The organism is Kitasatospora sp. NBC_00039 (genome assembly GCF_045160625.1).
Classification (GTDB): domain Bacteria; phylum Actinomycetota; class Actinomycetes; order Streptomycetales; family Streptomycetaceae; genus Kitasatospora.
In genome coordinates this window covers 7,578,099-7,693,441 of sequence record NZ_CP108289.1, presented here as the reverse complement: position 1 = coordinate 7,693,441, position 115,343 = coordinate 7,578,099, and the positions used below count along the sequence as shown (strand labels likewise).

Annotated in this window: 59 protein-coding genes and 1 pseudogene (2 of these 60 cut by a window edge); 30 read left to right on the top strand and 30 right to left on the bottom strand. The window is 75.2% G+C overall.

Annotated elements, in window-relative coordinates:
• Positions 1 to 1,915, top strand: partial view of a bifunctional cytochrome P450/NADPH--P450 reductase gene (locus tag OG286_RS34030; protein ID WP_405358868.1) — the 3' portion only. 1,217 nt of this gene lie to the left of the window's left edge; 1,915 of the gene's 3,132 nt are visible here — the last part of the coding sequence; its start codon lies beyond the left edge, outside the window; its stop codon occupies positions 1,913 to 1,915.
• 265 nt (positions 1,916 to 2,180) lie between these two features.
• Positions 2,181 to 3,047: a BTAD domain-containing putative transcriptional regulator gene (locus OG286_RS34025; RefSeq protein WP_396321157.1), complete on the top strand. Its 867-nt coding sequence runs from the start codon at positions 2,181 to 2,183 to the stop codon at positions 3,045 to 3,047.
• An 89-nt stretch (positions 3,048 to 3,136) separates the two neighbouring features.
• On the opposite strand, the gene OG286_RS34020 is transcribed toward OG286_RS34025, so the two are convergent.
• The 6 genes from OG286_RS34020 to OG286_RS33995 all read right to left on the bottom strand — a co-directional run bounded on the left by OG286_RS34020 (position 3,137) and on the right by OG286_RS33995 (position 11,378).
• Positions 3,137 to 3,661 carry a MauE/DoxX family redox-associated membrane protein gene (locus tag OG286_RS34020; RefSeq protein ID WP_396321156.1) on the bottom strand — a complete coding sequence of 175 codons (525 nt, stop codon included), beginning with the start codon at positions 3,659 to 3,661 and terminating at the stop codon, positions 3,137 to 3,139.
• The gene (locus OG286_RS34015; protein ID WP_405358870.1) at positions 3,658 to 4,143 is read right to left on the bottom strand and encodes a S26 family signal peptidase; all 486 of its coding nucleotides are present in this window, start codon (positions 4,141 to 4,143) and stop codon (positions 3,658 to 3,660) included. Before OG286_RS34015 ends, OG286_RS34020 begins: the two co-directional genes overlap by 4 nt.
• Complete coding sequence (locus tag OG286_RS34010) at positions 4,140 to 6,068, bottom strand: ABC transporter ATP-binding protein (RefSeq protein WP_405358872.1); 1,929 nt, start codon at positions 6,066 to 6,068, stop codon at positions 4,140 to 4,142. Before OG286_RS34010 ends, OG286_RS34015 begins: the two co-directional genes overlap by 4 nt.
• Positions 6,065 to 6,637 (bottom strand): hypothetical protein, encoded by a 573-nt coding sequence (locus tag OG286_RS34005; RefSeq protein WP_405358874.1) that lies wholly within the window; start codon positions 6,635 to 6,637, stop codon positions 6,065 to 6,067. The genes OG286_RS34010 and OG286_RS34005 overlap by 4 nt, the downstream gene beginning before the upstream one ends.
• A 77-nt stretch (positions 6,638 to 6,714) precedes the next feature.
• Positions 6,715 to 6,954 (bottom strand): hypothetical protein, encoded by a 240-nt coding sequence (locus OG286_RS34000; protein ID WP_396321152.1) that lies wholly within the window; start codon positions 6,952 to 6,954, stop codon positions 6,715 to 6,717.
• Between the two features lie 143 nt (positions 6,955 to 7,097).
• Positions 7,098 to 11,378, bottom strand: a complete 4,281-nt coding sequence (locus tag OG286_RS33995; protein WP_405358876.1) for a molybdopterin-dependent oxidoreductase — start codon at positions 11,376 to 11,378, stop codon at positions 7,098 to 7,100.
• A gap of 291 nt (positions 11,379 to 11,669) precedes the next feature.
• Here OG286_RS33995 and OG286_RS33990 point away from each other — a divergent pair, with 291 nt between their 5' ends.
• From OG286_RS33990 to OG286_RS33890, 21 genes and pseudogenes are all read left to right on the top strand, one after another.
• On the top strand, positions 11,670 to 12,749 hold the full coding sequence (locus OG286_RS33990; protein WP_396321150.1) for a DUF3048 domain-containing protein: 1,080 nt from the start codon (positions 11,670 to 11,672) through the stop codon (positions 12,747 to 12,749).
• 493 nt (positions 12,750 to 13,242) lie between these two features.
• Complete coding sequence (locus OG286_RS33985; RefSeq protein WP_396321149.1) at positions 13,243 to 13,980, top strand: Crp/Fnr family transcriptional regulator; 738 nt, start codon at positions 13,243 to 13,245, stop codon at positions 13,978 to 13,980.
• Positions 13,981 to 14,056: 76 nt separating this feature from the next.
• A complete protein-coding gene (locus OG286_RS33980; protein WP_396321148.1) occupies positions 14,057 to 14,917 on the top strand; it encodes a hypothetical protein in 861 nt (286 codons plus the stop codon).
• Entirely contained in the window at positions 14,910 to 17,774 is a 2,865-nt protein-coding gene (locus OG286_RS33975) for a hypothetical protein (RefSeq protein ID WP_396321147.1), read from the top strand. The genes OG286_RS33980 and OG286_RS33975 overlap by 8 nt, the downstream gene beginning before the upstream one ends.
• Positions 17,771 to 19,192, top strand: coding sequence for a hypothetical protein (locus OG286_RS33970; protein ID WP_396321146.1), 1,422 nt, complete (start codon positions 17,771 to 17,773; stop codon positions 19,190 to 19,192). The genes OG286_RS33975 and OG286_RS33970 overlap by 4 nt, the downstream gene beginning before the upstream one ends.
• Before the next feature lie 6 nt (positions 19,193 to 19,198).
• Complete coding sequence (locus OG286_RS33965) at positions 19,199 to 19,729, top strand: Pycsar system effector family protein (RefSeq protein ID WP_396321145.1); 531 nt, start codon at positions 19,199 to 19,201, stop codon at positions 19,727 to 19,729.
• Positions 19,730 to 19,805: 76 nt separating this feature from the next.
• On the top strand, positions 19,806 to 22,154 hold the full coding sequence (locus OG286_RS33960; RefSeq protein WP_405365988.1) for a VWA domain-containing protein: 2,349 nt from the start codon (positions 19,806 to 19,808) through the stop codon (positions 22,152 to 22,154).
• A 145-nt stretch (positions 22,155 to 22,299) separates the two neighbouring features.
• The gene (locus OG286_RS33955) at positions 22,300 to 25,905 is read left to right on the top strand and encodes a tubulin-like doman-containing protein (RefSeq protein ID WP_405365987.1); all 3,606 of its coding nucleotides are present in this window, start codon (positions 22,300 to 22,302) and stop codon (positions 25,903 to 25,905) included.
• Positions 25,902 to 28,454 carry a hypothetical protein gene (locus OG286_RS33950; protein ID WP_396321142.1) on the top strand — a complete coding sequence of 851 codons (2,553 nt, stop codon included), beginning with the start codon at positions 25,902 to 25,904 and terminating at the stop codon, positions 28,452 to 28,454. The genes OG286_RS33955 and OG286_RS33950 overlap by 4 nt, the downstream gene beginning before the upstream one ends.
• A complete protein-coding gene (locus tag OG286_RS33945; RefSeq protein ID WP_405365986.1) occupies positions 28,451 to 30,529 on the top strand; it encodes a hypothetical protein in 2,079 nt (692 codons plus the stop codon). Before OG286_RS33950 ends, OG286_RS33945 begins: the two co-directional genes overlap by 4 nt.
• Complete coding sequence (locus tag OG286_RS33940) at positions 30,526 to 32,757, top strand: hypothetical protein (protein ID WP_405358881.1); 2,232 nt, start codon at positions 30,526 to 30,528, stop codon at positions 32,755 to 32,757. Before OG286_RS33945 ends, OG286_RS33940 begins: the two co-directional genes overlap by 4 nt.
• A 601-nt stretch (positions 32,758 to 33,358) precedes the next feature.
• Positions 33,359 to 34,975 (top strand): annotated as a pseudogene (locus OG286_RS33935) (AMP-binding protein); the annotation flags it as partial.
• Between the two features lie 9 nt (positions 34,976 to 34,984).
• Positions 34,985 to 35,386 (top strand): acyl-CoA thioesterase, encoded by a 402-nt coding sequence (locus OG286_RS33930; protein WP_396321300.1) that lies wholly within the window; start codon positions 34,985 to 34,987, stop codon positions 35,384 to 35,386.
• Positions 35,383 to 37,983, top strand: a complete 2,601-nt coding sequence (locus OG286_RS33925; protein ID WP_405358883.1) for an FAD-dependent monooxygenase — start codon at positions 35,383 to 35,385, stop codon at positions 37,981 to 37,983. Before OG286_RS33930 ends, OG286_RS33925 begins: the two co-directional genes overlap by 4 nt.
• An 11-nt stretch (positions 37,984 to 37,994) precedes the next feature.
• Positions 37,995 to 39,008, top strand: coding sequence for a carbon-nitrogen hydrolase family protein (locus OG286_RS33920; protein WP_405358885.1), 1,014 nt, complete (start codon positions 37,995 to 37,997; stop codon positions 39,006 to 39,008).
• Complete coding sequence (locus OG286_RS33915; RefSeq protein WP_396321137.1) at positions 39,005 to 40,117, top strand: cupin domain-containing protein; 1,113 nt, start codon at positions 39,005 to 39,007, stop codon at positions 40,115 to 40,117. The genes OG286_RS33920 and OG286_RS33915 overlap by 4 nt, the downstream gene beginning before the upstream one ends.
• Before the next feature lie 10 nt (positions 40,118 to 40,127).
• Positions 40,128 to 41,093: a fumarylacetoacetate hydrolase family protein gene (locus OG286_RS33910; RefSeq protein ID WP_405358887.1), complete on the top strand. Its 966-nt coding sequence runs from the start codon at positions 40,128 to 40,130 to the stop codon at positions 41,091 to 41,093.
• A complete protein-coding gene (locus OG286_RS33905; protein ID WP_405358889.1) occupies positions 41,090 to 41,959 on the top strand; it encodes an Asp/Glu racemase in 870 nt (289 codons plus the stop codon). The genes OG286_RS33910 and OG286_RS33905 overlap by 4 nt, the downstream gene beginning before the upstream one ends.
• A gap of 69 nt (positions 41,960 to 42,028) precedes the next feature.
• Positions 42,029 to 44,545: an amidohydrolase family protein gene (locus OG286_RS33900; RefSeq protein WP_405358891.1), complete on the top strand. Its 2,517-nt coding sequence runs from the start codon at positions 42,029 to 42,031 to the stop codon at positions 44,543 to 44,545.
• A 274-nt stretch (positions 44,546 to 44,819) separates the two neighbouring features.
• Positions 44,820 to 48,716, top strand: a complete 3,897-nt coding sequence (locus OG286_RS33895; protein ID WP_405365985.1) for an amino acid adenylation domain-containing protein — start codon at positions 44,820 to 44,822, stop codon at positions 48,714 to 48,716.
• Positions 48,717 to 48,942: 226 nt separating this feature from the next.
• The gene (locus tag OG286_RS33890) at positions 48,943 to 50,277 is read left to right on the top strand and encodes a serine hydrolase domain-containing protein (protein WP_396321131.1); all 1,335 of its coding nucleotides are present in this window, start codon (positions 48,943 to 48,945) and stop codon (positions 50,275 to 50,277) included.
• Positions 50,278 to 50,343: 66 nt separating this feature from the next.
• On the opposite strand, the gene OG286_RS33885 is transcribed toward OG286_RS33890, so the two are convergent.
• Positions 50,344 to 51,072 (bottom strand): macro domain-containing protein, encoded by a 729-nt coding sequence (locus OG286_RS33885; RefSeq protein ID WP_405365984.1) that lies wholly within the window; start codon positions 51,070 to 51,072, stop codon positions 50,344 to 50,346.
• A 286-nt stretch (positions 51,073 to 51,358) separates the two neighbouring features.
• On the opposite strand from OG286_RS33885, the gene OG286_RS33880 reads away from it, so the two are divergent.
• On the top strand, positions 51,359 to 52,975 hold the full coding sequence (locus OG286_RS33880; protein ID WP_396321129.1) for an ADP-ribosyltransferase domain-containing protein: 1,617 nt from the start codon (positions 51,359 to 51,361) through the stop codon (positions 52,973 to 52,975).
• On the opposite strand, the gene OG286_RS33875 is transcribed toward OG286_RS33880, so the two are convergent.
• Together OG286_RS33875 and OG286_RS33870 are read right to left on the bottom strand one after the other, a co-directional pair.
• Complete coding sequence (locus tag OG286_RS33875) at positions 52,957 to 54,201, bottom strand: RNA polymerase sigma factor (RefSeq protein WP_396321128.1); 1,245 nt, start codon at positions 54,199 to 54,201, stop codon at positions 52,957 to 52,959. The two genes, OG286_RS33880 and OG286_RS33875, sit on opposite strands and share 19 nt — an antisense overlap.
• Entirely contained in the window at positions 54,198 to 54,569 is a 372-nt protein-coding gene (locus OG286_RS33870) for a YciI family protein (RefSeq protein ID WP_396321127.1), read from the bottom strand. The genes OG286_RS33875 and OG286_RS33870 overlap by 4 nt, the downstream gene beginning before the upstream one ends.
• Before the next feature lie 340 nt (positions 54,570 to 54,909).
• Here OG286_RS33870 and OG286_RS33865 point away from each other — a divergent pair, with 340 nt between their 5' ends.
• Positions 54,910 to 56,403 carry an MFS transporter gene (locus OG286_RS33865; protein WP_396321126.1) on the top strand — a complete coding sequence of 498 codons (1,494 nt, stop codon included), beginning with the start codon at positions 54,910 to 54,912 and terminating at the stop codon, positions 56,401 to 56,403.
• 123 nt (positions 56,404 to 56,526) lie between these two features.
• On the opposite strand, the gene OG286_RS33860 is transcribed toward OG286_RS33865, so the two are convergent.
• Entirely contained in the window at positions 56,527 to 58,998 is a 2,472-nt protein-coding gene (locus OG286_RS33860; protein ID WP_405365983.1) for a tetratricopeptide repeat protein, read from the bottom strand.
• 248 nt (positions 58,999 to 59,246) lie between these two features.
• The gene (locus tag OG286_RS33855; protein ID WP_396321124.1) at positions 59,247 to 62,006 is read right to left on the bottom strand and encodes a BTAD domain-containing putative transcriptional regulator; all 2,760 of its coding nucleotides are present in this window, start codon (positions 62,004 to 62,006) and stop codon (positions 59,247 to 59,249) included.
• A gap of 334 nt (positions 62,007 to 62,340) precedes the next feature.
• Here OG286_RS33855 and OG286_RS33850 point away from each other — a divergent pair, with 334 nt between their 5' ends.
• Positions 62,341 to 65,208: a BTAD domain-containing putative transcriptional regulator gene (locus OG286_RS33850; RefSeq protein ID WP_405365982.1), complete on the top strand. Its 2,868-nt coding sequence runs from the start codon at positions 62,341 to 62,343 to the stop codon at positions 65,206 to 65,208.
• Positions 65,209 to 65,238: 30 nt separating this feature from the next.
• Here the strand turns inward: OG286_RS33850 and OG286_RS33845 are convergent, their stop codons facing one another.
• The 3 genes from OG286_RS33845 to OG286_RS33835 all read right to left on the bottom strand — a co-directional run bounded on the left by OG286_RS33845 (position 65,239) and on the right by OG286_RS33835 (position 67,181).
• Complete coding sequence (locus OG286_RS33845; RefSeq protein ID WP_396321122.1) at positions 65,239 to 65,919, bottom strand: sigma-70 family RNA polymerase sigma factor; 681 nt, start codon at positions 65,917 to 65,919, stop codon at positions 65,239 to 65,241.
• 293 nt (positions 65,920 to 66,212) lie between these two features.
• On the bottom strand, positions 66,213 to 66,563 hold the full coding sequence (locus tag OG286_RS33840) for a hypothetical protein (protein ID WP_396321121.1): 351 nt from the start codon (positions 66,561 to 66,563) through the stop codon (positions 66,213 to 66,215).
• Between the two features lie 213 nt (positions 66,564 to 66,776).
• Positions 66,777 to 67,181 carry a hypothetical protein gene (locus OG286_RS33835; protein ID WP_396321120.1) on the bottom strand — a complete coding sequence of 135 codons (405 nt, stop codon included), beginning with the start codon at positions 67,179 to 67,181 and terminating at the stop codon, positions 66,777 to 66,779.
• 233 nt (positions 67,182 to 67,414) lie between these two features.
• On the opposite strand from OG286_RS33835, the gene OG286_RS33830 reads away from it, so the two are divergent.
• Positions 67,415 to 68,623, top strand: a complete 1,209-nt coding sequence (locus tag OG286_RS33830; protein ID WP_396321119.1) for a hypothetical protein — start codon at positions 67,415 to 67,417, stop codon at positions 68,621 to 68,623.
• A gap of 81 nt (positions 68,624 to 68,704) precedes the next feature.
• On the opposite strand, the gene OG286_RS33825 is transcribed toward OG286_RS33830, so the two are convergent.
• The 6 genes from OG286_RS33825 to eccCa form a co-directional block, all read right to left on the bottom strand.
• Positions 68,705 to 70,045 carry a S8 family serine peptidase gene (locus OG286_RS33825; protein ID WP_396321118.1) on the bottom strand — a complete coding sequence of 447 codons (1,341 nt, stop codon included), beginning with the start codon at positions 70,043 to 70,045 and terminating at the stop codon, positions 68,705 to 68,707.
• Between the two features lie 5 nt (positions 70,046 to 70,050).
• On the bottom strand, positions 70,051 to 73,425 hold the full coding sequence (locus tag OG286_RS33820; protein ID WP_396321117.1) for a right-handed parallel beta-helix repeat-containing protein: 3,375 nt from the start codon (positions 73,423 to 73,425) through the stop codon (positions 70,051 to 70,053).
• Positions 73,426 to 73,524: 99 nt separating this feature from the next.
• Positions 73,525 to 74,904, bottom strand: a complete 1,380-nt coding sequence (locus OG286_RS33815) for a hypothetical protein (RefSeq protein ID WP_396321116.1) — start codon at positions 74,902 to 74,904, stop codon at positions 73,525 to 73,527.
• A 127-nt stretch (positions 74,905 to 75,031) separates the two neighbouring features.
• Positions 75,032 to 75,475 carry a hypothetical protein gene (locus OG286_RS33810; RefSeq protein ID WP_396321115.1) on the bottom strand — a complete coding sequence of 148 codons (444 nt, stop codon included), beginning with the start codon at positions 75,473 to 75,475 and terminating at the stop codon, positions 75,032 to 75,034.
• 11 nt (positions 75,476 to 75,486) lie between these two features.
• A complete protein-coding gene (locus tag OG286_RS33805; RefSeq protein WP_396321114.1) occupies positions 75,487 to 78,261 on the bottom strand; it encodes a hypothetical protein in 2,775 nt (924 codons plus the stop codon).
• Between the two features lie 133 nt (positions 78,262 to 78,394).
• Entirely contained in the window at positions 78,395 to 82,330 is a 3,936-nt protein-coding gene (gene eccCa, locus OG286_RS33800; RefSeq protein ID WP_396321299.1) for a type VII secretion protein EccCa, read from the bottom strand.
• Between the two features lie 217 nt (positions 82,331 to 82,547).
• On the opposite strand from eccCa, the gene eccD reads away from it, so the two are divergent.
• A complete protein-coding gene (gene eccD / locus OG286_RS33795; RefSeq protein WP_396321113.1) occupies positions 82,548 to 83,933 on the top strand; it encodes a type VII secretion integral membrane protein EccD in 1,386 nt (461 codons plus the stop codon).
• A gap of 64 nt (positions 83,934 to 83,997) precedes the next feature.
• Here eccD and OG286_RS33790 read toward each other — a convergent pair whose 3' ends face one another.
• From OG286_RS33790 to eccB, 8 genes are all read right to left on the bottom strand, one after another.
• Positions 83,998 to 103,350 (bottom strand): protein-glutamine glutaminase family protein, encoded by a 19,353-nt coding sequence (locus tag OG286_RS33790; protein WP_405363662.1) that lies wholly within the window; start codon positions 103,348 to 103,350, stop codon positions 83,998 to 84,000.
• 77 nt (positions 103,351 to 103,427) lie between these two features.
• A complete protein-coding gene (locus tag OG286_RS33785) occupies positions 103,428 to 103,727 on the bottom strand; it encodes a hypothetical protein (RefSeq protein WP_396321112.1) in 300 nt (99 codons plus the stop codon).
• The gene (locus OG286_RS33780; RefSeq protein ID WP_405358901.1) at positions 103,720 to 104,166 is read right to left on the bottom strand and encodes a YbaB/EbfC family nucleoid-associated protein; all 447 of its coding nucleotides are present in this window, start codon (positions 104,164 to 104,166) and stop codon (positions 103,720 to 103,722) included. Before OG286_RS33780 ends, OG286_RS33785 begins: the two co-directional genes overlap by 8 nt.
• Positions 104,167 to 104,304: 138 nt before the next feature.
• The gene (locus tag OG286_RS33775) at positions 104,305 to 106,611 is read right to left on the bottom strand and encodes a hypothetical protein (RefSeq protein ID WP_396321109.1); all 2,307 of its coding nucleotides are present in this window, start codon (positions 106,609 to 106,611) and stop codon (positions 104,305 to 104,307) included.
• Between the two features lie 101 nt (positions 106,612 to 106,712).
• Positions 106,713 to 107,072 carry a hypothetical protein gene (locus tag OG286_RS33770; RefSeq protein WP_396321108.1) on the bottom strand — a complete coding sequence of 120 codons (360 nt, stop codon included), beginning with the start codon at positions 107,070 to 107,072 and terminating at the stop codon, positions 106,713 to 106,715.
• A 20-nt stretch (positions 107,073 to 107,092) separates the two neighbouring features.
• A complete protein-coding gene (locus OG286_RS33765) occupies positions 107,093 to 107,392 on the bottom strand; it encodes a hypothetical protein (RefSeq protein ID WP_396321107.1) in 300 nt (99 codons plus the stop codon).
• Positions 107,393 to 107,428: 36 nt separating this feature from the next.
• Entirely contained in the window at positions 107,429 to 107,755 is a 327-nt protein-coding gene (locus tag OG286_RS33760) for a hypothetical protein (protein WP_148646267.1), read from the bottom strand.
• Positions 107,756 to 107,845: 90 nt separating this feature from the next.
• Positions 107,846 to 109,300, bottom strand: coding sequence for a type VII secretion protein EccB (gene eccB / locus OG286_RS33755; RefSeq protein WP_405358904.1), 1,455 nt, complete (start codon positions 109,298 to 109,300; stop codon positions 107,846 to 107,848).
• A 276-nt stretch (positions 109,301 to 109,576) separates the two neighbouring features.
• Between eccB and OG286_RS33750 the strand changes: the two genes are divergently transcribed.
• Entirely contained in the window at positions 109,577 to 112,429 is a 2,853-nt protein-coding gene (locus tag OG286_RS33750; protein WP_405358906.1) for an AfsR/SARP family transcriptional regulator, read from the top strand.
• A 41-nt stretch (positions 112,430 to 112,470) separates the two neighbouring features.
• Positions 112,471 to 113,304: an MBL fold metallo-hydrolase gene (locus OG286_RS33745; RefSeq protein WP_405358908.1), complete on the top strand. Its 834-nt coding sequence runs from the start codon at positions 112,471 to 112,473 to the stop codon at positions 113,302 to 113,304.
• Positions 113,305 to 113,378: 74 nt separating this feature from the next.
• Here the strand turns inward: OG286_RS33745 and OG286_RS33740 are convergent, their stop codons facing one another.
• Both OG286_RS33740 and OG286_RS33735 read right to left on the bottom strand, forming a co-directional pair.
• Positions 113,379 to 114,146, bottom strand: coding sequence for a 3-oxoacyl-ACP reductase (locus OG286_RS33740; protein ID WP_396321103.1), 768 nt, complete (start codon positions 114,144 to 114,146; stop codon positions 113,379 to 113,381).
• A gap of 5 nt (positions 114,147 to 114,151) precedes the next feature.
• Positions 114,152 to 115,343, bottom strand: the 3' portion of a protein-coding gene (locus OG286_RS33735; RefSeq protein ID WP_396321101.1) for an aldehyde dehydrogenase family protein. Its footprint extends 182 nt past the window's final position; 1,192 of the gene's 1,374 nt are visible here — the last part of the coding sequence; its start codon lies beyond the right edge, outside the window — the gene reads right to left on this strand; its stop codon occupies positions 114,152 to 114,154.

The following is a 115,343-nucleotide window of genomic DNA, read 5'->3' as shown; positions in this document are numbered from 1 at the left end:
CGGCCGGCAGTTCGCGCTGCACGAGGCCACCATGCTGCTGGCGATGCTGGTCCACCGCTACCGGCTGATCGACCACGCGGACTACCGGCTGACCATCAAGCAGACGCTCACCATCAAGCCCGACGACTTCACCCTCGCCCTCGCCCCGCGCACGCCCGCTCCCCCGGCGGCCGTCCCGGACGCGCCGGCCGCCCGCGGCACCGGGGAGCTGCCCGGGCGGGTCCGCCAGGGGACCGGGCTGCTGCTCCTGCACGGTTCCAACTACGGCGCCTGCCGGGAGTTCACCCGGCAGCTCGCGGAGGCGGCCGGCGAACTCGGCTGCGACACCGCGATCGCCCCGCTCGACGCGTACGCGGGCGGGCTGCCCACCGACCGTCCGGTGGTGATCACGGCCGCCTCGTACAACGGGCAGCCGACGGACGACGCGGCCGCCTTCGTCGGCCGCCTCCTGGAGGCGGCCGACCACGAGGCCGACGGGGTCGAGTACGCGGTGCTCGGCATCGGCGACCGGACGTACGCGGCCACCTACCAGCGCGTCCCGGCCCTGATCGACGACCGGCTCGCCGCCCTCGGCGGCGCCCGGCTGCTCGGCCGCGGCGAGGCCGACGTCTCCGGTGACCTGGCCGGCACGGTACGGGCCTTCACCACGGCGCTGCGCACGGTCCTGCTGGAGCGGTACGGGGACGCCGGCGCTCCCGCCGTGCGGCCGAAGGAGGCGGCGTACACGGTGACCGAGGTCGCCGGTGGCCCGCTGGACGCCCTGGCCGCCCGGCACGACATGGCCGAGCTGACCGTGACCGCGGTCGGCAGCCTCACCGACCCCGCCTATCACCGGGTGAAGCGCCTGGTCCGGCTGGCCCTGCCCGCGGGCGTCGGCCACCGGACCGCCGACCACCTCACCGTGCTCCCGGCCAATGACCCGGCCCTGGTCGAGCGCGCGGCCGAGCTGCTGGGCGCCGATCCGGAGACCGTGCTCAACATCGTGGCGCACCGGCGCACCGGTCTCGCCGTGGACCGGCCGCTGACCGTCCGCGAACTGCTCACGCACCACGTCGAGTTGCAGGACCGTCCGACGGCCGGCCAGCGTGCCGAGCTGGCCGCACTCAACCCGTGCCCGCCCGAGCGGGCGGCCCTGCGGGGCGTGTCCGACGACGACCCTCGCACGCTGCTGGACCTGGTCGAGGACCACCCGGCCCTGCGGGAGAGCCTGACCTGGCCGGTGCTGCTGGAGCTGCTGCCGCCGATCAGGCCCCGGCACTACTCGATCTCCTCGTCGCCCTCCGGCACCGGCGAGGTCGAGCTGATGGTCTCCGTGCTCAGCGCCCCCGCCCGCTCGGGCCGGGGCACCTTCCGGGGCACCGGCTCCGGCTACCTCGGCCGGGTGGCCGTCGGGGACACCGTGCTGGCGCGGGTCCAGCCGTGCCGGGAGGTCTTCCGGATCGGCCACCGGACCCCGGTGATCATGATTGCGGCCGGCACCGGTCTGGCACCCTTCCGTGGCGCCGTCGCCGACCGCCGCGCGCTGCTCGCCGAGGGAGCCGGCCTCGCCCCGGCGCTGCTGTACTTCGGCTGCGACGCCCCGGACGCCGACTACCTGCACCGGGACGAGCTGGAGGCGGCCGACCGGGCCGGCGCCGTCTCGATGCGGCCCGCCTTCAGCGAGCGGCCGGTCGACGGGCAGCGCTTCGTCCAGGACCGCATCGCGGCCGAGGCCGCGGAGGTGTGGGAGCTGCTCGCCGCCGGCGCGGAGGTGTACGTGTGCGGCGACGGCGCCCGGATGGCCCCGGGCGTCAGGGCGGCGTTCCGGGAGCTGTACCGGCGGCGGACGCCGGGGGCCGATGAGCAGCAGGCCCAGGTCTGGCTCCAGCACCTGGTCGAGGCGGGCCGTTACGTCGAGGACGTCTACGCGGGCTGACGCGCACCGGGCTGACGTCCACACGGGCGCGGCGGGCCGAGTCCGTGGCTTCCGGACCGTTCGGCCCCGTCCAGGCCGCTCCCTCCGGCCGCGGGCCACCCGCCCGGACCACGGGTGCGGACCACGGGCGCGGGTTTTCGGCAGCGCGGTTCCCATAGCCGGGACGACGGCTTATGATCGCGCGCATCGCGACGAGCCGCCGACTCCCTTTCGACCAACGGGAGTTCGTTTGAGCTGCCCACAAGGTCCGTAGCTCGGGGGAAACATGCGCTACACGGTTCTCGGACCGCTGGAAGTCTTCGACCACGGCACCCAGGTGCCCATCGAACGGCCGCGCCGGCGTGCGGTGCTGACGTTCCTGCTGTTGAACGCGAACCACCAGGTCTGCATCGAGCAGTTGGTGGACGCGCTCTGGGGCGAGCGTCCGCCGCGCAGTGCCCGCGGCCAGGTGCACACCGCCGTCTCGGCCCTGCGCAAGCTCCTCCCCGGGGCTGCCGCCGGGGCCGGGGCGGGGGACGACGCCGGGCCGCTCGCCTCGCTGGCGGGCGGTTACCGCCTGTCGGTCGGGCGGCACGACCTCGACACCATGGACTTCTGCCGGGAGGTCGCGGAGGCGCGGCGGCTCACGGCGCTGGGCGAGCACACGCGGGCCGTCCGGCATTTACGGACCGGGCTCGGCCTGTGGCGCGGCGCCGCGCTCGTCGGGATCGATGCGCCGTTCGTGGAACCGTTCCGGGCCCATCTGGAGGAGGAACGTTTCGCCGCCTTTGAACTGCTGGCGGACATCGAACTCGGCGCGGGGCGGCACCACGAGCTGGTCCCCGAGCTGACGGCCCTGGTGGACCGCTACCCCGCCCGCGAGCGCCTCGTGGAGCAGCTGGTCCTCGCCCTGTACCGCAGCGGGCGGCAGACCGACGCGCTGGCCGTGGCCCGCCGGCTGCGGGCCCTGCTCGCGGACGAGTTCGGGCTGGACCCGGGGCCCGCCCTGGTGGAGCTGGAGCACGCCGTGCTGCGCGGCGACCCGGCCCTGCTGGGCCCGCGCCGGCACACGCGCGCGGGCCTCCCCCGGCTCCGCCGGCTCTGCTGCCATCCGGCGCACACCCGTCCGTACCACCCTCGGACGGGCCGCTGACCGGCGCGGCCGCCCCCGCAGCCCACCCGCCAGGAACGCCGACCGGGACTGACCGGGAGTGACCGGATCCGTCCGGAACAGCAGGGCCGTCAGGAGCGCCGGGGCGTGGCGGGCCCCTGGAACAGGTAGGCGATGTCGTCCCACCGTACGACCAGGGCGCCCGCGGCCACGCCTGCGGCGAGGGCGGCCGCCGCCAGGGCGGGGGCCACGTCACCGCCGGGGGCCAGCGCCGCGGTGAGCGCGCCGGCGGCGAGCAGCGAGTTGCGCAGGACGAAGCCCCCGGCGCTGCCGCGGGCGGCGGGCTTCGCCGGGCCGAAGCACCGGCAGTCCGCCGCCCGCCCGGCCCGCAGGGTCGCGACGGTGAACCCGGTCAGCAGCACGAGCGCGGCCACCGCGCCGGCCTGTCGTACCGTCGCGAGCAGCACCACGGTCACCAGTTCGGCGGCGATCACACCGACGGCGGTCGGCCGCCGCAGGGCGGCCGGCAGCCAGCGGAAGCCCGCCAGGTCGGCGGTGAACGCGGCCAGGGCCGCGCGGCTGCGCGCCTTGCCGGTCAGGGCGGCGCCGAAGACCACCACCAGCAGGGCGCGGGCGGCCAGTTGCAGCATCGTCATGCGGTCCTCCTCGAACCGTGGGTCGTACGGTGCCCCGATCGGTTCAGGGACTGCGCGGGCCGCCCGTCGCGGGACATCCGGCGTACGGCGACGCCCAGGGCGGTGCGGCTGGGGACGGTGCCGAAGGTCCGGGAGTCCAGGCTGCGGGGGCTGTCGCCGAGGACGGCGAGGTGCCCGGGCGGCACCGCGGGGCAACCGTCCGCGGCCGGGTCCCCCGGCATGCCACTGACCCGCTTCACCAGCCAGGGCGTGTCCCCCGGGGCGCGCGGTCCGTCCGGGACGGGGATGACCACGACGTCGCCGCGGTGGAACACCGTGGTGCGGCGCACCAGCACCCGGTCGCCGTTCCGCAGGGTGGGCTCCATGCTGCCGCCGTGCACGACGACCAGCTCGAAGGAACGGCGCAGCAGCAGCACAGCCGCCGCGGCCCCGGCCAGTGCTCCGGCGGCGACGGCCGCCGCGGTCGGGGAGAGCGCGTTCACCGCACCGCCTCGGGCCGGTCCGCGTCGACGCGCGGCACGTCGTCCTGCACGTCGTCCTGCCCGGCGGCCGTGCGGGCGGGCGGCCGGCGGCCCGCGGCGGGGGCGGGGGGACCGTCCGCGCGGTACCCCTCCGCCTGGGCGGCGAACATCTCCGCGTACCGGCCGTCGAGCGCCACCAGTTCGTCGTGGCTGCCGCGTTCCACGACCCGCCCCTCGGAGAGCACCACGATCATGTCGGCCTCGCGCAGCGCGGCGAGCCGGTGCGAGATCAGCAGGCTGGTGCGCCCGGCGCGGTGGCGGCGCAGCGCCTGGTGGACCTGCCGCTCGGCGAGCGCGTCGAGGCCGGAGCTGGGCTCGTCCAGGATGAGCAGCTCGCCGTCCTCGCGCATGAGCGACCGGGCGAGGGCGACGCGCTGCCACTGGCCGCCGGAGAGCGTGACGCCGTCCTGCTCGTCCTCGTCGGTGAACGTGCGGCTGAGCAGGGTCCGGTAGCCGCGGGGCAGCCGTTCCAACGTCCCGTCGATGCCGGCGCGGCCGGCGGCGGCGCGGATCCGGCCGAGGTCCTCGCGGTGCTCGGGGGCGCCCAGGCCGATGTTCTCGGCGGCGGTCAGGTCGTAGGTCATGAAGTCCTGGAAGGTCGCGCCGATCCGGCGCCGCAGCTCGTCGACCGGCATGGTGCGGATGTCGACGCCGTCCCAGAGGATGCGCCCGCGTTCGGGGTCGTAGAACCGGCAGAGGAGCTTGACCAGCGTGCTCTTGCCCGCGCCGTTCACTCCGGCGAGGCCGACGGCGCGGCCGTGCGGCAGGTGCAGACCGACGCCGCGCAGCGCCCAGGGGCCGTCGGGGGTGTAGCGGAACCACACGTCCTCGAAGGTGATGCCGTCCCGCAGCGGGGCCGGTACGACCGTGCCCTCCGTCAGGTCCACGGGCGAGCCGAGCAGCGCCAGGTAGTGTCCGAAGAGCCTCAACGCCTCCTCCGCGCGCCCGAGTTGCATCACGATGGACGACAGTGCGCCCTGGACGGCGGCGACCGCGGCGGTGAACAGGGTCATGTCGCCGAGGGTGATCCGGCCGACGAGCACCTGCCGCGCGACGACGACGGCCGCGGTGCCGGCGGCGGCCGCGGTGAGCAGGGCGAGCCCCGACTGGACGAGGACGCTGCGGCGCAGGGCGGCCAGACCGGCGCCGGTCGTCTCGCGGAGCCCGTCGAGCGCGCGCCGGCGGAAGAGCGGCCCGGTGCCGAAGAGGCGGATCTCCTTGGCGGCCCGGGGGTCGATGAGCAGCGTCCGGTAGAAGTAGTACCGCCGGGTGGCGGGGACGATGGCGGCGGCGGTGTCGGCGAGGCCCCGGGAGGTGCGCACGTGGCCGACGACGGAGACCGCGACGCAGACGACGAGGAGCGCGCCCATCGGCGGCCAGAACACCAGCACCGTGCCGAGGAACCCGGCGATCGTCGCGCTGCTGCGGACCGAGTCGAGCAGGAAGTCGAGGACGTCGTGCGGTGCGCCCTGGGCCGCGGTCTCGGCGAGCCGGATCCGGTCCTGGGTGGCCGGGTCCTCGAACGGGCGCAGCCCGCGGTAGGCGTTGACCCGTTCGTAGAGCCGGTCCTGCACCTCCAGGTTGACGGCCCGGCCGACCACGGCGCCGGTCAGCGCCGTGACGTGGTTGAACACGGCGATCGCCCCGGCGAGGACGGCGCCGGCCGCCGCGAGCCACGCCACCCGGGTGCCGTCGGCCGCACCGGGGCCGCCCGCACCGGCGAGGGCGTCGACGAGCAGTTTGGTGACGTAGGCCGTCACGGCGGGGAGTACCCCGGTGAGCAGGGCGAGCAGGAGCTGGAGCAGGATCCCCCCGGGCGAGGCCCGCCAGCCCAGCCGCAGTGCGGCGGCCGCGGTCCGTGCCCGCCCGGCTACCGCCGTGATCACACCGTTTCCCTGACCGGAGCCGGGCGGTCGGCCTGCGCGCGGTGGGCCGGTGCGGGCACGACGTCGGCCAGCTCGTGACCGGCGGCGGTGATGACGCCGTCCTTGAGCCGGAGCAGCGTCGGGAAGGCGCCGACCTGGCCGAAGGCGGCGGTGGCCGAGGACTTCTCGGCGACGACGGCCACCCGGCCGACGGCGCCGAGGGCGGCGGTCATCCGGCGGGTCTCCGGGCTCTCCGGGTCGCCGATGACGAAGAACAGCGGGTCGTCGGCCCCGGTGGCGGCGCCGCCGGCCAGGGAGTCGATCAGCGTGCCGCAGGGCGTGCAGCCGACCATGACGAACCCGGCGAAGGCGTCGCCGGAGGCCACGTCGGCCACGGTGAGCTCCTCCCCGAAGGTCGTGACGGCGCTGAACTCGCCGACGGCGGTGCCGACCGCCGGCAGGGCGTCGGGGGCACCCGGGCCGCCCTCCTCCAGCGTCCGCAGCCTGCGGATGACGGCGAAGGTGAGCACGAGGTTGGCCGCGGTGGCGATGCCGAGCACGACGGCGAGGGCGATGAGGGCGGTGAGCATGTCGGTTCCTCTCTGGGCCGTTCCGGGGGCGACAGAGGGCGGGGGCCGCCGGAACGGGGCCCCCGCCCATCCGGTCGTCAGCAGCCGTACGCGACCTTCTTGTTGTACTGGAGGCCGCCGGTGCCCTTGCAGGTGCCGGTGCAGTTGTAGTAGCCGTTGCACATCGGCTGCCACCACCAGCCGCCCGAGCAGTAGCCGCTCCTCGAGGTACAGGCGACGACGCCGCAGTAGTCCGGCGGCACACAGGCGCCGGCCTTCTTCTGCTTCAGCACCGCGCCCAGCATCCGGTCGCCGAGTGACGTGAGGGTCCTGGTCATGAGACCTCCTTGTGGGGTGCGACCCGTCCGATCGGGTCGCCCACCATGCTGTCCGGGCGCTCTCTCCATCGGCTCCTCATCGGCTCTGCGCCCGGCAGCCGCGGCGCGTGCCCGGCCGGATCGCCGCCGGGCAAGGGGCGTCCTCAGTAGACGTCACGGACGTAGCGCTTGTCGGTGGCGAGCTGCCGGACGTGGGCGCCGGCTTCGTCGTCGTCCAGGCCGCCGTGCGCGGAGACGATATCGCGCAGGGCCCGGTCGACGTCCTTGGCCATCCGGCCGGCGTCGCCGCAGACGTAGAGGTGGGCGCCGTTCTGCAGCCAGTCCCACAGGCGGGGGCCGTGTTCGCGCATCCGGTCCTGCACGTAGACCTTGGCGCGCTGGTCGCGGGAGAAGGCGAGGTCGAGACGGTCCAGGTGGCCCGACGCCTGGAACGCCGCCAGTTCCTCGCGGTAGTAGAAGTCGGTCGCCTCGCGCTGCTCGCCGAAGAAGAGCCAGTTCGGGCCGGTGTGGCCGCGGGCCTGCCGCTCCTCCAGGAAGCCGATGAACGGTGCCACCCCGGTACCCGGGCCGATCATGATCATGGGGGTGGCGGGGTCGCCGGGCGGGCGGAAGTGCGGGGAGCGCTGGACGAAGACGGGCACCGGGCCGTCGTCGGCGGCGTCGGCGAGGAAGCTGGAGCAGACGCCGTTGCGGGCCCTGCCGAGGTCGTTGGCGTAACGGACGACGGACACCGTGAGACGGACCTCGCCGGGGTGGGCCAGCGGGCTGGACGATATCGAGTACAGCCGGGGCTGCAGACGCCTGAGGACTCCGGCCCACTCCCGCGCGGTGGCCCGGACGGGGAACGCGCCGACGACGTCGACGGCCTGCCGGCCCCAGCTCCATTTCGCCAGCTCGCCCTTGTTGTCCGCCCGCAGCAGCCGCCGCAGGCCGCCGTCGCCCGTGCGCTCGGCGACGAAGCGCAGCAGGTCGGGGGTGATCTTCGCGATCTCCAGCCTGGTCCGCAGGGCCTCGCCGAGCGGGATGTCCCCCGCGTCGGCGACCGGCACGGTGTCGGCGGGGTCGAGGCCGGTGACGGCGAGCCACTCCGCCACGAGCTCCGAGTCGTTGGCCGGCCAGACGCCGAGCGCGTCACCCGCCTCGTAGGCGAGGTCGCCGTGGTCGCCGCCGCGGGTGTCGAAGGCGTACTGCCGGACCTCCTTGGCCGAACCCGGGAGGCTGAGGAGCCGGTTGCCGATCAGCAGCGTGGCGAAGGGTGAGGTCCTGGAGTAGCCGGACCGCTCCGGCGCAGCCGGTGCGGCTCCGGGCCCGGCGGGCTCCGTCACCGCCGTGGCGGGCGCGGGCCGGGCCGCGGACCCGGCCGGGGCGGACGTCGCCCGGGCGGGCTCCGACCGGCGCTCCGCCAGCGCCCCGAGGACTTCGTCGAGCCACTTCCCGGCGGCCTCGGCGTAGTCCGGTTCGCAGTCGGTGCGGGCGGCGAGCCGGGTGGCGCCCAGCTCGCCGAGGCGGTGGTCCAGGCGGCGGCCGTGGCCGCAGAAGTCGTCGTAGCTGGAGTCGCCGAGGGCCAGCACCGAGTAGCCGAGGTCGGCGGCGAGGGCCTCGCCCCCGGCGCAGAGGGCCGCCCAGAAGCCGGAGCCGTTGTCCGGTGCGTCGCCGTCGCCGAAGGTGCTGGTGATGAACAGGACCGGGGCGCCGGCCGGCAGGGAGGCCGGGCTGACGTCGTCCATGCCGAGGAGCCTCGCCCGCCAGCCGGCCTCGGTGAGGCGGCCGACGGTCATGGCGGCGGCCTCCTCCGCGTTGCCGGTCTGCGAGGCCCACAGGACGAGGACCTCACGCGCGGGCCCGTCGGCCGCCGGCGGCGGCTGCTCGCCGGTACGCGGCGCGGGGGGCGGCAGCACGGCCGGCGACGGGGCGCCGGCGGTGGTTCGGGAGAACCTGCCGGCCAGCACGCCGTTGACCCACAGGGCGCGCTCCGGGTCGATGGGGGCCCGCGCGGGCAGGACCGGCACCGTGGCGCCCTGCGGCGGGGCCGCGTCCAGTCCGGCGAGGAAGCCGGCCAGGAAGTGCCGCTCGCCGGTGGCGAAGGCCGGCGGGGCGAGGTCCGCGATGCCGAAGAGGCTGCTCAGCGCGGCGGTGCGCGCACCCTGCGGCGCGAGGGGTGCCGGGTGCGGCCGGGGCTCCCCCGTGGCGGGCCCGACGGCGGCGGGCACGGGAGCGGCCGCCGTGCGCTCCGGCGCCGGCACCGGTCTCAGCGAGACGGCGCAGACCTTGAACTCGGGCTGGAAGGAGAGCGGGTCCACGGCGTCGTTGGTGACGGCGTTGATGCTGAGGTACTCGCCGAAGAGGTCGTTCCAGTGGAACGGCGCGAAGCAGTTGCCCGGCCGTACCCGGTCGGTGACGACCGCCGGCAGGACGGCCCTGCCACGCCGGGACGCGATCTCCAGGTGTTCTCCCCCGGCGATGCCGAGCGCCTCGGCGTCCTGCGGATGGACCTCGACGAAGGGCCCGGGGTCGAGCCTGTTGAGCTTGGCGACCTTCCCCGTCTTGGTCAGGGTGTGCCACTGGTGCTGCAGGCGGCCGGTGTTGAGGACGAACGGGAAGTCGTCGTCGGGCAGCTCGGCGGCCGGCAGGTGCGGGCGGGGGAAGAACGAGGCGCGGCCGCTCGCCGTGGGGAACGCCAGCCGGGGGCGGGTGCCGTCGGGCCGCTCCAGCAGGGTCTGGCTGATCCCGTCGTTGACGTACCGGACCGGGTTGCGGTCCGGCCCGTCCACGGAGGCGCTGGGCCACTGCACCGGGGTCTCCCGCAGCCGCTCGTACGTCACGCCGCGCAGGTCGTAGCCGGTCTTCGGGTTCCACGCCCGCTTGATCTCCTCGAAGACCTCCTCGGCGCCGTCGTACGTGAAGCCCTCGGCGAAGCCCATCGCGCAGGCGACGCGGGCGATGATCTGCCAGTCCGGCAGGGCCTGGCCCACGGGGTCGGCGGCCGGCCGGACGAGGGTGAGGTTGCGCTCGGAGTTGACCATCACGCCCTCGGCCTCGGCCCACATCGCGGCGGGCAGCACCACGTCGGCGTAGGCGTTGGTCTCGGTGTCGGCGAAGACGTCCTGGGTGATGACCAACTCGGCCGCCTCCAGGCCGGCGATGACGGTCTTCCGGTTGGCGACCGTCGCGGCCGGGTTGGTGCAGATGATCCAGCAGGCCTTGACCCCGCCTTCCGCCATCCGCGAGAACAGCTCGACGGTGCCCTGGCCGGCCTCCGCGCGCAGCGTGCCCGGGGCGAGGCCCCAGAGCCCCTCGGTGAACTCGCGGTCGGCCGGCACCAGGACGGAGCGCTGGCCCGGCAGACCCGGGCCCATGTAGCCCATCTCGCGCCCGCCCATGGCGTTCGGCTGGCCGGTCAGCGAGAAGGGGCCGCTGCCGGGGCGGCAGATGGCGCCGGTCGCCAGGTGCAGGTTGACCAGCGCGTTGGTGTTCCAGGTGCCGTGGGTGGACTGGTTGAGCCCCATCGTCCAGCAGCTCATCCACTCCCCCGCCTCGCCGATGAGCCGCGCCGCCTCCCGGATGTCGGCCTCCGGGAGGCCGGTGATCCCGGCGACCGTCGCGGGTGTGTAGTCGGCGAGGAAGCCGGGCATCGCCTCCCAGCCCTCGGTGAACTCCTCGATGAAGGCCGGGTCGGTGTGCCCGTTCTCCACCAGCAGGTGGAGCAGGCCGTTGAGCAGCGCCAGGTCCGTTCCCGGCCTGATCTGCAGGTAGAGGTCGGCCTTGTCGGCGGTCGCGTTGCGGCGCGGGTCGACGACGACGAGCTTGGCGCCCGCCTTGACGCGGTCCATCAGGCGGAGGAAGAGGACCGGGTGGCAGTCCGCCATGTTGGCGCCGATGACGAAGAAGACATCCGCGTGCTCGAAGTCCCGGTACGAGCCCGGCGGCCCGTCGGCGCCCAGTGACAGCTTGTAGCCGGTGCCCGCGCTGGCCATGCAGAGACGGGAGTTGGACTCGATCTGGTTGGTGCCCACGAAGCCCTTGGCCAGCTTGTTCGCCAGGTACTGCGCTTCGAGGCTCATCTGGCCGGACACGTAGAACGCCAGCGCGTCCGGGCCGTGCTCGTCCAGGATCTCCCGCAGCCGCCGCGCGGTCGCGGCGATCGCCTCGTCCACGTCCGTCGCGGCCGGCTCGGCGCCGCGCTCCGCCCGGACCAGCGCCGTGCCCAGCCGGCCGGTGGCGGCGAGCATGTCCGCGCTGGTGGCGCCCTTGGTGCAGAGCCGGCCGAGGTTGGCGGGGTGGCCCTTGTCGCCGGACGCCTTGACCACCGCGCGCCGCCCGGTGGCGGCGTCCGTCGTGACGTCGAGCAGCACCCCGCAGCCGACACCGCAGTACGAGCAGACGGTCTTCACGGTGCTGGTGGCCTTCGCGCCCGACGCCGTCACAGGGGTTCCCCCTCGGTAGGACTCCTCCTCGCCGCCCGCCGGACCGTACGGCTCCTGCGGGCGACCGTGGGGGCATCCCCACCGTCAGCACCGTAGGAAGCCCGGGTTACCACCGCATCACGCCGACTGATCATCGATGGTTAACGCTGCCGCACGCCGGTCGCGGCCGGGTGTGAGCGAACCGGCCGCCGCGGGCCCGCCGGCGGCCGCGGACGGAACCGGGCCGGTCGGCGGCCGCGTCTTCACAGGTGCCCGAGTCCCTGATGACCGGGTGCACGGAGGTGAGCCCGGATGAAGACCTTCGAGCGTGCGGCGGCCCGGTGGAGATCCCTGACCGTCGGGCACCGGCTCGTCGCCCTCGGCGTCGGCGGCGGCGCCGTGCTCCTCGCGATCCTGCTGGCGGTCGTGCTCACCGTCGGCGGCGGGGGCGGCCCCGGGCACACGGCGGCCGGTCTGCCGCCCGCCCCGTCGGCTTCCCCGCCGGCCGGCCCCTCCGGTCCCGGCGGCGCGGGTGCCGTTTCGCCGCTCACCGGGCTGCCGGGCGGAGCGGGCAGGATCATCGCCGTCAAGATCGACAATGCCGCCGCGGCCAGGCCCCAGACCGGCGTGAACGCGGCCGACGTGGTGTACGCGGTCGAGGTCGAGGGCGGCCTCTCGCGGTTCCTGGCGGTCTACGACTCGAACCACCTGCCCGCCGGCGACCGGATCGGCCCGGTGCGCAGCGCCCGGGAGAGCGATCTGCCCATCCTGCAGCAGTACGGGAGGGTGGACTTCGCGTACTCCGGGGCGCAGACCGCGTTCCTGCCGGTGCTCGCCGCGGCGGACGTGTTCAACAGCTCGCCGGTGCAGGACAGTTCGTTCTTCCGCGGGCAGTGGAACGTGCCACCGTTCAACCAGTACGTGGTGCCGTCCGGGGTTCTGGGCCACTTCCCGGACGCGGCGGTGGCCCGCGACGTCGGCTTCCGCTTCGGCGACGCGCCGGCCGGCGGCGTCCCCGCCGCCTCGTTCACCGCGCGGATGCCGGCGGCCTCGTTCACCTTCACCTGGTCCGCCGCGGAGGGCAGGTACCTGGTGGCGGTCGACGGCAGGCCGGCCACCACCACGGACGCCGGGCAGATGGGGGCGCCGACGGTCGTGGTGCAGAGGGTCGCCGAGACCACGTCGCCGCGAGGGCTGGTCGACTCGTTCGGACACCTCGTGCCCTTCGCGCCGACCGTCGGCAGCGGTGAGGCGGTCTTCCTGCGCGACGGCGCGGCGTACCGGGGCACCTGGTCGCGGTCCGACGCCGCCGGCGGCACGGAGTTCAGCTACGCGGGGCAGCCGATGACCTTCCACCCCGGGCAGGTCTGGATCGTCCTCGAACCCGCGTGAGGTTCACCGGACCGCCCGGCCGGGTGCGGGCTCAGGCCGTTCGCCGGCGCCCCGCCGGTGACGCCGTCCCGGGGCGGGCCCGGGCAGCCGGGAGAGCACGGGTACCGTCCTCGCCCGGGGCCCGGCACGGCCTGACCTGGACCTCCCGCGCCCCGGGGCCGCCACCGCCGTGCCCGGGCGGCCGCGGGCACCTGCGTCCCGTGCTCGCGCGAAAGGGCGAACGGAGCGTGTACACCGAGCTGTTGCCAATCGATGTCCGAATTGTTTCAAAGTCTGCACAGATGCCTCCCCGACACCCACCCCGACCTGCGGTTTCACCATCGTTCGCGGAGCGCGTCAGGCCCTCGCCGGAGCGCCTCACCAGCCTCCTGAGTCACACGCCCACCACCTTGACCCCGTTGTGAGAAATCTGGCCTGAATCCGCATCCGACGGGTCTACGATCTCCCAACGTCGGACCGGATCATGGCAGTTCAAGATCATCAGGGGGGTGGCATGGGTCTACTCGGCGGCGACCTGCCCTTCGCCCGTACCCTCACCGCCCACGACCATGAAGCACTCGTCTCGCTCGGAACTCCGAAGACCTTCGCGGCGGGGCAGCACCTGCTGTCCGAGGGGGACCGCTCCACCCACGTCCTGCTGGTCCTGGCCGGCTGGGCCATGGTCTTCGTGGCCACCGACCGCGGAGCCACCCGGCTGGTCCTCGGCCTGCGCGGACCGGGCGAACTCATCGGCGAACTGGCCGCGTTGGACCAGCGGCCGCGCAGCGCGACCGTCCAGGCCCTCGGGCCGGTCGAGGCGCTCGTGATACCCGGGGACGGCTTCCGGCGCTTCCTGGCCACGAGCCCGCGGGTCGGCAGCCAGGTGATGGCCCAGCTCGCCTCCCGGCTGCGGGACTCCGACCGGGAACGCTCGGCACTCGCCTCGCTCACCGTCGTCCAGCGCCTCGCCAGCCGGCTCGTCGAGCTCTCCACCACCGACGCCACCGCCGGGCCCGCCCGCACCCGTTCCGCCGAGGGCGGTTCGGCGTCCGTCGTCCACCTGGCGCAGGACGACCTCGCCGCCACCGTCGGCGCCACCCGCGAGGCGGTGGCCAAAGCACTCAAGCTGCTCCGTGACCAGGGGCTGGTGCGGACCGGCACCCGGATGGTCGAGATCCTCGCCCCCGCCCCGCTCCTCCTGCTCGCGCAGGGGCCGCACGACCAACGGCCGGAGGCCAGACCGCGCCTCTGAGCGCAGAGAGCGGGGGATCGCCGGCGCATGTAAAGCATCACAGACAACCCGGCGCCCGGCGCCGGATTCTGACGGTGTGCCGAAGACAAGCGTGGGGGTGAACGTGCACGACCAAGCAGTCGACGCGGTGTACGAGTTGGTGATCAGCGTGGACGTCCGGAAGTCCGGCGCCTACAACGACGCGGGAAAGACCCGGATGCGGCGGCAGCTGTACGCCGTCCTCGACCGGGCGTTCGCCGAGGCCGGGGTACCGGCCCGCGCCGTCCACCGCGAGGACCGCGGCGACGGCATCCTGGCGGCGGTGGGCCCCACCGTCCCGCCCGCCCGCATCCTCGGCGTCTGGGTCACCGAGGTGCACGAGCAGCTGCGCCGGGAGAACCCCGACCTGCGGATGCCGCTCGGGCTCCGCGTCGGCCTCCACGTCGGCCCGGTCACCCACGACGCCCAGGGCATCAGCGGCCACGCCGTCGACCTCGCCTGCCGGCTCACCGACTCGGCCGCCGCCCGCCTGCTGCTCGAACGCGACCGGGCCGACCTGGTCGTGGTCGTCTCCGACTCGCTCTACCGCGAGGTCGTCCGCCACGGCGGCCGCTTCGTCGACCCCGGCGACTACGCGCCGGCCGACCTGCGGACCAAGGACGGCGCCACGCCCGCGTGGGTCCGGCTCCCCGGCCGGCCCCGGCCTGCACAGGTGCCGGACGGCGGGGAGCAGGACGGCGGGGAGCAGGACGGCCGCGGGCAGGACGCGCCGGACCGGCGGGAACCGGCGGAGTACACCCTGGCGGCCCCGCTCGTGCCGGAGGTGCGGGAACCACAGGACGTCCAGGCGATCCCGGAGCAGACGATCGTGCACGGTGACGTGTCGGTACACCGCGACAACACCTACCAGGGGCCGGTGCACATCGGCCGCACCACCGGAGGGGCACACCGTGGCTGAGCCGAGGAACGCCCCCGCCGCCCCGGCCGTGCGCCGGGCGGACGAGCCGCGCGACCGGGCCGACCGGCGCGCCGGCGAGGAGCGCCCCCGGCGCGAACCGTCCGAAGGCGACAGCCCTGAGCGTGACCGGCCCGGGCGCGCGCGCCCGGCGTCCGGGCCCGGCGACCAGGACGGCCGCGAGCGGCCCCGGGCCGACCCGGACCGGGCCGACGAGGAGCGCCCGGCCCCGGGCGGCGCCGAACCCGGGGCCGCGGACGGGGAGCACCCCGCCGGCGACCCGCCGGCCCAGGACCAGGAGGACCAGGAGCGCGCCGAACGCGAGCGCGCCGCCGGCCGGTTCCGCGAGCGCAGCCGCGACCGGCTGCTCGACGAGCAGGAGGAGGAGGGCGGGGCGGCGGTGGGCATGGGCGCGACCTCCCGCGCGCACCGCCAGGCCCGTGGCTCGTACCAGGTCGGCGGCGACCACACCCTGTTCGACCGCACGGTGTTCCACCAGGCCCACATCGGCGACGTCCACCTGCGGCTGGACAGCCGGCAGGCGGTCGGCGCGGTCAGCGGCCCGGTGCCCGAGTCGGAGCTGCGGCGGGTCCGCCGGATCTACCTGGAGCCGGAGGGTTACGTCGACCTGCAGCAGGCGCTGCGCCGGCAGCGGGTCCTGGTACTCGCCGCGGCCCCCGGCGCCGGGCGGACCTGCACCGCGCTGGCTCTGCTCGACGAGCTGACGCAGGGCCGGCCGCCGGCCGCGGACGGCCCGCAGGACGGCGTGCGGGCCGGCGGCCCCGCGGAACCACCGGCCCGGGTCTCCCGGGTCTCCCCGGAGACGGCCGTGCCGCAGCTGACCGCCACCGTCCAGGGCAACGGCGGGCAGCGGCACGGCTACCTGCTCGAACTCCCCTCCGGCCACGGCAACCCCGGCCTGCCCCCGGGCGAGCTGGAGCTGGACGCGCTCGCCGCCGCGCTGGCCGGCGTCGGCTCCTACGCGGTGCTGGTGGTGGCCGCCGGCCCCACGGCCACGCCCCTGCTGTCCGGGCGGTACGGCCGGATCTGCCCGCCGGCTCCGACCGAGGAGCTGCTGCGCGCCAGGCTGGCCGCACATCTGGCCGGCCCGGACGCGGAGAGCACCGAAGCCGCCGGGGCCGCCGAGCCCGCCGGAGCCAGGGCCGCGGCGGTGTCCGCGCCCGCCGGGGGTGCGGACGCGGACACCGAGGAGCCGGGTGAGGGGCCCGGTTCCGGTGACGCGTCCGGTTCCGGTGACGGCCCCGGTGACGCGTCCGGTGACGGCGCCCGTGGGACCGGCGACGAGGCGGCCGCCCGGGCCACGTGGGCGGCCGAGCTGGCCGACGACCCCGAGCTGCGGGCCGGCGTCGGGCTGGAGGACCTCCGCCCCGCCGAGGCCGAACTGCTCGCCGACCTGATCGCCGCCCACGTCTTCGGCAGGCTGACCCGCGAGGAACTCCTCGGCGGCTGCCGGAGCCTGGCCCCGCAGCAGGCCCAGGAGTGGTTCGCCGGCGCGGACCGCGAGATCGCCGGCGCGGCCGAGGAGACCGGCCGCTCGGCCGCCACGGTGCTGCACCCGACCGCCTCCCGGATCGCGCTGGCCGTCCTCAACGGCGCTGTGCACAGCACCGTGGCGGAGGCGGCCCACCTGCTCACCTGGGAGCTGGCGGTGGCCCGCGACCCCGGCAACACCCCGGCCCGCCCGTTGTTCTGCGACGATCCGGTCTCCGATCTCGCCTACCTCCGGGCCGAGTTGACCGAGGGCGAGGTGGAGACGGCGGGCATCAGCGCGCCCGCCCGGATCGTCCGCTACCGGGGCTCGGCCCTGCCCGCCGCCGTGCTCGCGGAGGTCTGGGACCGCCACCACCCGGCCCGCGAGCCGATGGTCCGGTGGATGCGGCTGCTGGCCGACGACCCTCGGCCCGAGATCTGGGTGCGCGCCGCCCTCGCCTCCGGAGAGCTCTGCGCCCGGGACTTCGCCAACGGCTACGAGAAGCTGGTCCGTCCGATGGCCACCGCCCGCACCACCCAGCGCCGGGCCTTCGCGGCCACCGTGCTCGACCAGACGGCCCGGCACGAGAGCCACCGGCCGGCCGTGCGGGCCCTCGTCCGCGACTGGACCAGGTCGGACTCCCCGCGCCTGCGCTGGACCGCCGCCCTGGCCCTCGGCTTCGGCCACGCCGCCCCGGTGGAGGCCGCACTCGACGGACTGGCCCGGATCGGCACCGACGAGGAGGACGACCAGGCTCCGCTCGCCTCGCACAGCGTCGTCCGCCTGCTCTCCGGCCCGGACGACCGGGCGGTGCTGCGCCGGCTCGCCGACTGGACCGGCGACCAGCGGGTGCCCTACCAGGACCTCGGCCTGCTGACCGTCGTGCGGCTCGCGCTGACCACGGTCGGTGAGGTCTGGGACGGCGAGGCCTCGCCGGACCTCGGCGACTACCTGGACTGGCCTCTGCCGCTCGCCCTCGCCGTCACCCGCCCCGACCGGACCGGCCCGCTGGCCGACCTGATGTGGACGGCGCTGCGCACACCGCGCTCCCACGAGGCCGCCACCGACTGCCTGGAGTTCTGGCTTCGCGGTGCCGTCGACGACGACGGCCCGGACACCCGGGCCGGCCTGGCCGCGCTGCTGCCGGCCCTGCTGAGCACCGACAGTGAACGGCGGCTGCTGGACTGGCTGTTGCGCCGCATGATGAACGACCCGGACGATCCCCTGCCGAACGCGCGGGGCCGCGAGCTCTGGCACCTCGCCACCGGCGGCCGCCCCGGCGGCGACCACGGCGGGGGCCGGGAGGGGCGGGGCGGGAGCGACGGACGGTCCGCCGACGCTGTCGGGACATCGGAGGAGGAACGATGACGGACAACCCGCGGGCCGCCGCAAGGCCCGCCGGCCGGGGCAGGTCCGGCACGCCCGAGCAGCCGGCCGGTCCGCTGCTGAGGGAGTACCCGCGCCCGGACGCCGGCACCCGCCACCCGAGCGCCGAGGTCGCCCTGGTGCTCTTCTATCGCAACGGCGGCCACAGCGTGGTCACCGCGATGGGCACCGAGCACTTCGGGCGGCCCCTGATGGCACGCCCGGTGACGGTCTGCGAGGTGGCCAGGGGCACTCATGTCACCCGGCTGACCCTGCAGGTCCCGGCGGCCGGCAGCGCCACCTTCTTCGAGGTGGAGGCGGACGTGCAGTGGTCGGTCACCGACTACCGCAAGGTGGTGGACGAGCAGGTCAAGAACGTGGCCGTGCGCCTGCGGGCACCGCTGGTGGAGCGGCTGCGCGGGATCTGCTCGAACTACCCCGTGTCGGCCGCCGCGGAGGCCGACCGCGCGGTCAAGTCCGCCTGCCGCAACGGGCAGTGGGACGACCTGGGCTACGACCTCGGGCTGCGGGCGGAGCTCTTCGTGCGCTTCGCGGTGGACAAGAAGACCATCCAGCACGTCGACGCGGAACGGAACTTCGACCACGACGACCGCACGGCGGCGCGCAGCCACGACCGCGCGCTGGCCGAGGAGCACCGGCGCACCGAGCTCCTGCAGATGCGCATGCGCAAGTTCCGGACGATGCTCGAGGGCGGCGAGTGGAGCCAGATCTGCTTCATGCTCGCCGACAACCAGGACGAGGCGCGCGCGTTCATGGAGATGCTGCGCCAGGAGTCCCGCGCCGACAAGCGCGAACTGCTCGACCACACCCTGCGGCTGGTCGAGAAGGGGGTGATCCAGTCGGCGGAACTGGAGTCGCAGGTCAGGGAGTTGCTCGGGACCACCGCCTACCGCGTCGAGGGCAGCTTCGGCCGGCCACCGCTCCGGGAGCCGGCTCCGAGGGCCGAGCTGTCGCCGGGCGGGAGCCGGGGTCGCGGTCAGGACGACGAGGACGACACCCGGTGGGAGGACCGGCACCGGGAGGACCGTGGCGACGCCCGCAACGCCAGCGACGACCACGACGACCGCCGTCGGACCGGCCGCACCGCCGGCCGGAACGACGACTGGAACGAGGACCGGAACAAGGACCGGAGAGACAACGCGGGGAGCGACCGGCCCCCCTTCACCCCGCTGTGGGTGGATGCCGAGCCCGCCGCCCCGCACCGGCCCCCCGCCGGGGCCCGGACCGGCCGCCGGCCCAGCGAGGCCTTCGACGACTGGGAGTACCCCGGGTCCGACGCCGCCGGCGGAGACCGTCGTACCGAGGACCGCCGCCCGGACGGGCGTCACACCGACGGACGCCGCCCCGACGACGACCGGGAGCGCGACGACCGCCCGTGGTCCCCCGGCGAATGGAGCTGACGGCCCGTGACCGACACCGACGCCGGGACCGGCGCGGCCCCGCACCCCGCCGCCCCCTGCCCGGACGAGGCCCGCTTCGTCGCCGACCGCCTCCTGGCGGCGGTGCGCGAGGACATCGGCCGGGCCGACACCAAGTCCTCGATCCTGCTCACCGCCGCCCTCGGCCTGCCCGCCCTCCTGCTGGGCCGCCCTTGGGCCGCCGATCGGCCCGGACCGCTCGCCGCCGTCCTGCTCGCGCTCGGCGGCGCGCTCTGGGCCGCCGGAGCCGTGGCGCTGGTACGGGCGATCCTGCCCCGGACCGGCACCCTGCGCGACCGCGACGGCGTCACCTTCTTCGGCGACCTCGTCGCCGCGGAGGGCCGGTCCGCACTCGCCGGCCGGGTGGTCGCGGCCGGCCGCGACCCGCTCGACTGGCTGCTGGTCCAGGCCGTCGACGTCAGCACCATCCTCGCCGCCAAGTACCGCTGGATCCGCTGGGGAGTCGCCTGCCTGGCGCCCGGCTCGGTCCTCGCCACCGCCGGGCTCCTGCTCGCCTGAGCGCCCGGCCCGCCCCCTTCGGACGGCCCTCCACCGAGCGGCCGGCCGAACGCCCCCTGATCCAGAGGAGACGACGGTGCAACACCTGCCCTTCGCGCCCTTCCGCCGGCGCGGCACGACCGGCGCACGGGCCCGCGGGCCCCGGCGCGCCGCCGGCGGCCTCGGGCGGGCCGCAGCGCTCACCGCGGCGGCCCTGCTCACCGCCGGCCTGCCGCCCGGCCCGGCCGCGGCCGACGAGCCCGGCACCGGCGCGTCCGCCCCGGCGGCCATCGGCCCGGTCAACTACGCGGTGGCCGTGGACGAGTCGGGCAGCCTCAAGGCTGCCGACCTCGACCGCGAGCGGGCCGCCGCCGTCCGCATCGCCCTCGGGGAGGTCCACCCCGCCTCGACCATCGGCGTGTACGGCTTCGCCAGCGCGGACAACGACTCCCAGCACCCGGTGGACGAGGTCTGCCCGCCCACCGTCCTGGACGCCGCGGGCCGCGACCAGATCGGCGCGTGCATCGGCAAGCTGCACAGCCGCGCCCCGGGTGAGGGCCAGGGCACCGACTTCCCGAACGCCGTGCTGCAGGGGGTCAGCCGGCTCAGCACCGGGACCGACCCGGCCACGCCCCGGGTCCTGTTCGTCCTCACCGACGGCAAGCTCGACGTCAGCGACAGCCCGGCCTACGGGGATCCGGCCCACCGCGGCGCCGCCGGCGAGGAGGCCCTGAGCCGCGCCCTCGCCGCGGCCAAGGCCGCCGGCATCCAGGTCTGGCCGCTCGGCTTCGGCTCCGACATCGACCGGGCCGCCCTGGACCGGATGGCGGCCGGCGGCTTCCAGGACGGCTGCGTCAACCTCCCCGACGCCAAGCCCCGCGCCTCGGTGGTGCCGGACTCCGCCACCGTCGGCAGCGCGCTGGAGACCGCCTTCGCCGCCGCACACTGCCTGCGCGCCACCCCCGGGGGCAGCGGCCGCCCGCCGATCGACCTCCAGGTGCGGATCTCTCCGCTCACCACCGTGGGCAGCATCGTCGTCGACAAGGGCGACCCGGCGGTGACGGCCACCTACTTCGACCCCTCCGGCCGCGAGATCACCGGCACCACCACCGACCCGGTCTCGCAGTTCGAACTCTCCGGCCGCCAGCAGTCGGTCGAGTCGCTGCGTATCACGGACCCGCTGCCGGGACAGTGGCGGATCCACCTGGACGCCCCCGAGGACCACCGGGCGCAGCTGGCCTCCGTCAGCGTCCTGTGGCGCGGGGCGCTGCGCAGCTCCATCACCATGGCCCCGCCCTCGCCGCGGGCCGGCGAGCAGGCGGTGGTGACGCTCAAGCTGCAGACCCGCAAGGGGTTCCAGATCACCGACCCGCAGGACCTGAAGGACCTGGGCGTCAGTGCCGGCCTGACCGGTGAGGGCTTCGCCCCCGTGCCGATCAGACTGGCCGACGACGGCGTCGCCCCGGACCCGAAGGGCGGCGACGCCACCTTCACCGGGACGGTCACCGTGCCCGCCGGCGCGACCGGCCGGATCAAGGCCTCCGGCACCCTCACCGCCGCCGGGCTGATCGCCGACGAGGACCGCTCGGCGGGCACCCTGGTCGCCCCGGCGGTGCCCCTGGTGACGGCCTCCCTCACGCTCGACGGCGGCGCCGACCGGCGCATCCACCCGGGGGACGAGGTCGCCGGCACCGTCGCCCTGCACAACGGGGACGACGTCGCGCACACCCTGCGGCTGGCCGTCACGGACAGCTCCGAGGGCCTGCTGAAGCTCGAGCCGGGGCAGATCACCCTGGCGCCCAAGGAGTCCCGGCGGGTCGACGTCACGCTGACCGCCGGCGGGTCCAAGGCGTTCCGGGGCCTCCTCGACCGGGGCGATCTGCGGCTCGGCGGCAAGGCCACCGTGGTCGACACCTCCGACCGGGACCGGGTCCTCGTCGACAGTCCGCTGTCGCTGACCGTCACCCCGCCGCCGACCTTCTGGGAGCGGTGGTGGTGGGCCTGCCTGATCACCGGCATCGTGCTGGTGGTCGCCGTGGTGGTGCGGCTGACCCTGCGCCGGCTGCGGTGGGCGCGGACCAGTCCGGCGGGGCTCTCACTGCTCCTGCTCGACGCGGACGGCCAGAAGGTCGGCCAGCTCACCGCGACCGCCGGCACGGGCGGCTGGTACGAGTTCGACGTGGTCGGAGTGGGCGGCCCGAACCCCCGGATCGTGCGACGGCCCGGCGGCCCGTACCGGGTGCAGCGCAACCAGGACGGCGGGGCGGTGCTCGAAACCCGCCGGCAGGCGAGGTCCCGTCTCGACCCGGGCCACCCGGTGCCGCTGGCGGACGGGCTGAACCTGGACATCGCGCCGGGGCGGGGCGCGACAGCCGACCCGCGCCGGCCGGCCGGTGGCGGGCGACCACCGGCCGCCGACCAGCCGCCGGTCTCCCCTTACCTGTGACCCTGCCCGACCGCCGGTGACCCGGGGCGCCCGCCCGGCGCCCCGGCCCGCCCCCCGACCGTCCCACTCCCTCCACCGTCCGGACACACCCGTCCCAGCCACACCCGAGCCGGCCGCCCCGCGCGGCCGGATGAAGGCGGACCTCATGAAGATCTTCCAGCCGATGCTCTTCGTCGGCCTGGGCGGCACCGGCGGCCTCGTCGGCGCCGAACTGGAGCGGCGACTGCGCGCCGAACTGTGCGGCCCCGACGGCACCGCCCTGGGCCACCTCGGCGATCTGGCGCCCTACCAGCTGCCGGACTGCCTGCAGTTCGTCTACGCCGACTTCAGCGAGGCGGACCTGGCCAGGCTGCCGCACGCCACCGTCGACCCGGCCCTGCGGGCCGCCTACAGCCGCACCTCGCGCGCCACCCACGACCTGCTGCCGAACTTCGACAGCTCGCCCGACGTCACCAAGATGCTCCGCGCCAGCCTCCCCGACGAGACCGCCGCCTGGCTGCCGCCGCGCAACAGCGAACCGCGCGTCACCCCGCTGAAGAACGGCGCCGGGCAGCTGCCCACGGTCGGTCGGGCCGGCCTGTTCGGCACCCTGCGCAACGGCCCGGACCCGGTGCTGGAGCCGCTGATGCAGGCCATCGACGCGCTCGCGCGCGCGGGCGGCGTGCTGAGCCAGCTCGGCGGCGGCCAGGTGTCCGGCTGCGACGTCTTCGTGGCCTTCTCGGTCGCGGGCGGCACCGGCGCCGGGATCTTCCTGGACTACCTCTACCTGATCAACCACGCCTTCCGGGAGAAGCGCTTCGACGGCGTCAAGATCTACCCGCTGGTGGTGATGCCGTCCGCGTTCCCGCCGGCGACCGGCGGCGGCCGCGAGGCGGAGCTGAACTCCGCCCGCGCCCTGGTGGACCTCTTCCGGCTGGTGGACGAGCAGAACGCGCCCGTCGAGGGCGCCGAACTCGGCGACCTCGACGAGGACCTGACGCTGCGGATCCGCTACCCGCACACCGCCCCGATCCGGCTGCGCACCGGCATCCTGCCGACCGCCTTCCTGTTCAACCGCACCGCCGGCATCCGCCAGGACGACCTGCGGCGCTCCATGGTGTCGCTGGTGATGTCGCTGATCGGCACCGAGCTCGGCGACGGCCGGCAGAGTTCCCGCGCCCGGGCCGACGACGACTACCAGACCTTCGCCGCGAGCTTCATCAACCGGGGGGTGCAGCGGGCGGCGATGGCGCCGTCCGGCATCGGCCGGCGGGGTGTCTCCACCAGCCTGGTCGCCTCCATGACCGCGCCCGTGGACGAGCTGGCCGCCCTGGTCTCGGGCCGGATCCTGCGCGCCTCGGTCGAGCAGCTGAGCGACCGTTCGCACCGCTCCGACCGGTCCGCGGAGGAGCTGGTCAAGCAGATGTTCGCCGACTCCGGCCTGGAGGACCTGCTGGAGCGGCCGGCGCTCGAACTGCAGCCGCTCGCCCCGGAGCCGCGCGGCAGCTCGGCGATCGAGACCGCGCTGGCCGCCCGGCTGAGCGACATGCAGTCCGAACTCGCCAACCTGGCCCGCCAGGTGGCGCTGCGCACCGCCGACATGGCGAGGGACTTCGCGCCGCGCAGGGCGGTGGACAAGCTGCTGGCCACGGTGGACCCGTTCACGGTCGAGCGGATCGTCAAGGGCGTTCCGCAGGAGGCGAACGACCTGGCCCGGCTCGGCTTCCTCGGGATGCTCGACAACCGCACCCGGATGCCCGCGCTGCCGCCGGGCGCCCGCGACCAGCCGCCGTCCGTCCCGAGGATCAAGCGCCGGATCGGCGGGCTGGCCCAGCCGCGCTGGGGGGACGAGGACGTCCAGGCCGTGCTGCGCGCCCAGGACGCCTGGTACCGCTGGCGCAGCCGGCAGCTCTGGCACGACGGCTGGAAGAACCAGCAGCAGCGCTGGGAGCCGACCGCCCGGGCCCTGGACGCCGAGGTGAGCCGCCTGGTCTCGGCCTTCCGCAAGCACTCCGACCAGGAGCCGAGGGCGTTCGCCGAGCAGTCCCGGGTGCTGTACGAGGACCGCACCGGCGTCTCCTACCTGCTGCCGCCGCAGCGGGACCTCAAGCACTTCTACGACGACCTGGTGACCCGGCTCGCCGCCCGCGAGGGCCTGACCAACACCGAGGACCAGGCCGCCCTGCTGCTGCGGCTGGTCGGCGGCGACGAGTGGCGCGCCGCGAACACGGCGAGCCGGCGCAGCCCCGACGGCGCGGTCGGCGGTGTCAAGGCGGTCGTGGAGGCGGGCGTCAAGCGGCTCTTCGCCGAGAGCGGCGCGCAGTTGGAGGAGCGTCCGCTGCTGCCGTCCATGGGGGTGCTGCTGGCCGCGGCGGCGGGCAGCGCCGAGGAGGCCGAGCTGGTCAGCAAGGAGGCGCTGGACCAGTTCGGCCGCAAGCTGGCCGGCCTGCTGCCGGCCGGCTTCGTCCCGGAGGGCACCGGGCCGCTCAAGGCGCTGGTGACGTACCCGCGGGTCAAGAACGTCGACGAGGTCGAGGCGTTCCTGCGCAAGGAGCTGCGGCTGCCCAAGGACGCGCGGCCGGAGTTCCGCGGGGTCGACACGGAGTCGATCACGGTCGTGCTGTTCCGCAGCGAGATGAGCCTGACCGAGGTGCCCGAGGCCCGCAAGGTGCTGCGCCAGTGGGCCAAGGTGAAGGACAACGAGCAGAGCGAGGACGTGCTGCGCTGGCGCCAGCGCCTCGGCCACCGGGACGACTGGCTGGTCTCCACCGAGGCGGACCGGCGCAACGTGCTGCACCGGCTGCTCTGCCTGCTGTGGAACGGCCAGGTGGACGTGCTGGAGGGGCCCGAGGACTCCCCGCAGCTGATCCGGCTGCGGCTGTTCCGCGAGCGCGGCACCGATGTGCCGGGTGTGCGGCTGCGGCTGGGCGAGCAGCAGAACGGCGTCTCCGGCTGGGCCGAGCTGCTGCGTGCCTACGAGCGCTGGACGGTGCTGGACGACGAGCGCACGGTCGGGGACTACTGCAGCCGGCTGATGAGCGCCCGCCCGGTCGGGCTGTCGCGTTCGGCCAGCCGGCCCGATCCGTTGTTCGTGCGGCTGGTCGAGCAGGTCGCGCCGCAGCAGCTGCGCCTGCTCAAGTCCCGCCGGGAGATCGGCGGGGAGCGGGTCGAGGGCTGGTTCCGCCCTCTGTGGCAGTTCTGGGCGGAGACCCTGCCGGGGGCGCTGAGGCTCGACTTCGGCGACCAGCGTGCCGTGCAGCCGAACCTCGGCAGGCTGCTGGAGGTGATCCAGCGCGGCGAGCTGTCGCCGCGCCCGGTCGACGACGTCGACGACGACGGGCCCGCCCACCAGCCGCGGGCCGTGCGCGAGGAGGACGACTGGGGCACCGTCCGGCCGGCCGAGGGGGGCGCCTGGCCCGGCGCCGAGCGGGGCCGCGACGGCGACCGCAACGACGGCGACGGGCGCAACGGCGGCGGCGAGCGCGACCGGCGTGCCGGCCGGCCCCACGACGACGCACCGGACCGCGGCTCCGACCGGCCCTACGACGGCCACCGGTCCCACGCCGACGAGCGGCCCCACGAGGGCGATCGGGGCGCCGACCCGGGCCGCGGGTCCGGGTGGGACCCCGGCCGCGACGGCGGCCACGAGCCGTCCCCGGAGTGGGCCGAGCCGCCGCTGCACAAACCGTCCGAGCCGCCGTACCGCCCGTCCTGGTGGGACGAGGACCCTGACGGACCGACCGCGGACCGCCGGGGCGGTGAGCCCGCGTGAGCACACCCCTGACCCAGTCCGCACCGGTCGTCCACCTCGACCTGCGCACGGACGAACTGGCCGGCACCGACCCGGCCGGCCTGCGGGCCGCCGTCTCGGCCCGCCTCGCCCGCCAGGGCCGGCCGCAACCGCACGACCAGCGGTTCCTGGTGGTCGACACCCCCGCCGGGCTGGCCGAGCACCGCACCCGGTACGAGCAGATCATGGGCTACCGCACCCCCGGCCGGGTGCACGTGCTCTGCCTGCTGGTGGGCGGCCTCTCGGCGAGTGCCTCCGAGGGCTACCCGGCCGAACGCCGGCTGGTGCGGCCCGCCACCCTGCGCGGCCCCGAGGCCGGCCTGCTCTGGGCCGGCGACCTCCAGGCGGGCGACGGCCTCCGGGAGCCGGCCGCGCCCGACGACCCGCAGGCGCTGGCCGTCCTGGTCGACCTGCTCAGCATCCCCGAGGTGTACGACGAGACCCTGGACGTGCTGGGCGGCCTCCCCGAGGGGGTGGCCGCTCCGGGGCTGCGCGTCCTGGAACACGGCCTGTCCCCGGACGTCCGCAGCCAGGCGTGGAGCGAGGCGCTGCTGCGGTTCGCCGGCTCCCACACGGCCTCCCCCGCCGGACTCACGGCCCGTACGGGCGGGGACCTGCCGCCCGCCCTCTCCTCGCTGGTCGCCGGCGCCACCACCGGCAGCCCCGGCCGGCGCGAGGAGGGCGGAGCCGCCGCCCGCGCCCACCACGCGGCCGTCGACGCCCTGGCCGACGCCGAGACCGAGCTCGTCACCTTCGGCAGCCCCGCCGGCCTGCTCACCGGCGCCGGCCGGGCCGAGCTGGAGTCGGCGCTCGGCCGCGCCCGGGAGGCGCTGGACCGCTACCGCGAGGTGGTCGGGCAGGTGCTGCGCAGCGACGGCGGGACGGCCGGCGTGCAGTCCGCCGCCGAGTCCTCGACCCGGCTCGCCCGGCTCGGGATGGCGGTGGCACCCGCCGGTACGAGCGGCGAGCGGATCGGTGACAGCCTGCGCAGCCTCGCCCTGGGGCTGCTGCGCGAAGGGCTCCCGCTGCGCTCGGTGGCCCAGCGCTTCGCCCTGCTCTCCGAGCAGGTGCAGCCGCTGTCCAACGCACCGCTGCTGGCCGACCTCGACCGGCTGCGCGCACCCGAACCGGGCGAGCGCCCGCTGGACCCCGACCCGCCGGGCAACGGCGTGCTCGCCGTGACGGGGCTCCTCGGCGCCGCCGGCGGCCTCTGGACCTGGTCGGCCACGGCGGCCGCCCTCACCGTCCCCGTGCTGGTCGTGCTCGGCATGCTGCTGGTCGCCTTCCGCCTGCCCGGCGGCCCGGCCCGGCCGGCGGACGCCCGGCGGCTCGGTGCGGCCGCGCTCGCCGGCGCCGCCGTGGCCACGGTGACCGCGCAGCTGGCCGGCCTTCCGGTCTGGTCGGCCGTGGCAGGCCTGCTGCTCGCGCTCGGGTGCTGGGCCTGGCTCCTGCTGAGGGCCTGGCACATGCACGCCCAGCGCTGGGGCCGCGAACGCGGCGTCACCCCGCTGCAGGACGAACTGAACGGCCTCGACGACCTGTTGGCCCGCGCCCTGCGCGAGTGCTGGGCCGTCGAGGAGCGGCGCTACTGCGCGGACGCCGCACTGTCCGTGGTCGGGGTGCTGCGGGCGACCGCCGAGGCCGCGGAGGACGAGGCGACGCGCGACCTCGCCTCCGACACGCCCGCAGCCACCGAGGAGGCGGCCGACGACTGGCTGAACGGGCCGGCCGAGGAGGGCGACGACGACCTGTCCTGGCAGGACGAGTACGACTGGACCAGTGTCCCGCCGCGGCCCGACCGGTGGCCCGACGCCGGGCCGGACGAGCCCGCCGGCCTCGGGGAGGCCGGTCCGGGCCCCGACGGGGAGGGCGCCTCCGGCTCCGCCCTCGGTCCGGCTGCCCGCCCCGGCGCACCGCGCTGGCTGGAGCGCGGCGAGGCCAAGGGCGGCCCCGACCTCGTGCCGACCCTGGCCGCCGACCTCACCGACGCCACCCTGACCGCCCTGGAGCCGTACTGGGGCGCGGTCGAGCGCGGCTACGCCGGCGACGCCGCACAGGAGCGGATCGCCGAGCGGGTCCGCGAACTCCTCGGCGTGGCCCGCGAACACCTGCGGCACAACGACGTGCTGCCCGCCCCGCCGTTCACCGCGCCGCACCGCGTCCGCAGCGGGCCCGCCGGTCTGCTGGGCATCGACGCCCGACGGGTCACCGACCCGGCCACCGTCGACCCGGACGGGCAGGGCGTGGTCCAGCTGAGCTCGGCCGAGCAGCTGGACCTGCTCAGCCGCAACCCCGCAGCCGTCGCCCTGATCCGGTTCGCCCCGGAGGCCGCCCGCGACGGCTCCGCCGCCGGTTCGGCCGCCGACCCGGTCGTCGGCACGGCCGCGGGCCACCAGGAGAGCCGGGACGTCCGGACCGCGGCCGGCCGGTACGCCGGGATGCTGCGGCTGACCGCGCTGCGGGCCGGCGTCGTCGAGACCGTGCGGCCGCGACACGACGCGCCGTCCGACACCGAGGAGGAGCAGTGGTGAGCGCCCCCGGGCCAGGCCCGCAGAGCGGCGGCCCCGCCCGTGCCGAGCCCGTCGAACTGTCCTTCCTCGATCCCGACGGGAGGCGGTGCCACACCTGGGCCCGCTTCGGCTCCGACGCCGGCCCGTCGGCCCGGGGCCTGCCCCGGACGCGCAACGCGCTGCTGAACGAGCGCGTGCGGTGCGTCCAGGTCCGGATCGCCGACCCCGGCGCGCCCGGCGCCGCCGAGGCGGCCCGCGCCGCGCTCGACACCGAGGCGGCGGCCGCGCTGCGGCTCCACCACGCCCTCGGGAGCCCCGGCGCCGCCCGGCCGTTCCCCGTCGTGATCGGGTACGAGCTCGACGTGGCCGAGCCGTTCGTGCTCTACCGGCCCCCGCGCGGCCGGACCACCGAGAAGCTGCACGGCCTCCCCAGCACCCACCTGCGCATCATCGAACGGGACCTGGTCGACGCCGTCGGCCTGCTGGCGGAGCTCGGCCTGGTCCACCATGGCATCACCCCGGCCACCGTCCGCTGGGACGGCTCGGAGATCCAGCTCTGGGGCCTGGACGCGGTGACGCACACCGGGCGGCCCCGCGCGCCCCGCGGCCCCGCGCCCTACGCACCGCCGGAGGTGCGCGGCGGGATCGGCCGCAGCGATCCCCGCGACGCCCTGTGGAGTGCCGCCCAGGTGATGTACCGCCTGGTCACCGGCCGGGCCGGTGACCCGGACCGGGCCCCGGCCGACCTGGCCGACCACCGGTCGCTCGCGCACACCATGGGGCCCTCGTTCGCCCCGCGGGCCTCCGACCGCCCCGCCCCGGCGGCCCTGCTCGGCCTGCTCGCCCCCGACCGGGCCCCCGCGGCCACCCGGCTGGCCGGCGACGGCCTCACCGCCCACCGGGCCGCGTTCGACCGGGCCCTCGCGCTCAAACGCTCCGCCGGCGCGGCGCCGCCCGGCGGAGCGGTCGGCCACGGCGTCGGCGGGCCGGAGCCGGAGCAGGCCACGGACGCCGCGCCCGGCGAGGTGCTCTGCCCGTACTGCCTGGAGCTGATCCGCTTCGACCCGGCCGCCCTCTACACCCCCGACGCCGTCCAGGAGCTCCAGCCGTACGACCTGGGGGCGCAGCGCAGTCCGCGGCTGCTCGCCGACGAGCTGCGCGGCGCCTTCCAGCTCTGCCAGGGCAACGCCGGCGTGCCGCCGCACCACATCCCCGTCCCCTACCTGACCAACGGGCGCCCGCTGACGGTCGCCATGATCGGGCAGTCCAACACCGGCAAGAGCCACCTGCTCACCCAGATGATCGCCGAGATCGCCGACGACCGGCTGAAGCCGTACGGCGTCAGCTGGCAGTCCGTCAACCCGGAACAGCACGCCAGCTTCCTCAACAACCGGGTGGTGCCGCTGCGCGACGGGAGGGTGCTCGCCCACACCGCCGGGCTCGGGCACAGCGAGTCCGCCCGCTTCGTGGAGTCCCTGCTGATCACCGACGCGCGGGGGCGGATCCGACCGCTGGCCTTCTTCGACCTCGCCGGCGAGGACCTGCTGCGCACCGACGCCCTGCTGCGCTTCCTGCTCGGCATCGACGCCCTGGTCTTCGTCGTCGACCCCACGCTCGCCATGCCGCTCGCCCAGCTCGACGACATCCGCACCGCGCTCGGCCAGCACGTCAACCGTGACGGCGACCCGGCGTTCGCCACCGCCCTGGACCGCATCCCCAGGACCGGCCCCTACCTCACGGTCCCGTCCGCCGTCGTGGTCGCCAAGGCCGACCTGCTGCGATCCGAACCCCCCGTCGACCGCTGGCTCAGCGAACCGGGCCACACCCCGCTGAGCCGCCGACGGATCCACGAGGAGAGCCGCGACGTGTACGCACTGCTGGAGCGCCACGCCGGCAAGGCCTGGCTGCGCCCCTTCGACACCGCCCTGCACTGCACCCTGCACGTGGCCTCGGCGACCGGCGGGCGGCAGGAGGACAGCCGCTACCCCCGCGGCGTCCGGGCCCAGCGTGTGCTCGAACCCCTGCTCTCGCTGCTCGCGATGCACGGGATCGTCGAGCTCGCCGACGGCGGCCCCGGCGAGGAGGTGGACGGATGAGCACGCCCGGCACCGGCCCCCTCGACACCGTCGACCAGATCGCGTTCCGCTGGCAGGGCAACCAGGGCCGGCGGGGCTCCGGCACCGCCGCCGCGGCCTGGTCCTGCGCCCGGGAACGCGCCGAGGACCTCGCCCACGAGCTCGCCCCGATGCTCCGGGTCGACGACGCGCTGCGCCCCAGCATCGTCCGCACCGTCCTCCAGGGAGGCGAGGCCGCCCTCGTCCAGCGGTGGCCCACCGCCGACGCCGGCGGCCGGCCCAACACCGCCGCGCACGTCCTGCTCGGGCCGGCCAACCTCCTCGGCCCCAGGACCTGCCTGGGCCTGCGGGACTGGACGTGGAGCCGGCAGGAGTTCGCCGAACAGGAGAGCGGCCGGTGCGATCCGGTGCCGCGGACCGCCCTGCGGGACGTCGCGGAACCGGCCTGGGCCGACACGCTGGCGCAGCTGCCCGACGTCCGTGAGGCGCTCACCGCCGCCACCGCGGCCCTGCTGCGCCGCCCGACGCACCGCCTCTCCCTGCGCAGCGACGCCCTGCCGGGCTGGCCGGGGGAGAACCGGTCCGGCGTCGTCATCGCCGGCCTGTACCAGGTCTTCGGCTACCGGTGGCTGGGCCGCGCGTGGACCTTCGCCACCTACGACATGACGGACCGTCACGACCTGATGGTCACCTGGGTGGCGGACTGGTCGACCGACTCGGGGCAGCAGCGGTCGCGCTACCGCATCGACCCGAGGCGCCCCGAGCCGGACCTCGCGCACGAGCTCGCGGGCCACCTGGTGGAGCGCTGCCTCGTCGCCACCGAGGAGGGCCGCCGATCCGGGGGCCTGCCGGAGCTGACGAGAGAGCTGCCGGACGGCGCGGGGCTGCCGGCCGAGGCGCGGCTGCGGGAGCTCGCGGACGTGCTCGGCGTCCGGCCGCGGCGCCCCGGCGGCGGTTCCACGCCCGCCGCCCGGCCGGGCGAGCACCCGGGGCCCACCGGCACCGGCCGGCCGGGGAGCCGGCGCACCACCGGGCCGGACGGCCGGGCCGAGGGCCGGGCAGGTGACCGGGCCGACGGCTGGACCGACGGCTGGACCGGCAGCCGCCCCGACGGCCGGGCAGGCGACCGGCCGCACGAGGGGCCCCGCGACCGGCTCGGCGGCGCGCACACCGGGGGACGCCACTACGAGGAGGGGGACGACCCCGACGAGGCGCCCCTGTACGAGGAGCCGGTGCACGAGACACCGCCGCCGGCCCCCGCTCCCTCGCCCTCGCCGCCCTCGCTGTCGCGGCTGCACGAGGACCTCCTGGGGATCGGCCCCGCCCCGTCCGAGGCCGTGCGCCACGAGCTGGACCGGCGGATCGCCGTGCTGAGCGACCGGGACGTGCTCGGCCTCCTCGGGGAGGAGGCCCTCCCCTTCCGGGCGGTCAACCGGCTGCTCGACGGCCTCAGCCGCCGCGGGGGGCGCAGCGCGGAGCAGGAGTCCGAGCTCTGCGCCGAAGTCCTGCACCAGCGCCTCTACCTCTACCGAACCGGACTGAACCCGGTCGGCCACGACAGCGCGGACGACGACCGACTTGCGGAACGGGCCGCCTGGCTGTTCCGCTGGGCGGTGGCCCCCCACACCCGGGACCCGCACCACACCGAGGCGCTCGGGGCGTGGCTGGGCGAACTCGTCCGTCCCGGCACCGGCCTGGAGGCTCGGCTGCTGCGCCGGCTGGTGCCACCCCCCGGGGAACAGGCAGAACCCGGCCTGCCGCCCGATCTGCCGCCCGAGCTCTGGCGCCGGCTGCTCCACGAGCTCGCTCCGGGCACTCCGGGCACCCCGGGTGCAGCGGGCCGGGCGGGGCCGGCGGCCGTGTGGTCCAAGGCGCCCTCACCGCACGCGGGCCCCGCGGCCCCGGGCCCGCCTGCGGCGGGGCAGCTCGCCGAGCCGCCCCCGGCGCCCGCGACGCGGGCGGGTGCGCCGGGGCAGCCGAGGCAGCCGGTGGACCGACGTCCACCGCAGGCGCAGGCCCCCACGGCACCGGCGCGCGCCCCGGGGGCGGCAGTCGCTCCGGGGCCGGGCGTTCCCGTGCGCCCGTCGTTCGGCACCGCTGCGCCGCCCGAACACCCTCCCCAGCCGCTGTACAACCAGCCGCACCACCAGGGCGACCAGCGCGACGACCTCCCGCGGATCGCGGCATTCGCCGGAGGTCTGCTGATCCTCCTGGTACTCGCCCTGACCGTTCTCCTCTCCCGCCACTGACCCCCGGCGGCGTGGCGCCGACGGGCGTCGGGCCGCCGGGGAGCCCGGGCCGACGACCCGGCCGTCCGCCCCCGGGGAGTCGCACTCCCCGGGGCGCACTTCACCACCCGGGCCTCGATCCGGAGAAGCGGACCAGGGGCCACGGCCTCCGGACGACGCAGGCGGGACGCCGAAGCCCGGCCGTGCGGGCCCGCGCACGCCGGGCCCCCGGATCGGAAGAGGTCGGCGTCCGGCACGCCGGCCGGTACCCCGCGCCACGGCCCGCACGGGTGATGGGCGCTCAGGTAGCGTCTGGAACTCCTGGACCGGCCCGCAGGCCGTGAGCCGGTCGAGCCACACCGAGCAGGGCGTTCCGGCGAGTGGAAATCCCGCGAGCACCTGCGGAGGCTCACATGATCCCCCTCCGATGACCGTTCCTCACCTTGGCATGCCAGGGTCATATTCACCGAGCCTCACCGGCCTCACGGGCCACCCGCCCGCCGGGCAGAGGGCCGCCGCGCAGGCGCAGCCGCTCACTCCGATGCGTGTATCGCTCTCTTGACTGGCGTCACCAGAGCGCCATACTGGCCTCACTCCCCGCTCGCCGAAGAGGTGCCGCCCCATGGAGCTCACACCCTCAGCGCATCTGGACACGTTCTGCCGCGACAGCCTTCCGCCGCTCGACCAGTGGCCGGAGTTTCTCTTCGAACTGCCCGAGCTGGCCTATCCGGACCGGCTCAACTGCGCGCACGCGCTGCTCGACGAGACGATCGAGCGCCTGGGCCCCGACCGGCCCTGCCTGCTCACCCCGACGGAGCAGTGGAGCTACGGCGAACTGCGCGACCACGCCGACGCGGTGGCCCGGGTCCTGACCGAGGACCTGGGCCTTGCCACCGGCAACCGCGTGCTGCTGCGCGGCCCCAACACCCCCTGGCTGGTGGCGTGCTGGCTCGGCGTGCTGAAGGCCGGCCTGGTGGCGGTCACCACCATGCCGCTGCTGCGGGCGCCCGAGCTGACCGCGATGATCGAGATCAGCCTGCCGGTCGCGGCGCTGTGCGACCACCGCAACCTGGCCGAGCTGGAACGGGCCGCCACGCCCGGCCTGGCCGTCCTGGCCTACGGCGGCCCCGGACCGGACGACCTCACCGCCCGCTGCACCGCCCGGCGCGGCCCCTTCACCGCCGTGCCCACCGCCGCCGACGACGTGGCGCTGATCGCCTTCACCTCCGGCACCACCGGCCGGCCCAAGGCCACCCTCCACTTCCACCGCGACGTCCTGGCCAACGCCGACACCTTCTCCCGGCACGTGCTGCGGCCCACCCCCGACGACCTCTTCGCCGGCACGCCGCCGCTCGCCTTCACCTTCGGCCTCGGCGGGCTGGTGGTCTTCCCGCTGCGGGCCGGGGCCGCCACGCTGCTGCTGGAGCAGACCGGCCCGGAGGAGCTCGCCGAACAGGTCGCCCGGCACCGGGTGAGCGTGCTGTTCACCGCGCCGACCGCCTACCGGGCGATCCTGGCCGCCGGGCTGGCCGACCGGCTGGCCGGCGTGCGGCGCTGCGTCTCGGCCGGCGAGCACCTGCCGGCCTCCGTCTGGCAGGCCTTCCACGCGGCCACCGGACAGCGGCTGGTCGACGGGATAGGCGCCACCGAGCTGCTGCACGTCTTCATCTCCGCCGCCGACGGTGACATCCGTCCCGGCGCGACCGGGCGGCCCGTCCCGGGCTACCGGGCCGCCGTGCTCGACGCCGACGGCTCGCCGGTACCCGACGGCCGGCCGGGCCTGCTCGCCGTCAAGGGCCCCACCGGGTGCCGCTACCTGCGCGACGAGCGCCAGCGCGGCTACGTCCGCAACGGCTGGAACCTCACCGGCGACACGTACGTCCGCGACCCCGACGGGTACTTCTGGTACCAGGCGCGCACCGACGACATGATCGTCTCCGCCGGCTACAACATCGCCGGGCCCGAGGTCGAACAGGTGCTGGCCGGCCACCCGGACGTACTGGACAGCGCGGTGGTCGGCGCACCCGACGAGCGGCGTGGCAGCGTCGTCAAGGCGTACGTGGTGCTGCGCGAGGGCGTGCCGGCCGGGCCGGAGACGGAGCGGGAGCTCCAGGAGCACGTCAAGCGGACGATCGCGCCGTACAAGTACCCGCGCGAGGTCGAGTTCGTCACCGAGCTGCCGCGCACCGCGACCGGCAAGCTGCACCGGGCCGAGCTGCGCCGCCGGGCCGCCGCACGGCCCGCCAGCGTGGCGGTGGGGCGGCGGGTGGAGTGGTCGGACACCGACGCGGCCGGGCACTACCACTTCTCGGCGGTGCAGCGCTGGGTCGAGGCGGCCGAGGCGGTGCTGCTGCGCCGGCTCGGGCTGGCCGGGCTGTTCGGCCGGATCCCACGGGTGCACTTCGAGGCCGATTACCGCGAACGCCTCTGGTTCGGCGATCCGGTCCGCACCGAGCTGCGGGTCCTGCGGGTCGGCGGCTCCTCGCTGCACTACGCGTTCGAGGTGCACGGCCCGCAGGGCCTGGCCGCCGCCGGGCGGATGTCGGTGGTGCACGCCGCCGCGCAGGCCAAGGGCGCCGAGCCCTGGCCCGCCGAGGTGCGCCGGGCACTCGCCGAATCCGGTCCGCAGCAGCCGGAGGAGTACCGATGAGCGGCGCAGGGGTGCCGGAAGGCACAGGGGTGCCGGAAGGCACAGGCGTGCCGGCAGGCACAGGCGTGCCGGCAGGCGCCGGAGGGCTCCCGGTGGGCGACGGGGTGCGGCGGGTCGCGGTGATCGGCGCCGGGCCCGGCGGGCTCTACTTCGCCGCGCTGGCCAAGAAGTTGGCGCCGCACCGGGAGATCACGGTGTGGGAGCGCGACGACCGCGACGACGCGTTCGGCTTCGGCGTGGTCTTCTCGGACGAGACGCTGGACGGCATCGCCCAGGCCGACCCGCAGGTCTTCGCCGCCCTGTCGGCCGAGTTCGCCCGCTGGAGCGACATCGACGTCCGGTACGCCGGCCAGGTGCGCACCTGCGGCGGGCACGGCTTCGCGGCGCTGGACCGCAACCGGCTGCGCGCGGTCCTGCAGGAGCGCTGCGCCGAGCTGGGGGTGGCCGTGCGCTACCGCACGCCCGCGCCGCCGGTCGCCCGGCTGGCCGCCGAGTACGACCTGGTGGTCGCCGCCGACGGGGTGCGCTCGGCGACCCGCGCGGCCTTCGCGGAGGCCTTCCGGCCCGAGCTCGACGAGCGGCACTGCCGCTACATCTGGCTCGCCACCGACAAGGTCTTCGAGGCTTTCACGTTCATCGTGGAGCAGCACGACTTCGGCGCCCTGCAGGTGCACGCCTACCCGTACAGCGAGCGGCGCTCGACCTTCATCGTGGAGATCGCCGAGGAGGCGTGGCGCAAGGCCGGCTTCGACGCCCTGGCCGGGCGGGAGTCGAGGCGCGGGGAGAGCGACCTGGCGAGCGTGCGGCGGTGCGAGCAGCTGCTCGCCGGGCACCTGGACGGGCACCGGCTGATCCCCAACGCCTCGCGCTGGATCCGCTTCACCACCGTGCGCAACGCGAGCTGGCACCACCGCAACGTGGTGCTGCTCGGGGACGCCGCGCACACCGCCCACTTCTCGATCGGCTCGGGCACCAAACTGGCCCTTGAGGACGCCCTCGCGCTGGCTGCCGCGCTGCACGAACAGCCGGTGCTGGAGCACGCGTTGACGGCCTACGAGACCGGGCGACGGCCGGTGGTGGAGTCCGCGCAACGGGCCGCGCAGGCGAGCCTGGAGTGGTTCGAGACCGTCGGGCGGCACACCGGCCAGGGCGCCGGGCAGTTCGCCTTCAACCTGCTCACCCGCAGCCGCCGGGTCACCTACGGCAACCTGCGCGCCCGGGACGCCGCCTTCGTGGACTCCGTCGACGCGGACTTCGCCGACGCCGACCTCGCCGACACGACGAACGGCAACGCGACGAACGGCAACGCGCCGGGCGGCGACGCAACCTCCCCCGGCGGCGCGGGCGTTCCGCCGATGTTCCGGCCACTGCGGCTGGGCGGGCTGCAGCTGCGCAACCGGATCGTGGTGCCGCCGCTGGCCACCTTCACCGCCGTGGACGGGCTGCCCAGCGGCTTCGACCGGGCCCAGCTCGCCGCCCAGGCCCTCGGCGGCGCCGGTCTGGTCTTCACCGGCATGACCGCGGTCAGCGCGCAGGGCCGGGCCACCGAGCGCTGCCCGGGCCTGTGGTCGGACGCCCAGGAGGCGGCCTGGCGTGCGCTGGTGCGCTCGGTCCGCGAGCTCGGCGACACCCCGCTGGGCATCCAGCTGACCCACGCCGGGCGGCGCGCGGCGAGCACCGTGCCCGGCCCCGACGGGATCGGGCACCCGCTCGCGGACGGCTGGCCGGCGCTGGCCGCCTCTCCCCTGCCCTGGGAGCCGGCCGGCCCGCCCCCGCGCGAGGCCGGCGCGGCGGAACTCGCGGGCGTGGCCGCCGACTTCGCGGCCGCCGCGGCCCGCGCCGACCGGGCCGGATTCGACGTGCTGGGGCTGCAGTTCGGCCACGGTCACCTGGTCTCCGGGTTCCTCTCCCCGCTGACCAACCACCGCACCGACCGCTACGGCGGCCCGCTGGAGCACAGGCTGCGGCTCGCGCTGGAGGTGCTCGACGCGGTACGGGCCGCCTGGCCGGCCGGAAAGCCGATCGTGGTGCGGATCTCGGCCGCCGACTGGGCGCCGGGCGGCACCACCGAGGCGGAGGCGGTGGCGATCTGCCGGGCGCTGGCCGCCGCCGGAGCGGACGCGCTGGACGTCTCCACCGGCGAGGTGGTCGCGCACCAGAGGGTGCCGTACGGGCGCGGCTACCAGGTGCCGTTCGCCGACCTGGTCCGCAACGCGACCGGGATCCCGACCGTCGCGGTCGGCGCGATCTCCGGTCACGACGACGCCAACTCGGTGCTGCTGGCCGGCCGGGCCGACCTGGTCGCGGTCGGCCGGGCCCAGCTGTACGACCCGCTGTGGACACTGCACGCCGCGGCCGAGCAGGGCTACGCCGGCCCCGGGGCGCGCTGGCCGCAGCCCTGGCAGGCGGGCAGCCGCCGGCCGCCCGGGCCCGGCGCGGACCGGGTCGCGCCGCGGCTGCGACTGCTGCCCGAGGCGGCCGCGCCGGTGCACCGCCGCTGGCTGCCCGACCGTCCTGACGACCAGCCGCCGGAGCGGGCGCCGGCCCGACCGGCGGACCGGCCCGGCCGGAAGACCACCGAACCCGCACCGAACTGAGGGAGGACCGGATGCCCCACCTGCCCCGCTTCACCGCCGCCGCCGTCCAGGCCGCCCCCGTCTACCTCGACCCGGACGCCACCGTCGCCAAGGCCGTCGCCCTGATCGCCGAGGCCGCCGCGCACGGCGCCGCGCTGGTGGTCTTCCCCGAGGTCTTCGTGCCCGGTTACCCGTACTGGAACTGGACGATGAACCCGCTCCAGGGCTCCCCCTGGTTCGAACGCCTCTACCACGCCTCGGTCGACGTGCCCGGCCCACAGGTGGACGCGCTGTGCGCCGCCGCCCGCCGGGCCGGCGTGGTCCTGGTGATCGGTGTCAACGAGCGCGGCCGGCACGGCGTCGGCACGCTGTACAACACGCTGCTCACCATCGGCGCGGACGGCCGGCTACTCGGCGTGCACCGCAAGCTCGTGCCGACCTGGGCCGAGAAGCTGACCTGGGCCCAGGGGGACGGCAGCTCACTGGTGGTGCACCGGACACCGGTCGGCCCGCTCGGCGTGCTCGCCTGCGGCGAGAACACCAACCCGCTGGCCCGCTTCACCCTGCTCGCCCAGGGCGAACTGGTGCACGCCGCGAGCTACATCGCGCTGCCGGTCGCGCCCGAGGACTACGACATGGCGGAGGCGATCGCGCTGCGCGCGGCCGCGCACTGTTTCGAGGGCAAGGTGTTCACCGTGGTGTCCTGCTCGACGATCTCGCCCGAGATCGTCGACCTGGTGGCCGGCGAGGACCAGCAGGTGCGCAAGCAGCTCGCCCGCCCGCGCGCCGCGCTCTCCGGCGTCTTCGGCCCGGACGGGCGCCCGGTCACCGAGCCGCTGGTCGACGAGGAGGGCATCGTCTACGCCGAGATCGACCTCGCCCGGTGCGTCCGGCCCAAGCAGATGCACGACATCGTCGGCCACTACAACCGGTTCGACGTCTTCCGTCTGCACGTCGACAACCACCCGCACCTGCCGGTGACGTTCCCCGGCGGACACCGGCCCGACGCCCCGCAGGAGCCCGGCTCCCACCAGGAGGAAACGTGAACGACTACGACGACACCCGGCCGGGCCGGGCCAGGGTCGGGGACAGCCCCGAACTCGCCGCCTACTACGAGGAGCTGGCCAAGCAGGAGGCGGGCGCGCTCTGGACGGTGGCCAACGAGATCGAGCCCTGGTACCCGCAGCCCCGGTCCGTCCCGGTGCTCTGGCGCTACGCGGACCTGGCGCCGCTGGTCCGCAAGGCGCTGCCGCTGGTCCGGGCGGACGACGCCGGCCGGCGGGTGGTCATGCTGGTCAACCCCGGCCGGCGCGAGCTGAGCGCGGCCGTCGGACTGCTCTACACCGGCCTGCAGATCATGGGCCCGGGCGAGGCGATGACCGCGCACCGCCACCAGGCCGCCGCGCTGCGCTTCGTGCACGAGGGCACCGGCGCCTGGACGATCGTGGACGGCCAGAAGCTCAAGGTCGGGCCGCGCGACTTCGCGATCACGCCGAACAACACCTGGCACGAGCACGGCAACGAGGACTCGGACGAACCGGTGATCTGGCAGGACGGGCTGGACATCCCGCTGGTCAACGCGCTCGACGCCGGCTTCTACGAAGTCCACCCCGAGCTGTACCAGCGGCCCGGCACGGTCGTGAACTCCTCGCTGCTCAGCTACGCCGGCACGCTGCTGCCGTACGGCGCCGAGAAGTGGAGCCGCCCGTACTCCCCCCTGCTCGGCTGGCCCTGGGGGCCCAGCTACGAGGCCCTGTGCCGGCTGGCCCGGGCCGGCGAGGGGTCCCCGTACGACGGCGTGATCATGGAGTACGCCAACCCGGTCACCGGCGGTTCGGTGATGCCGACCATGAGCGCCCACCTGCAACTGCTACGGCCGGGCCAGGCCACCCTCGCACACCGGCACACCGGCTCGGTCGTCTACACGGCGGCCAAGGGCCGCGGCGTCTCGGTCATCGCCGGGCGGCGCTTCGAGTGGCAGCAGGGCGACATCTTCGTGGTGCCGTCCTGGGCCTGGCACGAGCACGCGAACGCCGACCCCGGCGAGGACGCCTGCCTCTTCTCGTTCAACGACTTCCCGGTGATGCGCTCGCTCGGCATGTACCGCGAGGAGGCGCACCCGGACAACGGCGGCCACCAGCCCGTCCTTCCGTAAGGAGCTTTCGATGCACCTGCTCAGCTACCGCACCGGCGGCAGCGACACCCCGCGCCTCGGCGCTCGGACCGGCGACCGGGTGGCCGACCTCGCCGCGCTCGCCACCGCCGCCGGCGCCGAACTGCCCGGCGACCTGGCCGCCCTGATCCGGGCCGGCGAGCCCGCCCTCGCCACCGCCCGCGCGCTGCTGGCCGCCGCGCCGGCCGGCGCGTCGCTGCCGCTGGCCGAGGTCACGCTCTGTGCGCCGCTGCGCCCCGGCAAGGTCGTCGGCGTCGGCCTCAACTACGTCGAGCACGTCGCGGAGTCGCACCGCTCGCTCGACACCGGACGCGAACTGCCCGACCGTCCGGTGCTGTTCGGCAAGCCGGCCACCGCCGTCACCGGCCCCGGGCAGCCGATCCTGCACAACGCCGACCTGACCAAGCAGCTCGACTGGGAGTGCGAACTGGCCGTGGTGATCGGCCGCACCGCCCGCCGGGTCACCGAGGCCGAGGCGCTGCGGCACGTCTTCGGCTACAGCATCGTCAACGACGTCAGCGCGCGCGACCAGCGCCGCTCCGGGCAGTGGTTCTTCTCCAAGGGACAGGACTCCTACTGCCCGTTCGGGCCGGTCGTGGTCACCGCCGACGAGATCCCCGACCCGCAGAACCTCGACCTCTCGCTCAAGGTCAACGGCGTGACCAAGCAGGACTCCAACACCCGCCACATGCTCTTCGGCGTCGCCCGGCTGATCGCCGACATCTCCTCCGGCATGACCCTGGAGCCCGGCGACGTGATCGCCACCGGCTCGCCGTCCGGCGTCGGCGCAGGTCTGGTACCGCCGCAGTTCCTGCAGCCCGGCGACCTGGTGGAGGCCACCGTCGAGCGGATCGGCACGCTCGCCAACCCGGTCGTCGACGCCCGCGGTCACGAGGCCCGCGGTCACGAGGCCCGCACCGGCGGCGCCCGGCTCGACGACGAAGGGGCGGACGCATGACCACCTACCGGATCGGCCAGATCGTCCCGAGCTCCAACGTCACCATGGAGACCGAGGTCCCCGCCCTGCTGCGGGCCCGGGAGACGGTCGCCCCCGAACGCTTCACCTTCCACTCCAGCCGGATGCGGATGACCAAGGTCACCCCCGAGCAACTGCGCGCGATGGACGCCGACTCGGACCGCTGTGCGCTCGAACTCTCCGACGCCCGGGTCGACGTGCTCGGCTACGCCTGCCTGGTGGCCGTCATGAGCACCGGGCCCGGCTACCACCGGGAGTCCGAGCAGCGGCTGCACCGGCGCACCGTCGAGAACGGCGCGCCGGCGCCGGTGGTGACCAGCGCCGGCGCCCTGGTGGCCGGGCTGCACGTGCTCGGGGCGAAGAAGGTCGCCCTGGTCGCGCCCTACCTCCGGCCGCTCGCCCGGACCGTGGTGGACTACCTGGCGCACGAGGGCATCACGGTGACCGACCACGCGGCCCTGGAGATCCCCGACAACCTCGCGGTCGCCGCCCACGACCCGGCCCGGCTGCCCGGGATCGCCGCACGCCTCGCGCACGCCGAGGCGGACGCCGTGGTGCTCTCCGCCTGTGTGCAGATGCCCTCGCTGGCGGCCGTCGAGGAGGCCGAGCAGCAGCTCGGCAAACCGGTGGTCTCGGCGGCGATCTGCACCGTCCACCAGTTGCTGCGCGCGCTCGGGCTGCCCGCCTTCGCACCGGGGGCGGGGTCGCTGCTCTCCGGCGCCTACGCCGAAAGCACGTCACCGGCCCACGGGGCGCCCGCCGCACCGCCGTCCCGCCCGCCGGCGACCGTCCCGCAGCCGCCCACCGCACCGCCGTCCGGACCACTCGGCTGCGCTCCGACAGTATGATCACGCCGGGCGGTCGGCAGGCGGGACCGCCCGGGACCGGCGCACACGCCGTACGGGAGGAGGGCCGCCATGCCGGGGAACGCGTCACGCCCCAGCTCCCTGATCCACACGATCTACGGCGAGTTCGTCCGCCGGCTCGGCGGCTGGATCTCGATAGCCGACCTGATCGCCCTGATGGCGGAGCTGGACGTCGACGCTCCGGCCGTCCGGTCGGCGATCTCGCGGCTGAAGAAGGCCGGCACACTGCTGCAGGAGCGGCGCGAGGGCACCGGCTACCGGCTGAGCCCGGAGATGGGCCCGGTCTTCGACGAGGGCGACCGCCGGATCTTCCACAGCCTCGGGCCCGCCGAGCTCGCCGACGGCTGGGTGGTCGCGGTCTTCTCGGTGCCCGAGTCGGAGCGGGCCAGCCGCCACCAGCTGCGGTCCCGGCTGAGCTGGCTCGGCTTCGGCAACGCCGCCCCCGGGGTCTGGCTGGCGCCCGCCCGGGTGCTGCCGGACGCCCGGCTGCTGCTGGAGCGCCTCGGGCTGAGCGCGTACGTCCACCTCTTCCTCTCCGAGTACGCCGGGTTCGCCGAACTGCGCTCGGCGGTCGGCTCCTGGTGGGACTTCCCGGCGATCGAGGAGCAGTACGCCGAGTTCACCGGGGCCTGGGGCCAGGTGGCCGCCGACCTGCGCCCGTCCCCGCGGATCGAGGCGGTCGAGGCGTTCCGCGCGTACGTCCCGATGCTCACCCAGTGGCGCCGTCTGCCCTACCTCGACCCGGGACTGCCGGAGCCGCTGCTGCCGGCGGAGTGGAACGCCGTCGCGGCCCGCGCGGTCTTCACCGAACTGCACGGCCTGCTCGCCGGGCCCAGCCTGCGGCACGTCGAGAAGCTCACCGGGCTCTCCCAGCCCCGACCGGAACCGACCTGGCCCGACCTGACCTGGCCCGACCCGTACCCAGCCGACCGCCGTAACGCCGGAGGATCCGCCGTGACCGACCACGCCCCCGCCGACCTGCTGATCCGCTCCGGCGCCGTGCACACGCTCGTCCCCGGCGAGGCACCGCACCGGGCACTGGCCGTCACCGGCGAACGGATCACCGCGCTGTCCCCCGAGGCCGACGGCCTGGACCACCTGATCGGCCCGGGGACGGACGTGCTGGACCTGCCCGGCACGACCGTGCTGCCCGCCTTCGACGACACCCACACCCATCTGATCCTCGCCGCGCACAGCGTCCACGACGTCCCGGTGCACCGGGCCCGCGACCTCGACGGGCTCCTCGGCCTGATCCGTGAGCGGGCGGCGAACACGCCCCCCGGGCAGTGGATCCGCACCACGATCAACTGGCAGGAGGTCAACCTCGCCGAACAGCGCCTGCCCCGCACCGAGGAGTTGGACGCGGCCACCGACGAGCACCCGGTGCTGGTGCGGCGCGGCGCCTACAACATGGTGCTCAACACCCCGGCACTGCGGCTGGCCGGCATCACCGCCGCCACCGAGGCCCCGCCCGGCGGCGTGATCGAGCGGGACGAGCGGGGCCGGCTGACCGGCCGGCTGGTCGACAAGGCGGTCGCACTGGCCGAACGGGTGCTGCCGCGCCCGGCGCTCGCCGACCGGATCGAGGGCCTGCGGGCCGCGTCCGCCGACTACGCCGCGACCGGGATCGGCACGGTCCGCGACTGCCTCGTGCCGGTGGAGGACCTCGAGGTGCTGCGCGCGGCCCGGGAGGCCGGTGCCCTGAGCGTCCGGGTGCGGGCCCTGGTCTCCGGATTCGGCGCCCGCACGCCCGGGCAGGTGGACGAACTGCTCGACCGGATGGAGCCCTGGCGTGCCGGGGGCGACGCCTGGCTGAGCGTCTGGGGCGTCAAGTTCGGCATCGACGGCGGCATCGAGGCGGGTGCGCTGGACGAGCCGTACGAAGGGCGTCCGTGCTACCACGGCACGCTGCTCTGGGACCGGCAGGAGCTGGTCGCGGCGGTCGGACGGGTGGTCGCGCGCGGCTGGCGGGTCGGCGTCCACGCCTGGGGTGACCGCGGGCTGCGCACACTGCTGGACGTGTTCGAGCAGGTGATCAAGGACCACCCCGGCCTGGCCCCGGGCACACTGGTGGTCGAGCACGGCGGGCTGGCCCGCCCGGACCAGCGCTCGCGCGCGATCGCGCTCGGCGTCCCGGTCACGGTGCAGCACCCGCTGCTGCACGACGCGGCGACCGCCCAGATCCGGGCCTGGGGCGGCGAACGGGTACGTGGCATCTTCCCGCTGCGCGAGTGGCTGGACGAGGGCGCGCTGCTCGCGGCCGGCTCCGACTTCCCGGTCGGGCCGTACGGCGCGATGGTCTCGGTCTGGGGCATGACCACCCGGCAGACCGTGGCCGGCGCGCAGGGCGTCGAGCACGCGATCACCCGGGCCGAGGCGATCGGGCTGCACACGGTCGACGCGGCCCGGCTGCTGGGCGAGAGCGGAGCACGCGGCAGCCTGCGGCCCGGGGCCCTGGCGGACCTGACCCTCTGGCCCGCCGACCCGTTCGACTGCCCGCCGGACGAGCTGGCGGGGCTGCGGCCGGTCCGCACGGTGCTCGGGGGCCGGACGGTGCACCGGATCTGACGGGTGCCCGGCCGACGGGAGCAGCCCCCGGGGGGCCACCCACCCGGCCGGCGCCGGCGTGCCCGTGGAGTGCCCGGGACAGGTGGCCCTGGCCCGCGGCGCGCCGCCCGGGACCTCCGGCCGCCCCGCGGGACCGGGCCCGACTGCGGCCGGGCCACGGCCGGGCGGGAAGGCGGCCCGTGCCCCAGGCGCCCGGGACGACGGGCGGCGCAGCGTGGATGTCACGCCCGCTCCACCGGGCGACGTCACCCGCAGCCACCCTGGGGATTCCACCATGTCCGCACAGCCCGTGCTCTCCACCGTCCACGACACCCGCCGCGCCGTCTGCCTGCCCGACCTGCTCCGGCAGCAGGTGGCCGCCCGGCCGGACGCCCCGGCCGTCACCGGCGGCGGCGAACGCCTCAGCTACCGGCAGCTCGGCGAGGCCGCCGACCGGCTGGGCGCCCACCTGCACCACCTCGGCACAGCGCCCGACGACCGTGTCGGGCTGTTCGTCGAGCCCTCACCGGAGCTCCTGGTCGGAGCCTGGGGGATCCTCTGCGCTGGGGCCGCCTACCTGCCGCTCTCCCCGGAGTACCCCGAGGACCGCCTCCGCTACATGATCGAGGACAGCGGGACCGGGGTGATCGTCACCCAGGAGCACCTCCGGGACCGCCTCACCGAGCTGGCCCCGCGGGGCACGCTCGTCGTCACGCCGGGCGACGCCCGCGAGGACCGCGGCGGCCGGCACGCGCGGGGCACCCGGGACGCGCGCCCGTTCCCGCACCAGAGCCAGGGCCCGGGCGGGCCGCCGCCCGGCCCCCGGCCGGAGTCGCTGGCGTACGTCATCTACACGTCGGGCAGCACCGGCCGGCCCAAGGGCGTGATGATCGAGCACCGGAGCATCGTGTCCCAGCTGCGCTGGCTGATCGCCCGCGGGCACCTGGCCGCCGACGCCACCGTGCTGCAGAAGACGCCGATGAGCTTCGACGCGGCGCAGTGGGAGATCCTGGCGCCGGCGGCCGGCGCGCTGGTCGTCATGGGCGCTCCGGGGGTCTACCGCGACCCGGAGGCCCTGATCGCCACCGTCCGGGAGCACGGCGTGACCACGCTGCAGTGCGTGCCGACCCTGCTCCAGGCGCTGCTGGACACCGAGCGGCTGGGCACCTGCACCACGCTCCGGCAGGTGTACTCCGGTGGCGAGGTGCTGTCGCGCCGGCTCGCCCGGGCCCTCACCGAGGAGCTGCCGTGGGCCTCGCTGGTCAACCTGTACGGGCCGACCGAGTGCACGATCAACGCGACCGCGCACCGGGTCGACGCCGCCACGGTCGGCGAGGACGCCGGCTCGGTGCCGATCGGCGTGCCGGTCGACCGCACCCGGTGCTTCGTCCTCGACGAGGAGCTGGCGCCGGTGGAGCCCGGCGCGACCGGTGAGCTCTACATCGGCGGCATCCAGCTCGCGCGCGGCTACCTGAACCGGCCCGACCTGACGGCGGAGCGCTTCGTCGCCTCCCCGCACCTGCCGGGCGAGCGCCTGTACCGCACCGGGGACCTCGCGCAGTGGAACCCGGACGGCACCCTCCAGTGCTCGGGCCGGGTGGACAACCAGGTCAAGCTGCGCGGCTACCGGGTCGAGCTGGACGAGATCGCGCTCGCCGTCGAGGAGCACACCTGGGTGCGGCGGGCCGCCGCCGTCGTCACCGACGACCCGCGCACGGGCCACCGGAACCTGGTGGCGTGCGTCGAGCTGAACCCCAAGGAGGCGGCCCTGATGGACCAGGGCAACCACGGCAGCCACCACCAGTCCAAGGCGAGCAAGCTCCAGGTGAAGGCACAGCTGTCGAACCCGGGCGTGCGGGACGCCGAGGAGCTGGCGGGCCGGCCGGTGGTCGAGCTGCCCGGCCGGCAGGAGACCGGCCGCCAGCGGCGGGAGACGTTCGCCCGCAAGACCTACCGCTCCTACGAGGGTGGTGCGGTCACCCGCGACGACCTGCTGGAGCTGCTCGCCCCGCGGGCGGCGGGCGGCGCGGCCGCGGCCGGCCGCCCGCCCCGGGAACCGGCGGAGCCGGGCCTGGCCGGGCTCGGCGCGATCCTGCGGTGGTTCGGCCAGTTCCACAGCGAGGAGCGGCTGCTGCCGAAGTACGCGTACGCCTCACCCGGCGCGCTGTACGCCACCCAGCTGTACCTGGAGACCGGCGGCGCCCACGGGCTGGACGCCGGCGTGTACTACTACCACCCCGTCGACCACACCCTGGTGCGGGTCGGCGACGGCACCGGGGGGCCGGGCCTGGTCGTCCACTTCCTCGGCAAGCGGCGCGCGATCGCACCGGTGTACCGCAACAACATCCAGGAGGTGCTGGAGTTCGAGGCCGGCCACATGGTCGGCGTCTTCGAGGAGGTGCTGCCCGCGTACGGGCTGGCCATCCGGCCGGCCGGCCACGACCCGTCCGTCCGGGAGAGGCTGGACGTGGCCGAGGAGGACGGCTACCTGGGCTCGTTCGAGATCCGCCCCGGCGGCGACCTCCTGCGGACCGACCGCACCGAGCTCTACGTGCAGGCCCACGCAGGAGGCGTCGAAGGCCTGGCGGCCGGTCAGTACCGGTACACGAACGGCGAGTTGGTCCGGATCTCGGACGACCTGGTGGAGTCCCGGCACGTGATCGCGATCAACCAGCAGGTGTACGAGCAGGCCGGTTTCGGCATCACCGCGGTCAGCCGGGCCGACGAGCCGTGGCTGGAGTACATCGGCCTCGGTACGACCCTGCACCGCCTGCAGCGCAAGGGCCTCGCCCTCGGCCTCGGGTTCATGTCCTCCGGCTACAGCTCGAAGACCGGGCACCCGCTGCCGGCCGCCCGGCGGATCGACGACATCCTGGCTGCCTGCGGGATCCCGTCCGGCCCCTCGTACTTCTTCCTCGGCGGCAAGGTGAGCGAGGAGCAGATCCGCAGCGAGGGCATGCGCGAGGACGCCGTCCACATGAAGGGTCCGGCCGAGATCATCAGGGACGAGCTGGCCACCTTCCTGCCCGACTACATGCTCCCCAACCGGGTGCTCGTCCTGGACGAGCTGCCGCTGACCGCCAACGGAAAGGTCGATGTGTCGACCCTCACCGCCAGTGAGCAGGTCAGGAACGCGGAGACCGGCGGCCCGTTCGTCCCGCCGTCGACGCCGACCGAGCGCCGGCTCGCCGAGGCCTGGCGGCGGGCGCTGGCGTACGAGAACGTCTCCGCGACGGACGAGTTCTTCGGCGCCGGCGGGAACTCGCTGATCGCCGTGGCGCTGGTCAACCGGCTCAACCGGGAGTTCGGCACCCGCCTGCCGCTGCAGGTGCTCTTCGAGAGCCCGAGGCTGGCGGACCTGGCCGGCCGGATCGACGACGACACCGGCCCCGCCTCCCGGCTGGTGCCGCTGCACCGCGGGGGCTCCGGCGACCCGGTGTTCTGCTGGCCGGGGCTCGGCGGCTACCCGATGAACCTGCGGCTGCTCGCCGGCACCGCGGGCCGGCCGTTCTACGGCATCCAGGCCCACGGCATCAATGCCGGGGAGACGCCGTACCCGACGGTCGGGGAGACGGCCGCCGCCGACGTGGCCGAGATCCGCCGGGTGCAGCCCGAGGGCCCCTACACCCTGTGGGGCTACTCCTTCGGCGCCCGCGTCGCCTTCGAGGCGGCCTGGCAGCTGGAGCAGGCCGGCGAGCGGGTGGCGGACGTCCTGCTGATCTGCCCGGGCAACCCCGAGGTCCGCCGGGCCGACGGCGAGCTGTACGGGCGCGAGGCCTCGTACCGCAACCCCGGCTACGTGACCATCCTGTACTCGGTCTTCGCGGGTTCGATCGGCGGGCCGGGGCTGGCGGCGTGCCTCGCCGAGGCCCGCGACGAGGACGGCTTCACCGCCTTCGTCCACCGCCTGCTGCCGGACCTGGAGGAGGAGTGGATCCGCCGGATCACCCGGATCGTCGGGGAGACCTACGAATTCGAGTACAGCTTCCACGAGCTCGCGGAGCGGCGGCTGGACGCCCCGGTCAGCGTCTTCAAGGCCGCCGGCGACGACTACTCCTTCATCGAGGGGCAGTCCGGCTACTCCGCCGCACCGCCCACCGTCGTCGAACTGGCCGGTGACCACTACGGCGTGCTGAAGGAGCCCGGCATCGCCGAACTGGTCACCGCCATCCGCGCCCGCCGGCTCGGCTGAACGGCGGGACGGGGAGGTATCTACACGCGTCATCCTCCGGCCCGGGCCGCCTCCCCGGGCCGGAGGAGCGCCGTGTCCGGGCGCGCGCGGCCCGGCGGGCCGGTCCGCCGGAATCCGATGTCCTGTCACCCGGACAGCTCGTCAGGCTCGTCGTGGTGGGCGTTTGCCGTCGACGATCTCACCAAGAGCTCGACACCGACGCGACCCTGGAACGAGGACAATCCTGATGACCCGATCGTTTCCCCACCGACGAAAGACGACGGCCTACCGCGGCTTGGCGGTGGCTGCGATAGCCGTCGCCGGGCTCCTCCCGGTGGGGGCGACACCCGCGAACGCGGCTGCGCCCGACAAGGTGACTGCGCACGACCACCGCCACGGCCACGGCCACCGGCACGGGCACGGCCACAGACACGGACACGGGCCCGGCCACGCCCGCGGCGAGAGCCAGCGTGACGACCACCGCCGGTCCGCCGACGTCAGCTCCGACGAGGACTGCGCGCCGGAGGAGCTGAGCCCCGAACTCGCGGCCAAGCTCGACGCGGCCATCCAGCAGACGATGAGCCAGACGGGTGTTCCCGGGGTGACCGTCGGGCTCTGGCTGCCGGGGAAGGGCCAGTACGTCCGCTCGTTCGGCGTCGCCGACAAGAAGACCGGCGCCCCCATGACCGACGACCTCTACATGCGGATCGGCAGCGAGACCAAGACCTTCACCGCCACCGCGGTGCTCGAACTGGTCGACGACGGACTGGTCGGGCTCGATGACCCCATCTCGGCGTACGTGAGCGGCGTCCCGGACGGCGACCGGATCACCATCCGCGACCTTGCCGAGATGCGCAGCGGCCTGTTCCCGTACTCCGCCGACCCGGGCTTCGTCACCACGCTGGAGTCGGACCCCACCAGGCCCTTCACCCCCGAGGAACTGCTCGCGTACGGCTACAAGCACCCCAATGTCGCCGCGCCGGGCACGCAGTTCCTGTACAACAACAGCAACTACATCCTGCTCGGCCTGGTCGTCGAGAAGGTCAGCGGCATCCCGCTGGCCGACTTCATCCACGACCGCGTGACGGAGCCGAGCGGCCTTCGTCACACCGTGTTCCCCGAAGGGGCCGAGTTCCCGTCGCCGCACGCGCACGGCTACACCAACCAGACCCCCAACGGCGCGACGGTGGACGCCACGGACTGGAACCCCAGCTGGGGCTGGGCCGCCGGTGCGATGGTCTCCGACCTGGAGGACCTCAAGCACTGGGCCAAGGACGTCGCGACCGGCACGCTGCTCTCGCCCGGGACACAGGCGCAGCGCACCAAGTACCTGCCCGCCGGTATCCCCGGCGCGGGCTACGGGCTCGGCCTCTTCGACGTCCAGGGGTGGGTGGGCCACAACGGCTCGCTGCCCGGGTACGAGAGCCTCACCCTCTACCTGCCCGAGCTGGACGCGACCCTCGTGGTGGTCCTCAACACCGACATCCTCTACCAGGGCATCGAGCCGAGCACGCTCTTCGGACAGGCCATCACCAAGATCGTGACGCCGGACCACGTCTACTTCATCCCGGCCACGAAGTAAACCTCCGCCGAGGACTGCTCCGCATGGCGGAACCCGTGACCGGACCGCGCCCGATCGGCGGTCCGGTCACCGTGCGTTCGCCGGCGCGGCGGGCACCCCGGGGCGGGTACCCCGAGGCCGGCGGCCCGGCTCAGCGGCGGGAGGCGGGGCGATGCGTATCCGCTGCTCGACGGGGGCGCTGTCGATGCCGTCGAGCTGCGCGGTGATCGTGCTGCGCAGGTCGTCGTCGTCCTCGAAGCTGAAGTCGTTGAAGAGCGTGTAGCCCGTCCACATCAGGTTGGCGCACACCCGTGCCGGGACCCGGCCGGTCCGGGCGCCCATGCCCACCAGGGCCACCGACGTGATGCTGCCCGGGGTCGCCCTGTTCTGCCGGTGGATCGCCTGGAACGCGGCGGCGCACGCCAGGGCCACGTTCAGCGTCTCGCTCACGTTCTGCGAGGAACTCTCCATCGTCGGCGTCGAGATCAGGAACCTCGGGCTGACCGCACCGGACGGGACGCAGACCGCGCTTCCCACCGGGAGGCTCCCGGCGAACCGGCTGCGGATGGCGCGCTGCACGCGCAGCTGGATCCCGGCGCCGAGGTGGCGCTTGATGACCGCGTCGACCCCGCCGTCCATCCGGCCGAGGGAGTTGGTGGGGCTGACCCAGGCGTCGGCGTCCTCGTCGAGGATGGACCCGGTGCGGATCTCGATGCCGGGGGTGTCGGCGAACGCCGCCCGCCACGCCTCCACCACCGCCTTGTTGAGGTCGGTCAGCACCACGCGCAGCGGCGGCTGTACCTGGTCCACGGTCATGGTTCACTCCGTTCGAAGCAACTGCCCTTCACTGGTCACGACGCTATCGGGCCCCACTGACAGTGCGGCCGACGGCGGCGGCTCCGCCGGCCCGCCCGCTCCCCGCGCCGAGGGCGCTGTCAGTGGGCCGACCTATCGTCAGGTCCGTCGAGGTCGGTCGACGGGAGGCCACGGCCACCGGCCACCGCTTCCCCGGTCCCGCGCGCAATTCACGGCTGCCGCACGGACACCGGCCACCTCGTCGACCACCCCGTCAGCACGGTTCGACAGTTCGGAGCCCTCCGCCATGAGCGATGCCACCACCCCCGCCACACCCGACCCGAACGACCCGCTGGCCCTCGCGGAGCTCTTCAAGGGCGGCGGCGAGCCCTGGCTCCCGCTGCTGAAGCCGGTCATCGAGGCGCAGCCGGACGCGGCCTCGTTCATCGGCGCGGGCCGCGGCCCGGAGGTCGTCCCCGTCCGCGAACTGACCTTCCAGGCGCTCAAGCCCAACGCGCCGCACCAGTGGAAGGTCGTGATCTTCGGTCAGAACCCGTACCCGCGGCCGGAGAGCGCCACCGGCATCGCCATGTTCGACAACACCTTCCACGACTGGAAGGACAGTCAGTTCGGCCGGGTCGTCAGCATCCGCTGCATCATCAAGGCGGCGGCGATGTGGAAGTACGGCGTCCCCAAGAAGACCCCGATCGCCGACGTCCGTGCGCTCCTGAAGAAGGAGGACACCGTCCAGCCGCCGGAGTGGTTCCAGGCGATGCTCACGCAGGGTGTGCTGCTGTTGAACGCGGCGCTCACCGCCAGTGCCGACGGGGCGACCGGGACGGACCGGCACACCGCGTTCTGGCGGCCGGTCGCCGAGCGGATCGTCGAGGAGATCCTCAGGGCCAAGCAGAACGCCGCCGAGGAGGACCGCGGCGTCGTCTTCGCGTGGTGGGGGGCTCACGCGCGCAACCTGAAGAAGGTCGTCCTCCGGCTGCAGGAGAAGTACCCCGAGGTCGAGGTCCGGCACATCGACCACCCCAATCCCGCGGCGCAGGGTGACATCTTCTGCGACGGCGACCACTTCGCCATGGTGAACGCGGCCCTCGCCTCGCTGGGCAGCGACGCGATCGACTGGCTTCCGAGCAAGGGGTGGAACAAGGCCGGGGCGGAGGCCGGCGGGACGGGCGGTGACGTCGCCGACCGCATGGGCGCGTTCATCGCGTCCACCATGGAGCTCCACCAGCTCTATCTCGACCGGCTCGCGAGCGTCAAGGACGAGGGGCTCGTCCTCCCCGCCATCACGGGCGTGTTCGACACGCCGCTCATGGACTTCCGCGAGGCCGTGGGCCCGGTCGCCGAGCTGCTGTCCGGGCTGGACCGCCACGTCGTGCGGTCGGACGAGTTCGGCAGGCGGCGGGCGGACGAAGCGGCCGGCGGCCTGTCCGCCGACGCGATCGCCGCCCTCTACCTCTACACCTGCGAGTCCGCGTTCTACCGGGAGATCAACGCCATCCTGCGCTCTCCGGACCGCACCAGGATCGTCCCCTACCTCCCGTATCTGCGGCTGCTGTTCTCGGCGGTGTCCCAACTGCCCGCGCGAACGGAGCCGTTGTGGCGCGGGGTGTCGCTGGACCTCCGGGCGCAGTACCCGCTCGGGCGGACCGTGACGTGGTGGGGCGTCTCCTCGTGCACGTCCGAGCTCGGCGTGGCCCGGGGGTTCCTCGGCAGCCGCGGCAAGCGGACGCTCTTCGAGGTGCAGCCCGCCCGGGCGGTGGGCATCCGCAGCTTCTCCGCGTTCACCGGCGAGGAGGAGTTCATCCTCCTGCCCGGCACCCAGCTCAAGGTGACGGACGTCAGGACGGAGCGCGGCGGCCTGTGCACCGTGAAGCTGACGGAGCTGGCGGATCAGTCCCTGGTGTCCTGACCACGCTCCGGAGGGCCCCCGCCGGCCCTGGCCGCCCGGGACTCGAGGTGGCGTTGCTCGGCGATGCTGGCGGTGGCCCTGGCGGCACGCCGGTAGTGCTCGTACGCCCCGGCCGTGTCGCCGGTCCGCTCCAGCAGATGGGCCCGGACGGACAGCAGCCGGTGGTGCCCGGCCATCCGTTCGTCGCCGTCCAAGGTGGACAGCAGGGCCAGCCCCGCCTGCGGGCCCTCGGTCTCGGCGAGCGCGATGGCCCGGTTGAGGGTGACCATCGGGTTGGGCGCGATCCGTTCCAGGATCAGGTAGAGGGCGTGCACCTGCGGCCAGTTGGTCTCCTCGGCGGTGGCCGCGGCGGCGTGCGTGGCGGCGATGGCGGCCTGCAGCTGGTAGGGCCCCAGCGCCGGGCCGGCCAGCGCCGCCTTGACCAGCCCGATGCCCTCGTCGACCAGTGCGCGGTCCCACCGCCCGCGGTCCTGCTCGTCCAGCGGCACGAGGTCACCGGCCGCCGTGGTCCGCGTCTCCCGGCGGGCGTGGGTCAGCAGCATCAGTGCGAGCAGTCCGGTCACCTCGCCGTCCTCCGGCAGCTGCGCGTGCACCGTCCGGGCCAGCCGGATCGCCTCGCGCGCGAGGTCGGCGCGGTGCAGCTCGCTGCCCGAGGAGGCGGTGTAGCCCTCGTTGAAGATCAGGTAGAGCACGTGCAGGACGACCCGCAGCCGCTCCTCCCGCTCCGCGCCGGCCGACAGGCCGAACGAGCTGCCGGCGGCCTTGATGCGCTGCTTGGCCCGGCTGATCCTGGCCGCCATCGTGCCCTCCGGCACCAGGAACGCGCGGGCGATCTCGGCCGTGGTCAGGCCGCCGACCGCCCGCAGCGTCAGGGCCGTCTGGGAGGCCGCGGTCAGCGTCGGATGGCAGCACAGGAACAGCAGGACGAGCGTGTCGTCGGTGTCCGGCACGCCGTCGGGCACCACCTCGGCGGCCGTCGCCGACTCCCGCTCGCGGCGCGCGTGGTCGCTGCGCATCTGGTCGATGAGCCGCCGGGACGCGACGGTCACCAGCCAGCCGCGCGGGTTGTCCGGCACTCCCTCGGCCGGCCACTGCACGGTGGCGGCGAGGACGGCCTCCTGCACGGCGTCCTCGCAGCCTTCGAACCGGCCGTACCGGCGTACCAAGGTGCCGAGGACCTGCGGCGTGAGCTCACGCAGCAGGTCCTCGAAGTCCGGTGCTGTCATGCCTCCAATTGTCCGTCGGCGAACATGACCTGCCGCACCTCGACACCCAGACCCTCGATCGCGGCGTCCGGGATCTGCGCCGCCAGCTCGACCGCCCGCTCCCTGTCCTCGCAGTCGACCAGGTAGAAGCCGCCCAGGTACTCCTTGGACTCCAGGAACGGACCGTCGGTCACCACCGGCTGGCCGTTGCGCACGGACACCACGACGGCCTGGGACGGGTGGACCAGCGCCTGCGTGGTGATCAGCTCGCCGGACGCCTTCAGCGCCTCGATGAACCTGCCGTGCCCGGCGCCGATCGCCGCCTTCTCCTGGTCGGTCAGCGCGTCCAGCACGGCCGGGTTGATGTGCATGCTGATCAGGAACTGCATCTCGTACCCCTCATGGTTCGCGGGCCCCGGGCGGGCCCTCCTACCGGTTGGTCGGAGCCGGCGCCGCCGTCTTGACACCCCCGCCGGAACTTTCGCACGAGTTCTTTCCCGCGGCACCGCCCGACCCGCTGGGGCGCCACCTCCAGCGACGCTCGACCCCGCGTGACGGCCAGCCGGGGGTGACGGCCGGCCGGGGGTGACGGCCGGCCGGGGGTGACGGCCGGCCGGGGGTGACGGCCGGCCGTGGCAGGCGCGGGAGATTCCGTCCGTACCGATGTCAAGAAGCTCCCGGCCGCTCCGACCAACCGGCGAATCGTCGGGAGAACAGGGAGTTTCGGATATGCGGGTCAACCGGGCGTGGCTGGGACTGGTCGTCCTCATGCTGCCCACACTGCTGGTCGCGATGGACACGACGGCGTTGCTGCTCGCGCTCCCCCAGCTGAGCGCCGACCTGGGTGCCACCAACGTCCAGCAGCTGTGGATCAGTGACGGCTACGGGCTCATGGTGGCCGGCCTGGTCATCACCATGGGCACGCTCGGCGACCGGATCGGCCGCCGCCGGCTGCTGATGACCGGCGGCGCGGCGTTCGCGGTGCTGTCGGTCGTGGCGGCCTTCGCGACCGGCCCGCTGATGCTGATCGTCGCGCGTGCGCTGCTGGGCGTCGCCGGCGCGACCCTGGCGCCGTCCACCCTGGCCCTGATCATCACCATGTTCCGCGACGAACGGCAGCGCGGGCGGGCCATCGCGATCTGGGCGACCTGCCAGTTCACCGGCGGCGCGCTCGGGCCCGTCCTCGCCGGAGTCCTGCTCCAGCGCTTCTGGTGGGGGTCGGTGTTCCTGGCCGCCGTGCCGGCGATGGCGTTGCTGCTGCTCGCCGGGCCGGTCCTGCTGCCCGAGTTCCGCGGCGACCGGGCGGGGCGGCTGGACCCGGTCAGCGTCGGGCTGTCGCTCGTGGCGGTGCTCCTGATGGTCTACGGGATCAAACAGCTGACCGTCGGGAGCGCGCCGGTCGTGCCGGCGGCGGCCCTCGTCGTCGGCGCGGCGGCCGGATTCCTGTTCGTCCGCCGGCAACTGCGGATGGAGACGCCCCTGCTGGACCTGCGGCTGTTCCGCAACCGCCCGTTCACCGCCGTGATCGTCGCCCTGGTCTTCGCCGGCGTGGCCATGGCCGGTACCGGCCTGCTGGTGACCCAGTACCTGCAGGGCGTGCTGGGCTTCTCGCCGGTGGCGTCGGCGCTGCTGTTCGCACCGATGGGCCTGGGCGTGGCGGCCGGCACGACGGCCGCGCCGGCGCTGGCCCGGCGGATGCGGCAGACGACCGCCATCGCCGGCGGGCTGGCGGGATCGGCGCTGGGCAGCCTGTTGCTCGTCCGCGTCGACGGTGCGGGCGCACTGCCGCTGGTGATGACCGGTATCACCGTCCTGGCGCTGGGAACCGGCCCGCTGTTCGCGCTGGGCACCGGGCTGGTCGTCGGGTCCGTGCCGCCGGAGCGCGCCGGCTCGGCGGCGTCGATGTCGGAGACCGGCAACTACTTCGGCGGTTCGCTGGGCTTCGCGCTGCTCGGCGCGACGGCCGCGGCGGTCTACCGCAGCCGGACGGACGGCGCGTCCGACTCGCTGGCCGGCGCGGTCGCCGCCGGCCGGAGCCTCCCCGCCGGCCAGGGCGCGGAACTGCTCCACACCGCGCGGGAGGCGTTCACCGCCGGCCTGCACGTCACCGGCGTCGTCGCCGCGGTCATCTTCGCCGGGCTGGCCGCCCTGACCCTGGCCATGCGCCCGGCCGCCCGCTCCACCCCGGCCGCGCTCCCCGACTACGAGGCGACTCGCTCCTAGGAATTGTCAGACAAGCCCTACGGCTTGTCTCCTGCCGGGCCGGTGTCGTGGCTGGGGTACCGCCGCCGGGAACCCTCTCCGCGAGCGCGTCCGGCGTGGCGGCACCGGCAGCTCCGGCCCGGGCTACGAGGCCGTCGTGGCGCCCGGGCGGGTGCTGTGGCGGCCGTGGGGCCGGCTGCTTTCGGAGCTGAGGTCGGTCAGCGCCTCGGTGAGGATCTCGCGGGCCTCGTCCGCGCGGCCCTGCTCGATCAGCGCGGTGCCCAGCTCGGTGAGGGTCTTGGTCATCGAGTCGGGGCGCCCGACCGCCTCGAAGTGCACCAGGGCCTGGCGGTACGCCTTCTCGGCGGCGGGCCAGCGCTTCAACGCCGCGCGGTCCAGGCCGAGTTCGTGGGCCGCAAAGGCGGCCATCAGGTGCGGCAGCGGGGACGACCAGAGCTCCACCAGCTCCAGGGCCCCGGCCAGGGCGAGCCGGCGGGACTCCACCGCCTCCTCGACCCGGCCGGACTCGCGCAGGCAGTTGGCCGCGCCGCGCAGGGTGACCAGCCCGCCCAGCCGGGCGGACCGGCCGGGTACGGCGGCGAAGACCTCGGCGGCCTGGCGGTACGTGTCGAGTGCCTCCTGGTGCCGGACGAGGAACCGCAGCGATCCGCCGAGGTAGATCAGCGCCCAGCCCTCCTGCTCGCGGTCGCCGATCATGCGGGCCGACTCCAGTGCCTCGCCGGCGAGTTCGGCCCCCCGCCGGTACTGGTGGAGGCAGGTGGAGTAGGTCCAGGCCAGGTAGTTCAGGTGGACGGTCTCGGCGAGCCGGTCACCGCACGCGCGGGCGGCGTCGACGGAGAGCTGGAAGACCTCGGCCCAGATGTCCCAGCTGATGAGGCGGTCCGAGAACCAGTGCATCGCCTCGGCGGTGTCGATGACCTCGCGGTGGCGGCCGGCGGCGAAGGCCTGACGCAGGGCGGCCAGCCACTCCGGGCTCTCCTCCTCCAGCCAGCGGGCGGCCTCGGCGAGCGCCCCCGTGGCGGCCGGGTCCGGGTCGCCGCCGCCGGAGTCGTCGTCGGCGCCGTTCTCGGCGGCCTCCGGGTCGAACAGCAGGCCGGCCTCGGCGGCGCGGCGCAACAGCCAGGCGCCCGCCCGGCCGCGGACGGCTTCGAGGCCCTCCGGGGTCTCCTCGGCGGCGAGCAGCTCGCCCGCGTAGAGGCGCACGAGGTCGTGCAGGCGGTAACGCTCCGGGGTGGAGAGCTGGATCAGCCCGGCATCGGTGAGCTGCTCCAGGTGGCGCTCGGTACGCGGGACGGACAGCTCCGCGTAGGCGGCGACCACGGCGGCGGTGACGTCGTACCCGGCGGTCAGCGCGCAGCGGCGCAGGACCAGCCGGGTCTCGGCCGGCAGCCTGCGGTAGGAGAGGGCGAAGGCCGGGCGGACTGCGAGGTCCCCGGTCTCCAGCACGTCCAACCGGTACTCCTCGGCGGCGAGTTGGCGCACGAGGTGGCTGACGGTCTGCTGCGGGCGGGCGACCAGGCGCTGGCCGGCGATCCGCAGGGCGAGCGGCAGGTACCCGCAGAGGCGGGCGAGTTCGGCGGTGGCCTCGGGCTCGGCGGCGATCCGGTCGGGGCCGGCGATGCGGCCCAGCAGGACCGCGGCCTCGGCCGCGGTGAGGGCGTCGAGCCTCAGGCGGTGGACGGACTCGAGCCCGGGCAGGGTGTGGCGGCTGGTGACGACGGTCAGGGCCGGCCCGGAGCCGGGCAGCAGCGGCCGCACCTGACTCTCGTCGGCGGCGTTGTCCAGCAGCAGGACGAGCCGGCGCTCGCGGACCAGCGCGCGGTAGAGGCCGGCCCGCTCCTCCGTGCCGGCGGGCACCGCGCCGTCGGCGACGCCGAGGGCGCGCAGGATCTGGCCGAGGGCGTCGCGGGCGGCGAGGGGCTCGGCGGCCATGCCGCGCAGATCGAGGGAGAGCTGGCCGTCGGGGAAGAGGTGGGACAGGGTGTGGGCGGTGTGCAGGGCGAAGGCGGTCTTGCCGAGGCCGGGCTGACCGCTGATCAGGACGACCCGGGGGTGGGCGGGCCGGTCCTCCGGGGCTGGTTCGCCGGTGCCGGCCAGTGCCGTGATCAGCGCGAGGGCGTCCTCGCGGGCGGTGAAGTCGGCGATGTCGCGGGGCAGGGCCAGGGCGTACGTCCCGGCGGCCTGGGCGGCGGCGCTCTCCTCGGGGGCGGGCGCAGCGGCGGCAGGCGCAGCGGCGGCGGGTGTGCCGGCGGCGGGTGTGCCGGCGGGCGCAGCGGCCGGAGCGGGAACGGCCGGAGCGGGAGCGGCCGCGCCGGTGGCGCGGGTGCCGCGGGGGCGGCCGGCCCGGGCGGCCTGTTCGAGCGCGGCGGCCCGGCGCCGGTCGAGTCGCAGTGCCTCGGCCAGGGCCCGCACGGTACGCCGCTGCGGCCCCCGGGTGCGGCCGCGTTCCATGTCCCCCACGGCGCGCAGGCTGATCCCGCTCACCGCGGCGAGCTCCTCCTGCGTCAGCCCCGCCCGCACCCGGTACCGGGCCAGCAGCAGGCAGAACTGGTCGGCCTCGCCGGTGTCCGTCACCGTGCTGCCCGGATCAGCCATGTTCCGCCCCCGCTACTGCCACTACTTCTGCCCCCACTCGTACCGCGTCGGCCGTGTGAGGCAGAAGTATGCCCGGTCCACCCCGGTCCTCCGCCATCGGCCCAGCTCAGCGCGGTTTTCCCGCACCCCGGTGAGGCGGCGGGCCGGGGCTCGGGGCCGCATTTTCGCCCGCTGGATCTGCCGGTAGTTCTGCCCATGGCGGCAGTTCGGGGAGCATCCTGCGGACCGCGGCGGACCAAGCCGGGCGGTCAGCGGTCTCCGGTCAGGAGGAGCTCGGCCTGCCGCCGTTCCACCGTGGCCTCGGTGGTGCGGCCGACCGCCTGGAGGAGGTCGGCGAGCAGGGCGTGGGAGCGGTGCTGGAGAGCCGCGTCGCCGACCGTGCGCCCGAGCGCGACGGCCAGTTGGGCGGCGACCAGGGCGAGGCCCGGGCGGCCGAGCGCGTCCAGGGCCCGGGCCCGGCTCTGCGTGGCCAGCACGACGTCCACGCCGCCGGGGCGGGCGGTGGCGGCCTGCAGCGCCTCGTCGGCGTGGGCGAGGGCCGGGCCGGGCGCGCCCGCCAGCACCAGGGCGTCGGCGAGGTCGCTGAGGGACCGGGCCAGCAGGTGGCCGGCGCCCGGCATCCGGGCACCGGCCACCAGCGCGGTCAGCAGCGGCAGCGCCTGGTCGTACCGGCCCGCCCGGACCAGGGCGTCGGCGACCCGGGCCCGGCAGCGGTGGCGCAGCAGCGGGTCGTCGGCCCGGTCGGCCGTGGTGACCGCCCGGTCCAGGTGTTCGGCGGCGCCGCGGAACACCCGCCGGTCGACCAGCAGGACGGCGAGGTCGGTGCAGAGCCGGGCCTCGGCGGCCGGGTCGGCGCAGGCACGGGCGGCCCGCAGGCCGGCCTCGACGGTGGTCCGCCAGTGGGTGCGGTCGAAGTCGGTGCGCTCGTAGAGGCGCCCGGCCCGGTGGGCGAGCTGCCAGGCCTCGACGGTGCGGCCGTGCTCCTCGGCGCAGAGCACCACCGCGCGCACGGCGCCCTCCTCCCGCCGGAACCAGGCCTCGGCCCGCCCCGCACCGGCCGGGCCGGGTGCGTCGGCCGCGGTCTCCGCCAGGTAGTGGCCGATCAGCCGGTCCAGGGCGGCGAGCCGCTCGTCGCAGGTGAGGTCGGCGGCCAGCCGGGCGCCGTAGCGGCGGACCAGCTCGCGCCGGGTGTAGCGGCCGGGTGTCGTCTCCTCCAGGAGGTGGGTCGCGTCGAGCCGGGCCAGCAGCGTCCGGGCGGCGGCGGGTGGCAGGTCGGCGAGCGCGGCTGCGGTGCCGGTCCCGATCACCCGGCCGGGGTGCAGGCCGAGCAGGGTGAACAGCCGGGCCGCGGCGGGCGTCAGCGTGCGGTACGTCAGGTCGAGGGCCGCGGTGATGCCGAGCGGGCCGCCCGTCCCGGCGAGCGCGGCGTGCCCGGCCTCGTCGTCGGAGAGTTCCGCGGCGAGGTCGCCCAGGGTCCAGCCGGGCCGGGCGGACAGCCGGGCGGCCGCCAGGCGCAGGGCCAGCGGCAGGCGGTCGCACCGTTCGGCGAGTTCGACGGCGGCCTGCGGCTCGGCGGCCACCCGGGCCGCGCCCAGGCTCCGGGCGAGCAGGTCGCCGGCCTCGGCGGGGGTCAGCACGTCCAGCGGCACCGGGATGCCGCCCTCCCGGAGCAGGACGTGGCGCAGCCGGCTGCGGCTGGTGACGACCGTGACGGGCCCGGCGGGTGCGGCTCCCGCGGCGAGCGGCAGGCCGGGGTCGGGCGGCGGGTCCGGCAGCAGCGGGGCGAGCTGCTCGTACGAGCGCGCGTCGTCCAGGACGAGCAGCATCCGGCGGCCCGTCAGCAGGTCGCGGTAGCGGCGGGCGCGGTCGTCGGGCGAGTCGGGCAGCTCGCCCTCCGGGACTCCGAGCGCGGCCAGCAGGACGCCCAGTACCTCGGCGGGGTCGCGTGGTCCGTCCTTGGCGAAGCCGCGGAGGTCGACGTGGAGCCGGCCGTCGGGGAAGCGGTCGGCGGAGCGGTGTGCCCAGTAGTGGACCAGGCCGGTCTTGCCGACCCCGGCGGGCCCGGTGACCAGGATCGGGCGGCCGGCGGGACCGGTGGCGACCGCCTCGTCCAGCCGGTCGAGTTCGGCCGTCCGGCCGACGAAGCGCCGGTCGGCGGGCGGCGGCGCGGCCGGTGCCGGCCCCGCGGGCGCCGCGGGGCCGGGCCGGGGCGCGGGGGCCGCGGACGGCGGGCCGGCGTCCGCCCGCCGGCCGAGCCGCTCGCCGGCCAGGCGCAGCTCGGGGCCCGGTGCGCCGGGCAGTGCGGCCACCGTCCGGTCGTACCGGGCGATGGCCTCGTCGTGGCGGCCGGCCTGGCCGAGGCAGGTGATCAGCCGGGCGGCCAGCCCCTGCCGGGAGGGGTGGGCCGCCGCGGCTTCGGTGAGTTCTGCGACGAGTTCGCCGCCCCGGCCCGCCCGGCAGAGGCCGTCGGCGAGCCGGTCGAGGGCGCGCAGCCGCAGGTCGTCCAGGTGCGGGGCGGTCCGTTCCCGGAGCAGGGTGGAGCCGCAGTCGGTGAGCGCGGCGCCGTGCCAGAGGTCGACGGCGGCGCGCAGGAGCGGGAGTGCCGGGTCCTCGTCCGGGCGCGTGCCGGGGCCGGCGGGGCCCGGTCCGGCGGGGTCGGGGCGGCCGGGCAGGTGCAGGCCGGCCCGGTCGCAGAGCCGCTGGAAGCGCAGCGCGTCGACGCGGTCGGGGTCGCCGGTGAGGACGTAGCCGGTGCCGCGGGTGCCGAGGGCGAGTGAGTCGTCGTCAAGTACGCGGCGCAGGGCGGCGATGTGCCCCTGGAGGGCGGCGCGGGCGGTGGGCGGCGCGGTGGCGTCCCAGACCAGTTCGATCAGTTCGTCGGTGGCGACGAGCTGGTCGAAGCGGATGGCGAGCGCGCTGAGCAGGGCGCGGCGCTTGGGGGCCGAGGGTGTGACCGGCGCCCCGTCGTCACGCCGGACGGCGACCGGTCCGAGCAGGTCGATCCGCATGCGGCCGCTCCCCCTCCCGCGCCGGGCGGGTATTCCGCCCGGCGGCGCTTCTCCGAGCCGTCCGAAGCCGCTCGATTCACTGATGATCCGGTCGGTCGGGTCGGTCCGACCGGCGGCGGCCGGACGGGCCCGGGCAACGACGAGGGCGTCCGATCCGGCCGGTCCGTCCGAAGGATAGGCCCGGGCCGGCCGGTGGCCCACGCCGGGTCCGCCGCCGGTCGGTCGCCCGCCGCCCGTCGCCGTCCGTGGCGCGGCCGACACCTGCGGGCACTACACTGCACCACCCGGGACGGTCCCGGGCCTGGTCGGGGTGGTCTGAGGGTGAGGGGTACGGGTGCGGATTCGGCTCCTCGGCCCGGTGGAACTGCGCGCCGGGGAAACCGACTTCGCGGCTCTTCCGGGGGCGCAGCGGCGGGCTGTCCTGGCGCTGCTGGCCCTGCGGCTGGGGCGGGTGGTCGCCGTCGGCACCTTCTGCGAACTGCTCTGGGGCGAGTGGCCGCCGGCCAGCGCCCGGGCGGCGCTCCAGGGGCACGTGGCCGCGTTGCGCAAGGCACTCGCCGGGACGCCGTTCGTGCTGCACACCCGGGCACCCGGCTATCTGCTCACCGGGCCGGCCGACGAGGTGGACGCGCTGCGGTTCGAGGCGCTGACCGGCCGGGCCGACCGGCACGCCGGCCGCCACGAAGGCAGCGCGGACTCCTACGGCTGCGACGGCTGTGACGACTCCGGCGGCTGCGCCGCGGACGACGCGGCGATCGCGCTGCTGGAGCAGGCGCTGCGGCTCTGGCGCGGCGGCGCACTGGCCGACCTGCCCGACACCGCACCGCGCCGCGCCCTGGTGGAGCAGCTGGACCAGACCCACACCCGGGCCCTGATCGCCTGGGCCGGGCTGCGCCTGCGCCAGGGCAGCGGCGCGGCGGCCGTGCCCGTCCTGGAACAGAGCGTCCGGGCCGACGGGCTGCGCGAGGAGGTGGTGGCGCTGCTGGTCCGGTGCCTGCACCAGAGCGGGCGGCAGGCGGACGCGCTCACCGCGTACCACCGCGCCCGCGTGAGGCTCGACGGCGAGCTCGGCATCCGGCCCGGCCCGGCCCTCCAGGCGGCCCTCGCCGAGGTGCTGGCCGGTGGCGGGGCCACGCCGCCTTCGCCACCCCGGGCCCGTCCGGCCGACCCCGCGCCGCCGGCCGCCCACCCCGTGCCGCGCCAACTCCCGCGCCCGCCGGTGGACTTCGCCGGCCGGGAGACCGAACGGCAGTGGCTGGACCGGATGTGCGGGCCGGACCGCGGCGACGACGGGCCGGCACTGGTGGTCGGCCCGGCCGGGGTCGGCAAGAGCGCCACCGTCCTCGCCTGGGCGCACCGGGCGGCCGGGGACTTCCCGGACGGCCTGCTCTTCGCCGACCTGCGCGGCTTCGACCCGGACGGCCCGGCGGACCCGGCGGAGCTGCTCGGCCGGTTCCTGCTCGCGCTGGGCGTGCCGGCCTCCGAGATCCCCGCGGACGGGGCCGGGCGGACCGCCCGCTACCGCGACCGGACGCGCGGGCGGCGGCTGCTGGTGGTCCTGGACAATGCCCTCGACGCCGAGCAGGTCGCCGAGCTGCTGCCCGGCGCGGGGTGCGCGGCCGTCGTCACCAGCCGGGGATCACTGGAGGGCCTGCTGGTCGCCGAGGGGGCCGCCCTGCTGCGCCTGGCCCCGCTGCCCGAGGCCGACGCCCTGCTGCTGCTGGAGCACGGCCTGACGCCCGCGCGGGTGCGGGCCGAGCCGGCGGCCGCCGCGCGGCTGGCCGGGCTCTGCGACCGGCTGCCGCTGGCCCTGCGGACCGCGGTCGCCAGGCTGGCCGCCCGGCCGGACTGGACGATCGCCGAGCTGGCCGACGAACTCGCCGACGAGCGCACCCGCCTGGGCGCGCTGGAGGCCGACGGGGTGGCCGGTGTCGGCGAGGCGCTGGAGCAGACGTACCGTCACCTCTCGCTCGACGCAACGCTGTTGTTCGCCCTCCTCGCGACCCATCCGGGCCGGGATGTGGACGCCCTCGCGAGCGCGGCACTGCTCGGCGCCGACCCGGCCGCCGCCCGCGCCACCCTGGGCGAGCTGGTCGCGCACCATGTGCTCACCGAGACCGCGCCCGGACGGTACGGCCGCCCCGACCTGGTCCGCCTGTTCGGCGTCCAGCTGCTCGCCGAACAGGCGGAGGGGTTCCGGCGGATCGGCACCGAGCGGCTGCTGGACTACTACCTGGAGGCCGCCTGGCACTGCGGCGAGCAGGTGGAACCGGGGCAGGACAGCCTCGGCGAGCGCGTCCACCCGCCGGTCGCGCTGCCGCCGGTGACCGGCACCCGCGGCGCGCTCGACTGGTTCGCGGCCGAGGAGCCGGCGATCCGCGCCCTGGTCATCGCGACCGCCGGCACCGACCCCGGGCGGGCCTGGCGGCTGGCGGCGGCCGCCTGCCCGCTCTACTACGGCTCCAGCCGCTTCACCGACTGGCTGGACTGCCTCCGTGCGGGCGAACGGGCCGCCGAGGCCTGCGACGACCGGGTCGGCATCGCCCTGCTGCGCGGGGCGGTGGCCAACGCCCTGCTCGGCCTGGAACGCCGCCAGGAGGCGGCCGAGGTCGCCCGCACGGCCGTGGCGGGCACGTCCCCCGCGGACGGCGCCGCACACCTGCGGGCACTCGCCACCCTGGCGCTGGCCACCGCCCTGCGGGGGGACACCGCCGAGGCCGCCCGGCTGGCCGCCACGGCGTTGGCGCTCGCCGAGGAGAGCGGCGACGCCCGGCGCCTCTCCTACGCGCTCGGCTACCAGGCCGGGGTCAGCCTGCTGGCCGGCGACCGGGAGGGGGCGCTGCGCCAGGCCCGTGAGGCCAGGGGCCTGCTGCCCGGCCTCCCGGCCTCCACGATCCAGCTCTGGTCGATGCTGACGGAGGCGCAGGCACTGCAGGCGCTCGGCCGACACGAGGCCGGCGAGCTGGCCTGGCACCGCCTGCTGGCCACCTGCGAGGAGGCGGGCATGCTGCACCTGCAGGCCCTCGCCGAACAGTCCTACGCCACCTTCCTGGCGGCCCGCGGACGCGAGCCGGAGGCCGTCGGCCGGATGCGCTCGGCGCTCGGCCGCTTCCGCTCCTGCGGCCACCTGGCCGGCGCGACCAGCGAACGGGCCACCGTCATCGAGGAGGCACTGAACGCGCGGACCGACCGGCGGATCTGACGCTTGGTCAGCTGGCTCCGGCCCCGGCCGTCAGGCGCCCACCCCGCGGCGGACGGGGGCCGCAGGCGCGGTCCGGGCCTCCTTCGGGCCGTACCCGTGCTCCGCCGCCAGGACCGGGCGCAGGGCGCGGATCGCATAGAAGTTGCGGGACTTGACCGTGCCCGGCGGCACGCCGAGCCGGGTGGCGGCGTCCGCCACCGACCGGTCGTTCAGGTGCAGCTCGACCAGCACGTCGCGGTGGTGCTGCTGGAGCCGCCGGAGCGCCGAGTCGACGTCCCGGGCGACGACCACCTGGTCGTACGGGTCCTCGGTGACCGGGCGGTCCGTCGACTCCTCGCCGAGCACCTCGCGGGCGCGGGCGGCGGCCATCCGGTAGTGGTCGATGGCGATCCGCCGGGCGACGGTGAACAGCCAGGGCCGGCTCTGCTCGGGCCCGGCCGCCAGCGCCTCGGGGTTCTGCCAGGCACGCAGCAGGGTCTCCTGCAGGATGTCCTCGGCCTTGCCGCGATCGCCGCCGGTCACCCGCAGCAGCGCCCGCAGCAGGTAGCCGCCGTGCAGGCGGTGGATCTCGGCGAGGGTGTCCGGGTCGAGGGTCGGACGGGCCTTGCGCGCGGCGGCAGCGGCGGACTTGGCGGCGGACCGGGCTGCGGCGGCGGCCTTGGCGCCCGCAGCGGCCGACGGCTCGGCGGGCCGGCAGGCTCCCGCCGCCACGGCGGACCGCAGGGTGCCGGACTGGGCAGGGGGGCCCGGCTGTGACGGGATGACCGGGTGGGTGACGGGGTGCTTCTGGGTAACCGGCTGGGTGACCGGGTGCTTCTGGGTAACCGGCTGTGACGGGGTGGCCGGCTGTGACGGGGTGACGGGCGGCATGGGGAAGCGCTACCTCTCGGGTCGGGCAAGGGCAGGGCAGAGACCGACCGGAATCCCCCCGGTGGCCGGACACCAGGCTGCCGGGGGCCGCCAAGAGTGCACCAACATTCCGCCAACGCGCGCCCCGCGCCCGCTCAGCCCCCGGTGAGCGCGCCGACCAGCTCCTGGACCCCGTCCTCACCCCGGTGCTCGATCAGCACGGCCACCCACTCGGAGAGCCGTTCCCGGTCGGCCACCGACCAGGCCGCCGCGGACGGGTGCTCGTCGACGACCAGCACCGTCGCGAGCCGCAGCAGCGCGGGCAAGGGAGCCAGACGCGGCCGCCCCGCCGGCAGCGCGCGCAGGGCGATCCGCCGGGCGACGGCGATCACCTCGTGCGCCGGCGCCTCGGGTACCGCCAACGCGGGCGGCCCGGGCAGGCTCTCCACCCGCTCGCCCACCAGGGCCGCGACGAGGTCGCCCGGTCTCCGTCCGTCCGCCGCCATCGTTCTTCCTCCCCCGTCCCGGACCGGGACGCATGCCGACTCTCCTCGGTGGTGCCGGCCACTGGCCGTACACCCCGGGGAAACGGTATCGATTGGCCGCCGGATCCAGCAGCGGATTTCCGGCGGCCGGCCGCACAGCCGGCAACCTCGCAGCAGCCGGACGGACGGGCGCTCGCCGCCCTGCCGCCCGCCCGGCCTGCTGCCGGGGCCGTCCTAGAACGTCGTCCAGTCGTCGTTGTCGGGGGTGTTGAGGGTCTTGATGCGCTCGCCGTCGGGGAGGTCGAAGCTGTCGGTGCCGATCTTGAACTTGCTCCCGTCGGCCTTGCGGCCGTAGATCACGACCGTCTCACTACCCCGGCCGCTCAGCGACACACCGACGCAGCGCCCTGACTCGGCGACCGCGGTGGACATGTTGCCCCGCTTCGGGAACACCGCGTAGGAGGCGTAGTTGCCGTACGAACACAGCACGAAGTTCTTCCCGGCGGGGATGTTCGGCTGCTTCGGCTCCGTCGGATCCAGGTCCCCGGCGTGCGCGGAGGTGGCGCCGGTGAGACCGATCAGACCGGTGGCCATGAGCAGGCCGACCGTACGGACGGCGCGGGTCGTGGTGGTACGCATCTGGTCCTCCGAGCGCTACGGGAGCGCCGCATGCGCCCGATCCGCTCAACGGGCCCGCCGTCTGAAGCGGTTCACCGCCGCCTCCGGCACCCCGGGCGCGGCCGACGGGAGCAACCGACGGGGGCGTCCGGCGGGGGCGTCCGGCCCGTGCCGCCGGGTGAACCGGGACGGGCGGACAGCCGTATTCCTGACTGGACGGGCCGACACGGCGGACACCCCGGGAGGGACACGGCATGACGTTCGCGGACGACAGCCCCGGCCAGGTACGACGCCCCGGCCCGGAGGACCATCCGGACTACACGCCGGCCGACTGGCCCGTCCCCGTGCCGGTGGTCGCCCGGCGGCCGCTCGACACGCTGGGAACCCAGCTGATCCCGCCCGCCGAGCGGTCGTTGTTCGCCCGTGCCGCGGCCGCCGGGGAACCGCCCGCTCCGGCGGACCCGCCCGCGGCGGGCCCTGCCCCGTCCGCGAGCCCCGTACCAGCCCCGGTCCCGGCCCCGGCCGGACCTGCGTCGCCGCCGGCCCCACCCACCGCGTTCGCCGGATTCGCGCCCGCGGCGGGACCGCAGCCGCCGGCACCGCAGCGGCCGCGCATGCTGCGGCTGCCCTTCGCGGGCGGCGCGGAGGCGCGACGGCTTCTGGTCGACCGGATCCGTACCCCGCTGCTCGGCTGCCACCGGATCGCCGTACTCGGCCGGCCGGTCGAGGACCGTTGGACCGGCGCCCCGGTGACGCTGGGTGCCCTGCTCTCCCGTCACCGCTCGGACCGGGTGGTCGTCCTCGGCCTGGAGGACCGGGGCCCCCGCCGGAGTGCCGCCGGTCCGCCGGAGGGCGTGCCGGCGAGCCTGTGGGCCGTGGGCGACGTGTTCGCGGCGGTACCCGGGCCGGACGGTCTCACCCGTCCCGCCGACCGACTCGAAGTGCTGACGACGCGTCCCGGCCCGTGGGCCCCCGCCCTCGACGCGGACCGCTACCGGCACGCGGCGGGACTGCTGGGCACGCACTACCCACTGGTCCTCAGTGACGCCACGGCCGCGGCGGACGACGTCCGGCAGGCCGCCGTCGAACTCGCCGACCAGTTGGTGATCTGCGCGAGCACCTCGGCGGCCGACGCGGCGGCCGTGTCCACCCTGCTGGAGGGCCTGGTGGCGCAGGGGCACGGCGCACTCGTCCGCGGCGGCACCGTCGTCCTCACACCGTGCCCGCCCTCGGCGGCGGGGGCCGATCGCCCGGTACCGGCCCGCGAGCTGGTCGCACACTTCGGCACCCGCTGCCGGGGCGTCGTCGTTCCCCCCGACCGCAGGCCCGCGTCGGCCGGGACGGCGATGCTGGAACTGGCCGCTCTGGTCGGCGACGCGCTGGCCGCGACCGTCCCGTGGGCGGCTGCCAGGCCGTACGCCGCCGCGGCCACCACCGCGGGCCTGCCGGTGGCCGGGCACTGACCCACCGCCCCACCCGCTCCGCCGGCTCCTCGCGACGCACGCCCCGCAAGCCCGCGCGTTCAGAGGACCGCTCCGCACGCCTTACCCCGTCCCGGCTCCCTGCTCGGGCCTCGGTGGCTGCCAGCCGCGGGCCCGGCCGCGCGGGCCGACGACCGCGCCCACTGCGACCAGGCCGATCACACCCATGGCGCCCAGCGCCACGACGACCGCCTGGTGGGGGGCGGCGGAGTCCGGCCGGCCGGGCGGCATGGCCACGGCGGCCGGAGCGGCGGTGACGGCGGCGGTGGGAGGCGACGGCTGTTCCTGCGGGAGGAGGGCGGTGACGGCCGCGACCGGGTCGACCGTGCCGTGGCCGACCTGCGGGTCGGGTGCCGGGCCGGCCGTCCGGTAGGCGGTCGCCTTCAGCCGCTGTGCCAACTGGTCCGCGGTCAGGCCGGGGCGGTAGCCGAGCACCAGGGCTGCGGTGCCCGCCACGAACGCCGTCGCGTAGCTGGACCCGGTGCCCGTGTAGTAGCCGCCCGGGTTCGGGCCGACGCTCATCACCGCGTCGCCGGGGGCCGCCAGATCCACCCGGCCGCCGGCCACTGCCCCGTCGCCCTCCGGGAGCGCACCGCCGGGTCCGAGGTCGCGGACGGCCAGCACCTCGGGATAGGCGGCCGGGTAGACCGGTTGCGGCTTCGCCGCGTCTCCCTGATTGGGGGGCGGCGCGTCCGGGGCCACCGGGGCGAGGACCAGCGCGCCCCGGCTCCGGGCCTGCCGCACCGCCGCCGCGAGCGCGTCACTGCCCGCCGTGACGGTCACGCCCACGTCGATGACGCGCGCGCCCCGCTCGACCGCGGTCGTGATCCCCTGGGCGAGGAGATCGGCGGTGGTGGCTCCGGTGTCGTCGGTGACGCCCACCGCGAGAATCCGGGCGTGCGGGGCCAGGCCGGCGAATCCGGTGCCGTCGCGCCGGGCCGCGGCGATCAGGCCGGTCAGGAAGGTCCCGTGCCCGACGCAGTCGGCGGCCGGGTCGCCGGCCCCGGGCAGCTTGGCCGCGTAGCCGATCCGCCCGGCGAGCGCGCCTGCCCCGTCGGACACCCCGGAACCGAGCACCGCGACGGTGACGCCGTCGCCCTGGCTCAGTGGCCAGACCCGGTCGGGCCGCAGGAAGGTCTGCGGCCAGGGGGTGAGCTGGGTGCCCTTGGCCGAGGCCGGCAGGCAGCCGGCCGGGCGCCCGGACGGGTCGCGGCGCAGCTGGCTGACGCCCGGTAGCGCGTCGGCCGGTGCGCCCGCCGCTGTCGGTGCGCCCGCCGCCGGCGCACCCGACGCCCCGGGTGACCCCGGTGCCGCCGACGGTCCGTGCGTGTCGGCCAGTGCCGTACCCGCCGCCAGCAGGCCGCAGGCCGGAAGCAGCAGGGCCCCGGCCAGCACTGCGGCCACCGGCCTCACAGGAAGCTGCCGATCCGCTCGGCCGGGATGTCCTGCGGCAGCAGCAGGCTCAGTTCGGCCAGGTCGGCGATGTCCAGCCGGGCCAGTCGGCCGGCCTGGCGGGTGATCATCGACTCCAGGACCTGCCGGGCGAAGCGTCCGTTCCCGAAGCTCCGGTCGCGCGGGACGGACGCGAACCGGACACCGAGCGCCGCCAGGGTCTCCGGGGTGCAGCGGTAGCCGCCGGCCTCGGCCTGGAGCCGCACGATGGTGAGCAGTTCCTCGTCGCTGTAGTGGTCGAAGGTGATCTCGCGGGAGAAGCGCGACGCCAGACCGGGGTTGGAGGCCAGGAAGCCCTGCATCTCCTCCTGGTAGCCGGCCACGATCACGACGACCTCGTCGCGGTGGTCCTCCATCAGCTTCATCAGGGTGTCCACCGCCTCCTGGCCGAAGTCCCCGCCGGCGCCGTGGCGCGGCGTCAGGGTGTAGGCCTCGTCGATGAAGAGCACGCCGCCGCGGGCGCGTTCGAAGGCGTCCCGGGTCAACTGCGCGGTGTGACCGATGTAGCGGCCGACCAGGTCGGCGCGGGCGGTCTCGATCAGCTGGCCGCTCGGCAGCACGCCGAGTTCGGCGAGCAGCTCGCCGTAGAGCCGGGCGACCGTGGTCTTTCCGGTGCCGGGCGGGCCGGAGAAGACCAGGTGGTGGCTGATGACGGCGGCCGGCAGCCCGGCCTCGACCCGGCGCCGGGTCTGCCGGGTGAGGTTGACGAGGTCCTCCACCTGTTCCTTCGCGGCAGCGAGCCCGACCATCGCGCGCAGCCGGTCGAGCAGGCCGGGCTCCTCGGGCTGCTGGGTGCCCGCGGTGGCGCGGGCGGCCGCGGCGGCGGCGTGCTCGTCGACGTCGGACGGGACGAGCAGGGCGAGGTCGGCGTTGTTGATGCTCTCCAGCTCGGCGAGCCGGGAGGCCTGGCGGTCGACCATCTCCTCGAACACCTTGCGGGCCGCCCGGCCGTTGCCGAAGTCCGCGCCCCTGGGCATCCGTTCGAAGTTCTGGGCGAGGGCCTCGCGGGTGCCGTCGGCGAGTTCGTAGCCGTGGCCGGCCGCCGCGCGTTCGACGATGGTGGTGAGTTCGTCGACGCTGTAGTTCGCGAACTCGACGGTCCGGCTGAACCGGGAGGCGAGGCCCGGGTTGGAGGCGAGGAAGGCGCGGATCTCGGCCTCGTAGCCCGCCACGATCACCACCAGGTCGTCGCGGTGGTCCTCCATCAGTTTGACCAGGGTGTCGATCGCCTCGCGGCCGAAGTCGGGGCCCGTCCCGCCGGAGCCCGCCGACAGGGTGTAGGCCTCGTCGATGAAGAGCACCCCGCCGAGGGCCTCCTTCACCACCTCGGTGGTCTTGAGTGCCGTACCGCCGATGATCGAGGCGACCAGGTCGGCCCGGGCCACCTCGACCAGGTGGCCGCTGCGCAGCACGCCGAGCTCCGCCAGGATGGCGCCGTAGAGCCGGGCCACGGTGGTCTTGCCGGTGCCGGGCGGGCCGGCGAAGACCAGGTGCCGGCTCATCGGCAGGGCCGGCAGCCCGGCCTGTTCGCGGCGTTTGGCCAGCTTGTTCAGGTTGACCAGGGTGGCGACCTGCTCCTTGACGCCCTCCAGGCCGACCAGCGTCCGCAGGACGGCCTGCGGGCCCTGCGGGCCGGCGTCCGGCCCGGCCGGGGCCGCGCCCTCGGAGGCCGCGCCCTCGCCTTCGGGGGTGTCGGCCGTACCGGCCGCTCCCGCCGCGGCGGTGGCGGTGCCGTGGGCGTCCGCCGTGCGGTTGTCGCGGCTGTCCAGGTTCTCGACCGACAGCCGTTCGCTGGACTCGCTCTGGCGCAGGCCGGCGCCCTGGTTCTCGGCGACCACGCAGTCGGTGAGCCGGACCGGCTCGGTGGTCTCCGAGCGGATGCCGTCCACCGTGTTGCCGGTCAGCCGGCACCCCGTCAGGGTGGCCCGGGAGCCGGGCAGCAGGTGGAGGCCGTGCCGGCGGTTGGCCCGCAGCCGTGACCTGGTCGCGGTCAGCTCGCCGCCGCGCTCGACGCTCACGCCGTCGTACTCGTTGTCGGCCGTCTCGACCTCGCGCAGGGTGGCGATGCCGTCGGCGCCGACCGAGATCCCGCTCGCCCGGCTGCCACGCACGGTGCCGCCGCCGAGGTAGGTGTTGGCGCCGTCGGCGATCCGGACGCCGGACTTGCCCGCGTCGAGCACGGTCGCCTCCTCCAGCCGGCCGCGCCCGTCCCGCACCACCTCGACGCCGTGTCCGGACGCGCCGGAGACGATGATCCGGCGCAGCAGCGGGTTGGCGCCCTCGCGGACGACGACGCCGTTGCCGGCCGCGTCGCGCACCTCCAGGCGGTCGAACTCGGCGGCGCTCTCCTCGCTCAGCTCCACGCCGTCCGCCTCGCCGTCGCGCACCACGGCCCGGACCAGGGTGGGGCCGGAGGACTCCCCGACGAAGATGCCCGCCTGGGCGGCGGAGGTGACCTCGAAGTCCTCGAAGGTGCCCCGGGAGCGGCCGGCGACGTGCAGACCGTGGCCCTGGGTGCGGACCGCCCGGCAGCGGCGCAGCAGCGGGTCGGTACCGTTGGCGAGGACGAACCCGTGACCCCGCACGGCGGTGACGGTGCACTCCTCCAGCACCACCCGGGCGGTGGAGCCGAGGAAGACGCCCTGTGCGCTGTCCCGGACCTCCGTCCGCACCAGCCGTGTGGTGCTCTGCTCCTCCAGTGCCACGGCGGGCTTGTCGGTGGCGGAGATCTCGCAGTCCTCGATCACTCCGCGGGCTTCGCCGTTGGCGCAGACGCCGTTGCCGCGGGCGTCGCGCAGCACGCAGCGCCGCACGACGGGGTTGGACCGCTCGCCGATCACCAGGGCGGAGGTGCCCAGGTGCTCGATCACGCTGTCCTCGACGACGCTGGTGCCGTCGGAGGTCTCCACCAGGCCGGCGCCGGCCGGGTTGGTCACCCGGCAGCCGCGCATCGCCAGCGAACCCTGCCGGCGGGTCAGCACGGCCGTCCAGGAGTTGCCGATCACCTCGCAGTCCTGGAGGGCGAGCTGGCCCTGTGGCACGTCCACGGCGGGCAGGTCGTCGTCCTGCCCCTGGATCACCAGTCCGGTCAGCTGGACCGCCTCGGCGAGGACCTGGACCACCGAGCCGCGCCGCGGGCTGATCCGCACACTCCCCCGGACGTCCTCGGCCGCGATGGTCACCATCTTGGTGACCACCAGGTTCTCGTCGTAGCGGCCGGGGCGCACCGAGATCACCGCCCCGCTTCGGGCGACCTGGAGGGCTTCACCGATCGTGCGGTAGGAGCCGGCCTCCCGCTGCTCCGCGCAGACCGTCAGCACCGGGCGCGACATGCCAGGGGTTCCCTTCGTCGGGGTGGGTTCACCGGCTGGGTCCGCCGAAGCGGGGCACCGGGATGGGTGGGTGCGGCAGACCGGGTGGCCGGCGCCGGCTCAGGAGGTGCAGGTGGCCTTGACCGCGGAGGCCGCGTGGTGGGCGTTGTTCTTGGTGGGGCCGACGAAGTCCTCGCCGCGGGTGTGCAGCGTGACGGTGAGCGAGCCCTGGTAGGCGTACGCCGTCTGGTCCACCCAACGGCCGCGGTTGGCGGTCTGGTTGATGACGAAGGAGCCGGACGTACTGCCGCTCTTCACGGTGTAGAGCGTCGCCTTGCCGCCGACCTTCTTCAGGTCGCTGTCAGCCGGGATGTAGACGGACAGGGTGCAGCTCTTGACGTTGCCGAGGTTGAACGTCCACACCACGGAGTTGCTGTCGTCCTTGTTGGCGTCACCGGACATCGGCACCGAGACGTACGTGCCGTTGCAGCCGTCGCTGCTCCATCCGCCGGAGTACTTCTTCCAGCCGATGTCGCCCTGGTCCCACCAGCCGATCGGGGTGTAGGTGGTGCCGCTGGCGCTGCAGTACGGGCCGGCCACCGCGACCAGGGGGGCGGGAGCGGGGGCCTTGGAGGCGGCGGGCGGCGGGACCGGCTGCTGCGCGGCGGGCGGGGCCGCCCCCTGGGCGGGCGGCGGCTGCGGGGCGCCGCCCGCGCTGCCGCCCGAAGCGGCGCCTCCGGAGGCACTGCCCCCGCCCCCGCCACCCGCGCCGCCGGCGGCGGGGGGCGGCGCCGCGGTGCCGGCGGCGGTCGGGGCCCCGCCGGAGCGGGGCGAGGCCTTGCCGGGGGCCGGGGTACCGCCGGTGGGCGCGGCGGGGCCGGTAGCGGGCGCCGGCTGGCCGGCGGCCGGGTCGGGCGCGGGCGAGCCGGTCTCCCCGGCGGGCGCGGGCGTGCCGGGGGTGGCGTCGGGCGGGACCGAGGCGCCCGTGACGGCACCGTGCTGGTCGAACCCGGGGACGAAGCCGCTGCCGCCGTCGCCGTTCTCCGGGCCGTAGCCGGGCGGGGCGTCCGCCCGGGCCGGCCCGTGGTTCGGCTCGGACCCGCCGAGCCGGGTGGCCACCACCGACCCGCCGACCAGCACCAGCCCCACGGCGACGGCGGCCGCGATCATCGGCCGGGAGACCCGGCCCGGCTTCGGGCCGGCCGCTTCGGCCTCCCCCGCCGTATCGGGGTCGGCGGGGGCGGGGGCGGCGATCGCCGCGGCGGCGCCGCCGGGGGGCGGCGCGGCCACGGAGGCGGCCCCGGAGGCGCCCGCGCCGGGCGCCGGGGGTACGGGCGCGGTGGCACCGAGCGTGGTGCTGTTGCCTGCTCCGGCGGCGGTGGTGCCGGTGGCGGCGGTCCTGCTGGTGCGACTGGTGGTGCCCGGGCCGGACGGGGCGGCGGCCGGCTTATCCCCGTCCGGCGCGGGGGTCTCCTCCTCGGCCGCCACGGCCCAGTTCACCGCGGGGAGCTGAAACCCGGGCGTCGCCCGCTCCCCTGCACCGCGATTCTGCTCGCCCACCGTCATCCCCTGCGCTCGGCTCGACAACACTCCTGTGGGGAGGTACGGGCGGCGTGGCCGTGGAGGTTCAGCCCTGCTGCCCGACGGTCCACACGGCGGCGTCCGCCGGCTCCGGCGGGGTCAGCAGGAACGCCACCGCCCGCTCCAGCACCTCCGGCACCGGAATGGCCGGCGGCTCGTCGACCCGGGACAGGACGTGCCGCAGAAGGCCCGGTTCGGGCGCCAGACCGTACTCGTCGAGGTAGTACGTCACCGTGTCGGTCCAGATCCACTGCCCGTCGGTGCGGTAGCCCATCGGCACCACGCCCCGGCGCTCCTGGTCCACCACGTCGTCCATCAGCATCGGGGTCAGCAGCACGGGCGTCCCCGCGCTCAGGTAGCGGGCGACGGCCTCACGCTCGGCACCCGCCGCGAGCCGGGGGTGCCCCGGCTCGAAGCCCGGGCCCGTCACCGGATCCACGTGGTCGAACACCGCCGCGAGCTCGAAGCCCGCCCGCACCGTCTCGGACATCCCTGCACTCCTCACGACTCGCCGGTCCTCCCTTCCTCCGACGGCCCGCCGGTGGCCGGAGGTTCACCGGCCGGCCCGCCGACGCCGCCCAGGTCGATGCGGAAGCGGTCGGGGGCGGCCGGGCGGATCCGGTCGGCGGGCGCGACGGCGTCCCGCCGGCCGAGCCAGGTGCGCAGGCGCTCCGGGGCAGGGCGGATGGCACCGACCTCGTGGAGCAGCACCCGCGCGGGGCGCCCCGCGTCGGCGTCCGGCGGCTCGACGGCCACCACCTCGAAGCTGCTCCCCGGTGCGAACACCACGGTCGGCTGCTCGCCCGGCTCGCCGAAGGCCGAGGTACGGCGTCCGCCGACGGACCAGACGGCGAACTCGGTCCCGACGTCCGCGCCGAGATCGGCACCCGCGGCGGCGATCCCGCTGACCGGGGCCGGCTCGGTGAGGACGGTGCCGGGGACGTAGGCGGCCAGGTCGGTGCGGCCGGCCGGTGCGGCGGCCAGCACGCCGCCGTAGTGGCTGGGCAGCCGGCGCAGGCCGGCGGCCAGGCAGCGCAGGTACGCGGCGGGCGGGCCCGGCACCCCCGCCCGCGCCGCCGCAGTGAGTTCCGCCCGGCCGGCCGGCACGCCCGCGTCGGTGTGGTGCAGCAGGACGGCGACCAGCTCGGGCCGGGAGTCGTCGTCGTCCGTGACCGAGCGCAGCCCGGGCAGCCTGGTCGTCGCGTCGTCGGCGCGGCTGGCCCAGCGCTGGTAGGCGGGCCCGAGAGCGGCGACCAGCGCCGCCCGGTCCTCGGCCGGGGTCGCGGGCCCGGTCTCGTCGGGCAGGGGCGGGGCGTGCAGGGGCGTGGGGGGCTCGGGGCGGAGCGCGGCCGCCACCGTCGCGCCGGGCTCGGGTGCCCCGGCGGCCTCTGCCGCCGACTGCGGGTCGGGGGCGGGCTGCGGGTAGGGCTCGGGGGCGGGCTGCGGGTAGGGCTCGGGGGCGGGCTGCGGGTCGGGGGTCGGTTCGGGCTCGGGGAGGGTCTCGTGAGCGGCCCCCGGCACCGGCTCGGCACCCGCGGTGGGGCCGTCGGTGCCCGGCTCCGACGGTCCCGCGGCCGTCGGCGCGGCGGCGGTCGTCGTTGCAGCTCCCGATGTCGTGGCAGCGGTCGTCGTAGCCGCTCCGGACGTCGCGGCAAGGGTCGTCGTAGCCGCTCCGGACGTCGCGGCAAGGGTCGTCGTAGCGGCTCCGGACGTCGTGGCCACGGCGACCGGCCCGGGCGGGACGGCGGGCGCACCAGGCGCGGCGGGCAGCTGAACCGGCTCCGGCCGGAGCGGCAGGACGGCGGTCGCGTCCTCGGCCCCGGCCGGCGGCTCGGACACCCGCCCGGTCACCGGCCCCGCCACGAACGGCGGCGCGGCCGGCGTCAAAGGCCCGGCGGGCGCAGCGGGGACAGCGGGCCCGGGGACGGGGACGGGCACCGGCGCCACCGGTCCGACCGCGCCCTCCGGGCCAAGCCAGTCGAGTCCGTGGATCCGCGCGCAGAACCGCCCGACCGCGTCCGAGGCGACGTCCGGCATGCCCGCCACCGCGAGGGCGAGCCGGGCCGGCTCGACGGGTGCCGGGCCCGGCGGCACCGCCCCGAACGGAGCCGCACCGAACGCCGTACCGGCCGGTGCCACGGCGAATGCCGCACCGAGCGGGGGAAGCCCGGCGAGCACGCCGCCGAGGTGCGCCCAGGCGTCCTCGGTCACCGGCCGGCCGGCGTCGCCGATGAGCAGGACGGGCTGCCGGGGGTCGGGACGGCGCAGCCGGGGGCCGCGGTCCACCGTCCCCTCCGGGTGCAGCCAGAGGCCGGCCGCGACGGGCTCCAGCTCCCAGCCGGGGAAGGCCGGATAGCGCACCGGGCCGTCGTCCTGGGGGGCGCCGGGCCGGGTGCGCCGGCCGACGGCGGTCACCGTCCGGCCGACCGGGCAGGCGGACAGTTCGGTGAGGTACGGCTCCCAGCCCGGCGTGCCGTCGGCGGCCAGGTGCACGGTCCGGTGGCCGGTGGCGTCGGCGATCGGGAGGCCGACGGCCGCCCGCACCTCGCGGCCGAGCGAGGAGGCCAGCACCGCGGCGAGTTCGATCAGGTCGACCGGCGCTGCCCAGGGGAGGCTGAGCAGAGGCCGGTCCGCACCGACGGTGTCGAGCAGGAGGGCGGTGGCGTTCGCCAGTTGGACGGCGGTGGGCAGTCGCCCATCGGGCTCGCCGGCCACGAGCAGGAGGGTGGCGCCCGGGGCGGCAGCCCGGTCGAGTACGGCCGGGCGGGTGTCCGGGGCGGCGGCGGTCACCCAGAAGCCACCGCCGGGCAGCGGAGTGATCGTCGCGGCGGCCGGCCAGCGTTCGCCGAGTGCCTCGGCCGGCCCGCCTCCGGGCCGGCACCGCCACCAGCAGCCGCCCGGCGCCACGAGGGTGCCGTCCTCCTCGACGGAGACCACCGCGTCCGGCGCGACGACCGTCAGCCCCGTCCGCCGGGCGAGCTGTTCGGCGGGGCGGCGGCCGTCCGGCCCGGTCGCGGCCAGTCCGGAGGCGGCCAGCACCAGGGTGTCGGCGCCGCGGGCGGCGGCCGTCCGGGCCAGTTCGTCCAGGGATCCGAGCAGGACGGGTGCGGCGTCGGCCGCCGCGGCGAGCAGCAGCAGGGTGCCGGGCTCGGCCCGTACCGGATCCAGGGCCGCCGCCAGTCCGGCCGCCTCCGCGTCGGGCGGGGCGATGACGAGGTGCGGGCCCACCGCGCGGAGTGTGGACCGCTCGGCGGTGCCGGATGCCGGCGGGGTCATGGGCCGGCCCCCTTTCTGGTGGTTGCGGCCGGTCGGCTGCTTGCGGCCGGTCGGGGCGGGGCAGCGCGCCGGGGCCCCGACGGCCCGGTCGTCGGATGCCGGCCGGACCGCCGGGAGGGCGCGCCTGCCGGGACTACGGCCCGGACGGGTCCAGCGGTTCACCCTCCGCCGCGGCCAGCCGGCCGGTCTGCACCTGCACGGTGCGCCGGCGGGTGATGTAGAGGCCGCGGCCGGCGGGGAACTGGCGGGGCTTGAGGTTCCCGAACAGGTAGCCCTCCGAGGGCGGGCAGGAGAGCAGCAGCGAGGGCGAGTTGACCTCCTGGAGCTTGCGCAGCAGCGGGTCGCCGAGGGCGCGTCCGATGCCGTTGGCGCCGCGGGCGACCACCAGGTGCAGGCCGATCTCCGAGCCCTGGGCGAGGTCGTCGAGCAGCGCCGCGAACGGGTGGGCGCCCGATCCGGTGCCGACCAGGTCGTAGTCGTCGACCAGGATGAACAGCTCAGGCCCCTCCCACCAGTCGCGCAGCTTCAGCCGCGCGGGCGTGATGTCGGCGGAGGGGATGCGGTTCTTCATCGCCCGGGAGGCGCCGTCGACGATCTGGCGGAGCATGTCCACCGCGACGGCGTAGCCCAGCCGGTACTCCTCCGGCACGCTGTCGTACAGCTCGCGCCGGTAGTCGACCAGCATGATCCGCGCCTCGGAGGGCGTGTACGCGGTGGTGATGGCGTTGATCATGAGCCTGAGCAGGTTGGTCTTGCCGGACTCGCTGTCGCCGACCACCAGCAGGTGCGGGCTCTCCTCGAAGTCGTGCCAGAGTGGCGCGACCTCGGTGTCCTCCAGTCCGATCGGCACCCGCAGGCGGCCTTCGGGGGCGGGCAGTTCGGCGGCGTCGAGGGTGAGCGGCAGCATCCGCACCTCGGGGGCACGCGGGCCGGTCCAGTGCGCGGCGACGGCGTCCACCAGGTCGGCGACGCCGTCACCGAGGTCGTCGGCGTGGCCGGCGCCGTCGATCCGGGGCAGGGCGGTGAGGAAGTGCAGCTCCTCGTCGGTGAGGCCGCGGCCGGGCACCTTGGGGACCTTCGCCGCCGCGCGCATGTTGATCACCGAGTCGACGGAGTCGCCCAGCCGCAGTTCGAACCGGGTCTGCAGCTGGTCGCGCAGGCCGCCGACGATCTCGCCCCACCGGGTGGTGGCGATGACCAGGTGGACGCCGTAGTTGATGCCGCGCTGGGAGATCAGGGTGAGCGGCTGGACGAGGTCGCCGAACTCCTGGCGCAGCGTGTTCCAGCCGTCGATCACCAGGAAGACGTCCCCGTGCGGGTCGTCGGGCAGTTCACCGGCGGCCTTGCGGCGGCGGAAGGAGGTGACCGAGTCGATGCCGAGCTCGGCGAAGTACTTCTCCCGCCGGGTGATGATGCTGTTGATCTCGGCGACGGTGCGCAGCACCCGCTCCCCGTCGTGCCGGCCGGTGACCCCGCCGACGTGCGGCAGGCCGCGCAGGGCGGAGAGCGTGCCGCCGCCGAAGTCCAGGCAGTAGAACTGGGCCTCGCGCGGGGTGTGGGTGAGTGCGAGGCCGGTGATCAGGGTCCGCAGCAGGGTGCTCTTGCCGCTCTGCGGGGCGCCTGCGATGCCGACGTGGCCGCCGGCCCCGGCGAGGTCGGCGGTCAGCAGGTCGCGCAGCTGCTGGAACGGGCGGTCGATGACGCCGACCGGAATGCCGAGCGCGCCGTGGTTCCGCGCGTCGGCGGTGGTCAGTCCGCGCTCGGGGTGCGGGACGAGCGGCGGCAGCAGCTCGTCCAGGGTGGGCGGCGCGCCCAGCGGCGGCAGCCAGACCCGGTGGGCGGGCGGACCGGCGTCGCGCAGCCGGCCGGCCGCGACGTCCAGCAGCGAGCCGGCCGCAGCCTCCTCCACCGGCTCGACCACCGGCTGCGGCACCTGCCGCGGCGTCAGGTACTCGGTGCCGTAACCGACCACCTGGCCGGCCAGCGCGGCCTGCTGGGCGGCGCGGCGCTTGGGCCGGTAGGGGCCGGAGACGTACGCGGCCTTGAACCGGGTCAGGGTGGAGATGTCGCTGCGCAGGAAGCCGTTGCCGGGCTGGGAGGGCAGCTGGTAGGCGTCCGGCACGCCCAGGACGCCGCGGCTCTCCATCGCGGAGAAGGTGCGCAGGCCGATCCGGTAGGACAGGTGGGACTCCAGCGCGCTCATCCGGCCCTCGTCCAACCGCTGCGAGGCCAGCAGCAGGTGTACGCCGAGCGAGCGGCCGAGCCGGCCGATCATCACGAACAGCTCCATGAAGTCCCGGTGGGCGGCGAGCAGTTCGCTGAACTCGTCGACCACCAGGAAGAGCGTCGGCAGCGGCCGCAGCGGGGCCCCGCCCTCCCGCGCGGTCTCGTACTCCAGCAGCGAGGCGTGGCCGGACTCGCGCAGCACCTCCTGGCGGCGGATCAGCTCCCCGTGCAGCGCGTCGCGCATCCGGTCGACCAGAGCCGCCTCGTCGGCGAGGTTGGTGATCACGGCCGAGGTGTGCGGCAGGGTGTCCAGGCCGAGGAAGGTCGCGCCGCCCTTGAAGTCCACCAGCACGAAGTTGAGCACCTCGGAGGAGTGCGTCATCGCCAGCGCCACCACCAGGGTGCGCAGCAGCTCGGACTTGCCGGAGCCGGTGGCACCGATCAGCATGCCGTGCGGGCCCATGCCGCCCTGCGCGGACTCCTTGAGGTCGAGGTCCACCGGGCGGCCGTCCGGCCCGAACCCGAGCGGCACCCGCAGCCGCTTGGGGATGCCGCGCTGCGCCCAGAGCGCCTCCACGTCCAGGGCGTGCAGGTCGGGGATGCCGAGCAGGGCGGTCAGGTCGAAATCGGTGGCCAGCGGCTCGGAGACGTCCACGGTGTCGGCGATCCGGTAGCGGGCCAGCAGGGCGGCGAGCCTGGTCGCGGCGGACAGCCCGAGGGCGTCGGGGCGGCCGAGGTCGGTTTCGACGTCCTTGCGGTTGCGGTCCGCGCCGACCATGGCGAGCCGGCCGCCGTCGATCCGCAGCCGCAGCGTGGTCCGGGCCGGGCGCCACTCCAGGCTCTCGTCGAGGTCGATCAGCACGGTGTTGCGGTAGCCGGCCAGCGCGGCCCGGCTGCCGGTGTGCGCGCCGGGGCCGTCCAGCACCAGGACGGTGAACGGCTCGTCGCGGCTGGGCACGGCGTCCGGCTCGTAGCCGGGGCGGCCGGTGAACTCCTCGCCGAGCAGCTGCTCCACCTCGACCAGGCTGCCCGCGACCAGCCGGACCGGGCCGGCGCCGTCGGTGTCGCTCGGGTGCAGCGCGTGCGGCAGCCACTTGGCCCACTCCCACTGGGCCCGCCGCTGCGGCTCGGCGACGACGGCGATCCGCAGCTCGTCCGGCCCGTGCACCACGGCCAGCTGGGCGAGCATCGCCCGCACCAGCGCCCGCGCGGCGTCCGGGTCGTCGGCGCGCAGCAGCAGCCGGGCGAAGCCACGCAGGTGGATCGCCATCGGCTGGTCGGCGACCGTGCCGTAGGCGTGGATGAAGCGCCGCAGCGCGTGCGCGCAGAGCGGCTCCAGATCCTCCACCGGCTTGGTCGCGAGCGGGGCCAGCGGGGTCGCCAGGCGCTGGGCGCCCAGACCGATCCGGACGTCACTGAAGTCCGGGTGGGTGGAGCGCCGCTCCCAGAGCCGGGAGGTGCCCACCAGCGACCAGAGCTCGCCGGGCGCCGGGTGCCGCCAGGCGAGGGCCTGGCGCTGGGCGTCGATCGAGCGCCGGACCTGCCGGCGCACCTGGGACAGGTAACGCAGGTAGTCGCGCCGCTCGGCGCGCAGCTGCTGCTTGCGGTCGCTGGAGCCGCGGATCAGCTGGGTGACCAGCATGCCGACCGCCGAGAGCGCCATCATGCCGACCGCGACGTAGCTGAGCGCGCCGCCGCCCTCGCTGCCGCCCGGGTGCAGGAACATGAAGACCATGGACAGCGAGCCGAGCGCCATCGGCATCATGCTGATCACGCTCGCCATGCCGCTCTGCTTCTCGGGCAGGCTCGGCGGCTCCTGCAACTGCACCTCGCCGTCGGGCATCTCGGGCCCCGGACGCCGGGGCGTCCGGTTGATCAGCACCACACTCACCTAGGGCTCCTCACTGCCACGGCCGTCCTCCCAGGCTGACGGGCCGCGGGCCTCCCGGGGTTCAGCCTGCGCCTGAACGCTGCACGGCGCCCCGGCCGTTCGACAGGACGAGAGACAGCACCAACACCGCACGAAGACAGCACGGACGGACCCGCACCCGAGGAGTGGCGTGAGCAGCAGTGTCGTGGCAGGACTGTGCCGATTGAGGTTCCACGCGCCGGGGGCGGTCTTCGACCTCGCCGTCCCCGCCGACGTTCCGCTCGCCGACCTGCTGCCGGCCGTCCTCGGCCACGCCGGCGCCGACCTGGCCGAGGAGGGACTGGAGCACAGCGGCTGGGTCCTCCAACGGCTCGGCGAGGACCCGCTCGACGAGGAGCAGAGCCCCGAGGCGCTGGAGTTGCGCGACGGCGACGCGATCCACCTCCGGCCGCGCCACGAGGCCCTGCCGCCGGTGCACTTCGACGACCTGGTGGACGGCGTGGCCACCGGCATGAACGAACGCGGCGACAACTGGCGCCCCGCGCTGACCCGCCGCCTCGCCCTGGCCGTCGCCCTGCTGGCAGTGGCCGGCGGCTGGGTGCTGCTCGCCCTGCCCGGCCCGGCCGGCCTGCGGATGGCGGCCTCCGCCGCCACGGCGGTCCTGCTGCTGCTCGGCGCCCTCAGCGCCTCCCGGGCCATGGCCGACACCGGGGCCGGCGCAGCCCTCGGCGCCGCCGCCGTCCCGTACCTGGGCCTGGCCGCACTGCTGCTGCCCGGCGGCCCGGGCGGCCCCGACCTGCTCGGCGCCCGCATCCTGGCCGCCTCCTCGGCGGCGGCCGGCGCCGCCGTCCTGGCCCTGGCCGCGGTCGGCGCCGCCGCGCCCCTGTTCCTCGGGCTGCTGCTCGTCGGGGCGTTCGGCGTGCTGGCCGGCGTCCTGGTGCTGGCCGGGATGACGCCCGACCAGCTGGTCGCGGTCGTCACGGTGGTGGCCGTCCTGGTCGGGTCGTTCGTCCCGTCGCTCGCCTTCCGCCTCTCCGGCCTGCGGCTGCCCATGCTGCCGCGCAACGCGGAGGAGCTCCAGGAGAACATCGACCCGTTCCCGGCCGCCTCCGTGCTGCCCCGCAGCCTCGTCGCGGACGACTACCTGATGGCCCTCTACACCGCGATCGGCGCGGTCTGCGCCACCTGCCTGGCCGTGCTCGCCGCCACCGCCGGCTGGGCGGCGCCGGTCCAGGCCGCCGCGCTCAGCCTGCTGCTGCTCCTGCACGGGCGCGCCATCGGCAGCATCCGCCAGCGCCTCAGCCTGCTGCTGCCCGGCATCTTCGGCGGCGCCGCCCTGCTCGTCCGCCTCGCCACCGGCGCGTCACCGACCGAGCGCATCGCCGCCCTGGTGGGCGGGCTCCTGGCGCTGGCGGTCGCCCTCCTGGTGGTCGCCTGGACCGTCCCCGGCCGCCGCCTGCTGCCCTACTGGGGCCGCCTCGCCGACATCCTGCACACCCTCACCGCCCTCTCCCTCCTCCCGCTCGCCCTCCAGGTCTGCGGCGTCTACCACACCCTCCGCGGCCTCGGCGGCTGAACCGCCCGCCCCCGCCCACCGGGCCCCGGCCGCGTCGGCGGCCGGGGCCCTCTGCCGTCCGGGGTCAGCCGCGGTTCCCCGGGCCGCCTCCACGACCGCCGCGGTCGCCGCGGCCTCGAGCGCCGCGACCGCGAGCAGCACCACCGCCATCACCACCATCGCCCGGGGCCGGCCGGGCGTTGCGGTCGGCCCCGTCACCGCGCTGCCTGCTGTTCCCGTCGTGCCGACCCGTACCGCTGTGATGGCCCCCGCGTGGGGTGTTCCCCGCCGTCCCCCCACCCTGCCGGGCATTCCCGTCCGACGTGGGCCGCGCGGTCGTCGGGGGTACCGGCGGGGCGTGCGTCGCCCCGTCCCCGGGCGCCGGCAGCGGGTCGGGGGCGAGGTAGAACATCTCCCGACCTCCTGCCGCGAGCCGGCTCTCCGAGCCCCTCTCGTACCCGTACCAGATCGGGACCGTGATGTTCACCGGCCCCATCGACAGGTCCCGGGTGTTCCGCGCGCCCTTCTCCCCGTAGTTCCCCGGCTTCGCGTAGCCGACGAGGACCTCCATGTGGGGGAAGTGCGTGTTGAAGGAGCCGACCACGAACTTGCAGCTGTCACACGTCCCCTGGCTGGACAGCACCATCAGGGTTCCGCGGGCCGTGTGGGCGTCGTCCTTGGTGAAGTTCCACGACGTCGCCATCTCGCGGTAGACCTGACGCATCACGTTGACCTCGGCGTCCTTCCGCTGCTGGCCGAGCTCGCCGGCGGGGTCCCGGCTGGTGACCTCGGCCATCGCGTGGAGCTGGCCGGCCATCTCCGCCTCGGCCCGGCCGAGCGCGCCGATGCTCCGTTCCAGCCCGGTGACGAGCTGCCGGGCGCGTGCGGATTCACCGCCCTCGGCGAGGTACCGGCCCAACTCGCCCCCGTCGGCCGTCAGCGCGTCCAACGAGGCCGTGACGGTCTTCGCCGCCTCGTCGGCCCGGGTGAAGGGGCCTGTGTCGATGGTGATCCTCCGGTCGGTCCGGCCCGCGTTGATCTTGATCACCCCGCGAGCGGCCTCGCCCGCCCGGACCACGGTCGACAGTCTCGAGTGGACGGTGCTCAGCCTCTCCGCCGTCGCGGCGCGATCGCCCTCCCCGTTGAGGCTCTCCAGGCTCTCGCCGATCGCGCGGTACTCGTCGACGAGCGCCCGGAGCTCGACCGCGGCAGCCGTACGGGTTCGGCCGAACTCGCGGAACGTCTCCAACGACCTGTTCCACCGCCAGGTGTCGGCGGAGTTGACCGAGGCGTCCTTCAGCCAGGTGGTCTTCAGCGCCTTGTCCGCAGCGGACGTCGCAAGATCCATGTCGCCGTTCTTGACCCTGGCCGAGGTCCACTCCGGGCGCTTGATGCCCTTGGCCTCCGCGCCCCTCAGCCACAGTCCGGCGGCGGCACTCGTCTCGCCCGTGGTGAACGTGAGGTTCCCCACCAGATCCGTGATGTGCCCAGCAATGGCACCGTCACCGGCCATGAGGTCGCCCGCGGAATCGTGAGTGACCGCGAGGACTTCGGCCGTCGGGCCGAAGCCCGCCGGTGTTACGTCCGGCGCCGCGTCCAGAACCTTGTGGCGGTCGGGGTCCACCCAGCGGAACGTGCCGTCCTGGCCATGGACCAATGCGTGCACCCGGCTCGTCGCACCCTGCTCGGTGCGCTCCAGTAGGACGGTCGCGAAGCCGCCCGGCCCGGCGATTCGCATCCGGTTCATCAGCGACGTCAGGCCCACCTCCCCGGTGCCGTGGCTGCGGAAGTCCGCCACATCGCCCAGCAGGTCCCTCGCGGCGCGAGGCCGCGACGCGGATTCGAGCTGCCGCGCAGGGGCGACGCTCGGCGTTCCGAGGTGTGTACTGCGCAAGGCGGCGAGGACCTTCAGGCTGTGACCGAGATCCGGCTTGCCCTTGAACGTGTTGTGGGGGTTCACCAGGCCGAGCAGTTCCGGGGTCGGTGTCAGGCCACCGGGGCCGAGCTCCTTGATGTGGGCCGCCAGCTCCCCCAGCAGCTCGGTCTCGGGCTTCGGCGTCTCGGTGCTCGGTGTCAGTGTCAGTTGCTCCAGGACGCGAAGCCCCTCGGGGGACAGCCCGGCCTTGTCCGCCGCCTTGGTCTCGTTCTTCGGCCCCAGGACGGCCATCCGGTCGTCGGTGATCGGGTCCTCCACGGTGGCGCGAGGGATCGGCGGCTCGTCGGGGTGGAGGAGTTCCTGGCCGTGCGGGGTGGAGCTGACGGTGCCGTCCTCGGTGACCGTCAGGTGGTGCCAGTCGCCGGGCTGCTCGATCAGCGGGCGGCCGTCGGCCGAGTAGCCGGCCCTCGCGGCGGTGACCGCGCGGGGCTGGTCGCCGCCCGTGAGGTAGAGCAGGTCGCCGGGTGCGTAGGCCTCCAGGTGGTCGAGCCTGGCCAGGGCGGGGCCAAGTTGCCCGCCGTCGGCCTGCCGGGCGGCGAGCGCCTCGTGCAGTGCCGTCAGGGTCCGGGCGGCGTAGGACTGTGCAGGCGCGTCGGACCGGCCGGAGTAGCAGGAGAGGAAGCGCAGCGGCTCGCCCTGCCACCGCCCGCCTTCGGCGAGCCGCAGCAGCGTTCCGGCCATCTGTTCGGGCGACAGCCGCTCGCCGAGCCACGTCGGCGCGCCGTCGTCGGTGCCGTGGTAGGCGACGGTGAAGTAGCGGTCGTCGGCCGGGAGTCGGCGCAGCGCCTCCAGGACGGCGTGCGAGGCGGTCGAGCCGCGCTCGGCGAGGTCGGCGAGCCAGTGCACCCGGTTCTCGGTGCCGGGCACGGGGGTGGCGAGCGCGTCGGCGACGGCGTCGGGGACGGAGTCGCGGCTGATCGTCTCGCCCTCGGGGTGGAGGGGTGAGAAGAGCACCCGCTGGTTACTCGCCGATGCCAGTGCGGTGGTATCGCTGTGCGGGATCTCCATCTCGATCGGGACCAGTCCGCGTTCGGTCCGGGTGGTGCTGCCGTCGCGGAAGGTCAGTTCGACCGACGCGTAGCCGGTGTAGCGGGCCATCTCGGTGGGGAACTTGGCACCGGCGACGGTCTTTCCGGTGGTGCCGGCCGCCGGCCCCTCGCGGTGGCGGTGGCCGCCGCCGAACAGGGCACTGGTGGTGACCTCGGCGGCGCCCTTGGCGCCCGCCTGGGCGCCGAGCTGGCCTTGGAGGTTCCACTGCCGCCAGTCCAGCCGGGTGCTCCGCCCGCCGCCGGTGGAGTCGTTGGCCGGGCTGAGGTTGGCCCGCGAGCTGTCGCCCATGTGTTCGAGCTGGACGATGGAGACCGTGGCGCTGATCCCGGCGTCGGCGACGAACAGGCGGTTGCCGACGGACGGGGTGGTGATCGCCCTGCCGTCGGGCAGCACGACATCGCGCGGCTCGTGCGCCGGCGCGGCGGCGTCACCCGCCGACGCTCCGGCCTCGGGTGCCGGGACGTGGCGGCCGCGGGCGACCGATCCGAAGAGGGAGGAGAGCTGCGCGTGGCTGTAGGTGTCGCGGGCGACGTGCTCCAGCCACCCCCAGGTCCGCGCCCCGAAGAACCGCTCGCCGTACGCGCCCAGCAGGTCCTGGACACCCGAGCTGTCGCCGAGCCACCGCAGGACGTCCCCGCCGCGCGGGCCGCCGCTGAACACCTCGGCTGGCGGCCGGCGCACCGTGGCGGGGCCGACGGGGGTGCGGGTCGCGGTCGGGACGGGCTCGGCCCGGCCGGTCTCGGTGAGGATGTCCGCGTGGATCACGGCCTGCGCCTCCACCCGCCGGTACGAGCCCTGGCTCAGCAGGACGTCCCCGGCCCTGACCAGCCGTCGGGTGACGGCCTGGAGCGGCGACGCCGGCGCCGGGGTGACCGGACCGTCCGGGGACTGCGGCCGTGCGGCATCGGCCGCCGCCCGCAGGCGGTCCTCGGTGCGGAACATCTGCTCGCGCGCCGCGGCGTCGGGGCGGATGGCGTCGTGGTCGGGCCCGAAGAGCCGGATCAGCGGCTTCTGCTCGAACCTGACCCTGATCCGCACCTCGGCCCGGTAGGCGTCGGCGGCGAGTTTGGTCTTGACGGCCGTTCCGGCGACGGTGACGTCGCTCCGGTGCTCCATGCGGTCCACGCCGCGGCCGAGGGTGAGGTTTCCACCGCCGACGAAGGCGGCACCCGCGCCCAGCGGATCGGTGGTGGCGAGGGCGCCGAGGCTGAGCGAGTCGCCGTGGCCGCCCCCGGTGTTGGTGCCACCGTCGGAGCTGGTGAGCGAGGTCTGGGCGCTGCTGCCGATGTTGAACTCGACCTGCGGGGCCTCGCCGGTCCGGGTCAGCGAGCCGACCTCGGCGGTGATCCGGGCCGTGGTGCGGCCGTGCCGGACCTCGATGGGGTGGCCGGACGTCAGCGACTTGAGCTGCGTGTGCAGCCGGTCGAAGCCCAGCTCCGCGGCGAGCTTCCCGGCCACGCCCGGCCAGTCCCGGCCCAGGACGGCCCGGGCGGCGGGCGCGAGGTCCGCGACGACCTGGTGGGCCGTCCCGTCCTCGCGCGCGCCGTTGCTGCGGTAGACCCGGGTGACGATGTCCGAGGAGCCGAGCCGGTGACCGGGCAGCCGGACCGCCGGCGCGGGCGGGACGGCCTCCCGGTGCGGCGTCGCGACCACGACCGGCACGGTGACCGGCTCGGTGATCGGCGGCAGCCGGCGGCTCCACCGGCCCGGCTCGAAGGTGACGGTGAAGGCCGCCGAGCCGGCGAGCACGTCGGCCTCCTCGACGCTCTTGCCGCGGCTGCCGGTACCGCCGGTGCGGTCGACGGTCAGCCCCTGCAACGAGTCGCGGGTGTGCGCGTACTCGCCGCTGACGGTGACGTGCGGCACGGTGCCGCGGAGCTGGACGCGGATCCGGTTCCTCGTCCGCCGGTCCCAGGTGAACCCGGTCGTGCCGCGCTGCTGACTGCCCAGCTCGAACTCGAAGCCCTCCACGGAGTCCCGGTGCCGGAGCCCGGTCAGCGTGGCCGTGACCACCACCGTGCCCGTCCAGTTGCCGTGGTCGACCGGGATCCGGATCGCCCCGCCCCGGCTCAGCCCGGACAGCGCGGCCTTGAGGGCGATCGGGTCGAGCTGCCGGGCCAGTCGGGCCGACAGCTGCGCCGGCACCGCCCCGAGCTGCCCGAGTGCCCCCTCCACCCGCCGCAGCACGGCGGTGTCGCCGGCTCCGAAGCTGAGCACCACGTCGGACTGGCCGAGCCGGTCGCGGCCCACCTCCGGACCGAGCGGCGGCTGCGCCACCGGTGGGGCCGGGTGATCCGTACGGGCCGGGCCGGTGAAGCCGTGGAGGTCGTCCGCACCGACCGGCCTTGGGGCGGTGTGGACGCGTTCCAGGCTCAGTTCGGCGGCGATCCGGACCGGATCGCCGGCGTCCCGGACGCCGTTCACGGTCAGGTCGAGCCGCACCTCGGTGTCGTACAGCTCCTGCGGGCTGCGGTACTTGCCGCTGGCGTAGCTCTTCGTCGACGTGCCGCCCCGCCAGCCGTCCCGGCTGCGCACCTCGCGGCTGACCGTCGCCCCGCCCTGGAAGCCGTCCTTGAACGGCTTGCCCTCGGCGTCGAGCGTGTGCTCGCGGACCTGCGTCACCGCCTTGCCGCCGCCCTGGACCTGCCCGCTCGTGGTGTCGGAGCGCAGGTAGCGCCGGGACTCGACGGTGCCGCCCTCCCGGACGGGGTTGAGGTCCGCCGAGTCCTGTCCGCGCCGGTGGGCCATCCGGACCACCTCGGCGGTGAGCGTCAGGTGCAGGCCCTTCAGCGGGCCGAGGGTCACCTCCGGGGTGCGCAGCGCGGAGCCGCGGGTCATCGTGACCAGGTGGGCGCTGACGGCGGCGTGCGAGAAGCTCTGGAGGACGTCCGCACGGACCGCCTGCCAGCCGCGCTCGCCGAGCTGCGCCCGGCCGATCTCGTCGAGCCGCCGGTGCAGCGGCGCGATGTCGCGCACGTCGCGGACGGTCGTGCCGTCGGGCAGGCCGGTGTGCCCGGGGCCCGGCCAGACCCCGTCGGGCGGCCCGGGGACGATGCCGTCGAGCAGGTGCGGGGTGGGCTGCGGGGGCGTGAACTCGGACGCGAGCGTGAAGGCGGGCGGCTGCGAGCGTTCCTGTGTCTGCGGGTCGACGGTGACCGGCACCGGCACCGCCTCGTCCTGGTCGATCACGCTGCGGAAGCCCACGGTGGTGTCGAACGTCGCGTCCGCGGGCCGGTTCAGCCGGCTCCGCCAGCCGAACCGGACCTCGATCCGTGCCTCGCCCTCGAAGGCCACGGCCGGCGACTTGACCTTGGTGGAGAGCGACAGCTCGTCACCACTGCCGCGCAGCTCGACGTGGTCCCGGCCGGCCCGGCCGGCCACGCCGAACCCGCCGAACCCGCTCTTGCCGGCCCCGTTGCCCACGCTCGACGGCAGCGTCTGCCACTCCTTGCTGCCGGTCACCTGCTCGACGTGCGCACGGGCCGTCCCGGTGCCGATGTTGAACTCGGTGGACGGCAGATTGGCCACCTGCTGCATCCTGCTGACCGTCGCTCGCTGGAGGGTGACGACGGCGATGGGGCCGGTGAGGCTGTCCAGCGTGACGGTCAGCTCCTGGCCGGACATCAGCGCCTTGAGGTCCTGGTGCAGGGTGCCGAGGTCGATCTCGTCGAGCAGCTTGGCCTTCAACTCGGGCCACCGGCCGCCGAAGTACTCGGCGGCGTCGTGCTCGAAGCCGGCCACCACCTTGGCCATGCCGGTCAGGGCCGGTCCGGTGGTCAGCCCGGCGGTCGGAGCCGGGGCGGAGCCCGCGTCCTCGCCGACGGGGACGAGCTCGATGCCGCCCGCGCCCTCGGCGGCCGGGACGGCGGCCGGGGCCGCCGGAACGACCGGGCGGTCGAGCGCCCACACGTCGGTCACGATGTGCGAGCCGGCGAGGCGCCGGTGCTCGGCGATGCCGTGCGGGACGGCGAAGTGCAGGTCGAGCCCGGCCGGCGCGTTTCCGGTCTCCCGGAGCGGCACGGCGACCTCCCCGGTCAGGTCGAGGTGGACGGGTTCCGTGACCGCCACCGGCCGCGGGACGCCGCGGTAGTGAGCCTCCGTGAACTCCACGCCGACGCGGAACCCGGTCTCGAACACGGCCGCGGTCTCGCTGGTCTTCCCGCGGGCGAGCGTCCGGCCGGCGTCGGCGGTGCTCGTGCCGGTCATCCACCCCTGCTGGTAGCCGAGGGTCTCGGTGAGGTCCCCGCCGCTGCCGAACTTGCCCTTCACCTGGAGGCCCAGGTTCGCCTGCCACAGTCCGTCCGCGGTGACGCCGACGGTGGTCTGCTGCTCCGAGCCGTACTCGAACTCGAAGTTCTCGATCGTCCGGCGGTGCACGCTGGTGCCGACGGTGGCCGTGATCCGGATCGTGCCGGACCAACTGCCGGCCGAGAACGGCACCTCCCGGACGTCCCCGCGGGACAGCACCGAGAGCAGCGGCCGCAGCACCTCGCCGCCGAACAGGCTCTCCGCCAGCGTCTGCGCGGCGGCCCGCTCCCCGGGAAGCGCGGCGGTGAAGTGCTCGGTGAGCTGCCGGAAGACGGTCGCCTCGTCGTGGCGGAGGCCGACCAGGACGTCGGAGGCCCCGAGCCGGTGCTCGCCGAACCGCGCGGGTGCGAGGGGCACCGGCGGCGCCGGGGGCACGGCGGGCTGGACCTGCTGGTCCGCCGCCGGGCGCGGGTCCACCACCGAGGACGGATCCACCACCGGGTGCGGGCCCGGCGCGTCGCCGGAGCCGGCCAGGTCGCCCGGCGGCCGGGCGTTGACCACCGCCTCGTGGTCCTGCCCGGCCTGCTGGAACCTGCCCGAGTCGCCGTCGGACAGGCCGTAGCGCTCCCGGGCGACGTTCGACGGAACCGCGCCCGGAAGCGGAGTGACATGCCCTGGCGCCGCCGAGGAGGAGGACGCGGCGGCCGAAGCGCCGGGCGACTCCGTCAGGCCCGAGGGGTCGGTCCGTGGCGGCGCCGGAGGGGCGACCTCGCTGACGTCCATCGGATCGTGCTGTGGGTACTGCGGGTAGTACGCCTCAATGACGAGGCGCCGGTATTCGGTCCACATGTCCCGCAGGCTGGGAAGCCTGTCTGCGACGAGCCTGTTGTAGAGGGCCTCGGCCCGTCCCGGCTTCGGCTTGGTCGTGAAGTCCTGGTCGTTCCAGGACCGGTAGGAACTCATCGCGGCGCTGCCGTACGTGAATTTCTCCACGTAGCCGAGCAGGGCCTGGTACCGGCGTTGGAGGTGGTCGACGCGGTCGGCGAAGAACGCGTCCCGGCCCTCGGTACGGTCGACGGCCGGCAGGTTCAGGCGCTCGCGAATGATGTCCAGGTCGCGCAGCCCGAAGCCGCGTTCCTGGCTGTAGACGTCGACGGGCTTGCGCCACGAGGCGTTCTCAGCCGGCGGCTGGTACAGGCTGCGGGCATAGAGGCGCTCGAACTGCTTGGAGTGCCGGCCCGACGCGGTGGGCGGCGCGGATACGAGCGCACGCTCGTATCCCGGCGCCATACCTCCCATCTCGGTGGTGCTGGCACCCGGAACGTCGGTTCTCCGGTGCCACCGCTCCATCCGCTCCGACCCGGTGGCGCGCTCGTCCTCCAGGTACGAGACACGGTGACCGACGAGGGCGGCGGCCTCGAGATTGCCGGAACGGAACCCCAGGTGGTCCAGGTCGTGCGCGCGGTTCAGGTAGTCGTACAGCCGGAGCTGCCCGGTCCTGTCGGCCCCCATCCAGGAGGTGACCTCCGCTCCGGCGTTCCGCCAGAATCCGGTGATCTGATGGATGCCGTCGTGGTTCAGCTCGGCGCGCATCTCGGCAACCAGCCGGTCCCACTTGTCGCTCTTCTCCGGCCTGGGGTGAGGGTCCCCGGTGATGACGACCGCGTCGTACGCGCGGGCGACGTCACGAAGAATCTGCCGGACGCCCTGGAAACCGGTGTCGTGCTCCATCCGGCCGCGCAGGTTGGACCAGTCGGCAGCCTTCCCGGTGAAGCGCGACCAGAGCACCAGCACCCTCCCACCGCCGGCCGGCAGGGTGATTCCCCGGCTCCCCAGCCACGAGCTGATCTGCGGGTCGTACGCGTCCGTCAACCCCCAGGCCGCGCGAACCGTCTCCCGCAGCGGCGCCGAGAAATGAGTCGCGACGTAGTTGGTGCCCTCGTCGACATTACGGACGTTGTTCGCGTCCGCCGGGACGTTCCACTCCTGCACCACGATCCGACCGGCCTCGCGGTTCAGGGCCCCCCAGAGACCCCTGTCCATACCCGGAACATCCGCGAAGCGGATCCGGTCGCTGCCGATCCCGGTGGACTCGTAGAACTGCGCGATCTCCGCGGACTTGTCCCGGACCGGATCGTGTCCCACCATTCCCGGCTGCGGGCCCCGCGCGATCAGGACATACGCGTGCGGGTCACCGAGCAGGGCGACCGAGATGCCGAACCGGTCGCCGGACGCGTAGCCGGGTTGCTTGATCAGCCAGCGCTCGGGGTGAGAGACACCGGAAGCGCTCTGCGGACCGAACATCTGCGGGACCACGGCGGGCGGTTCGGCCGGCCGCGGACCGGCCTGCGTCGCCTGCTTCAGGGGATCGGAGACCGGGTCGACCCAGGTGTGGCTGCGCTCGTGCGGCGGCGCCTCGGCCCGGGCCTGGTCAAAGGTCAGGTCGTGCCTCCCGGTCACGTGCGGGGCCTCCACATGACCCACCACGGACGAGATCAGCTGGAGATGACGGTCCCGCAGACCGCCCTGACGCAGCCCGTCCGGTGCCGGCGACCGGTAGTCACCGAACAGACTGCCCTTGACGTCCGGCCGGTGCGACAGATCACCGGTGCGGTACTCGTCGCGCAGACCGAGCTGGTGCCCCAACTCGTGCGCGTAGTCCACCGGCTCGGCGTCCGGCCACCACGACCGCTGGTCCATGCCCCGGTCCCGGCCCACCAGGTCCACCGTCAGATGCGGCCGCTCCTCCGCCCCGGCACGCACCACCGTGACGTGCAGCCGGTCACCGTTGGCCAGCCGGTAGCCGGGCGCGTTCAGGTACTCCTCCACGCCACGGACGGCCTTGCTCCACACCGAACCCGTGTCGTGCCCACCGCCCTCGCGGAAAGCCACCCGGACCGTCAGATCCGTCACCGGTCCACCGTCGTGCTCGAACCGCCGCGCCTCGAAACCCGACCGCACGACGAAGCGCGGCGTCCGGTCGAGGTTGCTCCGGGGCGTCAGGGAGTCCGCCACCGGAGAGTCCGGCTCCGGCGTACGGACCACCGTCTCCCCCGCCTCGGTGGGCGTGAGCCGCGGCGCGAGTTCTTCGAGCGGCCGGGCCCTCTTGCCGGCCGAGCCCCCCTGGTCCGTCCCGTTGCCGTCGTCGCCCTCGTGGGGCCGCTTCTGTCCGCCGTCGGCCTCGGCGGGCCGGTCGGGGACGAACGCGGAGTAGTGGTCCCCGGCGAGCGCGAGGTGGACGTCCCGGGTGGCCTGCTGGCCGTTGAGCGGTTCCAGGACGTGAGTCTGCGCCCCGCTCTGGTGGATGTGCAGCCGCACGCCCAGGGCCGAGGCCACCACCCTCGGTGCGAGGTCCCCGGCCGCAGTGTTCCAGTTGCCGGTGAGGCCGATGGTGAGGGCCAGGTCGTTGATCGTCGTCCCGTGCTCCGCCGCGAACGTGGTGACCGCGAGGAGGTTGTCGTTCTCCAGCACCCAGTCGAGGACCCGGGTACGCAGTGCGAGCGCGTCGGGGACGCCCGGGAACAGCACGGTGTTGACGGCGTGGTAGAGACAGTCACCGTCCGGCGGCACCCGCACCGGCGAGAACAGCTCGATCGGGTGGTCCTCGGCCGACCAGGTCTGTCCGCTGCCGGTGGGCTGCGCGAGCAACCGGTCGAAGGACCGCATCAGGCCGTTGATCCGGCGGTCGTCGGTCCCGTCCACCTCCTTGTCCCGGAAGTGGCGCTCGGAAGCTCCCAGGCTCGCGCCGTCGGGCTGACCGATGCCGCTGGACACGGCCAGGTAGTACGTGTGGCGCTCGGTGGTGTAGTGGGTCGCCACGCCGATGGGGTATCCGAGCAGGTCGGTCTGCAGAGCGGCGTTGCTCTTGAACCCGGCCAGCTGTGAGGTGACGTCCGCGTGCGAGGAGCCGAGGTGCATCGAGGTGCCGACGCGCACGCCCATGCCGGCGATCCAGTGGTCCACCAGCAGCGGCCGATCGGCCATCGAGGGATCGAGCACCATCGCGTGCCGTCCGCCGTCCCCGTTGACGTCGACATCGACGACCACGGCGACGTGCCAGTCCCACCTGACCGTTCCCGCCGCGTTCGCGGTGGCGTCCGCCGCGTTCATGGAGGCGACCGCCAGACCGGGCGTGTCCGGCGCCGTCTGGTACCGGACGAAGACCTTCTGGCTGGCGACACCGAGTTCGGTGAGCCGGACGGCCATCAGGTGCGCCCTGTTGAAGCAGCCGTCGTCGGGGAAGTCGAAGGGGACCTGCTGGCTCCCTTCCGTCGCGTCCTCGTAACGGAGGTTCTGCATGTCGTGGAAGAGGGCCATGACCTCCGCGTGGTCCACGACCTGACGCTCCAGTGACCCTCCGCCCATCAGGTAGGAGGTCAGGTCGCCCGCCTCGGGGTACCTGGTCCGGACCTCCTCCAGGAGCGGACGGCCGGTTCCCCGCTCGTAGATGTCGATCACCCGCCACAGCGTCCGGAGGTCCTGCCGCAGCGGGCCGATCACGCCCAGCAGGTCGTCGAGGCTGCCGTCGTGGAGCGCCGTCCGGATCTGCCCGGCCCGTGCCAGGTCCTGCGGATGCCGGAGCATCATGGCGAGGTCCGCGGGCGGACTGACGTCCGCACGGCCGAAAAGTGCCGGCACGAGGTCCGCCGTGAGGAGACCCAGGGGCCCGTGTTGTGCCGCTGCGTGCAGCAGCGGCACCACGTCCTGCCCCGCGTTCTCCTCGGCGAACCGGATCACCAGCCGGTCGAAGTCCGCGCGCTCCGTGCCGAGAGCGCTGATGAGCACCGCGATCGCGTCCCGGTCCGGCGTCGCAACGGCCAGGTGCGCCATCAGACCGCGCGCCACCGACTCGACGGTGGCGTCGTCGACCGGCGTCGGGATCCAGGCCTGCTGCTCTCCCGCGGTGACCTGCTGCTGGGTCGGGGGCTCCGGGTTCCGCGGCGCCTGCGGGGCGACCTCGCCGGCACGCGTCTGCGGAACGGAGACCGGGTCCACCCAGACGTGGCTGCGCTCGTGCAGGGTCGCCGCCGCGCGGGCCGCCTCCCAGGTGCCGGGGTGCGGCCCGGCGGTCGCCGGGGTGTCCAGGTGGCCGACCACGGCCGAGATCAGCTCGAGGTGCCGGTCGCGCAGACCACCCTGCCGCAGGCCACCCGGAGCCGGCTCGCGGTAGTCGCCGAACAGACTGCCCTTGACGTCCGGCCGGTGCGACAGATCACCGGTGCGGTACTCGTCGCGCAGACCGAGCTGGTGTCCCAACTCGTGCGCGTAGTCGACCGGCTCGGCGTCCGGCCACCACGACCGCTGGTCCATGCCCCGGTCCCGGCCGACCAGGTCCACCGTCAGATGTGCCTTCTCACCGGGCTCTGCGCGCAGCACGGTCACGTGCAGCCGGTCACCGTTGGCCAGCCGGTAGCCGGGCGCGTTGAGGAACTCCTCCACACCGGCGACCGCCCGGCCCCACACCGCGCCCGTGTCGTGCCCGCCACCCTCACGGAACGCCACCCGGACCGTCAGATCGGTCACCGGACCGTCGTGGACGAACCGGCGTGCCTCGAAACCCGACCGCACGACGAAGCGCGGCGACCGGTTCGGCGTCATCTGCGGCGCCGGGGAGTCCGGCCCCCGGGTACGGCTCGCCGGATCCACCAGCTCGGTGGGCGTGGGCCGGGGCGTCAGGGAGTTCGCCCCCGCGGGGTCCGGCTCCGGCGTACGGACCGCCGTCTCCACCGGCTCGTTGGGCGTGAGCCGCGGGGCGACGTCGTGTTCCCGGGCCGACTCGTGCTCCTGGAACCACGGGCCGGGGCCGAACTCGGCCTGGCTGAGCAGGACGTCGTCGACGGTCACCAGGGCGACCTCGTCGGCCGAGGCCTTCCCGTCCACACCGACGCCGAAGCTGAGCACCAGCGGGGCGCCGTCCTCGGTCCGGCCGGTGGCCAGGGCCACGTGACTGAGGTCGTTGCGGAAGACGACGACGTCGCCGGCGCGGGGCAGCGGACCGGCGCCGGAGTCGTACGAGGTCCTGCCGAGCGGGAGCAGTCGGTCGCGCAGGTGCGTGTCCCACGCGGTGTCCCCGAAGCCCCGGTAGGTCTCGCGGATCCACTCCTTGGGCAGCAGACCGGCGTGGTGGGCCACCAGCATGACCGATTCCCAGCAGTTGAGCGTGGTGCTCTCGGCCAGCGGCGGTGCGTCGTCCCTGGCTCCGGTCGCCCAGAGGTTGAAGTCGCTGGCGGGGTGCGGCGGGTTGGCGCCGGACACCCTCCAGGTCATCTTCAGGCCCTGCTCCCCCATGGCCGCGACCAGCCGGTGGCCGCCGTCCGGCGTGGGCAGGTCCAGCCGCCCGGCCAGGTGGTCGGCGCGCAGCGTCAGCGCGGCGTCGTGCAGCGGCCCGAGCGGGTCCGTGCCCTCCGGGGTGGACCGGCCGTCCAGGTGGTCGACCAGCCGCTCGAACGCGTCGGTGCCGAGCCGGCCCCGGCCGCGCAGGTGCTCGGCGAGTGCCCGGACGTCCGCGCGGTCGTTCGCCGCCCCGGGGCCGACCTCGCGTTCGATCCGCACACCCAGTCCGCTCGCGTGCTCCGGCCGCAGGACGGGGCCGAGGTAGCCGGCCGCCGCCGTCATCACGGGCTCCACCAGGTCGAGTTCGGCGGCGCGCAGCCGGCGGGCGTGGCCGACGGGCAGCTTGGTCTGCCACTCGGGGACGGGTCGCCTGGACTTCGGCTTGGCGAGCTCCTTGTCGTGCAGCGCGTCGAGACCGGTCTTGGTGCCGGGGTCGAGCAGGCCGAGGCCGGTCAGCCGGTCGGCCAGGCCACGGACGTCGGCCAGCATGTTGTGTCCCGGCTCGTCCAGGCCGACGTACCGGCCGGAGGACATCTGCAGGCCCCTCATGGCCTCGGGCCCGCCAAGCACCTCGTTGACCCGGGAGAGGACGAGTTCGGGGGTGTCGGGGGCGGACGTGTCCGGCCGCGCGGGGGTGTGGTCGCCCGGGTTCTGCGGCCCGGTGACTGCCTGGACGACTTCCTGGTGGATGACTTCCTGGTGGGTGGCCGCCTGGTCGGCGGGCGCGTCGGACCGCGGCGGGGCGGCGGGCGCCACCTCGTCGGTCTGCGGGCCGTCCTCGGTACGGGGGGCCACCTCGTCGGCGGCGGCCTCGGGGCGGTTCGGTGTCCTGCCGGGGCGGCCGGGACCGTCCGGGGTTTCGAGGCCCGTCCGGGGCGGTTCGCGGAGGGTGAGGGCGAGGGCGATCTCGTCGGCCGCGTCGCCGGCGCGCTGCCCCGCCTCGCCGGACTCCCGCTCCGGCGCGCGGCCGAACACGTCCTCGTGGGCGGCCTGGTGCCGCCGCCAGCCCGCGCCGTCCAGGCCCGCCGGGCCCCAGAGCTCGCGGTACTGCTCGAAGAAGTCGTCGCCGTAGTCGCGCCGCAGGGAGTCGACCAGCTCCTCGCTGAGGGTGTGCCGGGCGGCGAGCTCCTGGTAGCCCTCGGCGGCGTCGCGCAGAGCGGGCACGATCTCGGCCTCGAAGCGCACGCGGTCGGGCAGTTCGTCGGTGAGGCGCCCGTGTTCGGCGAGCCACTGCTCGTGCCGGCCGGCCGCCTCCGGGCCGGCCAGGTCGGCCGGGGTGCGGAACGCCCGGTCGAAGGCCTCCCCGATCCGGTCGGAGTGCCCCGTCCGGACGCGGTCGGCGGAGTCCGCGGACAGGCCGCCGCCGTGCTTCCCGGCGGCCTGCCGGGCGGCCTCGTCGGCCGCCCGGATGACGGCGAGGCGAGCGCCCTGGTGGCTCAGCCGGTCGTGCAGGCCGGCCGTGGCGGTGAGTCCGGCGAGGTCCTCGGCGAGGGCCGGGTCCGGCTCGTTCCGGTCGGGGCGGCTGAGGTGCTCCACGAGCCGCCGGTCGAGTGCCTCCGCCACCTCGCGGCCCACCGTGGCCCTGGCCCGCTGGACGTCGTGCTCGGTGACGCCCAGGCTGCGGGCCCGGTCGCCGTTCCCCTCGCTCTCGGCCCAGCCGTCGGCCGCCTTCTCGGTCTCCTCGGCCGCCCGGCGGATCACCGCCTCGCGGGCCGCCTGGACGGCGAACTCGTGCGGCAGGGCGTCGGCGTGGCCGGCCAGCGTCTGCGCCAGCAGGTCGGCGGCGGTGCGGCGGTCCCGGCGGGGCCCGGCGGCGCCGTCGACCGGCCCGGCTATGCCGTCGAACTCGGCGGTGAGCCGCTCGCGCGACGACTCCCTGATCAGGGTCAGGCTGTCGGGGGAGAGCTCGGGCCGTTCGGTCACTCCGGCGGAAGCCAGCAGCTCCCGGTCGGCCGCGTCGATGCGGTCGAACCAGCCGCCGTCCGCCCGGTCGACGATCCGGTCGGCCCGGTCGAGCAGCATCTCCCGGCCGGCCCGGTGGTCGAGTTCACCGCTCAGGTGCTCGGCCATCCGGTCGAGGGTGCGCGCCGCCTCGGCGTTGCTCGCGGCGGTCAGGTGCTCGGCCGTGGCGTAGATCCGGGTGATCTGCTCCTCGGCCCGGGTCCGGAACTCGGCGGACGCCTCACGGCGTATCAGGTCGACTGTCGTGGCCGGGAGTTCGGCGGGCCGGTGCCGCGCCGCACCGCCGTCGCCCTCGCCCAGCACGCGCGGCGGTGCGCTCCACTCGGTCACCGTGTGCTCGAAGCGCTGCATGGCCACCCGGACCGCGGCCTCGCGCACGGAGGCCAGGTGGGTGATCCCGTCGAGGCCGGCCAGGATCTGCGCGCGCTCCTGCGGGCGGGCCTCCAGCTCCGCGTACATCAGGTCGCGCGCCCGCTGCCGGACCAGCACGGGCAGGTCCGCCGGGGCGTCCTCGGGGAAGCGGACGGGCCCCTCGGCGAGGGACTTGCTCAGCGCCTCCTCGGCCTCGGCGTCATGGGGCCGGCCGCTGCCGTCCGGGTCCTGCTGCTGCTTCTCCGCCGCCTCGGCGAGCTTGGCGTCGTAGGTGTCCTGGAGGTCGCGCTGTGCCTGCTCCCACTGTTCGTGCCGCGGGTCGGCCGCGTCGGCGCGGGCGTGCTCGGGCGCGGCGGTGAGGCGGTAGGCGGGCGGTGCACCCGCGGGGTCGTGCCCCGGCACCGAGGCAGCCGGGTCGCCGAAGACGACGGCCTCCGGCAGCTCCTCCATGTGGTCGCCGGGCTTCGCAGCCGTGTAGTGGTCGGGGGCGGACGGCTGCTCCGGCTCCGATCGCAGGAACCACGGCGTGCGCTTCTCCCGGAGCCGTACCTGCTCGTCGGAGAGCGGGCGCTGGAACTCGTGCCACTGCCCGCCGCCCTCGATCACCGGCCGGCCGTTCGCGTCGAGGCCGACGCGGGTGGCCACCACCAGGTGCCCGGGGCCGTCCTGCATCCCGCCGTGCTCGGGACGGGAGAACGACGGCACCAGCCATACCGGGCCGTCTGCGGCCCTGGCCCGGGCGCCGGGGACGCTCTTCCAGAGCTCCGTCATGACCTGGCGGACGTAACCGGAGTCGACGGACCGGCCGGCACCGCACGCGACGAACTCGACGGTCTGGGAGTGGGGATCCCACTCCCCCGACGCCTCCAGCTCCCGCAGCGTCCCGGCCATCTCCTTCGGCTCGAGCGTGCGTCCGTCGACCCTCGGGACCTTGCCCTCCCCGATGTGCATGGCCACGGTGTACTTGGTCTCGTCGACCGGCATTCGCGAGAGCGCGTCCTCGATCCGCCTCCGCCGACCGGTCAGGAGCTCGTGGTCCGCGATCCAGCGTCCCTGCTGCGCGCTCCCGAAGTCGGTCAGGCGCCTGCCGTGGGCGGGCGTCTCCCGGAGGTTGTCCCCCGTGTAGTCGACGGGCAGGTACGTCAGGTCGTCCTCGGGGCCGCGCCCGTCGGCGCGGTCGTGGTCCGCGCGCTCGTGCGGGGCCTGCGCCGGTCCGGGGTCCGGCCGATGGGCGGCGCCCGACTGGGTGTGCACGGGCACGGGCGTCGGCGGCAACGGCTTCTCGCCGGGCCGCGGGGGCGGAGTGTGCCCGGCCGTGCCCGGGTTGTCGTCGGTGGTACGCGGAGGCACCGGCGGCAGGGGCCTGTCGGCGGGAGCCGGAGCCGCGGCCCGCCCGGGCTCGCCCGCAACCGGCCCGCCGTCGGCGCCGGTCCGCGGAGGAACCGGTGGCAGGGGCTTGTCGGCGGGGGGCGGGATGTGCCCGGTTGAACGGGGGGCGTTGTCGGTGGTCCGTACCGGGGCGGGGGCGGCTGTCCCGGCCGTCCTGGTGGTGGGCGTCGGGGGGAGCTCCTTGTCCTCCGGAGCCTTCGGTGCCTTGGGGGCATCGGTGCCGCCGTCCGACACCACCTTCGTCGAGCCGCCCGTGGCCTCGGCCGTCGACGGACGGGAGTGGTCCTGCGAACCGCCGGCCGGACGGCCGGAGGACGCGGGCGGATTCGAGGTCGTCGAGGTGCGCGAGGAGCCGGAGGAGGGCGAGGAGTCCGAGGTGTGCTCGGAGCCCGACGCCTTCGAGGAGTGGGACGCGCCGGACGATTCCGTGCCGACGGGCGTCGGTGTGTCGAGACCCAGCGCCGCACGGGCCTTGGGGCCCATCGGCCGGGGGATCAGCAGCGACGTCGGGTGGCCGCTCAGGTTCGCGGCCAGCGCCAGCAGGGTGCGGGCGTGGAACGGGCCGTAGTACGGGTCGTCGCTGGTGGCGGCGGACTTGGCGTCCCACTTCTGCACCCGGTTCTGGAACCTGAGCTGGAGCGGCGCGGTGATCTGGTGCCCGAAGTGGGTGATCGCCCCCATCGAGACACCTGCGACGAAGCTCTCCCAGGTGACGTGGAACTCGTGGTCCTCACTGTAGATCGCGTTGTACGTGCCCTCGGTGAGGATGTTCTGCACGCCGCCCTTGACGTACATGCCGATGCCCTCGCCGAGCTTGTAGAGGAGCTGGAGTCCGGTCTGGGCACGCAGGCCGCTCGCGAGGTTCATGGTGCGCTGGGCCAGCTCGCTGATGACCTTCTGCTCCTCCTTCGATGCCCCCTTGAGGACGGAGTCCAGGAGCTTTCGGACGGTCTGCTGGTCCACGGCGTAGCGGGCACCGTTGGAGGCCAGCGTCTTGGCGAAGTTCTGGCCGGCCTGGTTGGCGACCTCCTTGCCGATGCCCAGCTTCGAGAGGTTCTCCTCGAAGCTCTTGCCCATCTCCTGGGTGAACTTCTCAAGGTTCGAAAGCTTCTTCTCGGCGGCCTTGGCCGCCGCGGCGCCGGTCTCTGCGGCGACGGCCTTTCCGGTGGCGGCCTTCGCCTCGGCTCCCGCGGCCTTCCCGCCGACGGTCTTCGTCGCCCCCTTGGCGGCGCCCGCCGCCGCGGCCCCGGCCTCCTTCTTGACCGTGCTCCCGACCGCCGCCTTGAGGTCGCCCTTGAGCGCACCCCCTGCCGCAGCCTTGAGGTCTCCCTTCAGGACGCCGCCCGCCAGGGCCTTGACGTCGTTCTTGGCCACGTTCCCGGCCGCACCGCCCAGCCCCTTGGTGAGGCCCTTGAGGTCGGCCCTCAGCAGGTTGCCGATGCTCCCGCCGAACAGCTTCCCGAAGAGCTTGCCGAAGCCGAAGGTGAGCAGTTCCAGCGGCCCGGCGATCAGGCCGTTGATCGCCGCGAACTTGAGCGTCTGGAGCGTGGCCTCGCCGTCCCACTCCTTCCGGTGCCCCTTGCCGATCTGGATGCCCTGGATGATCACGTCGAGCATCAGGCCGGTGGTGACGCTGAGGAACTCGTGCAGTGCGATCTGCCTGAGCAGCCAGAGGAAGACCTGCTTGATGATCTGCGCCGCCGCCTCCCGCGCGGCGAAGATCGTCGCGAGCGAGGCGCCGAAGGTGAGCGGGATGTTGGCGATCGCCCAGGCGATCTGGGCGAGCAGCTGGATGAGCTGGCCGATGATCATCCACTTCGTGTACTCGACCTGGTTGGCCACCTTGTGGGCGAACTCGCCGAGTTCCTTCGCCGACGCCTCCGCCGCCTTGAGGTAGTCGATCCCGTCGTTCCCCTCGGACCCCCCGATGAGCTGGAGCATCCGCGCCTCGAACTGGTTGGCGGCCTCCCCCTCGAACTCCCTCTTGCAGCTCTCGACCAACTCGACGATGTAACCGCGCAGCTCGGGCATGTCCTTCCCGATCGCCAGGTAGTCGTCACCGGCCGTGCGGAGGTTGTCCTCGTTGGCCTCGGGCCACTTCATGCCGCTCACGAGGGAGAACACCTTGGCAAGCGCCGGGGGCAACATGATCGACACGGTCGGTACTCCTGGCGGTTCGTGGGTCGGGGCTACGGCGGCGGCCGGTGCCGGACGGGCGGCGCGCGTCAGACCACGCTGTTGGCGTCCTCGTTGGCGTTGGCGAACAGGGCGGCCGCGTGCTGTCCGCTCGTTCCCGCGCTGTTGAGCGTGTCGCGCACACCCTTGATCAGCGAGTGCAGGATCTGGGTGGGTGCGTCGGCGTTCTTGTGGTAGGTCTTCCCGATGTCGTCGTTTCCGGCCGAGTCCCGGTTGAACTCGTCGATCGCGTCGGCCCTCGTCCCCATGAGGTCGACGAGGTCCGACATGTCGGGGAACTTGGCGAACGCGGCGTAGAGGTCCGCCATGGCGGTGAGCTGCCTAGCCACGGAACTCCTCCTGCCGCTCGCGCCTGCGACGCTCCTCCGCGGCCGCGTCGGCGTGGCCGGGCCGCATCGAGCGCAACGGCTCCAGCAGGTCGTCCAGTTCGGTCCCGCCGGTCATCGAGCTGCGCAGCATCTCGCCCAGCCCGCTGAAGGCGCTCATCCCCTCGATCACCCGCTCGCCGATCTCGGCCCGGGCGGTGTTCAGCACCTCGGTGAGCACCCGGCCCAGCTCGGCCGGCGCCATCGAGCGGTAGGCCGAGGTGTGGAAGGTCAGTGAGACCACCTGCCCCTGCGCCCCGACCACCGCCGTGACCATCCGGTCCTTGGAGGTCGCCGAGGCGGTGGCCGCCTCCAACTCCTTGGCCGTCGCGGCCATCTGCGCCTGTTGCTCGGCCAGTGTGGCCATCGCCTGTTCGATCTGCTCGGCGTACGAGAACGACATCGCCGGCACCTCCGTCTCTTCCCGTGGCGTGTTCCGGGCCCCACGGGGGCAGGACCCGGAACACGCCGGCTTGTGGGTCGTCCGTTCCGTTCTACGGACGGACGCGGCCCGGAGGTTCGGCCGGTCGCGGGAATCCGCTCAGCGGCCGATGACCCCGGTCACGCCACCGGCGTCGGTGCCCCAGACCTCCTCGTCCTCGGCCAGCCAGGTGGTGCGCTGCCGCTCCTTCTCGCCCTGGCCGGCCGCACCGCCGGCGCCGCCCGGCGGCGGCATCATGGGTGCGCCCGCTCCGCCGGTCGTGGAGACCCGGCGGCCCATCAGCTCGGCCTCCTCCGCGGCGGTCGCCGCCGCGGCCCGCTGGGCGGAGGCGCCCCGCAGCGCGGCCGTCTCCTCGGCCATCGCCGCGGCGCCCTTGGCGACGCCCAGGGTGGTGGCCATCTTGCCGCCGACCCCCAGCGACGGCGGACCGGCGGCCGCGATGCCGCCGCTCGTCCGGAGTCCCGAACCGCCACCCGGCGATTCGCCGAACAGGTCGGTCCCGGTGCCGGTGCCACGCAGGCCGCCCGTACCGCCCGTCCCGAACGTCTCGCCCAGCCCGCCCAACGAGAGGGGCAGACCGGTGTATCCGCCCGTCCCGCCGCCGCCACCGCCGCCCATGAACACGCCCCCGGTCGAGCCGCCGGTGTACACGCCGCCGCGCGAGGCGAGCGCCTGCTCCTCGTCCGACAGCAACTGTTCCAGCGGCGACACGGGCCGCCCGGCAGCGTCCCGGACGATGCCGTCCTTGTCGATGGTCGAGTCCTTGCCCAGCACGACCGGGTTCCCGTTCGCGTCGCGCAGCTTGGCGCCGTCCGGCCCGGTCACCGTGCCGTCGCCGTTCACCTTCGACCCGACCGGGACCTTGAAGACGCTCCCGGTCGGCGTCGGCTGCCCGATGGTGGTGCCCGCCGGCACGTGGCGGGGCTTCCCGTCCGAGCCCAGCAGCGGCTTGCCGTCGGGCCCGATCAGCTCGCCCTTGTCGTTGACCTTGGTACCGGGCGGCACGGTCAGGGGCTTGCCGTCCTTGCCCAGCAGCTGCTTGCCGTCCTTGCCGAGGAGCGGCAACTGGCCGTTGCCACCGCCGATCCCGCCGATCCCGCCGGTGCCCTTCCCCCCGCCGATGCCGCTGAGATCGCCCTTCGTGGGGGGTGGCGGGCCGATGTCGGCCTTCGGCGGCGGAGGGAGACCCCCTCCCTTGTCCCCGCCGCCGAGATCCGGTCCCTTGCCGCCGTTCGATCCGTCGCCTCCCGCCCCGGGCGGGGCGTCCGGACCGGTCTTGGGCGGCTGCTCGGTCGGCAGCGTGATCGTCGGTGCGGTGAAGGTCCCGAGGTAACCGCTCGTGGTGTTGTAGAGCGGGGTCAGGGCGAATTTCGCGTTGACTGCCGCCCAGTCGAGCTTTTCCACGATCCAGCTTTTCCACTTGTCGACGGCCGTCGTCTCCAGCCAGTCGATGAAGCCGTCTCCCGCCATGTCGGTGGGCGGCACGAGTGCGCCGGTCTTGGCGGTACTGCCTTTCGCAACACCAAGAGCGAGTGCGAAATCGGCCTGATAATTGGCGTTGAGGGTGGGTATCACCTGGGCAACCCCGACGGAGAACGCGTACCGTATGCAGGCGTGCGGCCAGAGCCACGATTCCGGGACATCCGGGTGCGTTTCCGCCTGGAGTACCCAGCTGCCGGTGCCCTCGTACGCGGGCTTGCCTCCCCAGGCGGTGTAACCGTCCATGTAGAGGCTCGCCACCGCGCTGTGCAACCCGTCACGAGCCTTTTCGAGCTGCTTCGCGATGAGGTCGCCGTCCCCGCCGAGCCGGATGTGAAGCTCCTCGAACTCGCCCCTCAGCCCGACCAGGACCTCCTTGAACCTGCCGGCCGCGCTGCCCTGGAACTCACTGCCCGCACCGTCGACGGAGTCGGCCCACGCCTGGATCTTCGCCCGCTGGTCCGCGATCCATTTGTCGAGGGTTCTGATACTCGCAGCCGCCGTGGTGAAACTCTTCTCGCTCGTCTTGTCGTTGGCGAGGACGTTGCCCCACAGCAACGGGCCCAGGACGAGGTCCGCGTTCCGCCTGAAGCTGCCGAAGGCGCTGTACGTGGCCCCCGCGGTCGGTTCGTCCCAGAACGGCCAGTTGCAGGTGACGCCGAGGAGTGTGCTGTACTCCGTTGCTCCTGACTTGGTGGGGTAGACCCACTCGGCCCACATGTCGTAGCCCGCGACGTCCTCGCTACCGACCTTGCCCTTGACCTTCCGCAGGTCGTTGGTGGCCTTCGGAGCCGTCGTGAGCTTGTGGCCGGTGATCCACTTCTGGGCCGTCACGGCATCGCGGTCCGTGATACTGGTGTGGTCGGAGCCGGCGAAGGCCCTGATCATCTCTTCCCAGGGGTACGACTTCGAAGGCGCTTCTGCCATGGTTTCATCCCGGTGAGTCGGAGCGGGTCGGGGCGGGTCGGGGCGACTTCACAGCAACGGGCCGGGCGGGCTCTCACCCTCGCCCGGCCGCTGGTGATTCGTCAGATGGTCGTGGGCGAGCCCGTACCGCCCATCAGGTCCTTGAGGATGTCCAGCATCTGCGCCTCCGTGAGGGAGTCGTGCTCCCCGTCGCCGAGCTTGCGGCTCGCCCTCCACAGATCCATCCTCAGGAGGTCGATGTCGCCATGGAGCTTGCCGACGGCTCCGATGACACTCGTCCGGTACTCCTCGTAGGCCTTCTTCAACGAAACGGCCGGAGCGAACGAGTCGCTCCCGGGGAGCAGCGGCGGAGTGTTGCTCTGATCAGCCTTGTAGCTGTTCACCTCCACCCCGAACTCGAACAGCTTGGCCGCGAATTCCTCCAGGCCGGGGAGCGAGACCTTGATGGTTTCGCTGCTCATGCGCGCTCACTCCCTCGCTGCTAGTGGAACCCCTTCGAGGCGTCCGAGTCCGACTGCTGCATGATCTCGTGCATGGTGTTGAGCGTCCTGGCCGCGGCGGCGATGTCCTCGTCCATCTGGCGCTCGTTGTTGGACACCACCCGGGCGAACTCCTCGAACGCGGTGGCCGCGGCGCCCTGGAAGTGGCCGCCGTCGATCACGTTGCTCAGCTGCTTGACCAGGGTGTCGAGATTGCCCGACATCATGGACCCGGCCTTCTGGAGCTCCTGGACCGCCTGGGCCACCGTCTCGTGGTGAAGCTGGATGTTTCCGAACTGCATCGGTGTACTCCTCTCGATGTTTCTTCCAGCAGGCCGTCAGGCGCCCTGGAGCCCGTCGTAGATGCCGTCGGCGGCGTGCATCCTGGCGTCCTCCTCGGCCTGGCTGAGGATCTGGTTCGCACCCTGGGTGCTCTGCACGAAGTGCTCGAAGGCCCCGATGACCGTGTTGTACCGCTGCATCCAGTCGTCGATCTTCGCCTGGAAGGTGCTGCTCGCCCCGGAGATGTAGCCGGCGGCGACCTCCTCCTTGATCCGCTCGACCGTGCGGCCGGCGGTCACCATGTTCTCGATCTGCGTCTCCAGGCTCGCGAGGACCTGGCGGATCGCCTCGTCTTCCTTGACCAACATGGGCGGGGTGGACATCGCTGGTGCTCCTTCCTTCTGCTCACGGGGCCACGGGTGCGGCCCCGCACACGCGTCATCAGGGTCAACGGGTGCTCTGCGCGGGCGGGTTCACCCGCACGCCGAAGAACCCGGGCCGGTCGTCGGCGCGGCCACGACGCCGTCGGCCAGCGCGGCCGGGTCGAGGGCCGGACCGGCGGGCAGCAGGCCGAGGACCGCGGCCGGAACGGCCACCGGGGCGGCGTTCGCGTAGCCGAGCTGCTTGACTGCGGCGGCGGACGGCAGCGGGTACTTCACGCCGCCCTCGGTGACCAGGTAGGCGGTGCTGCCCGTGCCCGCGCCGGACAGTGACCGGACCAGCGCTCCGCGGCCCGGTGGGACGGCGATCCGGTCGGCCACCGGGCAGCCGGCGGCCACGCCCGGCTGGACGGCCGGGGGGCGCCCCGCCGCCGCCTCCGCCCCCGGCAGCACGGTGACGGTGCCGGTCGGTGCGCCGGCGCCCGCGTGCAGGTCGGCGCAGACGCCTTCGCCGCGCCCGGGCACGACCAGGGCGGGCGGCGCTTCGGGCAGGGCGGGCGGGGCGGCGGCGGGTGCCTTGTGGGCGGAGAGGTCGGCGGCCCCGATATCCGCCACCGTCGGGGCGGCGTCGCCGTAGGCCTCGCTCTGGGTCCGCGGGTCGCCGCGCAGCAGCTCGAACTGGGTTCTGGTGAGCGGGGCGAGGCCCTCCGCCAGGAGGACGTAGTGCGCGCCGCCGGGGGTCTGGAAGAGCTGGCCGGTCCGGGTGGCACGGCCCGCGAGGGCCGGCCCGGTCCCACCTCGCCCGGGGACGGCCGGGGCGGCCAGGTCCGGCCCGGCGGGCAGCGCGTTGACCAGGCCGGCCTGGACCGGGAACGGCACGGTGCCGCCGTAGCCGAGCGCCTGCAGTGCCTGGTTGGCGGTGTCGACGCGCAGCCGCTGGCCCTGCCAGAGCAGGTGGACCGTGCCGTCGGGCGTCGAGACCAGGACACCCTGCGCCGGGGCGAGGGCCTTGCCCTCCTTCGACGGGTCCACCAGCAGCGCCAGCTTCGGGACGACCGGGCTTCCCGGGCCGTTCGGCCCGGGCTGGGTGGTGCCGCAGACGAGCCAGGTGGCACCGGCCAGTTGGGCGGCGGACGGCAGTCCGTCGGGCGCGCCGAGGATGCCGACCGGGCCGCCGCGCGGGGCGCTCTCCAGGGAGTCGCGGCCGACCTGTCGGACCGCCATCTCCTCGCCCGCCACCAGCTTGGCGCTGGTGTCGTTGAGCACGGGGTGCAGCTGCCCGCCGAGGTAGAGGTAGCGGGCGCCGTTCTCCTTGACCACCACGAGCGTTCCGGGTTTCGCCCACTCGGCGTCACCGCCGGGTTTCATGACTCCGTAGACGGCCACGCCGAGGCCGATCAGCACGGCCACCGCCAGCCCGGTGAGGGCTCCTCTGGTGGTGCGTCCGGTGGGGGTGTCGGGCGCGTCGGGCTCGGCCCGCAGCATTCCGGAGGCGAGCCTGTTCATCACGAACAGGTGTGCCTGCACCTGGTCGCGTCGGGACTGCATCCAGTTCCTCCCTGGAGCTCCGGGGCGCCGGACCGCGCCCCCACCCCGCTGTACGGCCCCGGCAGGCCGGGAAGTTCACCCGGGCCACCGGGCGGGCGCCCGGTCTTCTGATCGAGCCTCTGCCTCAGGTGAGGCCGGACCGCGGCCCACCCCCGCCGGACGAACGGCCGCTCCCCCGGCGAACGGCGGGTGCCCCCGCCGGCCTACCCGCCGGTAGGCTTCCCCTCGCCGTGCGGGGCGGCGGCGGGACCAGCACGGCTGAGGGTGACGGGGACCATGGAGATACGGCTGCTCGGCCCGGTCGAGCTGTGCACCGCGGACGGCGAGGCCCTCGCGGTGGGCGGCGCGCAGCGGCGGGCGGTGCTCGCCCTGCTCGCGCTGGAGCTGGGCCGGGCGGTGCCGGTCGAGCGGTTCTTCGAGCTGCTCTGGGGTGACGAACCGCCGACCCACGCGAAGGCGGCGCTGCAGGGCCACATCGCGGCGCTGCGCAAGCTCCTGACCGGTTCGGGCTTCACTCTGCTCACCCGCGCGCCCGGCTACCGGCTCACCGGCGACCCCGGCGCGGTCGACGCGGTCGCCGCCGCGGAGCTGGCCGCGCGAGCCGCGGGGACCACCGACGACACCGCCGCCGCACTGCTCCGGCAGGCGCTCGGGCTCTGGCGGGGCGCCGCCCTCGCCGGCCTCCCGGCCACCCCGCTCCGCGGCGCCCTGGCCGACGGGCTGGACGACGCCCGGACCGGGGCCCTGACCGCGTGGGCGCGGCGGCAGCTGCGCCTCGGGCAGGGCCACACGGCCGTCCCCGCGCTGGAGCAGGCCGTCCGCGCGGACGGCCTGTCCGAGCCCATGACGGCCCTGCTGATGCGCTGTCTGCACCAGAGCGGCCGCAGCCCCGACGCGCTCCGCGTCTACCACCGCTCCCGCGTGCGGCTGGGCGAGGAGCTGGGCGTCACCCCGGGTCCCGCGCTGCAACAGGCCCTCGCCGAGGTCCTGGCGGCCGACCGGGCCGCCGACCGGGCCACCGACCCACCCTGCCGGCCCACCGCAGCACCCGGGGGGGCCGCCGGGAAACCCGGCCCGCCCACGGTTCCGGTGGCCGGCCGGCTGCCCGCGCCGCCGCGCGGTTTCGTCGGCCGCGACGCCGAGGACGACTGGCTGGACCAGCAGTGCGGGCCGGAGCGGACCGGGGACGGCCTGGCCGTGGTGGCCGGCCCCGCCGGCGTGGGCAAGACCGCGCTGGTGGTGCGCTGGGCGCACCGCGCCGCGGCGGGCTTCCCGGACGGCCGGCTCTTCGCCGACCTGCGCGGCTTCGACCCGGCCGGCCCGGGCGACCCGGGCCAGGTGCTGGGGAGCTTCCTGCGGGCGCTGGGCCTGCCCGAGGCGGCGATCCCCGAGGACCGGGCCGCGCGGGCGGCGCTCTTCCGGGAGCAGACCCGGCACCGCCGGCTGCTCGTCGTCCTGGACAACGCGCGGTGCGCCGACGACGTCGCCGGCCTGCTGCCCTCGGGGCCCGGCTGCGCCACGGTGGTCACCAGTCGCAACAGCCTGGAGGCCCTGGTGGTCACCGACGGCGCCGCCCTGTGCCAGCTCGCCGCCCTGCCGGCCGCCGACGCGTACCGCCTGCTGGAGCGCGCGCTGACGGCCGAGCGCCTGGCGGCCGAGCCGGAGCCGGCCGGGCGGCTGACCGAGCTCTGCGACCGGCTGCCGCTGGCCCTGCGGATCGTGGCCGGCCGCCTCGCCGCCCGCCCAGGCCGGCCGGTCGCCGACCTGGTGGCGGAGCTGACCGACGAGCGCACCCGGCTGGCCGCCCTCGGCACCCCGGGCGGGGCGGCCGGCGTCCGGACGGCGCTCTCCCTGACGTACCAGCACCTGCCCGAGAACGCGCGGAGCCTGCTCGCCCTGCTGGCCGTGCACCCGGGGGCCGAGGTCGACCCGTACGCGGCGGCCGCCCTGCTCGGCTCGGACGCCGACGGGGCCCGGCACGCGCTCGGCCCGCTCACCGCCCACCACCTGCTGTCGGAGCCCGCGCCCGGCCGCTTCGGGCGGCACGACCTCGTCCGGCTCTACGGCGCGGAGCTGTTCGACCGGCTCCCCGCCGAGCGGCGGCGGCAGGCGTTCCGGAGCCTGGTCGACTACGAGCTGGTCGCCGCCGGCCTGGCGGTGCGGCGGATCAACCCGCTTCACGAGCCGTTCCGGCCGGAGGGGCCCGGGCCGCGGGCGCTGCCACGGCTCGGTGGCGTCCCGTCCACGCTCGCCTGGTGCCACGCCGAGGAGCCGGTGCTGCGCGCCCTGGTGTCGGCCGCCACCGACCGCGGCGAGTACGAGCGCGCCTGGCGTCTGGCCCGGGTGACGGCCACCCTGTACTACGGCGCCGGGCGGGTCTTCGACCGCCTCGCCTGCCTGCGGATCGGGTTGCGGGCCGCCCGGCTGGACGGCGGCCGGGAGGGGCTCGCCGCCATGGAGGCGGCGACGGCGTGCGCGCTCGGCTCCACCGGGCGCGTCGCCGAGGCGCTGCCGCTCGCCGCGCAGGCCGTCGCGCGGACCACGCCGGACGACGGCGACCTGCACGTCCACGCCCTCTCCGTCCGCGCCTCGATGACCGCGCTGTCCGGCGACCCGGCCGGCGCCGACCGGCTCTCGCAGGCCGCGCTCGCGCTGATCCGGGCGAGCGGGCCGAGCGAGCACGCCGCCACCGTGCTCAGCAACGCGGCGGCCCTCAAGGTCGTCCTGGGCGAGCCCGTGGCCGCGCTGGAGCACGCCCGGGAGACGCGCGCCCTGCTGGCCGGCAACCCGACCGCCAACGCCCACCTCTGGGCGATGGTCAGCGAGGCCCTCGCCCTCCGGGCACTGGGCGAGCGGACGGCGGCCGAGCGGGTCTGGCGGGAGGCCCTGCGCCTGTGCGGATCGACCGGGAACGTGCGGCTCCACGCCCTGACCCGGCGCCACTTCGCCGAGTTCCTGGCCGGGACGGGCCGGGCCGCCGAGGCCCGCGAGCACCTGCGGGCGGCGGGCGAGCTGTACAGCGCGCACGGGGACGTCCGGCCGGCCGAGGAGCTGGACCGGCTGCTCTCCCGGCCGCCCGCCGGCGCGGCCGGCGGCGCCCCGGCCCACGACCACCTGCGGACCGCCTGAAGCAGCTGCGCGGCACCCGTATCCGAACCCCCGGAGGCAAGATGACCATCCACCACCTGGACTGCGCCACCATGTGCCCGCTCGGGGGCCGGCTGCTGCTGGGCAGCGGCGGGCCGCTGGTCGGGCGGCTGTCGGCGCACTGCCTACTGGTGGAGGGCGCGCAGGGGCTCGTCCTGGTCGACACCGGGTTCGGGACCGCCGACGTCGCCGACCCCCGCCGGCTCGGCCGCGCGCTGCTGGGGGCCGTCCGCCCCCGGCTCCAACCCGCCCGCACCGCCCTGCACCAGGTCCGCGCGCTCGGCCACGACCCGCGCGACGTCCGCCACATCGTGCTGACCCACCTCGACCCCGACCACGCGGGCGGGATCGGCGACTTCCCGCACGCCGAGGTGCACGTCCTGGCCGACGAACTACGGGCCGCCACCGCGCCGCCGACCCGCGGCGAGCGGGACCGCTACCGCCCCGTCCAGTGGGCGCACGGCCCGCGCTGGGCGGAGCACCGGGCGGACGACGCCACCGAGGACTGGTACGGCTTCCGCGCGCTCCCCGTACTGCCGCGCGAGGTGCCCGGCCTCCTGCTGGTCCCGCTGGCCGGGCACACCCGGGGCCACTGCGGCGTCGCCGTCCGGGACGCGGACGCGGACCGCTGGCTGCTGCACTGCGGCGACGCCTACTTCTCGCGCGCCGACACCGATCCCGCCTCGCCGCGCAGGCCCCCCGTGCTGAGCGCCTTCCAGCGGATGATGGCCGTGGACGGCCGTGCCCGCCTGCAGAACCGCGAGCGCCTGCGCGAGCTGCGCCACACGCGCCAGGACGAGGTGGAGCTGATCTGCGCCCACGACACCGCCGACTTCGACCGCTTCGCCCGGGCATAGGCGGGCCGCCCGGGCACAGGCGCGCCGGCCGGGGCGCCCTGGGGTGCCCCGGCCGGCCGTGGTGGCGTGGCGGGTTACTGCGGGGTGACGTAGGCGCCGGAGATGCCGCCGTCGACGAGAAAGGTGTTGGCGGTCATGAAGGAGGAGTCGTCGGAGGCCAGGAAGGCGACCGCGGCGGCGATCTCCTCGGGCTCGGCGAAGCGGCCGAGGGGGATGTGGACGAGGCGGCGCGCGGCGCGCTCCGGGTCCTTGGCGAAGAGCTCCTGGAGCAGCGGGGTGTTGACCGGGCCCGGGCAGAGGGCGTTGACCCGGATGCCCTCGCGGGCGAACTGCACGCCCAGTTCGCGCGACATCGCCAGCACGCCGCCCTTGGAGGCGCTGTAGGAGATCTGCGAGGTGGCCGCACCCATCACGGCCACGAAGGAGGCGGTGTTGATGATGGAGCCCTTGCCCTGGCGCCGCATGTGCCCGATCGCGTACTTGCAGCAGAGGTAGACGCTGGTCAGGTTGACCTCCTGGACGCGCTTCCAGGCGTCCAGGCCGGTGGTGAGGATCGAGTCGTCGTCCGGCGGGGAGATGCCCGCGTTGTTGAACGCGATGTCGAGCCGCCCGTACTCGTCCACGGCCCGCTGGAAGAGGTCGCGCACCGCGTCCTCGTCGGTGACGTCGACCTGGACGAAGAGGCCGCCGACCTCGTTGGCGGCCTTGGCCCCGGTCTCCGGGTCGAGGTCGGCGCAGACCACCTTGGCCCCCTCGGCGGCGAACCGCCGGGCGGTGGCCAGTCCGATGCCGCTGCCCGCGCCGGTGATGACGGCCACCCGGCCGTCGAGTCTCTCGCTCATGCTGATCATTCCTCCGTGGAGATGAAGACGTTCTTGGTCTGGGTGAAGGCGTCGAGGGCGTCCGGGCCGAGCTCGCGGCCGAGACCGGACTGCTTGAAGCCGCCGAAGGGCGTGGAGTAGCGCACCGAGGAGTGCGAGTTGACGGAGAGGTTGCCGGCCTCCACCCCGCGGGAGACCCGCAGCGCGCGGCCGACGTCCCTGGTCCAGATGGAGCCGGAGAGGCCGTACTCGGTGGCGTTGGCGATGCGCAGGGCGTCCTGCTCGTCGCGGAAGGGGACGACGGTGACGACCGGGCCGAAGATCTCCTCGGTGAACGCCCGGTCGTCGTGCCGCACCGGCGCCAGCACCGTCGGCGGGAACCAGAAGCCGGGCCCGTCGGGGGCGCTGCCCCGGAAGGCGACCGCCGACCCGTCCGGGACGTAGGAGGCGACCCGGGCGTGGTGGGCGGCGGAGATCAGCGGGCCCATCTCGGTCTTCTCGTCGGCCGGGTCGCCGACCCGCACCGCCCGGACTGCGGGCTCCAGCAGCGCCATGAACTCGTCGTAGGCACAGGCCTCGACCAGGATCCGGGAACGGGCGCAGCAGTCCTGGCCGGCGTTGTCGAAGACGGCGTAGGGAGCCGTGGCGGCGGCCTTGGCGAGGTCGGCGTCGGCGAACACGATGTTGGCGCTCTTGCCGCCGAGTTCGAGGGTGACCGGCTTCACCTGGGCGGCGCAGCCCGCCATGATCTCCTTGCCGACCGGGGTGGAGCCGGTGAAGACCACCTTCCGCACGTCCGGGTGGGTGACGAAGCGCCGGCCGACCACCGGGCCGCGGCCGGGCAGGATCTGCAGCACGCCCTCGGGAAGGCCCGCTTCGAGGGCGAGTTCGCCGAGGCGCAGGGCGGTGAGGGGGGTGAGTTCGGCGGGTTTGACGATGACGGTGTTGCCGGCGGCGAGGGCGGGGGCCAGCGCCCAGGCGGCGATCGGCATCGGGAAGTTCCACGGCACGATGACGCCGACGACGCCGAGCGGCTCCTGGAAGGTGACGTCGAGGCCGCCGGCGACCGGGATCTGCCGGCCGAAGAGCCGCTCGGGGGCGGCGGCGTAGTACTCGATGACGTCGCGGGCGTTGCCGGCCTCCCAGCGGGCGTTGCCGACGGTGTGGCCGGCGTTGGCGACCTCCAGGGCGGCGAGGTGCTCGCGGTCGCCGTCGACG

Bases quoted from the DNA above. Each gene is read 5' to 3' on its own strand.
- OG286_RS34025 (WP_396321157.1), top strand. From the start codon at position 2,181: ATGCGCTACACGGTTCTCGGACCGCTGGAAGTCTTCGACCACGGCACC.
- OG286_RS34020 (WP_396321156.1), bottom strand. From the start codon at position 3,661: ATGACGATGCTGCAACTGGCCGCCCGCGCCCTGCTGGTGGTGGTCTTC.
- OG286_RS34005 (WP_405358874.1), bottom strand. From the start codon at position 6,637: ATGCTCACCGCCCTCATCGCCCTCGCCGTCGTGCTCGGCATCGCCACC.
- OG286_RS34000 (WP_396321152.1), bottom strand. From the start codon at position 6,954: ATGACCAGGACCCTCACGTCACTCGGCGACCGGATGCTGGGCGCGGTG.
- OG286_RS33990 (WP_396321150.1), top strand. From the start codon at position 11,670: ATGAAGACCTTCGAGCGTGCGGCGGCCCGGTGGAGATCCCTGACCGTC.
- OG286_RS33985 (WP_396321149.1), top strand. From the start codon at position 13,243: ATGGGTCTACTCGGCGGCGACCTGCCCTTCGCCCGTACCCTCACCGCC.
- OG286_RS33970 (WP_396321146.1), top strand. From the start codon at position 17,771: ATGACGGACAACCCGCGGGCCGCCGCAAGGCCCGCCGGCCGGGGCAGG.
- OG286_RS33955 (WP_405365987.1), top strand. From the start codon at position 22,300: ATGAAGATCTTCCAGCCGATGCTCTTCGTCGGCCTGGGCGGCACCGGC.
- OG286_RS33940 (WP_405358881.1), top strand. From the start codon at position 30,526: ATGAGCACGCCCGGCACCGGCCCCCTCGACACCGTCGACCAGATCGCG.
- OG286_RS33925 (WP_405358883.1), top strand. From the start codon at position 35,383: ATGAGCGGCGCAGGGGTGCCGGAAGGCACAGGGGTGCCGGAAGGCACA.
- OG286_RS33920 (WP_405358885.1), top strand. From the start codon at position 37,995: ATGCCCCACCTGCCCCGCTTCACCGCCGCCGCCGTCCAGGCCGCCCCC.
- OG286_RS33910 (WP_405358887.1), top strand. From the start codon at position 40,128: ATGCACCTGCTCAGCTACCGCACCGGCGGCAGCGACACCCCGCGCCTC.
- OG286_RS33905 (WP_405358889.1), top strand. From the start codon at position 41,090: ATGACCACCTACCGGATCGGCCAGATCGTCCCGAGCTCCAACGTCACC.
- OG286_RS33900 (WP_405358891.1), top strand. From the start codon at position 42,029: ATGCCGGGGAACGCGTCACGCCCCAGCTCCCTGATCCACACGATCTAC.
- OG286_RS33895 (WP_405365985.1), top strand. From the start codon at position 44,820: ATGTCCGCACAGCCCGTGCTCTCCACCGTCCACGACACCCGCCGCGCC.
- OG286_RS33890 (WP_396321131.1), top strand. From the start codon at position 48,943: ATGACCCGATCGTTTCCCCACCGACGAAAGACGACGGCCTACCGCGGC.
- OG286_RS33885 (WP_405365984.1), bottom strand. From the start codon at position 51,072: ATGACCGTGGACCAGGTACAGCCGCCGCTGCGCGTGGTGCTGACCGAC.
- OG286_RS33880 (WP_396321129.1), top strand. From the start codon at position 51,359: ATGAGCGATGCCACCACCCCCGCCACACCCGACCCGAACGACCCGCTG.
- OG286_RS33875 (WP_396321128.1), bottom strand. From the start codon at position 54,201: ATGACAGCACCGGACTTCGAGGACCTGCTGCGTGAGCTCACGCCGCAG.
- OG286_RS33870 (WP_396321127.1), bottom strand. From the start codon at position 54,569: ATGCAGTTCCTGATCAGCATGCACATCAACCCGGCCGTGCTGGACGCG.
- OG286_RS33865 (WP_396321126.1), top strand. From the start codon at position 54,910: ATGCGGGTCAACCGGGCGTGGCTGGGACTGGTCGTCCTCATGCTGCCC.
- OG286_RS33860 (WP_405365983.1), bottom strand. From the start codon at position 58,998: ATGGCTGATCCGGGCAGCACGGTGACGGACACCGGCGAGGCCGACCAG.
- OG286_RS33855 (WP_396321124.1), bottom strand. From the start codon at position 62,006: ATGCGGATCGACCTGCTCGGACCGGTCGCCGTCCGGCGTGACGACGGG.
- OG286_RS33840 (WP_396321121.1), bottom strand. From the start codon at position 66,563: ATGGCGGCGGACGGACGGAGACCGGGCGACCTCGTCGCGGCCCTGGTG.
- OG286_RS33835 (WP_396321120.1), bottom strand. From the start codon at position 67,181: ATGCGTACCACCACGACCCGCGCCGTCCGTACGGTCGGCCTGCTCATG.
- OG286_RS33830 (WP_396321119.1), top strand. From the start codon at position 67,415: ATGACGTTCGCGGACGACAGCCCCGGCCAGGTACGACGCCCCGGCCCG.
- OG286_RS33820 (WP_396321117.1), bottom strand. From the start codon at position 73,425: ATGTCGCGCCCGGTGCTGACGGTCTGCGCGGAGCAGCGGGAGGCCGGC.
- OG286_RS33810 (WP_396321115.1), bottom strand. From the start codon at position 75,475: ATGTCCGAGACGGTGCGGGCGGGCTTCGAGCTCGCGGCGGTGTTCGAC.
- OG286_RS33805 (WP_396321114.1), bottom strand. From the start codon at position 78,261: ATGACCCCGCCGGCATCCGGCACCGCCGAGCGGTCCACACTCCGCGCG.
- eccCa (WP_396321299.1), bottom strand. From the start codon at position 82,330: ATGCCCGACGGCGAGGTGCAGTTGCAGGAGCCGCCGAGCCTGCCCGAG.
- OG286_RS33790 (WP_405363662.1), bottom strand. From the start codon at position 103,350: ATGTTGCCCCCGGCGCTTGCCAAGGTGTTCTCCCTCGTGAGCGGCATG.
- OG286_RS33780 (WP_405358901.1), bottom strand. From the start codon at position 104,166: ATGTCGTTCTCGTACGCCGAGCAGATCGAACAGGCGATGGCCACACTG.
- OG286_RS33775 (WP_396321109.1), bottom strand. From the start codon at position 106,611: ATGGCAGAAGCGCCTTCGAAGTCGTACCCCTGGGAAGAGATGATCAGG.
- OG286_RS33770 (WP_396321108.1), bottom strand. From the start codon at position 107,072: ATGAGCAGCGAAACCATCAAGGTCTCGCTCCCCGGCCTGGAGGAATTC.
- OG286_RS33765 (WP_396321107.1), bottom strand. From the start codon at position 107,392: ATGCAGTTCGGAAACATCCAGCTTCACCACGAGACGGTGGCCCAGGCG.
- OG286_RS33760 (WP_148646267.1), bottom strand. From the start codon at position 107,755: ATGTCCACCCCGCCCATGTTGGTCAAGGAAGACGAGGCGATCCGCCAG.
- eccB (WP_405358904.1), bottom strand. From the start codon at position 109,300: ATGCAGTCCCGACGCGACCAGGTGCAGGCACACCTGTTCGTGATGAAC.
- OG286_RS33750 (WP_405358906.1), top strand. From the start codon at position 109,577: ATGGAGATACGGCTGCTCGGCCCGGTCGAGCTGTGCACCGCGGACGGC.
- OG286_RS33745 (WP_405358908.1), top strand. From the start codon at position 112,471: ATGACCATCCACCACCTGGACTGCGCCACCATGTGCCCGCTCGGGGGC.
- OG286_RS33740 (WP_396321103.1), bottom strand. From the start codon at position 114,146: ATGAGCGAGAGACTCGACGGCCGGGTGGCCGTCATCACCGGCGCGGGC.